The sequence below is a fragment of the Corynebacterium testudinoris genome (genome assembly GCF_001021045.1).
In the GTDB taxonomy this organism is placed as follows: Bacteria; Actinomycetota; Actinomycetes; order Mycobacteriales; family Mycobacteriaceae; genus Corynebacterium; species Corynebacterium testudinoris.
In genome coordinates this window covers 2396760-2511792 of record NZ_CP011545.1, presented here as the reverse complement: position 1 = coordinate 2511792, position 115033 = coordinate 2396760, and the positions used below count along the sequence as shown (strand labels likewise).

General features: G+C 63.7%; 104 protein-coding genes (2 of these 104 only partly in view). 59 read left to right on the top strand and 45 right to left on the bottom strand.

Annotated elements, in window-relative coordinates:
* The 4 genes from CTEST_RS12040 to CTEST_RS12025 form a co-directional block, all read right to left on the bottom strand.
* Positions 1-1519, bottom strand: partial view of an ABC transporter ATP-binding protein gene (locus CTEST_RS12040; protein ID WP_047253942.1) — the 5' portion only. Its footprint begins 215 nt before the window's first position; 1519 of the gene's 1734 nt are visible here — the first part of the coding sequence; the start codon lies at positions 1517-1519; the stop codon falls past the left edge of the window.
* 66 nt (positions 1520-1585) lie between these two features.
* Positions 1586-1996, bottom strand: coding sequence for a hypothetical protein (locus tag CTEST_RS13155; RefSeq protein ID WP_052844396.1), 411 nt, complete (start codon positions 1994-1996; stop codon positions 1586-1588).
* Positions 1997-2034: 38 nt separating this feature from the next.
* Complete coding sequence (locus tag CTEST_RS12030; protein WP_047253941.1) at positions 2035-2520, bottom strand: hypothetical protein; 486 nt, start codon at positions 2518-2520, stop codon at positions 2035-2037.
* 104 nt (positions 2521-2624) lie between these two features.
* A complete protein-coding gene (locus CTEST_RS12025) occupies positions 2625-4004 on the bottom strand; it encodes an FAD-dependent oxidoreductase (RefSeq protein WP_047253940.1) in 1380 nt (459 codons plus the stop codon).
* Between the two features lie 324 nt (positions 4005-4328).
* Here CTEST_RS12025 and CTEST_RS12020 point away from each other — a divergent pair, with 324 nt between their 5' ends.
* From CTEST_RS12020 to CTEST_RS11980, 10 genes are all read left to right on the top strand, one after another.
* Positions 4329-6035 (top strand): nitrite/sulfite reductase, encoded by a 1707-nt coding sequence (locus CTEST_RS12020; protein WP_047254449.1) that lies wholly within the window; start codon positions 4329-4331, stop codon positions 6033-6035.
* Positions 6032-6292, top strand: coding sequence for a hypothetical protein (locus CTEST_RS13875; protein WP_083985605.1), 261 nt, complete (start codon positions 6032-6034; stop codon positions 6290-6292). Before CTEST_RS12020 ends, CTEST_RS13875 begins: the two co-directional genes overlap by 4 nt.
* A complete protein-coding gene (locus CTEST_RS12015) occupies positions 6289-7053 on the top strand; it encodes a phosphoadenylyl-sulfate reductase (protein ID WP_047253939.1) in 765 nt (254 codons plus the stop codon). The genes CTEST_RS13875 and CTEST_RS12015 overlap by 4 nt, the downstream gene beginning before the upstream one ends.
* Entirely contained in the window at positions 7050-7967 is a 918-nt protein-coding gene (gene cysD, locus CTEST_RS12010; RefSeq protein WP_144413284.1) for a sulfate adenylyltransferase subunit CysD, read from the top strand. Before CTEST_RS12015 ends, cysD begins: the two co-directional genes overlap by 4 nt.
* Entirely contained in the window at positions 7967-9235 is a 1269-nt protein-coding gene (locus tag CTEST_RS12005) for a sulfate adenylyltransferase subunit 1 (RefSeq protein ID WP_047253937.1), read from the top strand. The genes cysD and CTEST_RS12005 overlap by 1 nt, the downstream gene beginning before the upstream one ends.
* Positions 9236-9245: 10 nt before the next feature.
* Positions 9246-9965, top strand: coding sequence for a sirohydrochlorin chelatase (locus tag CTEST_RS12000; protein ID WP_047253936.1), 720 nt, complete (start codon positions 9246-9248; stop codon positions 9963-9965).
* Between the two features lie 9 nt (positions 9966-9974).
* On the top strand, positions 9975-10901 hold the full coding sequence (locus CTEST_RS11995; protein WP_047253935.1) for a sulfite exporter TauE/SafE family protein: 927 nt from the start codon (positions 9975-9977) through the stop codon (positions 10899-10901).
* A 138-nt stretch (positions 10902-11039) separates the two neighbouring features.
* On the top strand, positions 11040-12653 hold the full coding sequence (locus CTEST_RS11990) for an AbgT family transporter (RefSeq protein WP_083985603.1): 1614 nt from the start codon (positions 11040-11042) through the stop codon (positions 12651-12653).
* A 25-nt stretch (positions 12654-12678) separates the two neighbouring features.
* On the top strand, positions 12679-14040 hold the full coding sequence (locus tag CTEST_RS11985) for a M20 family metallopeptidase (protein ID WP_047253934.1): 1362 nt from the start codon (positions 12679-12681) through the stop codon (positions 14038-14040).
* Between the two features lie 20 nt (positions 14041-14060).
* Positions 14061-14636, top strand: coding sequence for a nucleosidase (locus CTEST_RS11980; RefSeq protein WP_047253933.1), 576 nt, complete (start codon positions 14061-14063; stop codon positions 14634-14636).
* A gap of 3 nt (positions 14637-14639) precedes the next feature.
* Here CTEST_RS11980 and CTEST_RS11975 read toward each other — a convergent pair whose 3' ends face one another.
* Both CTEST_RS11975 and CTEST_RS11970 read right to left on the bottom strand, forming a co-directional pair.
* Entirely contained in the window at positions 14640-16016 is a 1377-nt protein-coding gene (locus CTEST_RS11975; protein WP_144413283.1) for an AI-2E family transporter, read from the bottom strand.
* 8 nt (positions 16017-16024) lie between these two features.
* A complete protein-coding gene (locus tag CTEST_RS11970; protein WP_047253931.1) occupies positions 16025-19441 on the bottom strand; it encodes a bifunctional proline dehydrogenase/L-glutamate gamma-semialdehyde dehydrogenase in 3417 nt (1138 codons plus the stop codon).
* A 462-nt stretch (positions 19442-19903) separates the two neighbouring features.
* Here CTEST_RS11970 and dnaK point away from each other — a divergent pair, with 462 nt between their 5' ends.
* From dnaK to exaC, 5 genes are all read left to right on the top strand, one after another.
* Positions 19904-21757, top strand: coding sequence for a molecular chaperone DnaK (gene dnaK, locus CTEST_RS11965; RefSeq protein ID WP_047253930.1), 1854 nt, complete (start codon positions 19904-19906; stop codon positions 21755-21757).
* Positions 21757-22422 carry a nucleotide exchange factor GrpE gene (gene grpE / locus CTEST_RS11960; protein ID WP_047253929.1) on the top strand — a complete coding sequence of 222 codons (666 nt, stop codon included), beginning with the start codon at positions 21757-21759 and terminating at the stop codon, positions 22420-22422. The genes dnaK and grpE overlap by 1 nt, the downstream gene beginning before the upstream one ends.
* Before the next feature lie 129 nt (positions 22423-22551).
* A complete protein-coding gene (dnaJ, locus tag CTEST_RS11955) occupies positions 22552-23736 on the top strand; it encodes a molecular chaperone DnaJ (protein WP_047253928.1) in 1185 nt (394 codons plus the stop codon).
* A 37-nt stretch (positions 23737-23773) separates the two neighbouring features.
* Positions 23774-24217, top strand: coding sequence for a heat shock protein transcriptional repressor HspR (locus CTEST_RS11950; protein WP_047253927.1), 444 nt, complete (start codon positions 23774-23776; stop codon positions 24215-24217).
* A gap of 258 nt (positions 24218-24475) precedes the next feature.
* On the top strand, positions 24476-25996 hold the full coding sequence (gene exaC / locus CTEST_RS11945; RefSeq protein ID WP_047253926.1) for an acetaldehyde dehydrogenase ExaC: 1521 nt from the start codon (positions 24476-24478) through the stop codon (positions 25994-25996).
* Here the strand turns inward: exaC and CTEST_RS11940 are convergent.
* Together CTEST_RS11940 and CTEST_RS11935 are read right to left on the bottom strand one after the other, a co-directional pair.
* Positions 25993-27168, bottom strand: a complete 1176-nt coding sequence (locus tag CTEST_RS11940) for an alpha/beta hydrolase (protein WP_047253925.1) — start codon at positions 27166-27168, stop codon at positions 25993-25995. The two genes, exaC and CTEST_RS11940, sit on opposite strands and share 4 nt — an antisense overlap.
* Positions 27168-27425, bottom strand: a complete 258-nt coding sequence (locus CTEST_RS11935) for a hypothetical protein (protein WP_047253924.1) — start codon at positions 27423-27425, stop codon at positions 27168-27170. The genes CTEST_RS11940 and CTEST_RS11935 overlap by 1 nt, the downstream gene beginning before the upstream one ends.
* Positions 27426-27516: 91 nt before the next feature.
* Between CTEST_RS11935 and CTEST_RS11930 the strand changes: the two genes are divergently transcribed.
* Complete coding sequence (locus tag CTEST_RS11930; RefSeq protein WP_047253923.1) at positions 27517-28320, top strand: carbon-nitrogen hydrolase family protein; 804 nt, start codon at positions 27517-27519, stop codon at positions 28318-28320.
* Here CTEST_RS11930 and CTEST_RS11925 read toward each other — a convergent pair.
* Positions 28303-29487 (bottom strand): FAD-binding oxidoreductase, encoded by a 1185-nt coding sequence (locus CTEST_RS11925; RefSeq protein ID WP_047253922.1) that lies wholly within the window; start codon positions 29485-29487, stop codon positions 28303-28305. The genes CTEST_RS11930 and CTEST_RS11925 overlap by 18 nt on opposite strands.
* A 95-nt stretch (positions 29488-29582) precedes the next feature.
* Here CTEST_RS11925 and CTEST_RS11920 point away from each other — a divergent pair, with 95 nt between their 5' ends.
* The 4 genes from CTEST_RS11920 to CTEST_RS11905 are packed head-to-tail and all read left to right on the top strand — an operon-like array spanning position 29583 to position 32579.
* The gene (locus CTEST_RS11920) at positions 29583-30389 is read left to right on the top strand and encodes an ATP-binding cassette domain-containing protein (protein WP_047253921.1); all 807 of its coding nucleotides are present in this window, start codon (positions 29583-29585) and stop codon (positions 30387-30389) included.
* On the top strand, positions 30386-31024 hold the full coding sequence (locus CTEST_RS11915) for an ABC transporter permease (protein ID WP_047253920.1): 639 nt from the start codon (positions 30386-30388) through the stop codon (positions 31022-31024). Before CTEST_RS11920 ends, CTEST_RS11915 begins: the two co-directional genes overlap by 4 nt.
* A complete protein-coding gene (locus tag CTEST_RS11910) occupies positions 31021-31668 on the top strand; it encodes an ABC transporter permease (protein WP_047253919.1) in 648 nt (215 codons plus the stop codon). Before CTEST_RS11915 ends, CTEST_RS11910 begins: the two co-directional genes overlap by 4 nt.
* Positions 31665-32579 (top strand): ABC transporter substrate-binding protein, encoded by a 915-nt coding sequence (locus tag CTEST_RS11905; protein ID WP_047253918.1) that lies wholly within the window; start codon positions 31665-31667, stop codon positions 32577-32579. The genes CTEST_RS11910 and CTEST_RS11905 overlap by 4 nt, the downstream gene beginning before the upstream one ends.
* Here the strand turns inward: CTEST_RS11905 and CTEST_RS11900 are convergent.
* The 3 genes from CTEST_RS11900 to CTEST_RS11890 are packed head-to-tail and all read right to left on the bottom strand — an operon-like array spanning position 32576 to position 35024.
* On the bottom strand, positions 32576-32971 hold the full coding sequence (locus CTEST_RS11900) for a VOC family protein (protein WP_047253917.1): 396 nt from the start codon (positions 32969-32971) through the stop codon (positions 32576-32578). The genes CTEST_RS11905 and CTEST_RS11900 overlap by 4 nt on opposite strands.
* Before the next feature lie 19 nt (positions 32972-32990).
* The gene (locus CTEST_RS11895) at positions 32991-33986 is read right to left on the bottom strand and encodes a helix-turn-helix domain-containing protein (RefSeq protein WP_047253916.1); all 996 of its coding nucleotides are present in this window, start codon (positions 33984-33986) and stop codon (positions 32991-32993) included.
* Between the two features lie 30 nt (positions 33987-34016).
* Positions 34017-35024 (bottom strand): alpha/beta hydrolase, encoded by a 1008-nt coding sequence (locus tag CTEST_RS11890; protein WP_047253915.1) that lies wholly within the window; start codon positions 35022-35024, stop codon positions 34017-34019.
* A 356-nt stretch (positions 35025-35380) separates the two neighbouring features.
* Here CTEST_RS11890 and CTEST_RS11885 point away from each other — a divergent pair, with 356 nt between their 5' ends.
* Complete coding sequence (locus CTEST_RS11885) at positions 35381-35845, top strand: ASCH domain-containing protein (RefSeq protein WP_047253914.1); 465 nt, start codon at positions 35381-35383, stop codon at positions 35843-35845.
* 71 nt (positions 35846-35916) lie between these two features.
* Here the strand turns inward: CTEST_RS11885 and CTEST_RS11880 are convergent, their stop codons facing one another.
* The 3 genes from CTEST_RS11880 to CTEST_RS11870 form a co-directional block, all read right to left on the bottom strand.
* Positions 35917-37212, bottom strand: coding sequence for an HNH endonuclease signature motif containing protein (locus CTEST_RS11880; protein WP_052844395.1), 1296 nt, complete (start codon positions 37210-37212; stop codon positions 35917-35919).
* 163 nt (positions 37213-37375) lie between these two features.
* Positions 37376-38440 (bottom strand): LLM class flavin-dependent oxidoreductase, encoded by a 1065-nt coding sequence (locus tag CTEST_RS11875; protein ID WP_047253913.1) that lies wholly within the window; start codon positions 38438-38440, stop codon positions 37376-37378.
* Between the two features lie 8 nt (positions 38441-38448).
* Entirely contained in the window at positions 38449-39615 is a 1167-nt protein-coding gene (locus CTEST_RS11870) for an NAD(P)-binding domain-containing protein (protein WP_047253912.1), read from the bottom strand.
* 174 nt (positions 39616-39789) lie between these two features.
* Between CTEST_RS11870 and CTEST_RS11865 the strand changes: the two genes are divergently transcribed.
* From CTEST_RS11865 to clpB, 3 genes are all read left to right on the top strand, one after another.
* Positions 39790-40818, top strand: a complete 1029-nt coding sequence (locus CTEST_RS11865) for a zinc-dependent alcohol dehydrogenase (RefSeq protein ID WP_047253911.1) — start codon at positions 39790-39792, stop codon at positions 40816-40818.
* 118 nt (positions 40819-40936) lie between these two features.
* Positions 40937-42295: a sodium/glutamate symporter gene (locus CTEST_RS11860; protein ID WP_047253910.1), complete on the top strand. Its 1359-nt coding sequence runs from the start codon at positions 40937-40939 to the stop codon at positions 42293-42295.
* A gap of 156 nt (positions 42296-42451) precedes the next feature.
* Positions 42452-45010 (top strand): ATP-dependent chaperone ClpB, encoded by a 2559-nt coding sequence (clpB, locus tag CTEST_RS11855; RefSeq protein WP_047253909.1) that lies wholly within the window; start codon positions 42452-42454, stop codon positions 45008-45010.
* A 561-nt stretch (positions 45011-45571) separates the two neighbouring features.
* Here the strand turns inward: clpB and CTEST_RS11850 are convergent.
* Positions 45572-46927 carry an MFS transporter gene (locus CTEST_RS11850; protein ID WP_047253908.1) on the bottom strand — a complete coding sequence of 452 codons (1356 nt, stop codon included), beginning with the start codon at positions 46925-46927 and terminating at the stop codon, positions 45572-45574.
* A 102-nt stretch (positions 46928-47029) separates the two neighbouring features.
* On the opposite strand from CTEST_RS11850, the gene CTEST_RS11845 reads away from it, so the two are divergent.
* The 5 genes from CTEST_RS11845 (at position 47030) to CTEST_RS11825 (ending at position 51362) form a co-directional block, all read left to right on the top strand.
* Positions 47030-47857, top strand: a complete 828-nt coding sequence (locus CTEST_RS11845; protein WP_047253907.1) for a sulfurtransferase — start codon at positions 47030-47032, stop codon at positions 47855-47857.
* Positions 47858-47927: 70 nt separating this feature from the next.
* A complete protein-coding gene (locus CTEST_RS11840) occupies positions 47928-48905 on the top strand; it encodes a type III secretion system chaperone family protein (protein ID WP_236686094.1) in 978 nt (325 codons plus the stop codon).
* 10 nt (positions 48906-48915) lie between these two features.
* Positions 48916-49470: an orotate phosphoribosyltransferase gene (gene pyrE / locus CTEST_RS11835; RefSeq protein ID WP_047253906.1), complete on the top strand. Its 555-nt coding sequence runs from the start codon at positions 48916-48918 to the stop codon at positions 49468-49470.
* Positions 49451-50104, top strand: coding sequence for a TrmH family RNA methyltransferase (locus CTEST_RS11830; RefSeq protein ID WP_047253905.1), 654 nt, complete (start codon positions 49451-49453; stop codon positions 50102-50104). Before pyrE ends, CTEST_RS11830 begins: the two co-directional genes overlap by 20 nt.
* A gap of 64 nt (positions 50105-50168) precedes the next feature.
* Positions 50169-51362 carry a glycoside hydrolase family 76 protein gene (locus CTEST_RS11825; protein ID WP_047253904.1) on the top strand — a complete coding sequence of 398 codons (1194 nt, stop codon included), beginning with the start codon at positions 50169-50171 and terminating at the stop codon, positions 51360-51362.
* Positions 51363-51374: 12 nt separating this feature from the next.
* Here the strand turns inward: CTEST_RS11825 and CTEST_RS11820 are convergent, their stop codons facing one another.
* Positions 51375-52328, bottom strand: coding sequence for an LCP family protein (locus CTEST_RS11820; protein WP_047253903.1), 954 nt, complete (start codon positions 52326-52328; stop codon positions 51375-51377).
* A gap of 334 nt (positions 52329-52662) precedes the next feature.
* Between CTEST_RS11820 and fbaA the strand changes: the two genes are divergently transcribed.
* The 3 genes from fbaA (at position 52663) to CTEST_RS11805 (ending at position 57321) form a co-directional block, all read left to right on the top strand.
* Positions 52663-53697 carry a class II fructose-bisphosphate aldolase gene (fbaA, locus tag CTEST_RS11815; RefSeq protein ID WP_047253902.1) on the top strand — a complete coding sequence of 345 codons (1035 nt, stop codon included), beginning with the start codon at positions 52663-52665 and terminating at the stop codon, positions 53695-53697.
* A gap of 153 nt (positions 53698-53850) precedes the next feature.
* The gene (locus CTEST_RS11810; RefSeq protein ID WP_047253901.1) at positions 53851-55032 is read left to right on the top strand and encodes an FUSC family protein; all 1182 of its coding nucleotides are present in this window, start codon (positions 53851-53853) and stop codon (positions 55030-55032) included.
* A gap of 435 nt (positions 55033-55467) precedes the next feature.
* Positions 55468-57321 carry a YPDG domain-containing protein gene (locus tag CTEST_RS11805; RefSeq protein WP_047253900.1) on the top strand — a complete coding sequence of 618 codons (1854 nt, stop codon included), beginning with the start codon at positions 55468-55470 and terminating at the stop codon, positions 57319-57321.
* Between the two features lie 63 nt (positions 57322-57384).
* Here the strand turns inward: CTEST_RS11805 and CTEST_RS11800 are convergent, their stop codons facing one another.
* Positions 57385-58206 carry a diacylglycerol kinase catalytic domain-containing protein gene (locus CTEST_RS11800; RefSeq protein WP_047253899.1) on the bottom strand — a complete coding sequence of 274 codons (822 nt, stop codon included), beginning with the start codon at positions 58204-58206 and terminating at the stop codon, positions 57385-57387.
* 117 nt (positions 58207-58323) lie between these two features.
* On the opposite strand from CTEST_RS11800, the gene CTEST_RS11795 reads away from it, so the two are divergent.
* Complete coding sequence (locus tag CTEST_RS11795; protein ID WP_047253898.1) at positions 58324-59613, top strand: adenylosuccinate synthase; 1290 nt, start codon at positions 58324-58326, stop codon at positions 59611-59613.
* Positions 59614-59618: 5 nt separating this feature from the next.
* The gene (purT, locus tag CTEST_RS11790) at positions 59619-60680 is read left to right on the top strand and encodes a formate-dependent phosphoribosylglycinamide formyltransferase (protein ID WP_236686093.1); all 1062 of its coding nucleotides are present in this window, start codon (positions 59619-59621) and stop codon (positions 60678-60680) included.
* Here purT and CTEST_RS11785 read toward each other — a convergent pair.
* Positions 60666-61139, bottom strand: coding sequence for a GNAT family N-acetyltransferase (locus tag CTEST_RS11785; RefSeq protein ID WP_047253897.1), 474 nt, complete (start codon positions 61137-61139; stop codon positions 60666-60668). The genes purT and CTEST_RS11785 overlap by 15 nt on opposite strands.
* 98 nt (positions 61140-61237) lie before the next feature.
* On the bottom strand, positions 61238-62605 hold the full coding sequence (locus tag CTEST_RS11780) for an FAD-dependent oxidoreductase (RefSeq protein ID WP_047253896.1): 1368 nt from the start codon (positions 62603-62605) through the stop codon (positions 61238-61240).
* 458 nt (positions 62606-63063) lie between these two features.
* Here CTEST_RS11780 and pta point away from each other — a divergent pair, with 458 nt between their 5' ends.
* Both pta and CTEST_RS11770 read left to right on the top strand, forming a co-directional pair.
* Positions 63064-64437 carry a phosphate acetyltransferase gene (gene pta, locus CTEST_RS11775; RefSeq protein WP_047253895.1) on the top strand — a complete coding sequence of 458 codons (1374 nt, stop codon included), beginning with the start codon at positions 63064-63066 and terminating at the stop codon, positions 64435-64437.
* A gap of 1 nt (position 64438) precedes the next feature.
* Positions 64439-65638, top strand: a complete 1200-nt coding sequence (locus CTEST_RS11770; RefSeq protein ID WP_047253894.1) for an acetate kinase — start codon at positions 64439-64441, stop codon at positions 65636-65638.
* A gap of 70 nt (positions 65639-65708) precedes the next feature.
* Here the strand turns inward: CTEST_RS11770 and CTEST_RS11765 are convergent, their stop codons facing one another.
* Genes CTEST_RS11765 through CTEST_RS13620 form a run of 3 tightly spaced genes read right to left on the bottom strand, consistent with a single transcriptional unit; the run spans position 65709 to position 70782 of the window.
* Positions 65709-68144, bottom strand: a complete 2436-nt coding sequence (locus tag CTEST_RS11765; protein ID WP_047253893.1) for a serine/threonine protein kinase — start codon at positions 68142-68144, stop codon at positions 65709-65711.
* Positions 68141-69211, bottom strand: coding sequence for a glutamate ABC transporter substrate-binding protein (locus tag CTEST_RS11760; RefSeq protein ID WP_047253892.1), 1071 nt, complete (start codon positions 69209-69211; stop codon positions 68141-68143). Before CTEST_RS11760 ends, CTEST_RS11765 begins: the two co-directional genes overlap by 4 nt.
* Positions 69211-70782 carry a hypothetical protein gene (locus tag CTEST_RS13620; protein ID WP_144413282.1) on the bottom strand — a complete coding sequence of 524 codons (1572 nt, stop codon included), beginning with the start codon at positions 70780-70782 and terminating at the stop codon, positions 69211-69213. The genes CTEST_RS11760 and CTEST_RS13620 overlap by 1 nt, the downstream gene beginning before the upstream one ends.
* Positions 70783-70847: 65 nt before the next feature.
* On the opposite strand from CTEST_RS13620, the gene CTEST_RS11750 reads away from it, so the two are divergent.
* The 3 genes from CTEST_RS11750 to CTEST_RS11740 are packed head-to-tail and all read left to right on the top strand — an operon-like array spanning position 70848 to position 73050.
* Complete coding sequence (locus CTEST_RS11750) at positions 70848-71333, top strand: NUDIX domain-containing protein (RefSeq protein WP_047253890.1); 486 nt, start codon at positions 70848-70850, stop codon at positions 71331-71333.
* A 22-nt stretch (positions 71334-71355) separates the two neighbouring features.
* Positions 71356-72285, top strand: a complete 930-nt coding sequence (locus tag CTEST_RS11745) for an ABC transporter ATP-binding protein (protein WP_047253889.1) — start codon at positions 71356-71358, stop codon at positions 72283-72285.
* Between the two features lie 3 nt (positions 72286-72288).
* Positions 72289-73050 carry an ABC transporter permease gene (locus CTEST_RS11740; RefSeq protein ID WP_047253888.1) on the top strand — a complete coding sequence of 254 codons (762 nt, stop codon included), beginning with the start codon at positions 72289-72291 and terminating at the stop codon, positions 73048-73050.
* Between the two features lie 111 nt (positions 73051-73161).
* On the opposite strand, the gene CTEST_RS11735 is transcribed toward CTEST_RS11740, so the two are convergent.
* On the bottom strand, positions 73162-74283 hold the full coding sequence (locus tag CTEST_RS11735) for a Na/Pi cotransporter family protein (protein WP_144413281.1): 1122 nt from the start codon (positions 74281-74283) through the stop codon (positions 73162-73164).
* 224 nt (positions 74284-74507) lie between these two features.
* Here CTEST_RS11735 and CTEST_RS11730 point away from each other — a divergent pair, with 224 nt between their 5' ends.
* Positions 74508-75749, top strand: coding sequence for a multidrug effflux MFS transporter (locus CTEST_RS11730; protein ID WP_052844393.1), 1242 nt, complete (start codon positions 74508-74510; stop codon positions 75747-75749).
* On the opposite strand, the gene cls is transcribed toward CTEST_RS11730, so the two are convergent.
* Genes cls through CTEST_RS11710 form a run of 4 tightly spaced genes read right to left on the bottom strand, consistent with a single transcriptional unit; the run spans position 75721 to position 79629 of the window.
* Complete coding sequence (cls, locus tag CTEST_RS11725) at positions 75721-77214, bottom strand: cardiolipin synthase (RefSeq protein WP_047253886.1); 1494 nt, start codon at positions 77212-77214, stop codon at positions 75721-75723. The two genes, CTEST_RS11730 and cls, sit on opposite strands and share 29 nt — an antisense overlap.
* Positions 77215-78036 (bottom strand): exodeoxyribonuclease III, encoded by an 822-nt coding sequence (locus CTEST_RS11720; protein WP_047253885.1) that lies wholly within the window; start codon positions 78034-78036, stop codon positions 77215-77217. It lies immediately after the preceding gene.
* A 10-nt stretch (positions 78037-78046) separates the two neighbouring features.
* Positions 78047-79048: an N-acetylglutamate synthase, CG3035 family gene (locus CTEST_RS11715; RefSeq protein ID WP_144413325.1), complete on the bottom strand. Its 1002-nt coding sequence runs from the start codon at positions 79046-79048 to the stop codon at positions 78047-78049.
* Positions 79045-79629, bottom strand: a complete 585-nt coding sequence (locus CTEST_RS11710; RefSeq protein WP_047253883.1) for a peptide deformylase — start codon at positions 79627-79629, stop codon at positions 79045-79047. Before CTEST_RS11710 ends, CTEST_RS11715 begins: the two co-directional genes overlap by 4 nt.
* Here CTEST_RS11710 and CTEST_RS11705 point away from each other — a divergent pair.
* The 4 genes from CTEST_RS11705 to CTEST_RS11690 are packed head-to-tail and all read left to right on the top strand — an operon-like array spanning position 79628 to position 82202.
* Entirely contained in the window at positions 79628-79897 is a 270-nt protein-coding gene (locus tag CTEST_RS11705; protein ID WP_047253882.1) for a DUF3263 domain-containing protein, read from the top strand. The genes CTEST_RS11710 and CTEST_RS11705 overlap by 2 nt on opposite strands.
* A 5-nt stretch (positions 79898-79902) precedes the next feature.
* Positions 79903-80487: a LytR C-terminal domain-containing protein gene (locus tag CTEST_RS11700; protein WP_052844392.1), complete on the top strand. Its 585-nt coding sequence runs from the start codon at positions 79903-79905 to the stop codon at positions 80485-80487.
* A 19-nt stretch (positions 80488-80506) separates the two neighbouring features.
* On the top strand, positions 80507-81649 hold the full coding sequence (locus tag CTEST_RS11695; RefSeq protein ID WP_047253881.1) for a glutamate--cysteine ligase: 1143 nt from the start codon (positions 80507-80509) through the stop codon (positions 81647-81649).
* The gene (locus CTEST_RS11690) at positions 81639-82202 is read left to right on the top strand and encodes an alpha/beta fold hydrolase (protein WP_047253880.1); all 564 of its coding nucleotides are present in this window, start codon (positions 81639-81641) and stop codon (positions 82200-82202) included. Before CTEST_RS11695 ends, CTEST_RS11690 begins: the two co-directional genes overlap by 11 nt.
* Here CTEST_RS11690 and CTEST_RS11685 read toward each other — a convergent pair whose 3' ends face one another.
* From CTEST_RS11685 to CTEST_RS11640, 10 genes are all read right to left on the bottom strand, one after another.
* Entirely contained in the window at positions 82203-82388 is a 186-nt protein-coding gene (locus CTEST_RS11685; RefSeq protein WP_047253879.1) for a PspC domain-containing protein, read from the bottom strand.
* A gap of 15 nt (positions 82389-82403) precedes the next feature.
* A complete protein-coding gene (gene mnhG / locus CTEST_RS11680) occupies positions 82404-82784 on the bottom strand; it encodes a monovalent cation/H(+) antiporter subunit G (RefSeq protein WP_047253878.1) in 381 nt (126 codons plus the stop codon).
* Positions 82785-82787: 3 nt separating this feature from the next.
* Entirely contained in the window at positions 82788-83063 is a 276-nt protein-coding gene (locus tag CTEST_RS11675; RefSeq protein WP_047253877.1) for a monovalent cation/H+ antiporter complex subunit F, read from the bottom strand.
* Between the two features lie 5 nt (positions 83064-83068).
* Positions 83069-83578 (bottom strand): Na+/H+ antiporter subunit E, encoded by a 510-nt coding sequence (locus CTEST_RS11670; RefSeq protein WP_047253876.1) that lies wholly within the window; start codon positions 83576-83578, stop codon positions 83069-83071.
* On the bottom strand, positions 83575-85332 hold the full coding sequence (locus CTEST_RS11665) for a Na+/H+ antiporter subunit D (protein WP_047253875.1): 1758 nt from the start codon (positions 85330-85332) through the stop codon (positions 83575-83577). Before CTEST_RS11665 ends, CTEST_RS11670 begins: the two co-directional genes overlap by 4 nt.
* A complete protein-coding gene (locus CTEST_RS11660; protein ID WP_047253874.1) occupies positions 85325-85816 on the bottom strand; it encodes a Na(+)/H(+) antiporter subunit C in 492 nt (163 codons plus the stop codon). Before CTEST_RS11660 ends, CTEST_RS11665 begins: the two co-directional genes overlap by 8 nt.
* Positions 85817-88777: a Na+/H+ antiporter subunit A gene (locus tag CTEST_RS11655; RefSeq protein ID WP_047253873.1), complete on the bottom strand. Its 2961-nt coding sequence runs from the start codon at positions 88775-88777 to the stop codon at positions 85817-85819.
* Between the two features lie 580 nt (positions 88778-89357).
* Positions 89358-90329: a hypothetical protein gene (locus CTEST_RS13150; RefSeq protein WP_052844391.1), complete on the bottom strand. Its 972-nt coding sequence runs from the start codon at positions 90327-90329 to the stop codon at positions 89358-89360.
* A gap of 39 nt (positions 90330-90368) precedes the next feature.
* Complete coding sequence (locus tag CTEST_RS11645; protein ID WP_236686092.1) at positions 90369-90857, bottom strand: acetyl-CoA acetyltransferase; 489 nt, start codon at positions 90855-90857, stop codon at positions 90369-90371.
* 203 nt (positions 90858-91060) lie between these two features.
* Entirely contained in the window at positions 91061-92416 is a 1356-nt protein-coding gene (locus CTEST_RS11640; RefSeq protein WP_047253871.1) for a dipeptidase, read from the bottom strand.
* A 202-nt stretch (positions 92417-92618) separates the two neighbouring features.
* On the opposite strand from CTEST_RS11640, the gene groL reads away from it, so the two are divergent.
* The 4 genes from groL (at position 92619) to ppk2 (ending at position 96319) form a co-directional block, all read left to right on the top strand.
* Positions 92619-94265 (top strand): chaperonin GroEL, encoded by a 1647-nt coding sequence (groL, locus tag CTEST_RS11635; RefSeq protein WP_047253870.1) that lies wholly within the window; start codon positions 92619-92621, stop codon positions 94263-94265.
* Between the two features lie 540 nt (positions 94266-94805).
* The gene (locus CTEST_RS11630; protein WP_047253869.1) at positions 94806-94988 is read left to right on the top strand and encodes a PorH family porin; all 183 of its coding nucleotides are present in this window, start codon (positions 94806-94808) and stop codon (positions 94986-94988) included.
* A 79-nt stretch (positions 94989-95067) separates the two neighbouring features.
* Positions 95068-95274, top strand: a complete 207-nt coding sequence (locus CTEST_RS11625; protein ID WP_047253868.1) for a PorA family porin — start codon at positions 95068-95070, stop codon at positions 95272-95274.
* A 145-nt stretch (positions 95275-95419) separates the two neighbouring features.
* The gene (ppk2, locus tag CTEST_RS11620; RefSeq protein WP_047253867.1) at positions 95420-96319 is read left to right on the top strand and encodes a polyphosphate kinase 2; all 900 of its coding nucleotides are present in this window, start codon (positions 95420-95422) and stop codon (positions 96317-96319) included.
* A gap of 16 nt (positions 96320-96335) precedes the next feature.
* Here the strand turns inward: ppk2 and CTEST_RS11615 are convergent, their stop codons facing one another.
* The 3 genes from CTEST_RS11615 to CTEST_RS11605 form a co-directional block, all read right to left on the bottom strand.
* Positions 96336-100223 (bottom strand): Pls/PosA family non-ribosomal peptide synthetase, encoded by a 3888-nt coding sequence (locus tag CTEST_RS11615; RefSeq protein WP_047253866.1) that lies wholly within the window; start codon positions 100221-100223, stop codon positions 96336-96338.
* A gap of 6 nt (positions 100224-100229) precedes the next feature.
* Positions 100230-100709, bottom strand: a complete 480-nt coding sequence (locus CTEST_RS11610) for a MarR family winged helix-turn-helix transcriptional regulator (RefSeq protein ID WP_047253865.1) — start codon at positions 100707-100709, stop codon at positions 100230-100232.
* A gap of 69 nt (positions 100710-100778) precedes the next feature.
* Entirely contained in the window at positions 100779-101069 is a 291-nt protein-coding gene (locus CTEST_RS11605; protein WP_047253864.1) for a rhodanese-like domain-containing protein, read from the bottom strand.
* 110 nt (positions 101070-101179) lie between these two features.
* Between CTEST_RS11605 and CTEST_RS11600 the strand changes: the two genes are divergently transcribed.
* Positions 101180-101572 carry a hypothetical protein gene (locus CTEST_RS11600; RefSeq protein ID WP_047253863.1) on the top strand — a complete coding sequence of 131 codons (393 nt, stop codon included), beginning with the start codon at positions 101180-101182 and terminating at the stop codon, positions 101570-101572.
* Here CTEST_RS11600 and CTEST_RS11595 read toward each other — a convergent pair.
* From CTEST_RS11595 to CTEST_RS11580, 4 genes are all read right to left on the bottom strand, one after another.
* Positions 101550-102404 (bottom strand): PRD domain-containing protein, encoded by an 855-nt coding sequence (locus CTEST_RS11595; protein WP_047253862.1) that lies wholly within the window; start codon positions 102402-102404, stop codon positions 101550-101552. The two genes, CTEST_RS11600 and CTEST_RS11595, sit on opposite strands and share 23 nt — an antisense overlap.
* Positions 102405-102442: 38 nt before the next feature.
* Positions 102443-103885 (bottom strand): 6-phospho-beta-glucosidase, encoded by a 1443-nt coding sequence (locus tag CTEST_RS11590; RefSeq protein WP_047253861.1) that lies wholly within the window; start codon positions 103883-103885, stop codon positions 102443-102445.
* 32 nt (positions 103886-103917) lie between these two features.
* Entirely contained in the window at positions 103918-105834 is a 1917-nt protein-coding gene (locus CTEST_RS11585) for a beta-glucoside-specific PTS transporter subunit IIABC (protein WP_047253860.1), read from the bottom strand.
* A gap of 262 nt (positions 105835-106096) precedes the next feature.
* Positions 106097-106570: an inorganic diphosphatase gene (locus CTEST_RS11580; protein WP_047253859.1), complete on the bottom strand. Its 474-nt coding sequence runs from the start codon at positions 106568-106570 to the stop codon at positions 106097-106099.
* A gap of 94 nt (positions 106571-106664) precedes the next feature.
* Between CTEST_RS11580 and dacB the strand changes: the two genes are divergently transcribed.
* From dacB to CTEST_RS13145, 10 genes are all read left to right on the top strand, one after another.
* On the top strand, positions 106665-107951 hold the full coding sequence (gene dacB, locus CTEST_RS11575) for a D-alanyl-D-alanine carboxypeptidase/D-alanyl-D-alanine endopeptidase (protein WP_047254441.1): 1287 nt from the start codon (positions 106665-106667) through the stop codon (positions 107949-107951).
* The gene (tilS, locus tag CTEST_RS11570) at positions 107944-108855 is read left to right on the top strand and encodes a tRNA lysidine(34) synthetase TilS (RefSeq protein ID WP_376701803.1); all 912 of its coding nucleotides are present in this window, start codon (positions 107944-107946) and stop codon (positions 108853-108855) included. Before dacB ends, tilS begins: the two co-directional genes overlap by 8 nt.
* Positions 108856-108871: 16 nt before the next feature.
* On the top strand, positions 108872-109459 hold the full coding sequence (hpt, locus tag CTEST_RS11565) for a hypoxanthine phosphoribosyltransferase (RefSeq protein ID WP_047254440.1): 588 nt from the start codon (positions 108872-108874) through the stop codon (positions 109457-109459).
* A gap of 104 nt (positions 109460-109563) precedes the next feature.
* Complete coding sequence (gene ftsH, locus CTEST_RS11560) at positions 109564-111990, top strand: ATP-dependent zinc metalloprotease FtsH (protein ID WP_047253857.1); 2427 nt, start codon at positions 109564-109566, stop codon at positions 111988-111990.
* On the top strand, positions 111987-112556 hold the full coding sequence (gene folE / locus CTEST_RS11555; RefSeq protein ID WP_047253856.1) for a GTP cyclohydrolase I FolE: 570 nt from the start codon (positions 111987-111989) through the stop codon (positions 112554-112556). Before ftsH ends, folE begins: the two co-directional genes overlap by 4 nt.
* A 10-nt stretch (positions 112557-112566) precedes the next feature.
* A complete protein-coding gene (folP, locus tag CTEST_RS11550; protein WP_047253855.1) occupies positions 112567-113430 on the top strand; it encodes a dihydropteroate synthase in 864 nt (287 codons plus the stop codon).
* Complete coding sequence (gene folB, locus CTEST_RS11545) at positions 113423-113812, top strand: dihydroneopterin aldolase (RefSeq protein ID WP_047253854.1); 390 nt, start codon at positions 113423-113425, stop codon at positions 113810-113812. The genes folP and folB overlap by 8 nt, the downstream gene beginning before the upstream one ends.
* Positions 113812-114303, top strand: a complete 492-nt coding sequence (folK, locus tag CTEST_RS11540; RefSeq protein ID WP_047253853.1) for a 2-amino-4-hydroxy-6-hydroxymethyldihydropteridine diphosphokinase — start codon at positions 113812-113814, stop codon at positions 114301-114303. The genes folB and folK overlap by 1 nt, the downstream gene beginning before the upstream one ends.
* Entirely contained in the window at positions 114300-114767 is a 468-nt protein-coding gene (locus CTEST_RS11535; protein ID WP_047253852.1) for a DUF3180 domain-containing protein, read from the top strand. Before folK ends, CTEST_RS11535 begins: the two co-directional genes overlap by 4 nt.
* 10 nt (positions 114768-114777) lie before the next feature.
* Positions 114778-115033, top strand: partial view of a DUF6779 domain-containing protein gene (locus tag CTEST_RS13145; protein WP_144413280.1) — the 5' portion only. It continues 728 nt past the right edge of the window; the window shows 256 of its 984 coding nt (coding positions 1-256); the start codon lies at positions 114778-114780; the stop codon falls past the right edge of the window.

The following is a 115033-nucleotide window of genomic DNA, read 5'->3' as shown; positions in this document are numbered from 1 at the left end:
CAGTAATGAGGTCGAGGGCGGAGAAAGAATCGTCGAAGAGGTAGACCTTCGGGTTGGCCACGAGGGTGCGGGCGATGCACAGTCGCTGGCGCTGCCCGCCGGAGACGTTGGTGCCGCCCTGGGAAATGGGCATGGCCAGGCCGAGCTCGTGCTCGCGGACGAAGGCGGCCTGGGCGGTGTCGAGCGCCTCCCACAGTTCATCGTCGGTGGCGTCGGGGGCGCCGAGCCGCAGGTTGCTGGCCACCGTCCCGGAGAAGAGGTAGGGCTTTTGGGGGACCATGGACACCCGCTCGACCAGGGAGGCGCGGGAGAGGTCGGTGACCTCGACGGCGTCGATAAGCACAGAACCCGAGGTGGCGCGGTGCAGCCGCGGAATGAGATTGAGCAGGGTCGTCTTGCCGGAGCCGGTGGCACCGATGATAGCGGTGACTTCGCCGGGGCGGGCGGTGAAGGAGATGCCGTCGAGGACGGGTTTGTCGGCGCCGGGGTAGGTGAAGGAGACGTCGCGGAGTTCGACATCGCCGCGCAGGTAGGCGGGCTCGACCGGGTCCACCGGCTCGTCGATCGATGATTCGTAGCTGAGCACTTCGTCGATGCGGCGGGCGCAGATAATGGCGCGGGGCAGCATCATCGCCATGAACGTGCCCATCATGACGGCGACGAGGATCTGCAGGAGGTACTGCAGGAAGGCGGTGAGCGAACCGACTTCGACCAGGCCCTCGTTGACGCGGTGACCGCCGAACCACAGGACCGCGCCGGTGGAGACGTTGAGGATGAGCGTGATGATCGGCCCCATGAGCACGAAGAGCCGACCGATGCGGACGGAGAGATCCGTGATGTCGCGATTGGCGTCGTCGAAACGCTTTGCCTCGAAGTCCTCGCGGGTGAAGGCGCGGATGACGCGGATGCCGTTGATCTGCTCGCGCATGATGGCAATGATCCGGTCGATGCGCTTTTGCATGCCGGTGAACAACGGCACGAGGCGGCCAATGAGCGCGACCACCACGACCGCGAGCACGAGCACCGAGACCCACACCAGCCACGACAGACCGGCATCCTCGCGCATGGCCATGATGATGCCGCCGATGCACATGATCGGCATCGCGACCATGAAGTTGAGGATCATGAGGTACGCCATCTGCACCTGCTGCACATCGTTGGTGTTACGAGTGATCAACGTTGCGCTGTCGAAGTGGCCCAGGTCTTCGGCGGAGTAGCCCGATACGCGGCGGAAAATGTCGCGGCGGACATCTCGGCCGAGGCCCATCGCGGTGCGGGCGCCAAACCACACGGCGATGACGGCGGCAATGACCTGCACGAACGCCACCACCAGCATGATCGCGCCGCGATCCCAAATATATGGAACGTTGCCCTGTGCCACGCCGCCGTCAATGATCTCAGCGTTGAGGGAGGGCAGATACAGGGTGGCCAGCGTCGACACCGTCTGCAGGATGACCAAGGCCACGACATACCCTGCATAGGGTTTCGAGTGAGAAAAAAGTAAACGGACTAGTTCCACAGGGGTTCTCTTTCATGCTGTGTGGAAAAGCTTAAGTCACCTCACTCTAGACCCGAGTACAGACATTTAATAGAAATAGACTGCGGCCCCCTCGCCGCCGGTGCAGCTGATGATCTCCTCGTCCACCGGCGCGCAATGCAAGTCATACTCGTGGCCGGTCACCGGGCTGGTCACCGCGATGCTCTCCCGAAGGTTGGCACGGACGGTGTCATTCGTGGCGTTGAGTCCGGTGATGAGCTCTTCGTGGACCGCGATAACGAACTCGCAGCTGGTATTCGCATTGCCGGCCCAGATGTTGGTACCCCAGCCGTCGCCGTGAATGCAGATGGTGGCGGGCTCGCCCAAAAGAGTGACTTTGGAGCCGACCGGTTCATAGGGAAGTGGCGCCGTCGCCGCTGGCGCAGTGGGTGCCGGGGGTTCTGCGCTGCAGCCGACCAGCACGCTGAGCGCTACGAGGGCAATTCCTATCGTGCGCATCGGTCTCATCCCTTCAGGTACCTAGAGGATACGTCAATCTAGATGCAGGTGGGGACCTTGCGCGCCCGTTCGGCGGTGCCCGCCCAATCCACGTCGGCGGCCACCCAGCCCTCCCAGGTGGTCACGGGGATGTGCAGGGACAAGAGCTTATCGACGACCGCGTCACGCCCGCCCTGCGTCCGTGGCGCCAGGTCGCCCGCCGCCGCGGCGGCCAGGAGTGCGTCGGTATCGCGGTCCTGCGGGGCGCCGGAGGCGAAAATGATGGCGTCATAGAACTCGCGCAGGTCCTCGGCGACGAGGTCGATGCCGATGCGGACGTTGCCGAGCAGCCGCAGGGGAGCGGTGGCATGGGTTGCGCTGTGGTCGGCGGAGCTGAGCAGCCCGAAGGGGGCGGGAGTCTGCGCAATGAGATCCACGGCGATGTGGAAGTGCTCATGGTTGAGCAGTTCTTGTGCGGCGCACATGCCCATTGCTCCGTCGCCGACGACAGCTACGCGCAGTGCGGGGGAGGAGTTCTGGGACATGAGCGTGAGCCCTTTCGTGGATGAGTAGACTGTACTGTCTGCTAAAACTAGCAGCGCACGAGGGTGATGTAAAGGTTTTATTCGTTTCCAGTGAACAAGTCGGTCTAGACGGTGACCTTGGTGGCGCGGGCATGGGAGACCATGTCCTCCCACTCGACGATCTTCTTACGCTCGCGCCCGGGCACCCCGGAGCTCTCGCCGAGGGCGCGCTCGGCGGCATCAAGCTGGTACCACCCCTCCCACGTCGTGTAGTCCACGCCGCGCGAATCCAGCAGCTCGATGATCGCGTTGTGTTCAGCGTGTGCCGGTGCAGTGAGCTGGCCGGCGGTGGCATCGGCGAGGAGCATGTCCGTGGTCTGCTTGGCATCCGACTTGGTATTGCCAATGAGGCCGATGGGACCGCGCTTGATCCAGCCCGTCGCGTACAGCCCCGGTACGGGGGAGCCGCCCGGGCTGTGGAGAATGTGCCCGCCATCATTGGGAATGACGGCCGCTTCCGGGTCGAAGGGAAGGCCGGGGAGCGGGTCGGACTCGTAGCCGACGGCTCGGTAGACGGCCTGGACAGGCCAGTCGGTGAAAGATCCAGTGCCCCGAACATTGCCGGTGCCGTCAAGTTCGGTCCGTTCGGTGCGAAGTCCCACCACTCGTCCGTCGTGCTGAAGGATCTCCACCGGCGACTCGAAGAGGTGGATCTGCAGGGTGTGCGGGGCGTCCTTGGGCTCGCGGATCGCATACTGCTCGAGGATGGTGCACACCAGGTCCTGCGACTTCGAGGCGCGGCGGGCTTCCTCGGAGGCGGCGTCATAGTCAATATCCTCGGGGTCCACGACGACGTTGATGGTGGGGGAGTGGTCGAGCTCCTTGAGCTCCTGCGGGGTGAACTTCGCTTGGGCCGGGCCGCGTCGGCCGAAGATGTGCACCTCCGTGGCGGCGTTGCGGGAGAGAGACTCGTAGACGTTGTCGGCGATCTCGGTGACCAACAGCTCGTCGGCAGTCTTGGCGAGGACGCGGGCTGCATCGAGCCCGACGTTGCCCACCCCGATGACCGCGACCTGCTCGGCCGAGAGGTCCCAGTCGCGGCTGAACCGTGGGTTGCCGTCATAGAAGCCAACGAGATCGGCGGCGCCGAAGGACCCGGCGGCGTCGATGCCCGGGATGGTGAGGGGGCGATCGCGGACGGCGCCGGTGGCAATGACAACGGCATCGTAATACTCGCGCAGCTCCTCGATGGTGATGTCCGTGCCGATGGTGACGTTGCCCAGCAAGCGGATCTCCGGCTTGTCCAGCACTTTGTGGAGCGAGGTGATGATGCCCTTGATGCGCGGATGGTCCGGTGCGACGCCGTAGCGGATGAGTCCGAACGGTGCGGGCATCTGCTCGAAGAGATCGACGTGGACCTCGTGCTCGCTGTTTCGCACGAGGAGGTCGGACGCGTAGATGCCGGCGGGTCCGGCTCCGATGACGGCAACGTTGAGATGGCTCATGGTGTCAGGGTTCTCCTTGAAGTTGACTGGCGCTCCATTGATAGACCGCATGGTCTGCCAAATTAGCGCGACGGCCACGTCAGGTAAAGGAAAACAGCAGTTAAATTCAGAACTTCTAGAATATTTAAAGACTGATCGGTCTACTTTGTCCATCGTCCCAACCGGAGCATAATCCCTGTTCAACGCCGCAATTACGCAGCCAATCCCGAACATTACCCACGAAGCCATGAAATTAATCCTTGAATCATCGCTCTGCACGCGCCTAGCTTCAGTGGAACCGGATAATTAATAGACCGAGTAGTTCAGGCAATGAGGAGTATGTCCATGGCACCCACCGCGACGGTGACCGAAGCACGAGGGAAGGCCGGCGCAGTAAAGCGGCCGGCGAGAGCTAAAAAGCCCGAGGGGCAATGGAAGATCGATGGCCGGTCGCCGCTCAACCACGCCGAGGAAGTCAAGCAGGAGGAAGACGCGCTCGCCGTGAAGCAGCGCGTGATTGATGTCTACTCCCAGCAGGGCTTTGATTCCATCCCGGCGGATGATCTCAACCCCCGATTCAAGTGGTTGGGGATTTACACTCAACGCCGCCAGGATTTGGGTGGTGAGCTGACGGGCCAGGTCCCCGATGATCAGCTGCAGGATAAGTACCTCATGATGCGGGTGCGCTTCGACGGTGGCCTGGCCTCCCCGGAGCGTCTCCGCGTGGTCGGCGAGATTAGCCGTGATTACGCCCGTTCCACGGCGGACTTCACTGATCGGCAGAACATCCAATTGCATTGGATCCGCATCGAGGATGTACCGGCGATCTGGGACCGGCTGGAGTCCGTCGGGCTGACGACCCTCCTGGGCTGCGGTGATGTCCCGCGCATTATTCTCGGCTCCCCCGTTGCCGGGGTGAGCGCGGAGGAAATCATCGACGCCACACCGGCCATCGAGCGAATCCAGCAGGAGCTTTTACCTAACCCGGAGTTCCACAACCTGCCGCGCAAGTTCAAGTCCGCCATTTCGGGCCATTCGCGCCAGGACGTTACCCACGAGATCCAGGACATTTGCTTCGTCGGCTCGGTCCACCCGGAGCACGGCCCCGGCTTTGAGTGCTTCGTCGGAGGTGGCCTGTCCACCAACCCGATGATCGCGCAGTCGTTGGGAGCGTGGATCCCTCTCGATGAGGTTCCGGACGTGTGGGCCGGGGTTGCTCGAATCTTCCGCGACTATGGTTTCCGTCGCCTGCGCAACCGGGCGCGCTTGAAGTTCTTGGTGGCCCAGTGGGGCATCGAGAAGTTCCGGGAGGTTCTGGAAACGGAGTACCTGGGTCGGCCGCTGATCGATGGCCCCCATCAGCCCATCAATCCGGGCTACCGCGACCACATCGGCGCGCACCCGCAAAAGGATGGCAAGTTCTACCTCGGGGTGAAGCCGACCGTGGGCCACACCACCGGTGAGCAGCTCATCGCTATCGCCGACGTGGCCGAGCGTTTCGGCATCGAGCGCATCCGCACCACCGCGGAGAAGGAACTGCTCTTCCTCGACGTCGAGCGCACTGACCTCACCGCGCTTTCTGACGCCCTGGATGAGACTGGGTTGTTCTCGAAGCCTTCGGAGTGGCGCCGCAACATCATTTCGTGCACGGGCCTCGAGTTTTGCAAGCTCGCCCACGCCACCACCAAAGCTCGGGCCGTGGAATTGGTCGATGAGCTCGAGGATCGGATCGGTGACATTGACGTCCCGGTGCGCATCGCGCTCAATGGCTGCCCCAACTCCTGCGCCCGCACCCAGGTGGCAGACATCGGCTTCAAGGGTCAAACCGTCACCGATGACCAGGGCAACCGCGTCGAGGGGTTCCAGGTGCACCTGGGCGGATCGATGAACATCAACGCCAACTTTGGCCGCAAGGTCAAAGGGCACAAGGTCATCGCCGACGAGGTCGGGAATTACGTCGTCCGCGTGGTCGAGCACTTCAAACAACAGCGCCACGAAGAAGAGACCTTCCAGGAATGGGTCCAGCGCGCCGACGAGGAGGACCTCAAGTGAGTTTTCGCCGCAAGCCCAACCCGAACCGGAATCACCCGCTGTTTTGCCCCTATTGCGCTGGCGAGGTGCTGTTCCCGGCGGTGGAGGATGACTTTGCCTGGTCCTGCTCCGATTGCACGCGGGTGTTTTCTATCCAGTACCACGGCCAAGACGAACCCCCGCAGCGCCCGGCTCCCGCCCGATCCACCAACCAAGCCATCCAAGAATCACTTCACCGACACGGAATCCAACTCACTCGAGTGGGAGGTGCCCAATGAACCTACTCTCCGCCACCAAGCGCGACCCCCAGGTCAGCCCGCCCGGCCCGAACACCACCGCACCACTCGACCCGCGCACGGCCCAGCGCAACGCCGAACTGGTGGATACCTTCGCCGAGCAGCTCTACGATGCCTCCGCCGAGACCATCCTCGCCTGGGCAGCAGAACACGTCCCCGGTGACGTCGCGGTGACCTTGTCCATGGAAAACACCGTGCTCGCGGAGCTCGCTGCGCGGCATCTGCCGCAGGCAGACTTCCTTTTCCTCGATACCGGCTACCACTTTGAGCAGACGCTGGCGGTAGCGGACGGCGTCGATAAGCGATATCCCCAGCGACTCGTGCGGGCCCTGCCAGTGCTCACCCGCGCTGAGCAGGATGCCACCTACGGGGTGGCCCTGTATGGGCGCGACCCGGCGGCGTGTTGCCGGATGCGCAAGGTCGAGCCGCTGGCCGTGAACTTAAGCCCGTATGCGGGATGGGTGACCGGGTTGCGGCGCGCCGACGGGCCGACCCGCGCGCAGGCACCGGCGCTGAGCCTCGATGCCACGGGGCGGCTGAAAATCTCCCCGATCATCACGTGGTCGCTGGAGGACACCGAAGCCTTCATCGCCGACAACGACCTCATCCGACACCCCCTGACCACGCAGGGCTACCCCTCCATCGGGTGCGCCACCTGCACCCTTCCCGTCGCCGACGGCGAGGACCCCCGGGCCGGCCGCTGGGCTGGCAACGCCAAAACAGAATGCGGACTACACACATGACCACAGCGATTGCTACTCAACGCCTCTCCCCTCATCTCAAGGACTTGGAAAACGAGTCCATCCACATCCTCCGCGAGGTAGCGGGGCAGTTCGATTCCATCGGCCTGCTGTTCTCCGGCGGCAAGGATTCCTGCGTGGTGCTGGAGCTCGCTCGCCGCGCGTTCGCCCCCGCCGCCCTGCCGCTGGAACTTCTGCACGTGGACACGGGCCACAACTTCCACGAGGTCATTTCCTTCCGGGATCGCCTCGTCGAGCAGACGGGGGCGCGGCTGCGGGTCGCGCACGTCCAGGACTGGATCGACCGCGGTGACCTGAGCGAACGCCCCGACGGCACCCGCAACCCGCTGCAGACCGTGCCGCTGGTGGAGACCATCGCTGAGCAGGGATATGACGCCGTCCTCGGTGGTGCCCGCCGCGACGAGGAGCGGGCCCGCGCCAAGGAGCGCGTGTTCTCCGTGCGGGATTCTTTCGGCGGCTGGGATCCACGCCGCCAACGCCCCGAGCTGTGGAGCTTGTACAACGGCTCGAAGCTGCCCGGCGAGAATATCCGCGTGTTCCCCATCTCGAATTGGACCGAGGCGGATGTGTGGGAGTACATCGGCGCCCGCGGCATCGACCTGCCATCGATCTATTTCGCCCACGAGCGCGAGGTGTTCAACCGGGACGGCATGTGGCTTACCCCGGGCCCCTGGGGTGGACCGCGGCGCGGGGAAGAACTAGAAACCCGCCGCGTCCGCTACCGCACCGTCGGCGACATGTCCTGCACCGGCGCGGTCGAATCCACCGCCACCACGATCGACGAGATCCTCGCCGAGATCGCCACCTCCACCCTCACTGAGCGCGGCGCCACTCGAGCCGATGACCGCCTCAGCGAATCCGCCATGGAAGACCGCAAGAAAGAGGGCTACTTCTGATGAACGCCTCCACCCTCATCGCCACCCGCGAGACCCTACGCCTGTGCACCGCCGGCTCCGTCGACGATGGAAAATCCACCTTCGTCGGCCGCTTGCTCCACGACACGAAGTCCGTCCTGGCGGATCAGCTCGCCTCCGTCGAGGCGACCTCTGCTGATCGTGGTTTCGATGGCATCGACCTGTCCTTGCTGGTGGATGGCCTCCGTGCCGAACGTGAGCAGGGCATCACCATTGATGTCGCCTACCGCTACTTCGCCACCGATCAGCGCACCTTCATCCTCGCCGACACTCCCGGCCACGTGCAGTACACCCGCAATACGGTCACCGGCATGTCGACGTCCCAGGTCGTGGTTTTGCTTGTCGACGCCCGCCATGGCGTCGTCGAGCAGACCGTTCGCCACCTGACGGTGGCAGCACTGCTGGGCGTGCGCACCGTCATCCTGGCCGTGAACAAGATCGACCTGGTCGACTACTCCGAGTCCGTGTTCCGGGACATCGAAGCATCCTTCGCGGCGGCGGCCGATCGCCTCGGCGTGACGGACACCCACGTTGTCCCCATCTCCGCGCTGCGGGGAGACAACGTCGTCGATCGATCGCTCGCGATGCCGTGGTACACCGGCCCCACCATCCTCTCCCTGCTCGAGGAGGTGGAAGTCACCCGCGGCCGCGCGCACGATCTGGACCTGCGTTTCCCCATCCAGTGGGTCATCCGTGAGCACGCCACCGATTATCGCGGCTACGCCGGCCGAGTCGAGGCCGGCTCGGTCCGGGTGGGGTCGACGGTGACCCTGCCTTATGGCCGGTCGACGGAAATCGTTGGCATTGACTCCACCGACGGTCCGGTCGAGGAGGCCGTGGCCGGTGACTCTGTCACCCTGCTGCTTGCCGACGACGTCGATCTCGCCCGTGGTGACCTCATTTCCGGCGTTCAGCGGCCTGTCGAGGTGCGTCACTTCTCCGCCACCGTGGTTGGGCTCACGGAGAAGGCCCTGCGCGCCGGGGCGCCAGTGAAAGTCCGCTATGGCACCTCACTCGTGCGCGGTCGCATCGCTTCCGTGGACCGACTGCTCGATATCGACGGCCTCGCCGACGTGGACCACCCGGAGGAATTCCAGCTCAACGACATCGCCCACATCAGCATCGATACCGCTGCTGAACTGCCCATTGATGGCTACGCCGCGCGCGGGGCCGTGGGCAGTTTCCTCCTCATTGACCCCGCCAACGGCTCCACCCTGGCCGCCGGCCTGGTGGGCACCCGACTCCGCTAAGGAGGCAGCCATGACCGCCCTAATCACGCTCTCCCACGGCTCGCGTCACCCCGGTTCGGGCGGCGGCATCCGCCGACTCACCCGGGCTGCGGGCCAGCTTATCGACGCCCCCGCTTTCGACGCCCACCTCGAATTCACCGAGCCCACCCTCCCGGATGTGGCTTTCCACCTGGCCGCCGCTGGGCACCGGGAAGCCATCGTCGTGCCCTTGCTGTTCACCGACGCTTTCCACGCCCGCCACGACGTGCCCGAGGTCGTGGCCCAGGCCGCGGAGCACAGTGGGCTCTCCCTCCACGTGGCACCCGGCCTGGGCACGGGCGACTGCGTCGCCGGGGTCCTCTCCCAGCGGGTGGCGCTGGACGCTCCCGCCGACTCCCACGTCGTGCTCTACCCCGTGGGCACCAGCGACGAGGCCGCGCAGGCGGCCCTGGGGGAGCTCGGCGCCCGGGTGGCGGAGCTATCGGGACACTCCGTCTCCGTGGTCCCCGCCACCGGCCCGGCCGGTAGCGGGGGAGCGGGTGTCATCGAAGCGGCCGCGGGACGGTCAGCAGTGCACCTACTGCCCTTGTTCGTCACCGATGGGTTGCTCCTTGATCGTCTCCGCGAGCAGCTTCCGCGCATTGCCGCCGCTACCGGCGCGCGCTTTACCTCCTCTCCACCACTGACCACTGACCTCGCGGCGGTGGTCGCCTCCCGCTACCACTCCGCGCTTTCCCTTCCGGCTGTCTAAGGAAACCCCATGAAAACGCTCATCCTTATCGCCCTGGCAGGCCTCGCTGCCCAGCTTGTCGACGGGGGCCTTGGCATGGGCTTCGGTGCGACATCCACCACCATCCTCATCCTCCTCGCTGGGCTCGGACCGGCCCAGGCCTCCGCGGCGGTCCACGTCGCCGAACTGGGCACGACGTTCGTCTCCGGGGTGAGCCACTGGCGCTTCGGCAACGTCGATTGGCGGGTAGTCTTCCGCCTCGCCATCCCCGGCGCCCTGGGCGCCTTCGCCGGTGCCACCGTCTTGTCCTCCCTGTCCACCGATGCCGCGCGTCCCCTCACCGCCGCCATCCTCGCCGCGATCGGGCTCAACCTCATCTGGCGGTTCTCCCGAGGACGGGTGCGCCGCTCCGTCAATTCCCAACCCCACAGCACCGGATTCCTGGGCGGCCTTGGCCTCTTCGGCGGCTTCATCGATGCCTCCGGCGGTGGCGGCTGGGGGCCGGTGACCACCTCGACGCTGCTCTCGCTCGGACGAACGGAGCCGCGCCGGGTCGTGGGCACGGTCAATACCGCAGAGTTCCTGGTTACCTTGGGCGCCACCTTAGGCTTCGTCATCGGCCTGTGGGAAGAGCTCGTGGCTAATTTGCCGGCCGTCCTCGCCCTGCTCATCGGCGGCACCATCGCCGCCCCGCTGGCGGCGTGGCTGGTTACCCGCCTCAACCCGGTGGCCCTGGGCGGAATCGTGGGCACGCTGTTGTTGCTGCTCAACCTGCCGGTGGTGCTCAAGTTCTTCGCGGTCACCCAGCCGGTTGTGCTCACCCTCCAGCTGGCGACCTTGGTCATTGGCCTGGCCCTGACGTGGGTGGGCTACCAGCGCGCTCGCCGCAATCAGCTCGACGCGGCAGTGGTAACGGGCGTGAAAGAACAACCGAGTAATGATCGCGTGAAGGTTTAATATTTATACCTAATACTTAGATTAAATTCACAAGAATTTAATAAACAATTTGTTTTTCTCACCTAATTCGAGTGTGATCTATGGAACAGTTAGGGAATCAAGTTCCCTGCGTCAAGTCCCTTCGAAGGATGTGAGCTCATGAGTACAACCGCTGAGAAAGACCGTGACCAGCAGAAAGGAAAGAAGGGTGGCTTAGGCGACCGGTTCCTCAATGGAATCGAGTACGTGGGCAACAAACTGCCTGAGCCGTTCACCCTCTTCCTCATCCTGTTCCTCCTCACCGGCATCGCCTCCACCATCATGGCGGTCCAAGACATCACCGTCGCCGTGCCCGGGTCGGACAAAGACCTCACCATCCGGGGCCTGTTCACCGGCGAGGGCATGACGTGGCTGACCACCACGATGGGATCCAACTACATCGGCTTCCCGCCCCTGGTCACCGTCCTCCCCATCCTCCTGGCCACGGGTGTGGCCGAGCGTTCGGGCATGCTCTCGGCGCTGATCCGCAAGCTCTTCGGCTCCGCTAAGCGCTGGATCCTTCCCTACGCCGTGGGCATCGTCGGTGTTACCGCCTCGATCATGGCCGACGCCGCCTTCGTCGTCGTCCCGCCGCTGGCCGCCATGGTGTTCAAGGCAGCGGGCCGTCACCCCGTCGCCGGTCTGCTCGGCGGTTTCGCCGCCGTGGGCGCGGGTTACTCCACCGCACTGTTCCCCACCAGCCTTGATGCGCTGTTCGCCGGAATCACCAACGCCGTGATGGAGACCCTGCCGGGCATCGCCACCACCGAGGTCAACCCGGTCTCCAACTACTACTTCAACATCGCCTCCGCCATCGTCCTCGGTCTGCTGGCCGGCCTCATCACCGACAAGGTCCTCGAACCGCGCATGGTGCGCCAAGGCGTGCCCACCGCGGAGACCCTCAGCGGCGAGGATGCTTCCCAGCGCGGTGACCGCGATGCCGATGGCAACGAGCTCTCCGCCACCTTGACCCGCGAGGAAAACCGCGGCCTCGTCGCCTCTCTGCTGGCGGCTGTGGCGCTGACGATTGTCTTCCTCTGGGCGTTCCTCATGCCCAGCTCCCCGTGGCGCAATGAGGCGGGCAACTTCCTGCCGCAGTCCCCGCTTCTGCAGTCGATCGTGTTCATCGTCTTCTCCTACTTCATGATCATGGGCATCGTCTACGGCCTGTACGTGGGGTCGGTGAAGTCGGTGTCCGACATCGTCAAGATGATGGGCCTGGCCCTCAAGGACATGATCGGCTTCCTCGTGCTGGCGTTCCTCCTCGGCCAGTTCGTCGCACTATTCGCCTGGACCGGCATCGGTACCTACACCGCCGTCAAGGGCGCTGCCTTCCTCGAATCGATCGGGCTCACCGGCTTCGGAGCGATCCTCGCGTTCATTGTCCTGGCGTCGCTGCTCAACCTGCTCATCATCTCCGGCTCGGCCATGTGGACGCTCATGGCGGCGGTCTTCGTCCCGATGTTCGCGCTCATTGGCTTCGAACCCGCCTTCACCCAGGCAGCGTTCCGCGTCGGTGACTCCGCCACCCAGGTCATCACCCCGCTCAACCCGTACATGATTGTCATCCTCGGATTGCTGCGCCGCTACGAACCCAACGCTGGCCTGGGTACCTTGATGTCGCGCCTCATCCCGTTCGTTATTCCCTTCTGGCTCTCCTGGGCGGGATTGCTCGCCATTTGGTACTTCGCGGATCTGCCGCTTGGTCCCGGTGCCCAGATCTTCCTCCAGTAGCAACAGAAGGTAGCGTAAAACAACAATGCATTCGTCAGATCGCACTAATCCGTCCACTGCTTTTCTCGACCACGCCAGCGCTGGCATCGAAGCCCGGATGAAGGAGGTGCAAGAGGCCGCCACCGGCGGTCCCGTGGTCCTGGATGCCTATCCGGGACAGGAGGCGGCGTGGACGACGGCGTCGGCAAGCGCGGAAGCGCTGGAACCGGAACTGACCGCCCTCCTGCAAAACCTCCATGCCCACCCTGAGGTGGCGTTCGAGGAGGTCCACGCGCAGCGGACCATCGCCGAGCTGCTGGAGGCGAAGGGCTTTGCCGTGGAACGCGGAGTGCACGGAGTGGAGACGTCGCTGCGGACGCTTTATGACGCCCCCGGCTACGACCCCGCCCGCCACCGCACCGTCGCCATCCTGGCGGAATACGATGCCCTACCGGGCATCGGGCACGCCTGCGGGCACAACATCATCGCCGCCGCCGGCGTCGGCGCCTTCCTGTCCGCGGTCGAGGCACTCCGCTCGTCGGGCATGGGCGGCCGCATCGTCTTCCTGGGCACGCCCGCGGAGGAGGGGCATTCCGGCAAGGAGTACATGATTCGTGGCGGCATGCTTGACGGCATTGACGTCGCCATCATGATCCACCCCTTCGGCTACGACATCTCCAGCCACTACTGGCTCGGCCGCCGCACCCTCCAAGCGACCTTCCACGGGGTTGCAGCGCACGCCAGCTCGCAGCCGTTCATGGGACGCAACGCCCTCGACGCCGCCACCCTCGCCTACCAGGCGATGGGGCTGCTGCGGCAGCAAATGGCGCCGAGCGATCGCCTGCATTCCGTCATCACCGACGGCGGGCACCGCCCCTCCGTCATCCCCGAGACCGCGTCCCTGGACATCTACGTCCGCTCGCTGCTCACCGAATCGCTCGTCGATCTCTCCGCCCGCGTGGACAACATCCTCGACGGTGCCGCGCTCATGACCGGCTGCACCGTCGAGCGGCAGTGGGATGTTCACCCCACGACCCTGCCGATCCGCAACAATGAGACGCTGCTCGGTCGCTGGACCCACACCCAGGCCCTCCGGGGCCGGACCGCCGCCCCCGCCGGCGTGGTGCCCGACTCGCTCGCCGCGTCGACCGACTTCGGCAACGTGTCCCAGCTCGTCCCTGGAATCCACCCCATGGTCAAGGTCTCCCCGCCCGATGTCGCCCTCCACACGGCGGCGTTCGCGGAATGGGCCGGATCCCCCGAGGCCACCCGGGCCGCGGTCGACTCCTCCGCCGGCCTCGCCCAGGTCGCGATGGATGTGCTGGGGGATGACGCCCTGGCGGCGGCAGCCCTCGCCGAGTTCAACGCCACCGGAGGGAAATTCAGCGTCGCTGATCAACTGGGGTGAGGTGGCTTATGCTCTGAGGCATGAATCAACCCCTCTTCGTTGCCGCAGTCCCCGGTGAAGTGACCCAGCTTCCCGAGGGCACCACCCTCCTCATCACCGGCATTGGCACGCTGGCCGCAGCCATCTCCTTAACCGAGTACCTGGCTAACGCCCGCGCTACCGGCCAGCTGCCCTCCCGGATCATCAACGTCGGCACCGCCGGGGCACTTCGCCCCGAGCTGGGCGACGGCGTCTACGAAATCAACTCCGTGTTCAAGCACGACTTCGATTCCGACGTGGTGCCCGGGGTGGCCGAGCGTTTCAGCCCGGACGTCATCGAACCCACGACGTCCGGGCTGTTCCCGGTGGCCTCCCTGGCCACCGGGGATACCTTTGTCAACGACTCCGCAAAGAAGGAGGCCCTGGCCTCCCGCGCCGGGCTCGTCGACATGGAAGGCTATGCCATCGCCGCCGTGGGCCTGCACTTCGGCGTGCCCGTGACGCTGCTCAAGCAGATCTCCGACCATGCAGACGAAGCCACGGCCTCGGGCTGGGCGGACTCGTTGGACGAGTGCTCCCGCAAGATTGCCGAGGCCGTGGCCAAGCTCAACTTCTAAGGTTTACTCCGGTTCGGTTTCCACAACCTTGCGGAAGCGCGGCAGGATACCGCCGGATTCGGATTTACCCTCAGCCGAATCCTCGTTCCTCCGGCGACCCATCGACCGGAGCTTGTCGCGCACTCCCTCGAACGCTTCCTTGGAGGTGACGTTCGTGCCCTCCTTGGTGGCGATTTCAATGTCATCGATGGAGATCTCACCCGCACGCAGGGCGACCATCTCCGAGTGGTAGCGGAACCACACGGCGATGGTGGCCGCGACGGGGACGGCGAGGAAGGCACCGACGATGCCAAACATCGTGGAACCGACCGTGACCGAGAGCAGCACAACCGCGGCGTGAAGGTTCATCGCCTTTGACTGCAGGATCGGCTGGAGGATATTGCCCTCGATCTGCTGGACCAGGATGATGAGCGCGAGCACGAGAAGAGCGTTGGTCAGTCCGTTGGTCACCAGCGCGATGATGACGGCCAGCGCGCCGGCGGTGAAAGCACCGACGATGGGGATGAACCCGGCGAAGAACGTGATCACGGCGAGCACCAGCGCCAGCGGGACGCCGAGGATGAGCAAACCGATGCCGATGAAGACAGCATCAACCAAGGACACCAGCGCCTGCGTGCGGATGAATCCGGCGAGGGTGTTCCACGTGCGGGTGAGGACCTCGGTGAGGTGCCAACCAACATTCGAGCCGGTGTACTTGCGTACCCAAGGCAGGAACTTGGAGCCGTCCTTGAGGAAGAAGAAGGTGAGCACAAGCATGACGACGAGCGTCACCACCACCGACGTCGCGGCGGAGAGTCCGCTGAAAACGCCGGAAGCGATGTTCGCGGATTGCTGGCGGACGTAGTTGACCACGTCATCGAGCGCGCCGCTGAACTGACCCAGGTCGATGTCGAAGGGCCCGTCCTGGATCCACTTGCTGATCCGGTCGATGCCGTTGGAGGCCTCCGTGACCAGCGATGCTCCCTGGTCACGCACCGTCGGGGCCATGGCGGCGAAAACGCCGATAATGGCGGCGAAAAAGCCGATGATCGTGGCAATCGCCGCAAGGGCCGCCGGGAAACGCAACGTGTTGCGGAAGAAGCTGGTCACCGGCCACAACACGGAGGTAACCAGGATGGCGAGCAAGATGGGCAGGAGGCCGACCCACACCTTCCCCAGCAGCTGGAGGGCCAAGTATCCGGCCACCACCATGATGATGAACCGCAACGCCCACCCGGCAGCCCACCGGCCATCACGGCCGATGATGACTCCGCGGTCGGTGACCTCCTCGGTATCAGAGGGGATCGGGCGATCATCGGCGATCTCTGCGATGGTATCGGAGAGGTCCCGGGTGTCCGTGCCGTGCATCCCGGGCTTCTGGGGATCAAGTGGTGTGCTCATAAGAAGTTCTATTCTGCCAGAGAAACCTTCTTTGTTCCTAGCACGCCAAAACGGTGCATGGTCTGGGAAATTGCTTGCTCCAGAAGGAAAGGTAGAAGTTCACGGCGGCCATCGGCAATCACCGGGGCATCGAGGATGACCGATCCGGATTCCGCGGCGGCTGAATAAAGGTCGTCGCTGACGTCACCAAGCGCCCGAACTCGGGCTCCGGTGAGGCCGGTCAGCTCGGCAGCGAAGGCATCGTTGCTGATAGCGCGGGCGTGGATGCCAGCCTGGGACAGCTCGCGGGCGACGGACTCGCGGGCGGAAATATCCACCGCGGTGCCGGTGCGCAGAGCTGCCAGTTGAAGACGCAAGACATCACGAAGCGCGGCGTTGTCACCGACGCGGATGCGCAGCGGATCGAGCAGCGGGCGGTAGCGGAAGATGTTGGCTTCCGAGCGCAGCGCCGTGAGGTCGTGGGTGGCGCCGAATTCCTCGCGCCAGGCCAGCTCATCGAGCTCGGCGGCGGTGGTGAGCCAGCGAAGATCCTCATCGCTGAGCAGCTCGGCGGCGCGGCGCAGGAAGTCAGCCGCGGTGCTGGGCAGCTGCACCTGCGCGATGTCGAGTGAACCATCGGACCACACGCCCTGCTGGGCAACGTAGTTCGGGCCGCCGGCCTTGGCCCCGGCACCGATGACCGAGTCTTTCCAGCCACCGAAGGACTGGCGCTGGACGATCGCGCCGGTGATACCGCGGTTGATGTAGGCGTTGCCCACCTCGACGCGATCGGTCCAGAGATCAACCTCCTCCGGATCGAGGGAGTGGATGCCGCCGGTAAGCCCGAACCCGGTGGAGTTCTGCCACTCGATGGCTTCCTCCAAGGTGGAGGCGTGCATGATGCCGAGGACGGGGCCGAAGCACTCGTGGGTATGGAACCAGGAGCCGGGGGCCACGTTGTCGCGGATACCCGGGGTCCAGAACCGGCCCTCCTCATCGAGCTGGCGGGGCTTGAGCAGCCAGGACTCGCCCTCATCCAGCTGGGTGAGGCCACGCTGTAGCTTCTCGCCGGGAGGAGAGATGAGGCCGTTCATCGTGGTGGTGATGTCGGTGCCGGGGCCGACGCGGAGGGTGGAGACGGCGTCGATAAGCTGCTCCCGCAGACGGCGGGACTGGCCCGCGGCGCCGACCAAGATGACCAGCGAGGATGCCGAGCACTTCTGGCCGGAGTGGCCGAAGGCGGAGCGGTAGATGTCGGCGACGGCGAGGTCCGGGTCGGCCGCTGGGGTGACGATGATGGCGTTCTTGCCCGAGGTCTCCGCCGAAATATCCATCTCGGGGCGCCAGGAGCGGAAAAGCTTCGCGGTCTCGGAGGCGCCGGTGAGGATGATGTGATCGACGTCCTCGTGGGAGATGAGGCGCTGGCCGGCATCAGCCTCGTCGGTGCGCAGTAACTGGACCAGGTCGCGGTCGATGCCGTGGGCGTCGAGGCCGCGATGAATGGCGTTGACCAGCACCTGAGCGCAGTCGACCACCTCCGGGGCGGGGGAAAGGATCACCGCGGAACCCGCCGCGAGGGCCGAGGTCACGCCGCCGCAGGGGATGGCGACGGGGAAGTTCCACGGCGGGACCACGACGGTGACAGCGTGCGGGGTGAACTCGGAACGAGCCTCATCGAGCAGGCGCGCAGACTGGCCGTAATAGGTGGCGAAGTCGATGGCCTCGGAGATCTCCGGGTCCGACTGATCGACGGTCTTACCGGCTTCGTGGGCCATGACGGTGATGAACTCGCCGCGGGCTTTCGCCAGCTCATTGGCGATGGTGTCCAACACGGTGGCGCGCTCGGCGCCCGATTTCTGCGCCCACCGCTCCGATAGCTGGCGGGCGGTGGCCACGGCGGCGTCGACAAGCGCGGGATCGGTGATTTCCTCCTGCTCGATGGTGACCGGCTCGGCGGCGAGGGCCGCCAGCGCCCATTCGCGGCTGGCGCGCAGAGCGGGATCGGTGTCCGGTTCGTTGATGAAGCGACCGGTGTCCGGGGCCTGCTTGGCGTCCTCCACGCGGCGATCCTGACTACGTCGGGGCCGGTCAGAGACCTCCCAGCGATCCTCGACGGCGCGCTTGAACGCTTCCTCCTGGCGGTCCATCGGCGTGGTGCCCGGCGCGAACAGCGAGTGGAGGAAGTTCTGCTCCTCAGCGTTTTCCTCCAGACGGCGGACGAGGTAGCTGACGGCGACGTCGAAGTCCTCGGCGTGCACGACCGGGGTGTAAAGGATCATCCGGCCGATGGCCTCGCGGACCAGGCGGGACTGCTCGGGGGACATACCCTGGAGCATCTCCGCGTCCACCTGCTTCTCGACGCCGCGGGCGACCGCCAGCTCCCACGCCGCCGCGACGGTAAAGAGGTTGTGGCTGGCGATGCCGATGCGCACGTTGGCGGCGTGCTCAGGGGTGAGGATCCAATCCACCAGGCGCAGGTAGTTGGCATCGACGTCATGCTTGGTGGCGTAGGGGGCCTGCGGCCAGCCGTGGACCTCGGACTCGACCTTCTCCATCGAGAGGTTCGCGCCCTTGACCAGGCGAATCTTGATGGGAGCGCCACCGTTGCTCACTCGCTCGGCGGCGAAGGCAGCCAACTCCTGCAGTGCCTCGAAGCTATCCGGCAGGTAGGCCTGCAGCACGATGCCGGCCTCCAGGTGGGTGAACTCCTCCTCGCTGAGCAGCTCGGTGAACAGGCGAATGGTCAGGCGCAGGTCCTTGTACTCCTCCATGTCCAGGTTGATGAACACGCCGTTGTACTTGGCGGCCTGGTACATCGGACGCAGCTGGTCCTTGAGCCGGAGCAGGGAACCTTCGAGGTCCCAGGGGTTGAGCTGGGCGCACAGGCTGGAGGCCTTGACGGAGACGTAGGTGACGCGCGGGTTGGAGATGAGGGCGAGGGTGCGTTCGGCGCGGCGCTCGGCCTCGTCGTGGCCCAACACTGCCTCACCGAGGAGGTTGAGGTTGAGCTGGGTGTCGTCCTTCGCAGACTTGTCCAGCAGCTTGTTGAGGGCCTTGCCATCCGCGTCGAGGACGAGGTGGCCGACCATCTGACGCAGGCGCATCCGGGCGACGGGCATGACGATCTGGGGGAACAGGGTGCCCAGCTTGCCGCCAAGCTGCAGCGCCGACTTGTTCAGCGGGCCGAGGAACTTCGGTCCCTCCGGCATCTGCGCAAGGGCGTTGGCGGCGGTGGCATTGTCCTCGGGGCGGGCGACCCGGTCGACGAACTGCATGGTGAAGGCCACGCCCTTAGGGTCGCGCACGAGCTCCGCTAGTTCGCGGGTGCCCTTCGCAGCGCTTTTCGACGTCCCCGCGGCACCGGGGGCACTGGCGTCCAGCCAGGCGCGGGCACGGTCGATGGCCGCAGGCATGACGGATTCAAGGGTTGGCTGAGGGTGGGACATGAGAATGGGGTCCTTATCGGTAGTGGGCTGAAACGGTGGTGATGGGGGAGTTTCAGTCGACTACCGGCGGACGGTCGCTGCTACGCCGAGTTCGGGTGTGCTCGCGGTTCATGGCAGTGTGCACCGCCTTTCAGTTCTCCCGGCACGCTAGCGCGCCCCAGGGTGTGGGCGGCATTTGTGACGGTGGTCTCTCACGTGTGAGTACCTGTATTAACTCACAAGGGTGCGATGCCGTCAAGATCGGGTCTAATAACGGGTTTGGGTGCACTAATTTAGGGGGCGTGAGCAGGCATTTTAAAAAAAGTTGAGTCAGGTGGGAACAACTTTGGAAGGTGTGCCGTTGTGTGAAGTGTCAGATTGAGTGACCCTCGCTCAAGGCGTGCTGGTACAGTGGGCCTGGATAAGTTGAGTCACTCGCAATCAACTTCACAAAAATCCCTAACAACATGGAGGAAATACAACATGGGACGCGCAGTAGGAATTGACCTCGGTACCACCAACTCGGTGGTGTCCGTTCTGGAGGGCGGCGAGCCCGTCGTCATCGCTAACGCCGAAGGTTCCCGGACCACCCCGTCCGTCGTCGCCTTTGCCAAGAACGGCGAGGTCCTCGTCGGCCAGTCCGCCAAGAACCAGGCAGTGACCAACGTCGACCGCACCATCCGCTCCGTCAAGCGCCACATCGGCACCGACTGGAGCACCGACATTGATGGCAAGAAGTACACCCCGCAGGAGATCTCCGCTCGTACCCTTATGAAGCTGAAGCGGGACGCTGAGGCCTACCTGGGCGAGGATGTCACCGATGCCGTGATTACCGTGCCCGCTTACTTCGAGGACGCACAGCGCCAGGCTACGAAGGAAGCCGGCCAGATCGCCGGACTCAACGTCCTGCGCATTGTCAACGAGCCCACCGCTGCTGCCCTGGCTTACGGCCTGGAGCGCGGCGACAAGGAGCAGACCATCCTGGTCTTCGACCTTGGTGGCGGCACCTTCGACGTCTCCCTCCTGGAGATCGGCGACGGCGTTGTGGAAGTTCGCGCCACCGCTGGTGACAACAAGCTCGGCGGCGATGACTGGGATCAGCGCATCGTTGACTGGCTGGTGGACAAGTTCAAGGCTTCCCACGGCATTGACCTGACCAAGGACAAGATGGCCCTGCAGCGTCTGCGCGAGGCCGCTGAGAAGGCCAAGATCGAACTGTCTTCCTCCCAGCAGGCCACGATCAACCTGCCGTACATCACGGTGGACGCTGACAAGAACCCGCTCTTCCTGGATGAGACCCTGACTCGCACCGAGTTCCAGAAGATCACCCAGGACCTGCTCGACCGCACCAAGGAGCCGTTCAACCAGGTCATCAAGGACTCTGGCATGTCTGTCTCCGACATCGATCACGTTGTGCTCGTCGGTGGCTCCACCCGTATGCCGGCCGTCACCGAAATGGTCAAGGAACTGACCGGTGGCCGCGAGCCGAACAAGGGCGTTAACCCGGACGAGGTCGTCGCTGTCGGTGCTGCCCTGCAGGCTGGCGTTCTCCGCGGCGAGGTCAAGGACGTGCTGCTGCTCGACGTCACCCCGCTCTCCCTCGGCATTGAGACCAAGGGTGGCGTGATGACCAAGCTCATCGAGCGCAACACCACCATCCCGACCAAGCGCTCCGAGACGTTCACCACCGCCGAAGACAGCCAGCCCTCCGTGCAGATCCAGGTCTTCCAGGGCGAGCGCGAGATGGCTTCCGCCAACAAGCTGCTCGGTTCCTTCGAGCTCGGCGGCATCGCTCCGGCACCGCGTGGCGTCCCGCAGATCGAGGTCACCTTCGACATCGACGCCAACGGCATCGTCCACGTCACCGCCAAGGACAAGGGCACCGGCAAGGAGAACACGATCAAGATCCAGGACGGCTCCGGCCTGTCCCAGGAAGAGATTGACCGCATGGTCAAGGACGCCGAGGCTCACGCCGAGGAGGACAAGAAGCGCCGCGAGGAGCAGGAGACCCGCAACAACGCTGAGTCCATGGTCTACCAGACCCGCAAGTTCATGGAAGAGAACTCGGACAAGCTCTCCGAGGACATCAAGGCCAAGGTCGAAGAGGCTGCCAAGGGAGTCGACGAGGCCCTCAAGGGCGAGGACCTCGACGCCATCAAGGCTTCCGTGGAGAAGCTGTCCACCGAGTCCCAGGAAATGGGCAAGGCCATCTACGAGGCAGAGGCTAACGCCGGTGCCACCCAGGCCGAAGCCCCGACCGACAACGCCGATGACAACGTCGTCGACGCCGAGGTCGTTGAGGACGACGCACCTGAGGCAGACGAGGAGAAGAAGTAGTGACCAACCCCAATCCGTCAATGCCCGATAACCCGGGCGACCCGGAGCACACCGATCCGGAGGCAACCTCGGCCGAGCGGGCCGAAGCTGCCGCCGAGGAGGCTGCCCAGGCCCACGGTGCGGGTGAGTTCGATCCGGCCCTCGAGGCGGAAATCGAGGATGCTTTCGCCAACGTCGATCCCGATCACGATGGCGACGGCCAGGTCTCTGACATCGAGGCTCAGCTCGCTGAGCGCACCGAAGATCTGCAGCGCATCAGCGCCGAGTACGCCAACTACCGTCGGCGGACCGAGCGCGACCGCCAGGGGATCATCGACACCGCTAAGGCAGCCGTTCTGACCCAGCTCGTACCGATCTTGGACGATCTGGATCTGGCTCGCCAGCACGGTGACTTGGAAACCGGAACCCCCCTGCGGGCTTTCGCCGACAAGCTCACCACGACGCTGGATGGCCAGAAGCTCGTCGCCTTCGGCGTGGAAGGTGACCCCTTCGACCCGGAGATCCATGAGGCAGTCCAAGACCTGTCGAATGGAGAAGAGAAGGTCATCGGTACCGTCCTGCGCCGTGGCTACCGCGTCGGTGACCGCCTGGTCCGCAACGCGATGGTCATCATCGCGGACCCGGCCGGTGAGGCTGGCGGGGTTGGCGGAGCTAACAACGCCTAAGCGCAACCGCTACTGTGAGACATCGCCGCCGTACCTGGGAATGGAGCCAAGCCCCGATCCCAGGGGCGGCGATGTGCACGTTTCACGCATGATGAAGATAGAAGACTTTTTGGAAGGAGGAGATGCCCAGTGACTGTTCAACGTGAATGGGCAGACAAGAACTACTATGCGGATCTGGGGGTCTCCTCGTCCGCGAGCAATGATGAGATCAAGAAGGCCTACCGCAAGCTGGCCCGGGACAACCACCCGGACAAGCACCCCGGCGATAAGGCCGCTGAAGAGCGCTTTAAAAAAGTAGCCGAGGCCTATGATGTCGTCGGCGACGAAGCCAAGCGCAAAGAGTATGACGAGCTGAAAGCCATGTTGCGTGGCGGTGGGTACGGAGGCGCCGGATTCCCCGGCGGGTTTCGGCAGACGCAGCAGGAAGACTTCGACGTCTCGGACCTCTTCGGGCAGGGAACCCGAGGATCCGGTGGAGGATTTTCTGCGGACGGCGGCCTGGGCGATATCTTCGGTGGCCTTTTCAACCGCGGCGGCGCTCCTCGCCACTCAGCTCGGCCGACGCGGGGACAAGATGTCGAAACTGAACTCACTTTGGACTTCCGGGAAGCGGCGAAAGGGACCACGATCCCCCTCCAAATAAGTGGAGAGGCCCCGTGTAACACGTGCCATGGTTCCGGTTCCAAGTCGGGCAACCCTTCGACGTGTCCGGTGTGTTCCGGTACGGGCTACACCTCGGAAAACCGGGGCGCGTTCGGGTTCTCCGCTCCGTGCACCAACTGTGATGGAACGGGGCAGGTCATCACCGACCCGTGTACCACCTGCCACGGTTCCGGCACGGTCCACCGCACCCGCTCGATCACCGTTCGCATCCCGGCGGGCGTTATTGATGGGCAGAAGGTGCGCCTGGCGGGGCAAGGCGAGGCAGGCCCGAACGGCAAGCCGGCCGGTGACCTCTTCGTCACCGTGCACGTCAAGCCCGACAAGGTGTTCACCCGCTCCGGCGACGACCTCGAAGTCACCATCCCGGTGTCCTTCGCGGAACTCGCCCTCGGTGACACCATCTCGGTCCCGACTCTCGACGCCCCCGTCAAGGTCAAGGTCCCCGCGGGGACCCCGAACGGCCGCACGCTGCGCGTGCGGGGCAGGGGCATTCCCAAGCGCGGTGATTCGGCCGGTGATCTCCTCGTCACCGTCGAAGTCGCGGTTCCGAAGAATCTCGACGCCGCCGCAAACAGCGCCCTGCGTACCTATGCGCAGGCGGAGAAGAGCTCCGGGTTTAGTCCCCGCGCGGACTGGCCCGGCAACAAATAAGTAGAAGATAAGCAGAAGGAGGAGGTGGACGAACGTTATGAGCAATAGGGATAAATCGGCAACGACTGACCTCGGTGAGGTGTTCGTCATCTCGGTGGCCGCCGAACTCACCGGCATGCACGCGCAGACCCTGCGTACGTACGATCGCATCGGTCTGGTCAGCCCGGCACGCACCAGTGGTGGCGGTCGCCGCTACTCACGCCGCGACATTTCGATGTTGCGCCGTATTCAGCAGCTCTCCCAAGAGGAGGGCGTGAACCTGGCGGGCATCAAGGCCATCATTGAGCTCAGTCGGGAAAACGAACACCTGCAGCAGAGCCTGGATCAGGCGCTGGAGGTGAATCGCGAACTGCGTTCCCGGATGGAGGCCCAAGCTCCCGTTCGGCGTGGGGAGCTTGTCCATGTGCCGCGATCAACGTCGCTGGTCATGTGGGAGCCGCGCCTGGGACGGCGGCCACATTCGGTGAGCGTGACCTCTTAGCGTCACCATGTCCGGACAACCCGGGTCGAGAAGCAGTCGTCGGACGTTTTCGACCCGGGTTTTGTCGTCTCGGAAAATGCTTGCGGGGAAGCGGGGGGAGAGTTGGGTTGAATTTATGCTGGTGACAGCTTAGCTAATCTTGCTAGGTTACCCCTTTGCAATGGTGTGGATACAGATCTTCGCATCTGTGGCAGGGAACACAGTACGGTGTGGGTAGCACCACAAAGTTGCTTCCTCACCGTGAAAGGACACATCACCATGACCGTTTACGCCAACCCAGGAACCGAAGGCTCGATCGTCAAATTCCGGGACCGCTACGACAACTTCATTGGCGGACAGTGGGTCCCGCCGGTCGACGGCGAGTACCTGGACAACATCACTCCGGTGACTGGCGAGGTCTTCTGTCAGGTGGCCCGCGGTAAAGCCGCCGACATCGAGCTAGCCCTCGATGCCGCCCACAAGGCTGCACCCGGATGGGGCAAGACCTCCCCGGCCGAGCGCGCACTGGTCCTGCACCGCATCGCCGACCGCATCGAGGAGCACCTCGAGGAGATCGCCGTCGCCGAGACCTGGGAGAACGGCAAGGCCGTCCGCGAGACCCTTGCGGCTGACATCCCCCTCGCCGTCGATCACTTCCGCTACTTCGCCGGAGCCACCCGCGCGCAGGAGGGTCGCCTCTCCCAGATCGACGAGAACACCGTGGCTTACCACTTCCACGAGCCCCTCGGCGTGGTCGGCCAGATCATTCCCTGGAACTTCCCGATCCTCATGGCCGCCTGGAAGATTGCTCCGGCCCTGGCCGCGGGCAACACCATCGTGCTCAAGCCCGCCGAGCAGACCCCGGCCTCCCTCCTCTACGTCGTGGACATCATCGCGGACCTGCTTCCCGATGGCGTGCTTAACATCGTCAACGGCCTCGGCGAGGAAGCCGGCGTCGCCCTGACCGGTTCGGATCGCATTTCCAAGATCGCCTTCACCGGTTCCACCGCCGTGGGCAAGATCATCAACAAGTCCGTGGCTGAGCGGATCATCCCCGTCACCCTCGAACTGGGCGGTAAGTCGCCGTCGATCTTCTTCCCCGACATCATGGAGAAGGATGACGCCTTCCTGGACAAGTGTGTCGAGGGCTTCGCGATGTTCGCCCTCAACCAGGGCGAGGTCTGCACCTGCCCGTCCCGCGCCCTGGTCCACGAGTCCATCGCTGATCAATTCCTCGAGCTCGGCGTCGAGCGCGTGAAGAAGATCAAGATCGGTAACCCGCTGGACACCGAGACCATGATGGGTGCCCAGGCGTCGCAGGAGCAGATGGACAAGATCACCGAGTACCTTGACATCGGCCCCGCCGAAGGTGCTCAGACCCTCACAGGTGGCCACGTGAACAAGCTCGACGGCCTGGAAAATGGCTACTACATCGAGCCGACCGTGTTCAAGGGCGATAACACCATGCGGATCTTCCGCGAGGAGATCTTCGGCCCCGTCCTCTCCGTGGCTACCTTCAAGGACTACGAAGACGCCATCCAGGTGGCCAACGACACCAACTACGGCCTCGGAGCCGGTGTCTGGTCGCGCCACGTCAACCTCGCCTACCGCGCGGGACGCGACATCCATGCCGGTCGCGTGTGGGTGAACCAGTACCACAACTACCCAGCTCACGCTGCCTTCGGCGGATACAAGGAGTCCGGTATCGGCCGTGAGAACCACCTCATGATGCTCGGTCACTACCAGCAGACCAAGAACCTCCTCGTCTCCTACTCGGAGGATGCTGTCGGCTTCTTCTAAGCCGGAGCAGTGAGTTCGCCCAGCCGGTCGAGGAAGCGGGGGTCCTCCCAGTAAGAGGAGTGGTCCCCGCCGGGGCTGCCCGGCCAGACATCTGCCCCGAAACCGGGGGAGGTGGGGTCCCGGCCGTGGACGCCCCCGTGCGGCCCGGCCGCCCAGCCAACGACGTCGCCCGGATTGGTCATGGCGTGCACTCGTGGGGCATCGCCGTGCAGGTTGAAGTGGGAGGCGTCGGATACTCCGGCACCTGGGCTGCCCACGAGAACGACATCATCGGCGTGCAGGCCTGCCTCGGATCCCGCGGCGTTGCCCACCACCACTGATCCGTAGCTGTAGCCGACGACGATGCGCTGCTGCGAGGGGTGTCGCCGGGCTAGCTCCTCTTGGAAGTCACGCAGGTGGGGTCCGGCTGCCCGTGCGGCGGCGGGGTTGAGTGCCCGGGTGGCGCTGCTGGGTGCGGGGTAACCCAACCACAGCACGGCCGCGCCTCCGGTGGCCCCTGCCACGGCGCGGGCGCGGGTGACCTGCGTTGCCCAGCCAGCCGGGTCGGAGGAGCTGACGCCAGCGACGACGGTGGTCACGGACTCGGCGGCGTCGATGTCGCCGATGGCGGCGACTAGTCGGCCGTCGGAGGTTTCTAGGAGGCGCAGATCGGGGTGGGCATCGGCGAGCTCGCGGACTGCAGGTGGGGCGGTGAGGAGGCGCAATTCGTGGACGGCATCGATGGGGAGGTCAGGCAGGTCGGCGAGGCGCTCCCCGGGGTCCATAGTCGCGGCCTCTTCGGCGCAGAGGACGCCAATCTGGCGGGCGCAGGCCCAATCGAGCGCCTGGCCAAGCATGCGCAGGGAGGTGAGGGTGCGCTGGATCTCGGGGTCGCGCTCGCTGACCAGCCCGATGGCGCCCAGTACGCGCTCCTGCATTCGATCCAGCTGTTCCTGCAGGCCAGCCGTGGTGTTGAGGACTTCGGCGACGCGAATCATCTGGCTGGGCGGGGTGTCCAGGCCTGCGCTGAGCCGTCCCAGGCGTGCAATGGCGGCCTCCGCGCCCTCGCCGTGGAAGCCAGCGTCGTGGAACTGCGACCACCCACGCGACACCCAGGCGGCCTGCTCCCTTAGCTGACCGGCGTCGGACGTGAGCAGGCGGGCGGAGTGGCGGAGGATGGGGGCGCTGAGCATCAGGACCCACCTAGGGCTCGGGCCAGCCGGAGGTCCCCGGCGACGGCGTGGTGGGCGAAGCGGCGGATGTCTAACAGGTGCGCCTGCACCGAGCTTTCCGTGCGTCGGTGGTCCGCTTGCCAGGCATGGATCGCTTGCGCGAGGGCCGCGCCCGTCCGCGTGGAGGTCTCGGCGGGAAGGTCGGAGGGTGCGAGCAGTTGGCGGCGCAGAAAGGTGGCTAGGAGGTCGAGGGCAGTGGCGTGGATCGTGAGGTTCATGGGCCCAGTTTCCCCAGCGTGTTCGCCTATGTTCAACCCCTGCTCCGGCTTGCCTGTGGATAACTTCCGCTTATCCACATATCGTGGGGCCATGAAAATTGGAGTGGTGCAATTCGAGTCGGGAGCGGATATCCTCGACAATTTGGCCCGTGCTCAAGCACAGATCCGTGAGGTGGCCGAACAAGGCGCTCAGCTCATCGTGTTGCCGGAGGCCACGAGCCAGGCCTTCGACACTGGGCGGCTGGACACCCAGGCGCAGCAGCTCGACGGCGAGTTTGCCACCGGCATCCAAAAAACCGCCCGTGAGCTGGGGGTAACGGTCATTGCGGGGATGTTCCGTCCCGCCGACACCGTCGAGCGAGACGGCAAGCAGATCAATCGTGTGACCAACACCGCGCTGATCACAGGGCCCGACATCCACACCGGCTATGACAAAATCCACACCTTCGATGCCTTCGATTATCGCGAGTCGGACACCGTGAAGCCGGGCACGGAGTTATCGCTTATCGACGTCGACGGAGTCACCGTCGGCATCGCCATCTGCTACGACATCCGCTTCCCCGCCCAGTTCCAAGAACTGGCCCGCCGTGGCGCGCAGGTCATCGTGGTGCCCAACAGCTGGATGGATGGTCCCGGCAAGCTAGAACAGTGGCGCATCCTCACCGCCGGACGGGCGCTCGACTCCACAGCGTGGATCGTGGCGGCCGGCCAGGCCCGCCCGGGAGGGGAGGCCGCGGCTGGCGAAGCCAGCGGGCCGACGGGCATTGGGCATTCGTGCGTGGTGGGGCCAACGGGGCGTCGAGAAGCGGAGGCCGGGTACGGGCCGGAGACGTTTGTTGTCGATCTCGACATGGATCAGGTCAGTCAAGCTCGGCGCTCACTGCCCATCCTGTAGGCGCGGCCACTGGTCCGCGAGCTCCCACGCCTCGGTCTGGATGTTCGCGGCCGGGGTCTCACCCGCGATAAGCGCAGCGACGGTGCGGTGGACCTTGGTGGCCTCGCCGACGACGAGAACCTGCCGATCCGCCCACGCGCCATAGGACGCGACGACCTCGCCGACCTGCCCGGACACCCGCAGGTGGAGGCCGCGCGGGACTTCGGGGGCGTCGCCAGCGATGCCCACCCACCACGGATCGGTGTCATGCTCCACGACGGGGACCACCGACAGCCACGACGTCACCATCGCAAGATTCCACAATCCCATGAGGTCATAGAGCTCGCCGGGGTACTCGGCGGCGACGAAGAGATGGACGCGGGGGCGACGGCGCTCGGGCGGCCAATCGAGCATGTCGAAAAGAATCGCCCGAAGAGGTGCGAGGCCGGTGCCATGGGCGATCATGAGCACGTCCTGCTCCCCGTTGATACTCAGGCCACCGCTCGGAGCACCGAAATTCCAATAATCGCCCACCTTCGGCGTGGCCAGCAGCTGGGACACGTGGCTGCCCTCGATGGTGCGGATGTGGAACTCCAGCTGGCCGAAATCATTGCTGGGCAGAGCGGGGGAGAGCATCCGCCACACCCCGGGCAAATAAGACGTGGTCACGGGTAGATGCTGGCCAGGGCGGTAATCCACCGGCAGTCCCGCCTCCAGGCGGACGACGCTGATGCGGCGGCTGCGACGCTGCACCCCCTGCACCTCGGCGGAAAACACCGGCGCAATCCCCTCCCGATCCGCCTCCTGCGCGGCCGCCGCCATGACCGAGCAGACCAACTCCACTGCCCGGCCAGCGGCCTCAACCTCGGGGACCTCCAGTGTGCGCAACCCATGCTGCAGGGCGACAGCGAAAGCGGGATAGATCTCGGCGGGGAATCCGTGCCGGCGATGATCGCGGCCCAGGTGGCGGAGGGTATCAAGCAGCTCAGGAGGCAAGGCACCCGTGCGTGGGGTACGCTCCATCACCCACGCCACGGCACCGGCCAATTCGCGGTGGGTATCGCGCAAAGAGATGGGAAACACCTGGCGGGCTTCCAGGACGTCCTGGTAAAAACGCTGATGGACGGCATCGCGAAACTCGTCGCTTCGGGCGCGCAGAATGTCACCGACGGATTCGAGGGTTTCCATGCGTTCCATTGTGCCTTGCGTGGGGGTTTCTCCAACTACCAAAGACTTATGCAACTAGACTTGTGCTTTCAGTTGCCCGGAAAGGACACTCAACGATGATTGAGTTCGACGATGTCACCCTCACCTATCCGGGGAATGATCGACCTGCGGTCCGCAATTTCAGCCACCGCATCGCGCCGGGCACCACCACGGTCTTTGTTGGGCCTTCCGGCTGCGGGAAGACGACCCTGCTGCGCATGGTCAACCGGATGGTGGCCCCGCAATCCGGTCGGGTCATGGTCCGCGGGGAGGACGTCGCCGGGGTGAACCCCGTTGCTTTACGACGTTCCATTGGCTACATCATGCAGCACTCCGGCCTGCTCCCACACCGCACCGTCGTGGACAACATCGCGGCGGTGGCCCGCCTCAACGGGTCTACTCGGCGCGAGGCCCGCGCCCGGGCGGAGGAGATGCTCGCCCTCGTCGGCCTTGATCCGGCATTGGGTTCGCGCTATCCCGCCGAATTGTCTGGTGGCCAGGCCCAACGCGTCGGCGTGGCTCGCGGCTTCGTCGCCGACCCCGACATCCTGCTCATGGATGAGCCCTTCGGCGCGGTCGACCCAGTGGTGCGGCGGGGTCTGCAAGAAGAGGTCCTGGACCTCAAAGAAGGCATGGGCAAAACGATCCTCATGGTCACCCACGACATCGACGAGGCTTTCTTGCTGGGCGATGAGATCGTCTTGCTCGGCGAAGAAGCGGAAATCCACCAAGTCGGCGTCGCCGAGGACTTCCTCCTGCGCCCGGCCTCCGACTACGTGAGGGACTTCACCGGCGCCGATTCCCGCGCCCTATCGGTGGAGTTGCGCGACGGCCGCGAGGTGGTCGTGGATCGACACGGCCATGTCAAGGGCATCCTCCGATGAGGTGGGATTGGGTGGCAAACAACTCGGCTAAAATCGGCGAGCTAACCCTGGACCACCTGGCCTTATCGTGGCCGGCGATCCTCGCGTCCTTCCTGCTCGCGCTGCCGATTGGTTGGTTGGCGCATCGGTTCCGCCCCGCCCGGGAAGTTGTCGTGGTGGCCGCTGGCTTGCTCTACGTCATCCCCTCGCTGGCGATGTTCGTGGTCATGCCGCTCGTGCTGGGCACCTCGATCCTCTCCCCGCTCAACGTCATCGTCGCCATGACCCTCTACGGCCTCGCGCTGCAAATTCGCTCCACGGCGGACGCCTTCGACACCGTCCCCGGCGATGTCCGCCAAGCCGCCATCGCGATGGGCTACCCCACGTGGCGCCGCATCCTCGGCGTCGAGTTGCCGCTCGCCGGCCCAGGCCTGTTGGCCGGGATCAGGGTGGTCGCGGCGTCGACAATCTCTTTGGTCTCCGTCGGAGCACTCATCGGCGTGTCCTCCCTGGGCACGCTGTTCACCGAAGGTTTCCAACGCTCGTTCCCCACGCAGATCATCGTCGGCCTGCTGGGCACGGTGCTGCTGGCAGTGCTTATCGACGCCGCCCTCATCCTCATCGGCCGCCTCACCATGCCGTGGAGGCGATCATGATCTCCTACCTCACCGACCCCGGAAACCTCCCGCTCATCGTCTCCCGCACCGTCGACCACCTCGGCTACACCGCCCTGGCCGTCGGCCTCGCTCTGCTCATCGCGTTGCCCATCGGCTTGTGGGTCGGGCACACGGGGCGCGGGGCACACGCGATCGTCGGAATCGCCGGCGCTTTGCGAGCCCTCCCCTCTCTCGGCCTGCTCACCTGGCTCGCCGTGCAACTCACCTTCGGCGTACGAGTGCCATTGATCCCCGCCACGATCGTGCTCGTCATCCTCGCGGTCCCGCCCCTCCTCGCCGGAATAGTCACCGGACTCCAAGCAATTCCCCGCCCCGTCATCGACTCCGCCCGAGCCTCCGGCTTCAGCGAAACTCAGATCCTCACTGGCGTCGAACTGCCCCTCGCCGCCGCCACCATGATGGGCGGCCTGCGCTCCTGTGTCGTCCAAGTGCTAGCCACGGCGACCATTGTTGCCTACATTGGATTATCGGGACTAGGCCGCTTCCTCATCGACGGGCTCGCACTCCGCGATTACCCGCAAATGCTCACCGGAGCACTCCTGGTGACGGTCCTCGCCCTCATCGTCGATGTGGTTCTCGCCTCGCTACAACGATCCCTTCAACCCCAAGGACGTGTGACATGAAGAACCGCATTGCCGCCCTCATCGCCACCCTCGCACTGGCACTGACCGCCTGCTCCTCCCCATCGGATCCGCTGGACTCCGGCTCCAACGACAATGTCATCACCATCGGCACCGCCAACTTCCCCGAATCCGAAATCATCGGCCAGGTGTGGGCGCAAGCCCTCGAAGACGCCGGATTCACCGTCGAGGTCACCTCCGCCATCGGCTCCCGCGAGGTCTACCTCCGCGCCCTCGAAGAGGGCAGCGTGGACCTCGTGCCCGAATACGCGGGCAACCTCGCCCAGTTCTACGGTGCTGACCTGCCTGCGGGCGCAAGCTCCGCGGACGTCGAAAAGCTCTTGACCGAAGCCCTACCCGACGGACTCATCGCCGGCAACTTCGCCGAAGGCGAATCCAAAGACTCCTACCGCGTCACCCGCTCGCTTGCCGACGATCGCGGCCTCACCACCCTCGCCGACCTCGCCAAACTCGACCAAGTCCGCGTCGCAGCCAACCCCGAACTCGCCGAACGGCCCTACGGCCCGCGCGGCCTCACCGAGGTCTACAACGTCGACGCCGCCACCATCACCATGGTCCCCATTTCCGACGGCGGCGGCCCCCTCACCATCGCCGCCCTCACCGACGGCACAGCAGACACCGCAGATATCTACACCACCTCACCATTGTTGGATGCCGCCGGCAACGAAATCGACCTGGTCACCCTCGACGACCCCGAAGGCCTCATCCTCCCCCAAAACGTCCTCCCGCTCATGCGTTCCGACGCCCTGCCCGAAGGAGCCATCGACGCCATCAACGGCGCCTCCGCCCTCCTCACCACCGACGCCCTCGTCGCCATGAACCTGCGCAACATCGGCAAAGAAAAAGCCGAAGCCCCGATCATCGCCCGGGACTTCCTCGCCAACAACTCCTAAGGCTCCCGAGCAGCGAAAAGATCGACCGAATTGCCATCCGGATCCAACAACGTCGCATAACGCTGCCCCCACACGGCATCCCACGGAGCGACGTGGCCCGTAAACCCCGCATCCACCATCGCCTGAAACGCCGCATCCACCTCCGCCGGGGAATCCTTCCTAAAAGCCAGCGCAATCCGGTGCCCACCCGTCGGCGGAGCATAATCCGGATCGAACGTGCGGATCGTATCCACGGTGTCCCACGCCAACGCCGTCCCATCCGCCAGCTGCGCATCAACATGCGGCGCACCGTCCTGATCAGCGTCGATCTCCACCCCCAACGCCCGATAGAAGGCCAAAGAAGCAGCCATATTCGAAGTCACAATTCCGATGAATCCCAGTCGAAGAGTCATGGCCTCGACTATAGGTCTGCTACCGGCGGTGAAGTCGACGCATGACGAGCGCCAGGTGCAGTCGCATCCTGCCTTCCGCTTCGCGAATGTTCCACCCAAGCAATCGTTCCGCCCGGAGGAGACGCTCCTGCAACGTCGAATGATGGACTCTTAAAACGTCCGCAGCAGCACGAACGCTCGGCGCGATGGAGAAGGTATCCAACGTCTCGAGCATCCACGGAGCCTCACGCCCGGCCAGTTCCAGAGCATTAACGTCCGGGTGTCGAGGAGATTCCGGACCAAGCGTCTGCGCAAGAACCAAGAAACCGCCCGCGCTCTCGGCGAAAACGACCCGCGGCCCCGGATCCAATTCCGTCCCATCGGCCGTGAGACGGAATGCTAATTGCGCCGCCAAGGCAGACTCGGGAAGTTCCTCGACCGGAACGGTGTACCCGATGGCCACCCGTTTTCTCCCTTGCCGCGCAAGGAAGGACTCCGTTGTGGACTCCTCGACGATCTTCACCCGGCCTCCCGCGAGAACAAGAGGACGCAGACGTCGGGGATCTAAGCCCAATTGTTTGACAGCGTGACGACGTTCCTCCAACGGAACCACGGCATCAACAGCCACTTCGCACCAGGCATCCGCATCTTTTCGGGCGTTGGTCGATACGCTCGCACGTGACAAAATGTGGTTGACCGCACCCGCAGCTCGCTCCAACACCAAAGGATCCAATGGCTGCGGCGGACCGTCTCGCTCAATCCAAATAGTGCCGACCACTACATCGAGAGAAGCACTGAGCCACGCTGGATCAAGAGTGGTCCGCGAGGCTGGAACTCCATCGGCAGTAACTCTGATCTGGGTCTGTCGATCGTCATAGGAAATCCCGACACCGCATCCCGTGAGCTTTGCCGCTGCCCGCGCAATGGCATGCACGCCTACCTCTTGAGCGAGAAGCTCCTCGAAGTAGGAAATGACCCGCAAGGCTGCGCCCGCCTCCGGGTCAAGGCTATCCAGCCAAATTGTCAGATCGCGCATGGGTACATACTGCCACGAGTCACAGGACCCCTAAGACTGATAGAGGCGGCGAAGCCAGTCCAAGCGCGCCGCCTTCGCGGTCTGGGAAAGCGCAGTATGTGGAGCTAAACCGTCAAAACCGTGGAAGCCACCAGGCCACACATGCAGCTCAGCAATACCGCCTGCCTGCCAGATGCCATTGGCGTAAGCGACATCCTCGTCGCGGAACGTCTCCGCCGAGCCGACGTCGATGAATGTGGGCGGGAGTCCAGATAGGTCTGTCGCTCGGGCTGGTGCAGCGTATGGCGACACATCATCGCTGCCACGTGCTTCACCCAGCAATGCTGTCCAGCCCGCCAGATTGGAACTACGATCCCAGAATCCGACTCCCTCCATCTGCAGAGCCGAATACGAGTTGTTCCGGTCGTCGAGCATAGGACATATCAGTAGCTGGCCGAGCAAGGTGGGGCCCTGACGATCGCGGGATAACAGAGCTACGGCGGCGGAAAGCCCTCCCCCGGCGCTAGCTCCAACGACAACGATCTGTGCAGGATCAATGCCCAGCTCTTCAGCGTTCTCAGCTGTCCACACCAGTCCGGCGTAGCAGTCCCCCACAGGGCCCGGGTGTGGCGTTTCTGGAGCCAGTCGGTATTCCACGGACACTACTGCGAGTCCTAGTTCTTTAGCCAACTCGAGCACATATGGAGTTCCGGTCCTGTTATCGCCAATGACCATCCCCCCGCCGTGGATGTGGTAAAGCGCGCCGACTGGGGAAGAATGTCCCTGTGGCAGGCAAATGAGCAGGGAGACATCTGGCGAGCCCTCAGGGCCGGGAACGAGCCGTTCCTCAACTGTGAAGTGGCCTTCCATTGAGAAGAGCTCAAAAATCTCCTCTTCGGTTGGTATTTCAACGCCAGGGAAGTCACCTCGAAATGTCTCGAGGGTGTCCAACTGAATGGCGTTTGGCGGCATCACCTCATTGATTTGCTTGAGAACGGAGGCAAGCTCAGGGTCGAAGGGTGGTGGCGGACCAATCTTTGGCGAAGATGAGGCAGTCACTTTTAGGCTCCTTAGGCGTTGGCTAGTGTGATCTACCTCATTGTTGGCTGGTGTCCCGGATCGCACAACCCTTCTAGCGGCGGGGATTCTCCGCCATGTGGCGGGTGGATCTATCAGCACTTCATTGCATGCCGTTGCAGCTCAAAGGGCACTCGCCCGGGCTCGCCGCGACTCCTAGGCTGGTGGCTGATCGATGTTCGTGACTCAGGTTCCTGCCCGGAGACTGCCTATCCCGAAAGCACGGCAGCGAATTCTCGCTTGATGGTGAAGGTGGGCAGCCCGAGAGCCCGATGGATTTCCTCCCGGTGATGTGGAGCGACGGGGTGAAGAAAACGCACTAGCCGTAGGCTGGCCGCATGAATAGCAGTTTTCAGGTCGAAGAGTTTTATCGCTCGTGCCGCGCGGCCAATGCAGGTCTACCTGACAACACTCCTGAGGCATGGGCTTTCGGTGCGACACCCCAGCTTGCCGACGAGCTGTTGGCGTTAGTTCAGTCCGGGGTGAAGACGGCCACTGCTTCATCATTGTGGGACTACGAGGCCGCCGAAGACCCCGTCCCGAAGGTGGGAGAACTGAGCATCATCCTCGATGGCCGCGGAATCCCTCGAGTGCTCATCGAAACGACCTCAGTGGAAGTCATGCCGTTTGAGGACGTCCCTGCTTCGCATGCCCATGCCGAAGGAGAGGGGGACCGAACCCTCAAGTATTGGCGGGAAGTCCATGAGCACTATTGGCGGACCTACTCTGAAAGTCCCAGGGGTTTCGAGCCTGGCATGCCCGTGGTGTGTGAGCAATTCCAGGTCTTGCATGGAGCTGACTAGAGCGGTCGGTGAACTCGACCTCTGATGGCGCCGCCGAGCCTGGGACGGCGCGATTGATGCTGGCCCCTGGTCTAGAACGGTGGTGGTTCCTCCGGCGGTGGTGGCGGAGGCGGCCCCTCCCGCTCGACTTCCTCCGCCCGCTGAGCCTGCGACTCCGACCTGATCCGCGCCCTACGTTTCTCAACCCGCTGCGACAACGTCTGCAACCAATGCCGCTCACTAGGAGCCAACGGCCCATCACCCTCCGACTCCGCCCACGACCCATCATCAAACAAGAAAAACTTCCGCCGCGTCGCCGGGTCAAGGACGTAGAAGACTCGACGATCAGTCTTTAACGCATGATGCTTTACACACAACGCGGCCAAATTCGCTGCTGTGGTTGGCCCGCCATCAGCATGATTAATCCGATGATCCATCTGCGCCCTGTGAGCCGGTGCGTCACACCCACCCACAGCACACGTCCCATCCCACCCGACCACCAGAGAACGAATATCAGGTGGGGTCGCATACGCTGACGAGACTTTCGCAGCGATCGCATCCAGATCAATTTCCACATCCACCCGATTGAGCAGATCCTCCGTCTGCTTCCTCGTGAGATAGCCCACCCCAGACACCCAGCCCGGAGCATCTGGGATATCTGATGCCCGATACAGGTTAAGAGTGACGTTTGTTGCCCCCTCACCTCTGATCAGCGCTACCAGTGCGTCCGAGTGGCTGACCCCATGAGCGATGGCGTATTTGCGTAACCGTTGATCAATGTCGTGGGCAACGACCCCGTCGACTTCCGCGTGGATTACCCCGCGGCCTTCAATAACGCTCACGCTGACACTGTCGGCAGGTGCTGGGGCAGGGTCTTGTGTCGAGATTGAATCATCGAGCATTGTGATGATCGCATTCAACCGCTGCTTGATCTTGCCAACAGTGGGTAAGACTTGGTGGGCGCGGGTGGGGGTGAGGAACTCCGCGAGTTCAGTATCAATGAGATCCATATGTTCAGATACCGTGGCGTCTGCTTTGCATAAGACACTGTCGATGACTTGTAGGCGCATGAGATCAAGATGGAAATGTTGTTCCTGAACTGCCTTGAGCTTTGGGAGCTCGCGAAGGCGGTGGTGGGCGCTGATCGCAGACATCAGGTAGCGATCCCCGCGCCCTAAAGATCGCCGCAACCGGCCAAGAGCAACATCAATGTCCTCATCATTACCGGGGAGGATTGATTGCCACAGTTCGTAGTCGTCTTGGCGTGTCTTTGTTGCCCGACGAGCAACGGGATCATCGGGTGCGTTTACGGCGTAGAAGTGCTCGGGTGGGGCGAGTGCTTTTTGGAGGTAGATCTCTACCGGTGAATAGTGAAGGTCAATGTTCACGTATGCCCACCCCCCTTTTGTCGCTTGCGTGTTCTAATGCCTATAGTAGAACAGACGAGCTAACCACGCAAGAGCCACAGCAAGATTTTTCTCGCCGGGTAGCGGCACGGGAAGCGCCTTAGGTAAGAAGCCGCAAGGGGCCCTTACCTAAGGCGGATCAGGGTTAGGAGATGTCGTAGCCGGTGGCTGGGCCTTGGTCGGCGGGGATCCATCCCAGGGCCGGGGCGACGTGCTCGGCGAAGTTGCTCAGGATGGAGAGGTTGAGGTCGACGCCCATCTGGTTGGGGATGGTGAGCATGAGGGTGTCGGCGGATTGGACGGCTTCGTCGGCAAGCAATTGTTCGATGAGCTTGTCGGGTTCGTCGGCGTAGGTGCGGCCGAAGGTGGAGCGCATGCCGTCGATGATGCCGACGGAGTCGGAGTCCTCGGTGCGGCCGAACATCTGGCGTTCGCGGTCGTTGGTGATGGGGAAGACGGAGCGCGAGACGGAGACGCGTGGGGTCCAGTCGTGACCGGCTTCCTTCCAGGCGTCGCGGTAGAGCTGGATTTGTTCGGCTTGGATCTCAGCGAGTGATTGGCCGGTGGCTTCGGTGACGAGGGTGGAGCTCATGAGGTTGACGCCGTCGCGGGCGGCTTGCTCGGCGGTGGGTCGGGAGCCGGCGCCCCACCAGATGTGTTCGCGCAGGCCAGGGGAGTGCGGGAAGACGGGTAGAGGTGTGCCGGCTTGGAACATGCGGGGGTATTGGTCCTCGGCGGAGGCGGCGCGGGCCATGCCTTGGCCGTCGATGGCGGCGAGGAATGTCTCAAATTTCTCGCGGGCGAGGTCTGCTCCCTTGGGGTCTTTTGCGCCGGTGTAGCCGAAGGATTCCCAGCCGCGGGCGGCGGGCTCGGGTGACCCACGGGATACGCCGATGGCGAGGCGGCCGTCGGAAAGCAAGTCCAGTGCGGCGGTCTCTTCGGCGAGGTAGAGGGGGTTTTCGTAGCGCATGTCGATGACGCCGGTGCCCACTTCGATGTGTTTGGTGGAGCCGGCGATCGCGCCGAGCAGCGGCATGGGGGAGGCGCCTTGCGGGGCGAAGTGGTGGACGCGGAAGTAGGCGCCATTGACGCCGATCTCGTCGGCGGCTTGGGATAGTTCCAGGGCCTGTTTCAGCATGTCAGCGGCGCCGGGTCCGGCTTGGTTGCCGATGGCGTAGTGGCCGAAACTGAGGAATCCGAATGATTTCATGGTTGTCCTTAAACTAGTTGGGTGAGATGGTGGGCGGCTCGGCGGCCGGCGAGTCTGCCGGCGCGGGTTGCGCCGACGGTCGAGGCGTTGGAGCCGTATCCGACGAGCAGCACTCGAGGGTCGCGCGCGGGGGTGACCTCGTCTTTTAGGAAGATTCCTCCGCTTCGTTCCCGCAGTTTCAGTGGGGCGAGATGCCGCAGTGCAGGGCGGAAACCGGTGTTCCAGAAGATGGTGTCCACCGCCAGCTCGGTGCCCGCGGGGAAGGGGTCCCACGATTCGGGTACCGCCAATTCCGTGCTTTGCGACGGCCCGAGCCCCTCAGCCTCGCCATTTTCCACCGGACCGAACATCACCCCTGTCGGGGTGATGCGGTCAAACATCCCGCGGGAGACCAACGTCCCGGCGGCGACGCCGTCGAGGTAGTCGGGGATCTGTGGGATGCCGGTGGTGCGGACCACTGAGGCGGGCGCATGCCCGGCGAAGGTGCGTTCGCGCACCGCATTTTCTACGGCGAGGCCCCAGCCTGCGTCGAACTCCCTGGTGGTGAAGTTCGGTGGGCGACGGGTCGCCCAGGTGGTTGTGGCGACGTCGGCAAGCTCGAGGAGAAACTGCACGGCGGAGAGACCTCCGCCGACGACGAGGACGCGCTGACCTGTGAAGTCTTCCTTCGCTCGGAAGTTGCGCGTGTGGAGCTGACGCCCTTCGAAGGAGGCGATTCCGGGGATGGCGGGGATGTAGGGGCTGTCCCAGGTGCCGGTGGCGTTGAGCAGGATGTCGGTAGTGAAGCTCCCTTCGGCGAGGTGGACTTCCAATGGGCTGTTGGTGGATTCGGCGGTGACTGAGTGGACGGGTGCGGGGCGCACGACGGCCAGCTCGAAGGCATCTTCGTAGGCGCCGTAGTAGTCGGCGACGAGGCGGGATGCGGGCTTCTGGGGATCGGGGCGTTCCATGGGCAGGCCGGGGAGGTCGGCGATTCCGTGTGCTTTGCCGAAGGTGAGGGAATCCCATCGGTGACGCCAGGCGCCGCCGGGGCCGTCGTTGCCGTCGAGCACGATGAAGTCGGACCCTGGTCGCAGGCCGCGGCGCTGCAGTTCGTGGGCAGCTGCCAGGCCTGCTTGTCCCGCGCCCACGACGGTGGCGGGGAAGTGGCGATGGAGCAGGTCCTTGGGGAACATAGGCCCCATATTACTCATCAATGGTGATGTGTCAACAACCTGAGACGAGGCGATGCGGGGTCGCATTTAGTGATGAAAAACATATCCAATAGGGAAAGTGATAGAACTCATACGAACCTTCTTGTACGGTTGGGGCTACCTAAAGGACTGCCAACGATCGAGGAGAATTCCCACATGACTGAACAGACCTTCCGCGCCGCCGTCGTCGATGACTTCGGCCCCGAACTCGCCTTCCACGACCTGGAAATGCCCAAGCCGGGACGCCACCAGGCGCTCGTGAAACTCCACGCCTCCGGCATCTGTCACACCGACCTCCACGCCGCCGAGGGCGACTGGCCCGTGAAGCCGGAGCCGCCCTTCGTGCCCGGGCATGAAGGCGTCGGCGAGGTCGTCGAACTCGGTGAGGGTGAGCACCCCGTCAAGGTCGGCGACATGGTCGGCAACGTCTGGCTCTGGTCCGCCTGCGGCCACTGTGAGTTCTGCCGCACCGGCTGGGAAACCCTCTGCAACGAGGCGGAATACGGCGGCTACACAGTCAACGGCTCCTTCGGTACCTACATGCTCGTGGACACCCGCTACTGCGCAATCATCCCCGAGGGCTCTGACCCGGTGGAGGTTGCTCCGATCCTCTGTGCTGGCGTCACCGTGTACAAGGGCCTGAAGATGACGGAGACCAAGCCCGGCCAGTTCGTCGTTATTTCCGGCGTGGGTGGTCTGGGACACATCGCCGTCCAGTACGCCGTGGCCATGGGTATGCGCGTCATTGCTGTCGATATCGCCGACGATAAGCTCGAACTGGCCAAGCGTCATGGCGCGGAGTTCACCGTCAACGTCAAGCACGCCGACCCGGCCGACGCCGTCCAGGAATACACCGACGGCGGCGCCCAGGGCGTCCTCGTCACTGCGGTTCACCCGCAGGCGTTCGGCCAGGCCATCGGAATGGCCCGCAAGGGTGGCACCATCGTCTTCAACGGTCTGCCCCCGGGGGATTTCCCCGCCCCCATCTTCGAGATCGTGTTCAAGGCCCTTACGATCCGTGGCTCCCTCGTTGGAACCCGCCAGGATCTGGCCGAAGCCCTGGACTTCTACGCCCGCGGCTACATCAAGCCCACCGTCCACGAGTGCAAGCTGGAAGACGTCAACAGCGTTTTCGAGGACCTGCGCCACGGCAAGGTCGACGGACGCATGTCCATTCGCTACTAGCCGTTTTCCCGTCTCCACCACCCGGACCCCGCCGAGATCCTGCGCACCACGCCAGGGTCGGCGGGGTTTCGCCCGCTAAGGTAAAGCCGAGGATTCATAAATTATCGGAAGGAAGACCGTGGAATATACCCCCTATAGCCTGCTAGTTGACGTGGGCTGGATCTCCCTACTGATGATTGTGGGCAACGTTTTACGCCGAAAGATTGGCCTGTTCCAACGCTTGCTCATGCCCGCCTCCATTACCGCCGGACTCCTCGGGCTGGTCCTCGGTCCGCAGGTGCTGGGCTGGATTGGCTTTTCCTCGCAGATCGGCACCTATACCTCCATCCTCATCGCGTTTGTCTTCGCGTCGATGGCCTATTCCATGGACCTGACCGGCTCCGTGCGCAGCGGCGCGAAGAACATGTGGTCCTTCTCCACGGGCATGTTCATGGGTCAGTGGGGTCTGTTTATTCTCCTGGGCGTTTACCTTTTCCAACCTGTCTTTGACACCGCGGACTGGTTCGGCATGATGCTGCCCGTCGGTTTCGTCGGCGGATTTGGTACGGCCGCGGCGGTCGGTTCCTCGCTGGAGGAGGCCGGGGCGGTGGCGGCTAGCTCGCTGGGCTTCATGTCGGCCACGGTGGGTACGCTCTCTGCGATTGTTGGCGGCCTCATCTTTGCTAACTGGGGTATCCGCACCGGGCGCGCGTCGACGATGCCGAAGAAGCTGCCCTGGGACCTGCGTTCTGGATATATCGATGATGTCAAGGCTCGGCCGTCGATTGGCAAGGCTACGACGAACCCGTCCGCCATCGAGCCGTTGGCCCTGCACTTGGGCTTTATCCTGCTGACCGTTCTCATTGCTTACTTGGTCAATGGTGGTATTACCAGCGTTTTCCCGAACGTCTCCATTCCGTTGTTCGCCATGTCTTTTGTCATCGGCCTCATGGGCCGCGCCTTCCTGGGTGCGGTGGGCAAGAAGGACTACTTGGATAAGGAAACGGTCAGCTCCATGTCGGGCGCGGCCACCGATTACCTCATCGCCTTCGGTGTCGCCTCCATTGTTCCCGCCGCGATCGCTGATTATTGGGTTCCGCTCCTCATTCTCTTCCTCCTGGGCATCGCCTACTGTGCCTTCCTCTTCTTCGTGCTGTCGCCGGAGTTCTTTGGGGAGCATTGGCTGGAGCGCGGCATTTTCTCTTGGGGATGGGCCACCGCGGCCGTCGCTACGGGTATTGCCTTGCTCAAGATCGTTGATCCGAAGCTGAAGTCCGGCACCCTCAACGAGTACGGTGTGGCCTACGTCGGGTTCGCTCCCTTTGAAATCGGCATGACCATTCTTGCGCCGATCGCGGTGTTGGCGGGCCTGACTGCCGGGTTTGGCTGGGCATCGTTGCTGGTTGCGCTCGTGGTGTTGCTCGTTCCGATCATCCGTAAGCAAACGCCGGGCAGGCAACGGAAGGCCGAGGCGAAGGCTGCTGCTGGGGCGGACTGACCCGGTCTCCTGCCGTGGGGCATGGCGGGATCGGGGCTGCGGACCTAAAATTGAGCGTGCTTGACTCAAAAAAAGTTGTACTTGAGTGGAACAGACTCAACTCTTGAAGCGTTACTCATAGTAGAAACTGACTAATAGAGAAAGGAAACGCAGCATATGAGCTCGTTTAACCCCACAACTAAGACGCAAGAGGCCCTGCAGACCGCTCTGCAAGAGGCCTCCGCTAACGGCAACCCGGATATCCGTCCGGCCCACCTGCTGTCCGCGATTCTGGACCAGCCGGATGGCATTGCCGCCCCCGTGCTCAAAGCCACGGGCGTAGACCCAGAGACGATTGCCCGGGAGGCACGTGCTCTGGTTGATTCGTATCCCAAGGCCCAGGGAAGCAACCTGGCCAACCCGAACTTCAACCGGGACGCTCTCAATGTCCTCACCGCCGCTCAGGAACTGGCCGGCGAACTCGGCGACGAGTACGTTTCCACTGAGGTGCTCCTCGCGGCCATTGCTCGCGGCGATTCTGATGCTGCCAAGCTGCTGACCAACCGCGGCGCTACTTATGAGGCCATCAAGGAGGCCATCGCCACCGTGCGTGGTGGTTCTAAGGTGACCAGCCAGGACCCGGAGGGACAGTTCCAGGCGCTGGAGAAGTACTCCACTGACCTCACTGCTCGTGCGCGCGAGGGGAAGATCGACCCGGTCATCGGCCGTGACTCGGAGATTCGCCGTGTGGTGCAGGTGTTGAGCCGTCGTACCAAGAACAACCCGGTCCTCATCGGTGAGCCCGGCGTGGGCAAGACCGCCATCGTGGAGGGACTTGCCCGCCGCATTGTCACCGGTGACGTGCCGGAGTCGCTCAAGGGCAAGACGCTCATCTCCCTTGACCTGGGGTCCCTGGTCGCTGGTGCGAAGTACCGCGGTGAGTTCGAGGAGCGCCTCAAAGCCGTCCTGGATGAGATTAAGAATTCCAACGGGCAGATCGTCACGTTCATCGATGAGTTGCACACCATCGTCGGTGCTGGTGCCAGCGGGGAATCCGCCATGGATGCCGGAAACATGATTAAGCCGATGTTGGCTCGCGGCGAGCTCCGCCTCGTTGGCGCCACGACTCTTGATGAGTACCGCAAGTACATCGAGAAGGATGCCGCCCTGGAGCGTCGTTTCCAGCAGGTCTTTGTTGGCGAGCCGTCGGTGGAGGACACCATTGGCATCCTCCGTGGTCTCAAGGAGCGCTACGAGGTTCACCACGGCGTCCGCATTCAGGATTCCGCCCTGGTTGCCGCAGCTTCCCTCTCGGATCGCTACATCACCAACCGCTTCCTGCCGGACAAGGCCATTGACCTGGTCGATGAGGCTGCCTCGCGCCTGCGCATGGAGATTGATTCCTCGCCGCAGGAAATCGACGAGCTTGAGCGCGTTGTTCGCCGCCTCGAGATCGAGGAAGTGGCCTTGGGCAAGGAGTCCGATGATGCGTCCAAGGATCGCCTGGAAAAGCTCCGTCAAGAGCTTGCCGACGAACGCGAGACTCTCGGCGAGCTCAAAGCTCGCTGGATGAATGAAAAAGGTTCCATCGACAAGGTTCGCGGTGCCAAGGAGGAACTGGAAAAGTTGCGCCAGGAGTCCGAGATCGCCGAGCGTGATGGTGACTACGGCACCGTCGCGGAGCTGCGCTACGGGCGTATCCCCGAGTTGGAGAAGGAAGTAGCTGAGGCCGAGGCCAACGTCGCCGACGGTTCCAACAACGCCATGCTCTCAGAGGAGGTCACGCCCGACACCATCGCCGAGGTTGTGTCCGCCTGGACGGGTATCCCCGCCGGCAAGATGCTCCAGGGTGAGACCGAGAAGCTCCTCGCTATGGAGATGGTCCTGGGCAACCGCGTTGTCGGTCAGCAGGAGGCAGTGGAGGCTGTTTCCGATGCGGTCCGTCGCGCCCGCGCCGGTGTCGCCGATCCGAATCGTCCGACCGGTTCCTTCCTCTTCCTCGGCCCGACGGGTGTGGGTAAGACGGAGCTGGCTAAGGCGCTCGCGGAGTTCCTTTTCGACGACGAGCGGGCCATGGTCCGCATCGACATGTCCGAGTACGGCGAGAAGCACGCCGTCGCCCGCCTCGTCGGTGCGCCTCCCGGATACGTCGGTTACGATGCCGGCGGACAGCTCACCGAGGCCGTCCGACGCCGCCCCTACACCGTCGTGCTTTTCGACGAAGTGGAGAAAGCGCACCCTGACGTCTTCGACATCTTGCTGCAGGTGCTCGACGAGGGCCGTCTCACCGACGGCCAAGGCCGCACGGTGGACTTCCGCAACACGATCCTCATCCTCACCTCCAACCTGGGCGCAGGTGGAACCCGTGAGCAGATGATGGAAGCCGTGAAGCGTGCCTTCAAGCCGGAGTTCATCAACCGCCTCGACGATGTTGTCATCTTCGAGTCCCTGTCCCAAGAGCAGCTGACCCACATCGTGGACATCCAGATCCGTCAGCTGGCCGCTCGTCTGGCCAGCCGCCGCCTGACCCTCGATGTGTCCGACGCTGCCAAGCACTGGCTCGGCGACCGCGGTTACGACCCGGCCTACGGTGCTCGTCCATTGCGCCGCCTCATCCAGCAGGCAATTGGTGACAAGCTGGCCAAGGAACTGCTGGCCGGAGACATCCGCGACGGCGACACCGTCCACGTGGATGTGGCCGACGGTGGACAACACCTCGACATCTCCAGCCGTTAGTTAAGCTCAAGCTCCCCGCCGCTGCCCTTCATCGGGCGGAGGTGGGGAGCATACTTTTTGCAGTGGTGATCGGCGATACCTTGATCATCCAGGTAATCGGCAAGTTCGAGGTAGCCTAAGAGAGTTTTACGACATAGCTGGCATGCGCGTCCTCGTAAGTGAGAGTGACATCAATGCGAATCACGTCAGGTGAGGGGGAGATTTCGACTTCGAGATCAATTGCTGGCTCGCCTTCCTCCACCAATTGGCTCCCGGCGAGATCTCGGCGTCGAGTTCGCCGACGGTGATCATGGATCGGTCGAGTTTTCGATCGATGACGTGGACCAGCGGCTATTGGCATTTCTGTTTGTCCAGGTGATGTGCTTTTGTGGCGGAGTGGATGCTGCCCATCGGTCAAACTCTGTATCCGGCACGTGATGGGCTAGATGCTCGGGGCTGGTGAAAACGACAGTCTGTTGATTCCATGATGATCTCACGCACATTCATCCCCGGTGGCGCCCCCTCAACGCAGTGTGGATACGAGACTACCCGGATTGGCGCAAGGGGCAACCGGTGCAGCGGTTACTCGCTGGTGGCTTCATTCTTGGCCAGATCCTGGCTGGTGGAGGCGTAGTAGTCACTGAGTTGTCGGTAGGGGCGGGAGGCGAAGGCCAGGAGCACGACGACGAGCATGATTGCGCCGGAGATGACGAACATGAGGGCCATTCCGCGGGTGCTGCCTTCGCCGAGGAGCCAGCCAAAGACGTTTGCGCCTGGGCCGGCCATCCAGGGGATGACGTAGGCCTGCGCGATGATGGCGACGACGATCGTCGATAAGGGGTTGGCGGCCATCTCGACGGCCATGGCCAGTCCGAAGACTCGGCCTTGTTGGCGGAAGGGGACGACGCGCTGGAGGATGGTTTGTTCGGCGGCTTCGGCGGCGGGGATGGTGAGCATGAAGATGAAGATGCCGCCGGCGTAGAGCCACCACCATTCGCGCAGGCCGAAGATCATTCCCAGGAGGGCGACGCCGACGTTGACCAGGAGGAGGGTACGGACTGGGTTCTTGCCTAGGCCGACTCGGGAGACGATGGCTCCGCCGATGATGAAGCCGAGGCTGGTGATGCCGAGGACGAGGCCCCACATTTGTGGGCTGAACATTTCCAGGCCGTAGGGGTCCATGAGTGCGGTGTAGACGCCGCCGACGAGGTTGTTGAAGCTGGAGAATAGGATCAGGGCGAGGAGTCCGGGGACGGCGAGGATGATGCGCCAGGATCCGCGGAGGTCAATACCGGCGCTGACCGTAGTCTCGCTCGGGGTCTCGGAGGTTGCCGAGGTTGAGGTGATGATGGCGTGCTCGGGGATTTTCACGGGGATGAGGTGGATGAGCGCGACCACGGTGAGGGCGAGGGCGATCCACATGGTGGTTTCCATGCCGAGGAATCCGATGGAGACGCCGGAGAGAATGGAGGTGGCGAAGAACGCGGCTCCCTGGACGGCGCCGACGAGGCCGTTGGCTTTGTCGCGTTCGTCTTCCGGGACCATGAGGGTGACGGTGGTGGAGAGGGCGATGTTGCGCATGTGCTCGACGACGGCCCCGAGGAGAACGAAGGCGGCGAAGAGGAGGAGGGCGGGATCGCGGGCGTCGACCTGGCCTGGGGTGACGCCGACTACCCACACCAACGCGGCTGCGGCGAAGCAGACGAGGGTGGATACGGCGGCGAACATCATGACGCTCTTTTTGCGATTGTGGTCAACGATGGAGCCGAAGAAGATGGAACCGATCGCGATGAGTCCCATGTAGAGCCCGTTGAGCACGCCCGCGAGGCCGACGTTGCCGGTCTCGAGGTACACCCAAAACGTCAGTGCGAACCAGAGGTAGCTGGTGGTGACGTTGGCGATCAGGGTGTTTACCAGGACATGATGGAAGTTACTCACTTCAGGGAGGATACGGGAAGATGTGCTAAAGCATCACCCGGGGAGATCCTGCCCGCGTTGACTACTCGGCGGTTGAGCTAGCTCACACATACACTGATCTTCATGAGCATCATCGTCTCCACGACCGAACTGAACGACAACATCTATCACGGCCGCAAGCAGACTGTGCTCGCCGTCCTCTGGGGGCCGGACGAGGGGGAGGGCTACCGCCTGTACCGGAAGGGGCATCTGCCCACCGCGTTGTACTGTGACCCGACTGCCGCGCTGGCTGGCCTGCCCGGATCGGGGCACGGGCGCAATCCGCTGCCGGACCCGCATCAGCTGCAGGCGTGGTTTAACAAGTGGGGGTTGCAGGAGAACTCGCAGGTCGTTGTGTATGACGATGGCCGTGGTCCGCTGGCCGGGCGGGCGTGGTGGACCTTGCGGTGGGCCGGGATGACAAACGTGCAGATCCTCGATGGTGGTCTGGCGGCCTGGAATGAGCAGAGCTTCGATCTGGTGGGTGGTCCGGGCAATTTCGCGGCGAATGCTAATGCCACGGTCGCACCCCATTCGATGCCGGTGTCCACGTTGGAGGACGTGGTCAATCGGACGGGCATCTTGGTGGACAATCGTGACGCCCTGCGCTTTGCCGGCAAGCGGGAAGTCCTCGATCTCAAGGCGGGGCACATTCCGGGCGCGGTCAACGTTCCCGTCCGCGATCTGCTCAATGAGGACCGCACGTTCCGTACCCCGGAGGAGATCCGTGAGCGCTTCGCGCGCGCCGGGGTGAGCAGCGGTGAGAACGTCATCGTGTATTCGGGTTCGGGTAATCACTCGGCGTTGGCGCTGGCGGCTATGGAGTACGCCGGCATTGGCGGGGCGTCGCACTATGTGGGCGGGTGGTCGCAGTGGTCGGCGAATCCTCGGAACCCGGTGGAGCGCGGCTAATAGCGTCAGGGTCCATCACCCCAGCATGTCGCACGAATCCAGCGGTGATTGACGGCTAAGGTCAATGTCGATGGCCACTTTTGCTTTCCTCTTCGCTGCAGTCGCGCTTCTGGCGGCTGCCGCGCTGTGGTATCTGGATTCGCTGCAGCGCCGCGGCACTGAGCCGACCGACGAGCTTGCTGCGCCCGAGCAACCGCGCTCCACTCTTAATCTTCCGGGGTCGTTGCGCCGCGAGCGCAAGGCGTGGGCGGAGGAGCACGGCTTCGACTTCGCGCGCAGTGATGAGTACCTCAATGACGAGTGGTCCCGGGGGGTCGCGTCGGCGGGGGCAGTGGCGAAAGACATTGTCAGTGGGCACGCCTACGGGCACGAGCTGCTGCTCATGGACTTGGGTGGGGTCAATGTCATGGCGATGCGCCGCGGGTCCGCGTCGGATGTGGTGGTGGATATTCGGCGGGGCGAGGTGGTCAGCGATTCGGAGGATCTTTTCCAGGCCACGCAGGTGGGCGAGTTTCGGATTTTTGCCACGGATTCCGGGGTGGCTCAGCGGCTGGTGGATCAGCGTGTCACCACGGCGTTGGAGGTCATGCCGGACACCGTGACTGCGGTGTGGATGGAAGCTGATTGGGTGTTGGCGCAAACGGAACGCGGCACGCATGCCGCGCAGTGGGATGAGATGCTCGCTCCGCTCGCCTTGCTTGCCGACGCCGCGCATGCCCTCCCCCCACGCGCCACCGCCACGCAGGTGCTCAACCTCGATGGCTTGGATCCCACTCGGCAGATGCCCGCGGCGGGCGCGCCGGGCTTTACCCTTGTGGAGCAGTCGCGGTTGGTCACTGAGGCGGAGCCGGTCGTGCAACGACCGGAAGAACCGCTGACCTTGCCGACGCGGATGCAGCCGGTGGCCCGGGGCGTCGTCAAGCATAGTGACGTGGGGACGGACACGGTGAACCCGATTGGGGACGGCACGGCCCCGACGCAGCGGGGGGCGGGGATGCCGCGCGACCTGAGCAAGGGTTCCTCCATCTTCGGTGATGGCGCGAACTAGTCTTAGACGCATGAGCCGACTCGAAGTTAATCCGATCGCCTTGGCTGAGCTCGCGGAGCTGGTCAAAGAACTCGCCATTGTGCACGGAAAGGTGACGTTGTCCTCGGGCAAGGAAGCCGATTATTACGTGGATTTGCGGCGCGCGACCTTGCATTATCGTGCCTCGGCGCTCATTGGCCTGCTGCTGCGGGAGCTTACGGAAGACTGGGATTACGTGGCCGTCGGTGGGCTGACGCTGGGCGCGGACCCCGTGGCTACTGCCGTGATGCATGCTCCCGGCCGCGACATCAACGCCTTCGTTGTCCGTAAGGAGGCGAAGAAGCACGGCATGCAGCGGCGCGTCGAGGGGCCCGATGTGGTGGGGAAGAAGGTGCTCGTCGTGGAGGATACGACCACGACGGGCAATTCGCCGTTGACGGCTGTGGCGGCGCTGCGGGAGATCGGCGCTGAGGTCGTGGGCGTGGCTACCGTCGTGGATCGCGCGACGGGCGCGGGCGATGTCATCAAGGCTGAGGGACTGGAATACCGCTACCTGCTGGGCTTGGATGATCTTGGACTCGCCTAAGGGCCCCACCGAGTGGGGCGAGGGCCGCCACGGCGTCGGCCCGTGGGAGGGCGAACTGCCGGACAATCCGCTTTACGACGCCGCACTTCTTGCGGAAGGCGATACCCGCAACGTCGTCGACGCCTACCGGTACTGGACGCGCGAGGCGATCGTCGCGGACATTGATACCCGGCGGCATCCGCTGCACGTGGCGATCGAGAACTTTGAAAACGACGCCAACATTGGCACCGTCGTGCGCACCGCCAACGCCTTCGCCGTGGACACCGTGCACATCGTCGGGCGGCGACGCTGGAACCGCCGCGGCGCGATGGTCACCGACCGCTACCAACACCTCATGCACCACCCGGATGTGGCCTCACTACTGGAGTGGGCTGACACTGAGGGAGTGACCGTCGTGGCGATCGACAACACCCCGGGATCGGTGCCGCTCGAAACAGCCGAACTACCCCGAGAATGTCTGCTCCTTTTCGGCCAAGAAGGCCCCGGCATCACCCCGGAAGCCGCCGACGGAGCCCTCATGACCTGCTCCATTGCCCAATTCGGGTCGACGCGCTCCATCAACGCCGGCGTGGCCGCCGGCATCGCCATGCACAGCTGGATTCGGCAACACGCCGACCTCAACACAGCCTGGTGACGCGGCGCGCCACAAGTGAATAGCATGGGGTAACGAGTCAAGCTCAGGCCACGACAGGAGAGATGTGCAGGAACAATGGGCGCACCGCGCCGACCTAGCGGAATCCGCGATCAGTGAGAGGCACGCATCCCGACTCTGGGGCCTGCCCCGCACAAACCTCGCGGTGGTGAGCTGGCCTCCCACGACCAAGGAACGCCTGTTCATCCGCTGGCACTACTGGTGGCAGGCCCACTACCTCGACTGCCTGGTTGACGCCGCTCTCCGCCGCCCCACCCGCGCCCGCCGCACCGTCATCCGCGACACCATCACCGGCGTGCGGATCCGCAACCTGTCCAAGCTGACCAAAAACAACTTCTACGACGACAAGGCCTGGTTGGCCCTGGCGATGGACCGCGCCGGGCACATCAAGGACGTCTCTGCCACCCGCGCCCTGCCGCCGCTGGAGCACAACATCATCGCCGGCATTGATTCCCTCACGGGAGTCCTGCCCTGGCGGACGGGGGAGACCTTCTACAACGTCCCCTCCAACGGGCCCGCCGCGATCATGATGGCCCGCACCGGCCGCCTCGACCAGGCGCGCGAGATCACCGACTGGATGTTTGACAACCTCATCAACGACGACGGCCTCATGATGGACGGCCTGCGGATGCGGATGCACGGGCCGGAGATCGTCTCCAATATCTACCCCTACTGCCAAGGTGTCGCCCTCGGAGCGTGCCTGGAAATCGCGCTCAAGCTGCGCGAACGTGCCGGGTTTGAACACCACGAGGAAATCGGTGGCGTCCAGGACGCCGAGCGGGCCGACGAGGCGATGATCTACCTCACCCGCATCCGTGGCCTCGTCCAAGCCGTCGCCGTCCACATGGCGACCCCGGCCGGAGTTATCGACTGGCCCACCGGCGACGGCGACGGAGGCCTGTTCAAGGGCATCCTCGTCCGCTACCTCGCCGACATCGCGGTCCGCCTGCCCTCCGACAGCCCCGCCAACCGGGCAGTGAAAAAGATCGCCGCACGCCTCGTGCTGGCCTCCGCCGAATCGGTGTGGAACCGCCGCCTGGAAGTTGATGGCCTCCCCGTCTTCGCCACCGACTGGACTGCCGACGCCCGCCTGCCCCACAACTACGGCCTCTCGCCCGCCTCCCTCCCCGAGGCACTGGGCGTTATCCGTATCGACGAACGCGATCTCTCCGTCCAGCTCTCCGGCTGGATGCTGCTCGAGGCCGCCGCCCGCATCACCGGGGAGACGGAACCGAAGTAATTCTCTCGAGGTTTAGCCGTGAGTGGGCAGCGGCGAGCCGTCATGCAACGCCGTGAGATAGGCGTCGGCGGAGGGGGATAGACGGAGGTTTATCCCATCATCGGCCGGAACAATGGGGATCGTTTGGGCAGAACCAAGGTCGGAAGCGGCGATGGTGCGCGCGATACGCGTCACCTCTCGGGCCTCTGCCAGCCTCAGGCTCGTCTCCGTCATGTGCTTGACGGTCCCCGCGAGACGCAGGAACAGCGGGAACTCCCGAAACGGGTCCACCTCGCTCGTTCTTTCAATAACGGCTTCGAGCATGACGTGCTGCCGATCAAGTCTGCTGAGATCCGAACCATCGTCGACGTACTTGCGAGTCTGCGCGTACCGCAAGGCCTGAGTGCCATTGACATGATGGCAACCAGGGTCGGTGATGTCCGGAATGATCCCATAATCAACCTCCGACTGCGCCAGGCACAGCTCAATTCCTCCCAATTGATCAACGAGGGTGACCACTGAGTCCATGTTCATCACCACGTAGTCATCGATCGGGAGATTCGTCATGTCCTGGATGGCGCCGGATAAGCACTCGGCGCCAGCATCAACGCCGGCCATCCTCGACGAATGGGCAAAAATGCCGTTGAGCTTTTCCTCTCCGGCCATGCCAGTGCATTCAGGCATCGGAACGAGTAAGTCGCGGGGGAAGGACAACAAGTCCACCCGACCGCTGATAAGCCGGACTAGCAGGACTGAATCGGTGCGTTGGCCTTCGAGGTTGTGACCATCCCCATCGACGCCAAGCATAAGTAATGTCTTTTCATAGATTATCTCTTCACCATTTTCGGAAAACTGCCCAGAGCCGGAGCGGTGTGGCGTAGTTCCAATGAGGATCCACGCGCCGAAGCTGGCGAGAATAATGGCTATCACCATGAGGAATCCGCCGATACTCAGCGCAACCGTGCGGAGGGTGAAGCGGGAAAACATGGAAGGGACCTTCCTAGTAAATGTATCTACAATCGCAAGGATAACACGGGGATGGCGCGAGGAAACGTGAGAAAGTCACCTTGACGGAGGGTGATGATGGCCGGATCGTTGAGCTCGGTCCCGTAAAAGCCCGAAGGAGGCACGGATTGTGGCTGTTCGAGCTCGGGCATCTAGTTCCGGATCGAGCACATGCCTGGAGTGCCACTTAGGCACCCAAAGGTGACCTACCGCTCAGGCACGAACGGACAAAAAGGGGCATACTGGTAGGCGGAACACCGATCTCCGGGGACTCCCGGAAACGGTGATGTATTCGACAACCTGGAGGATCACCTTTATGCCTATCGCAACCCCTGAGGTCTACAACGAGATGCTTGATCGGGCTAAGGCAGGCGGCTACGCCTTCCCGGCCATCAACTGCACCTCCTCCGAAACGATCAACGCCGCACTCAAGGGCTTCGCTGATGCTGAGTCCGACGGCATCATCCAGTTCTCCACCGGCGGTGCCGAATTCGGTTCCGGTCTCAACGTCAAGAACAAGGTCGCCGGCGCGGTTGCCCTCGCAGCGTTCGCCCACGAGGCAGCAAAACACTACGGCATCAACGTCGCTCTGCACACCGACCACTGCCAGAAGGAAGTTCTGGACGAGTACGTCCGCCCGCTGATCGCCATCTCGCAGGAGCGCGTCGACCGGGGCGAGCTCCCCCTCTTCCAGTCCCACATGTGGGATGGCTCCGCTATCCCGATCGATGAGAACCTCGAGATCGCTCAGGAGCTGCTGGCCAAGGCTAAGGCCGCCAACATCATCCTCGAAGTTGAAATCGGTGTCGTCGGTGGCGAAGAGGACGGCGTGGAAGCCAAGGCAGGCGCCAACCTCTACACCTCCGCCGAGGACTTTGAGAAGACCATCGACGCCATCGGTACCGGCGACAAGGGCCGTTACCTCCTGGCCGCAACCTTCGGCAATGTCCACGGCGTGTACAAGCCGGGCAATGTGAAGCTGCGCCCCGAGGTCCTCCTTGAAGGCCAGCAGGTTGCTCGCAAGAAGCTCGGCGTTGGCGATGACGCGCTGCCGTTCGACTTCGTCTTCCACGGTGGCTCCGGCTCCGAGAAGGAAAAGATCGAAGAGGCCCTCGGATACGGTGTCATCAAGATGAACGTTGACACCGATACCCAGTACGCATTCACCCGTCCGATCGTGGGCCACATGTTTGACAACTACGACGGCGTGCTCAAGATCGACGGCGAAGTGGGCAACAAGAAGGCCTACGACCCGCGCTCCTACATGAAGAAGGCTGAGCAGGGCATGGCCGACCGCATCATCGAGGCCTGCCAGGATCTGCACTCGGTGGGTAAGACCATTAGTAAGTAGGAACGGTCCTAGCTGCTAGGAGTTTCGTGTGCCCGGCCATGCCTCTCTTGAGGTGATGGCCGGGCAATTCTTTTTCGGCCCAAGACAAGCGCTCACGGCGTTGCCACCTGCCATCTAACAGGTCCACCAGAATCACTGGGTAAGTTGTGACTCATGGCCAAAGTAAGAATCAGCACGCTGGAACGCCTGCGAGTCCTAGAGACCTCGTTGGAGTCTCGAGTTCTGCGCGTCCGCAAGCGTTCATTGAGCATCGTGCAGGCGGCGTTGGCGTCGGGTTTGGCGTTTTGGGTGGCCAGGGAGGTTTTCGGGCACCAGAATCCGTTCTTTGCGCCGATCACTGTTGTCATCATCTTGGGGATGGCCGGCGGCGAGAGGATCAAGAAGGCTATCGAGCTGTCGATTGGCTGCACCATCGGGGTGGGGCTGGGTGATCTTCTCGTCCATTTCGTCGGGCCTGGGGTGTGGCAGATCTCGATTATTGTCGCGCTGTCGTTGCTGCTAGCGGCGTTTCTTAGCGAGTCGCAGCTGCTGTCCAACCAGGTGGCCATCGGTGCCATCCTCATTAGTACGATCATGCCGCCGGGTACGTCCGGCGGTGGGCCTGATCGCATGGTGGATGCGTTCATCGGATCGATCATTGGGCTTGCGGCCGTGGCATTTTTGCCATCGTCGCCGTTGAATTCGGGGCGTCGGGAGATTTCCAAACTGTTGGCAATCGTGTCGTCTGTGCTTGACGACGTCGCGCAGGCCTTGGACGAAGGCGACTCCGAGCGGTTGGATCAGGCTACTGAGGCGATCCAGGACACACAGGACAGCATCAACAGCATGTTGGAGGCCGCCAAAGGCGGCCGTGAGGTTTCTAATCTGTCGCCGTTGATGTGGGGTAAACGGCGCCGGGTGCGATCGCTCGAGAGGATTCTTCCAGCGGTTGAACAGACGATGCGCAACGCTGGGGTGCTGGCCCGGAGAGCGCGTGTGCTGTGCAGTGACGGAGATTCGGTCAGCATCCGCCTGATCAACATTGTCGATGAACTGGCGGACATCACGGCGTCACTGTCTGATGTTTTCGATGATCGGACTGAAGCGACGGAGGCGATTGAGGTTCCCGGGTTGGTGCGGCGCCTGCAAATCCTGGCGGCAGGTGAGGACATGGGCGCCATCACCGTGAAGGGTGTGCTTTCTGAGTACGTCATTTTGGCACAGGCTCGATCCATTACTGTCGATTTGTTGGTCGTCTGTGGTTGGGCCCGAGAGTCGGCCCTTGCGGCACTGGCTCCCACGTCGGAGACTCCGGCGTACCCGCATGAGCGTTGGCCTGGGATCTACGAGGACTAGTCCGCCGGGCACTTCGCCTGGCGAGGTGAATTTAAAGTGGACTTTTAGTATTAACAGGTGGTTATACCGCGACCTGAATGTTAGTTACGAAAGCAACCAATTTCTGTGGGGGAGTTTGTTATGTCCAGGATCTTAGAGATTTAACCGCTGCAATTTAATTGTCCTCGAAAGTAAACTGTACAAGGTCGTGACCTCGTGGTTTTCCGACGGTCGCACCTCTTCGGCAGTTACCCCCATTAGGGTGTCTTGAATGGCTCCGTAGGTGCAGGTTTTCTGTGAGTTGATGCGTGTTTTTGTGTATATGTTGTGAGCTTTCTAAAAAGACGGTTCAATATACGTGTCCACGTATCTATACAGAGCAGGGAGCCTGCGAGGCTTATGTTTACTCGATCGAGAAGATCCTTAACCGCTGTTGTTGCAGCACTGGCAATTGGAATGTCGTCCACCTTGGCGCCGATCGCGCAGGCTCAAGAGGTGCGCCCGAACCTCCCCGGCAGTGACGGGGACAAGACCGTCGGTTGCAAGATCGATTGGAACGCGGAAGCGGTCTATGACCCACACTTCGCCGACCCATGGAGCACTAAGGGATTCACGGAGAACGTGAACTCGAAGGAGGGCTTCAACCGCTTCTTCCAGGTGCAGCACTTCAATGTGCCGCAGGCTCCGCCAAATGGTCTAACGATGTCTCGCATTGCGTTCGCCACAGACAAGACGATCAACAATGCAAAGCTGGTCGTGAACCTACAGGAAGTAGAGGGCAAGGCGTGGGCCCTGTCGGGCGTGGAGTACCGGCTCTTCGGGCCTAGTGAGGCTCCCTACCCGAACAACCACGTAGCTGTTTCCGAAAGCATCGCTGGCAACGTTGCCACTTATGATCTTGGAAATGTGCCAGCTGGCTCGAAGTTCACGCCCTCGCAGAGGATTCAGCTCTCGTTGGCCGAACTGACCGAGCTGACCAAGCCTGCTGCTGATGGCACCTGGAGCAATGCCTTTATGGTGAATGCTCGACTGACCGGTGATCTTGCACCGGGTTCCACCGAGGACTGCGCCTTCACTTTTGGCTACAACGATGCCGAGACCGGTCCTGGCGTTCCGGTTGATCCGACTAAGGTTGGGGAGTTCGACTTCCCGGATCAGACGAAGTTCACGACGGACAACAGCACTCTTCCCGACGGTTGGGACGCGGTTGTCGATCCAGACACCGGCAAGCTGACGGTAACTCCTCCTGCAGATGCTGCTCCGGGTACTTCCACCAACGTGACGGTTACCGCTACCCTCCCAGATGGCCGCACCGAAACGACCACCGTCAAGGTTACGGTCGTCGGCGAGTCTGTTGAGCGTGTCTTTGGCTACAACGATGCCGAGACCGGTCCTGGCGTTCCGGTTGATCCGACTAAGGTTGGGGAGTTCAACTTCCCGGATCAGACGAAGTTCACGACGGACAACAGCACTCTTCCCGACGGTTGGGACGCGGTTGTCGATCCAGACACCGGCAAGCTGACGGTAACTCCTCCTGCAGATGCTGCTCCGGGTACTTCCACCAACGTGACGGTTACCGCTACCCTCCCAGATGGCCGCACCGAAACGACCACCGTCAAGGTTACGGTCGTCGGTGAAGATGCTGACGTTGTCTTTGGTTACACCGACGCAGACACCAAGCCTGGTGTCCCGGTTGATCCGTCGAAGGTGCCTGGTTTTGATCTGCCTGAGGGCACGATCTACGACGTTGATGAGGATGATCTTCCCGCTGGTTGGACCGCTGATGTTGATCCCGATGGCACCCTGACGGTTACCCCGCCCGCCACCGCCAAGGATGGTGACTCTGCAAAGATCAAGGTCACCGCTACTCTGCCGGATGGCACTGTGAAGGAAACGTCTGTCACGGTCACCGTCAGGGATGATGATGGTGCGGTCGTTCCGGGTGCGGGTACGTGTGTTGCTGCTGGTTTGACTGTTGGTTTGCCGCTTTTGCTCCTGGTCCCGGTGGGTATGGCAGGTCAGCTTAATATTCCGGGCTTGGATCAGCTTAATGCTGATCTGCAGGCTCAGTTGCGTAACGCTAACTCTCAGCTGCAGCAGCAGTTCGGTATCTTTGATCCGGCTCAGGCTCAGTACATCAACCAGATCAACTCTGAGATCGCTCGCTTTACGGCGGATAACCGCACGATCATTAATGGTGCTGCGATGGTTGCTCTTGGTTTGTTGGCTGCGGCTTACCTTTACAACAGCTGTGTTGGTGAGGATGGGACGTCGTCGATGTCGTCGCTGTCCTCGGGTTCCTCCGAATAACAGCTAAGTAGCCAGATGCCCGGTTCCCGCTAAGGGAACCGGGCATCATGCTTTTCACCCGCCCTAAAGCGGGCGGACAATCTGCAGGTCGCGCAAGTGGCGGTAGAAGGTGACCCGCTCGAGGGGGCGCTTGTGGCGGACGCCGTCGACGGTGACGGCGAGGGCCGGGCCGCCGGCCTGGACGGCGCGGCCGGTGGTGAGGGTGGGGGCGTCGAAAAGCTCGTGTGAAGTGCGGCGGAAGAGTCGGCGGGGGGCGGTGATGATGCGGACGGCGGCGATGCCGGGAGCGTTCGTCATGGGAACGAGGCGGGCGCCGATGTGGCCGTGGGTGCCGGATTCGTGGCGGACGAGGACGTGGTCATCGACAATGATTTCGCCGGTGATCTCCTTGTCATCCCAGTCGGTGATGGTGGCGGAGCCGGCGACGGCGATGCCGGCGTCGGTGCGGATGAGGGGGACGGGGTGGACGTCGCCACGCAATGCCCCCTCCAAAGCCGCATCCGGTGAGGTGGACAGACCCCAGTTCTGTGCCGCCGTGGACGGGCCGACCGGGACGAAGCCGACGTCGGCCCAGAGGTAGTCGGCGCGCATCATCCGGGTGAGGACGGCGGAGAGGGCGGCGTCGGTGCCTGCGACGATCACCCGAAGCCGCTCGGACACAAAGCCAGCTTGCGGGGCGACAGCTGGGGTGGACAGGTGCTCGACGTCGGGTTGTGCGGCGATGTCATCCAGCGAGGGAGTGGGGTCGACGGGGAGGACGGCGGCGGCGACCTCGTCGAGGAAGCGCAGGTCCTTGCGGGAGGGAATGGCGGGAAGGTCGTGGACGCTCACCTCGGGGGGTGCGCTCAAGGACACGTCGCCGCAGCGCAACAGAAGCACTCGCATGAGCCAAAATACTACGCCAGCATGGGTTGTCACTGGGGATAGGAGTAGAATTGGCTACCGTCTGTGGCCGTAGAGGGCCACCCATTCCCGAGAACTGAGCGGAAGTGACCCAAACTAATGGCTGCAATCGTGATTGTCGGCGCCCAGTGGGGCGATGAAGGCAAGGGCAAAGCCACCGATATTCTGGGCGGGCTCGTTGACTATGTGGTCAAGCCCAACGGCGGAAACAATGCGGGTCACACCGTTGTCGTCGGCGGCGAGAAGTATGAGCTGAAGCTCCTCCCGGCGGGCGTGTTGTCGGAGAACGCCATCCCGATTCTGGGTAACGGCGTGGTCATTAATTTGGAGGCGTTGTTCGAGGAGATCGATGGCCTGGAGGCTCGCGGGGCGGATGCGTCTCGTCTGCGGATTTCGGCGAATGCTCACCTGGTTGCTCCATATCACCAGGTGCTGGATCGGGTGCAGGAGCGTTTCCTGGGTAAGCGCGCGATTGGCACGACTGGCCGCGGTATCGGTCCGGCGTATGCCGACAAGGTTTCTCGGGTGGGCATCCGCGTGCAGGACATTTTCGATGAGTCGATTCTGCGCCAGAAGATCACCTCCGCACTGGAGGTGAAGAACCAAACGTTGGTGAAGATGTATAACCGCAAGGCCATCGACGTCGAGGAGACGGTGCAGTACTTCCTGGGCTACGCCGATCGCCTGCGTCCGATGATGATTGATGCGGAGTATGTGCTGAACCAGGCCCTGGATGAGGGCAAGAGCGTGCTCATGGAGGGCGGCCAGGCAACGATGCTGGACGTGGATCATGGCACCTACCCCTTTGTTACCTCCTCCAACCCGACGGCCGGTGGCGCGTGCGTGGGCTCCGGTGTGGGGCCGACGCGTATTACGGCGTCGCTGGGCATTATCAAGGCCTACACCACTCGCGTCGGCGCGGGCCCGTTCCCGACCGAGCTGTTTGATAAGTGGGGCGAGTACCTGCAGACCGTCGGCGGCGAGGTGGGTGTCAACACCGGTCGGAAGCGTCGCTGCGGTTGGTACGACTCGGTCATTGCCCGTTACGCCACCCGCGTCAATGGTTTCACCGATTACTTCCTGACCAAGCTTGATGTGCTCACCGGCATCGGCGAGATCCCGATTTGTGTGGCCTACGACGTCGATGGGGTGCGCCACGATGAGATGCCGTTGACGCAGTCGGAGTTCCACCACGCGGAGCCGATTTTTGAGACGATGCCTGCGTGGGATGAGGACATCACCGGTGTCACCACCTTTGATGAGCTGCCGCAGAAGGCCCAGGATTACGTCCTGCGCCTGGAGGAGCTCTCCGGTTGCCGCATGTCCTACATCGGCGTCGGCCCGGGCCGCGATCAGACGATCGTGCGCCACGATGTGATGGAAAGCTGAGTACCGTGACGTCCGCGGAGTTCCGCACCGCCTTGCTGCTCGGTTCCGGCGAGGCCTCCGCCGAGGTGTCGGCTGCTTTTCGACGTCTCGGGGTCGCCGTCATCACCGCCACCGACGAAGAGTTGTCGAGTGAGGGGGGAATCGCGGAGCTCGTGGCCACCTACGGCCCGGAGGTCATCGTTCCGATGACCGAGTCCGTCGACGTCGCCGCCCTCACAGAGGCCGAGGCCGCTGGGGTGATGGTGGTGCCGTCGGCACGGGGCTGCGAACTCACCGTTACGCGTGACACGCTGCGGCGCACGGCTAATGAAGAGCTTGGCTTGCCCACGACCGCGTACCGTTTCGTCTCCACGCATGAGGATTTCCTCGCGGCTTTCGCCGAGATGGGTTTGCCGTGTGTGGTGAAACCCGCGACGTTTACCGGCGGGCACGGCCACACCGTCGTCCGCACGCCGGAGCAGATCGAGGCGGCGTGGGAGGTGTCCAACCTGTCGGAGGGGCGCGTCATGATCGAGCGCTTTGTTAACTTCGACTACGAGGTCACGGTCCTGGCCGTGCGGTCCATCGACCCGGCGACGGGCAAGTTGGCCACATGGTTCTGCGAACCGATCGGGCACCGCCACCAGGATGGCCGCTTGGCCGAGTCCTGGCAGCCGATGCCCATGAGCCCGCAGGCCTTAGATAACGCCCGCTCGATGGCCGCCCGGATCAGCAACGCCCTCGGTGGTCGGGGAGTGTGTGCGGTGGAGATGTTCGTCGCCGGCGATGAGGTGTACTTCTCTGGCGTCACCCCGCGCCCCCACGAGGAGGGGGCGGTCACGCTGCGTTCGCAGCGGCTGTCCCAATATGATCTCCATGCGCGCGCCATCCTGGGCCTGCCCATCGATGTGACGATGATTTCCCCCGGCGCCGTGGCCATGGTCTATGAGCCGCTTATCGACGTCGCCCGGGTCCTCGCCGTCCCCGAGACCGACGTCCGGTTGCCTTCCGGGCGTCCCGGCATGGTCCTGGCTACCGCCGAGACCGTACAGGAGGCCCGGGATCGGGCGTTGCTAGCTGCGCGTTAGGCGCATCCGCTGGTGCGGGATGCCTTCGTCATCGAAGGTCTCGCCGACTGGCTCGAAGCCGAAGCCACGGTAGAAGTCGACGAGCGGAAGCTGGGCGTCGAGCACGACGGGCAGGCCGGGGGCCTGCTCGCGGGCCAGCCGCAGGGACTGCTCCATCAGTTCGGCCGACAGGCCGGTGCCCCGCACGGAAGGGTGCAGGCAGAAGCGGCCGAACTTCATGGTGTCGGCGCCGTCGATAAGCGCGGGGTAGAGGCGGGCCGTGCCGACGAGGGTGCGCGGGGTATCCCCGTTCTTCCAGACCTGCAGGTGGAAGGTGTCCGGGGCGGCGTCAATATCGTCGATTTCGGCGTACGGGCACTGCTGCTCGTGGACAAAGGTGTCGACGCGCAGCTTGTACATCTGGTGCACCTCAAGCGGAGCCATGTCCGCCAGGTGGCTTACTGCGAAGTAGATTGTCATGGCGCGCCAACTTACGCCTCTTCGGCCACCTTTGGCGAACCCAGATCCCTGATTTGAGAGCTAGATCACCCTGCCCGGTCGGGCGTGACCGGGCAGAATCAGATCTCGTATTCCGGGTGAGCGTTGGAGACCATCTCGTGCCATTCGACGATCTTCTTGCGCTCGCGGCCCTCCGCCTCACCGAGGGCACGCTCGGCCGCATCAAGGTTGTGCCAGCCATCCCACGTGGTCACGGCAATGCCGCGCTCCTTGAGCATGTCAACCACTGCCTCGGGCTCCGGCTTCGACGGCTCGGCCAGCTTGCCGGAGTTGTAATCCTCCAACAGGATGGTGGTGGTGTCCTTGGCGTCCGACTTTGTGTTGCCGATGAGTCCGACCGGACCGCGCTTGATCCAGCCCGTCGCGTACAGGCCGGGCACGGGCTCGGCGCTATCAAGGTCGAGCACGCGGCCGCCATCGTTGGGCATGACAGCGCGCTCGGCATCAAAAGGCACGCCAGTGACGGCCTCAGAGCGGTAACCGACGGCGCGATAAACGGCCTGGGCTTCCCAGTTGGTGTAAGTGCCCGTGCCGCGGACGTTGCCCGTGCCATCGAGCTCGGTGCGCTCCGTCTTCAGACCCACGACGCGGCCATCCTCGCCGAGGATCTCCACCGGGGACTCGAAGAAGTGGAGGAAGAGCTTGTGCTTGGCGCCCTTGGGCTCCCGGATGGCGTAGCCCTCGAGGGTCTGGCACACCAGGTCCACCGACTTAGAATCGCGGCGGGCCTGCTCGGAGGCCTCGTCGTAGTCAATGTCCTCGGGGTCAACCACCACCTCGACGTTGTCGGAGTGGTCAAGCTCCTTGAGCTCCAGCGGGGTGAACTTGGCTTGCGCGGGACCGCGGCGGCCGAAGACGTGGACTTCCTGCACGGCGCTGCGGTGGAGGTTGTCGTACACGTTGTCCGGGATCTCGGTGACGTGCAGCTCATCGGCGGTCTTGGCCAGAATGCGGGCTACATCGAGGGCGACGTTGCCCACGCCGATGACGGCCACCTTCTCGGCGGTGAGGTCCCAGGTGCGGGAGAAATCCGGGTTGCCGTCGTAGAAACCGACGAACTCGCCGGCGCCGTGGTAGCCCTTCAGCTCATGCCCCGGGATGGCGAGGTCGCGGTCCCCGGTGGCGCCGGTGGAGAAGATAATGGCGTCGTAGTAATCGCGCATTTCCTCGACGGTGATGTCCTTGCCCACCTCAATGTTGCCGAGCAGGCGGATCTCCGGCTTGTCCAAGACAGCGTGGAGGGACTTCACAATGCCCTTGATGCGCGGGTGGTCCGGGGCCACGCCGTAGCGGATGAGGCCGAAGGGGGCGGGCATGCGCTCGAAAAGATCGATGGCTACGTCCTGGCCGGACTTGACCAGCAGATCAGAGGCGTAGATGCCGGCCGGGCCGGCGCCGACGACGGCGACACGCAAGGGACGAGACATAGTCAGACGACATCCTTCACATTAAAGAGGTAAGGGGGCAATTCTCCGGTCCATAGTACTGACCATTGCTCCGTTAAGTTAGTGGCCCCTTTCCCGCTGGCCGGTGGGGGAGCGGGGGGATGAGCAGGGGGAAGCCCCGGTGCCCAATTTGCGGAGGTTTGCAGACTTCAACCGGGCCTCATCGCCCGTCTCATGCCCGGTGATAACGGCGGCAGTTCTGGGATGGGCGACTCCCATGTGGTCGCGTGGCGGACCGCAGAGATGGCCTGTGACGTGGGTTTTTTCTTTTCCCGCCGGGGGCGGCGGGCGGGCAGCCTGTGGGAGTGACGGCGGCGTCGGAAAGCAAAGTGTCTGGTTATGTCGTGTTAAGTCTGAAAATTGATTCCGGGAAGCAGTGTGGCAGGGGCGACATTGGTTATAGAATGGCGACCGATCCCACAGCGACAGAAAGGTTACGCATGTCTGACCCCCGATCGGCACTGCTCAGCGTCGTCAACCGTAATTTCGACGGTGTTGACATTGATGGCCTCGCCGCCTCCCTCGGCCTGGGCGTCAAGCGCCTCGACGAGGTAGAGGCCAAGATTGGCTCCGTCGTGGCAGCCGGCTTGCTCGATGATGGCCCGGCCTTGATCGTTGGCACCGGTGACCTCCACTTCGACAACGAAGTGGCTGCCGCCTACGGCGTCCCCGTCCTCCTGCTCACGGACGCCCCCGGCCGCGCCGTACAGCTGGCAGAACGCCACGCCCAGGAGCTGGATGCCGTCATCGCCGCCGCGGTCACCGAAGATGGGCTGCGCGATGTGGTCAAGCTGAAAAAGGCCCTCAACGTCGAGGTCAGCCCGGTGATGTCCGCTCCGGTCTTTGAAAACTGGCTGCTCGGCCGCGCCAAGGACGCCAAGGCACACATCGTGCTGCCGGAGGGCGAGGACGACCGCATTCTGCTCGCCGCTGGGCAACTGCTCAACCGCGACATCGTGGAAATCACCATCCTCGGTGACCCGGCGGACATTAAGAACCGCGCCGGTGAGCTGGGCGTGGACCTGACCAAGGCCCACATCATCAACCACCTCAGCTCGCCGCTGGCGGAGGAGTTTGCCAACGACTTCGTTGAGCTGCGCAAGTCCAAGGGCGTGACCCTGGAAGAAGCGCGCGAGACGATGCAAGACATCTCCTACTTTGGCACGATGATGGTGCACAAGGGCCTGGCCGATGGCATGGTCTCCGGCGCCGCCCACACCACGGCGCACACCATTAAGCCGTCCTTCCAGATCATCAAAACCACCCCGGACGCATCCGTGGTCTCCTCCATTTTCCTCATGGTCATGCGCGGGCGCCTGTGGGCGTTCGGCGACTGTGCGGTGAACCCGAACCCGACCGCCGAGCAGCTCGGCGAGATCGCGGTCGTCTCCGCGAAGACCGCCGCGGCCTTTGGCATTGATCCCCGCGTTGCCATCCTGTCCTACTCCACCGGCTCCTCCGGCTCCGGCCCGGACGTGGACCGCGCCATCGATGCCCTCGGGCACGCCAAGCGCATCGATCCTTCCCTCAAGGTGGATGGCCCGCTGCAGTTCGACGCCGCCGTCGACCCCGGAGTGGCCAAGAAGAAGATGCCCGACTCCGATGTCGCTGGCCACGCCAACGTCTTTGTGTTCCCCGACCTGGAGGCCGGCAACATCGGCTACAAGACCGCGCAGCGCACGGGCAGTGCCCTGGCTGTTGGTCCGATCTTGCAGGGTCTGAACAAGCCCGTCAACGATCTTTCTCGCGGCGCCACCGTCCCGGACATCGTCAACACCGTTGCCATTACCGCCATCCAGGCCGGAGGAAAGTAAATTGACTTACGCACTTGTTCTCAACTCTGGATCATCTTCCATCAAGTTCCAGATCCTTGACCCCTCCGCCGACGCCAGCGCCGAGCCGCTGGTCTCTGGCCTCGTCGAGCAGATCGGTGAGCCGCAGGGCACCATCGCCATCAAGATCCGCGGCGAGAAGGTCACCTCCGAGCTGCCGGTCCCCGATCACTCCGCCGGTCTGGAGATGGCCTTCGCCATCCTCGCCGAGCACGGTGTTGGCCCGCATGACGTGCACGTCTCCGCCGTCGGCCACCGCGTTGTCCACGGCGGCAAGGTCTTCTCCCACCCGGAAATCATCACCGACCAGGTGGTGGACATGATCCAGGACCTCATCCCGCTGGCGCCGTTGCACAATCCCGCCAACATCGACGGCATCAAGGTCGCCCGTGAGATGCTGCCGGACATCCCCCACGTCGCGGTTTTTGACACCGGTTTCTTCGCCGACATGCCCCCGGCCGCTGCCCTCTATGCCATCAACGCTGAGGTCGCGGGCGCCAACGGCGTGCGCCGCTACGGCTTCCACGGCACCTCACACGAGTTCGTGTCCCAGCAGGTCCCGGCGCTGTTGGGCAAGGACAGCAGCGAGGTCAACCAGATCACCCTGCACCTGGGCAATGGTGCGTCCTGCTCCGCGGTCAAGGGCGGCCACGCCATCGATACGTCGATGGGCATGACCCCGCTCGCGGGCCTGGTCATGGGCACCCGCTCCGGCGATATTGACCCGGGCATCATCTTCCACCTCTACCGCACCGCGGGCCTAAGCATCGACGAGATTGATACGATGCTCAACCGCCAGTCCGGCATCAGGGGCCTGTCGGGGGTCAACGATTTCCGCGCGCTGCGAGAGATGATTGACAACGGTGATACCGACGCCTGGTCCGCCTACAACATCTACATCCACCAGCTGCGCCGCTACATCGGCTCCTACATGATCGCCCTCGGCCGCGTCGACGCGATCACCTTCACCGCCGGTGTCGGCGAGAACGCCAAGTTCGTCCGCGAGGACGCGCTCGCTGGCCTGGAAATGTACGGCATCAAGATCGACCCGGAGCGCAACGATCTGCCCAACGACGGCGCGCGCCTGATCTCCACCGATGATTCCACCATCAAGGTCTTCGTCGTCCCCACCAACGAGGAACTGGCCATCGCGCAGAAGGCCACCTTGCTGGCGAAGGGCTAGAAACACTGCTTATCGACGTCCCCCTTCCTCCCGCATGCGGGAGGTCACGGGGACGTCGATAAGCATTTTTTTAAAACCAGGTGACCGGGCGGACCTGGTTGGCCATGTCCACCAAGTTGTAGCGGTGAATGGGGAAGGGCGCCTGGCGGGCCTGCAAGCGCAGCGTTTCGGCGAGGCCGCGCCGAAGGCCGCGCTGGGTGAAGTGGAACTCGAAGAGGTCATTGGGGGAGGCCGCGGTGTCCACCCCGGCATTGCGGAGGAAGTTGAGCCCCGCCGACATGACGGCGATCTTGATCTGCAGGAAGCGCGGCTCGTTGGTGGGGATCTCCTCCAGACGGCGGGCGGTGCGGCGAATGCGTGATTCGGTGAGCGTGCCGGAGATGAGCTGCAAAATGGTGGTCAGCTGGGCCATGCGGTGATGGCGCGAAGCCTGCGGCACCTTGTCCAGCGCGGCGACGGCCATCTCGATCTGATTCTCGGCCATGAGCTGGCGCGCGAGGCCAAACGCGGAGGACACCGTCGTGGAGTTGGTCGCCCACACCAGACCGTAGAGGCGCATGGCGGAAAAGCGCAGCATGGCGGGATCCTGGGTTTCATACGACCAGTTCTTGGTCAGCTGGGTCAGTTCCTCGCCGTCAATCGTGTCGAGCGTGCTGCCCAGATAGGACGCCGCCCGCGCAGTTTTCTCCGGGATGAGCTGGGAATTGTGGAAACCCAACTGCTGGATAATGAGCTCATCGACAGCCGCCAACGCCAACTTGGGGGCAGCCTCGCCCGGCAGAATCCGCAGCACCTCGGCGAAATGGCTCTGGGCGCTGGAATAATCATCGAGCAGCAACGCAGTGACGCCGGCGTACCACTGGTAACGCCAATCGTGGCCCAACCGCCCCTCCAACGACGTCAGCCACGTACGGGCCTGGCCGGTAAAGCCCAGGTCCAACATGGCGCGGACAACGCCGAGCGGGATCTCCGCCGACTGCTCATACTCCGGCGTTTTCATCGCCTGCCGCAACGTCTCCAGCGCCTCCTGCGGCTCGGTGTAGGAAGAACCGGAGAGCATGGCGGCGCCGACATCACTGCGATCGATGAGCGGGGCGGGCAACGCGGCGACGACCTCCGGGGAGGTGATCCGCACTGTCCGGTCAATGCCGTCGATGAGCTGATCGGTGCGAAACACCAGGTGCTTGGTGCCAAAGGTCGTCCTCTGCGGCGAGAACAGCGAATGCTGAGCGGGGAACTGCTCACCATCGCGCACCGCCAAGACCTCACGCAGCACGCCATAGAGCTGGGTGGACATCTCCTTCACTGAATCAAAACGGCGCTTCGGATCGGGGTGGCAAGCTCGCTCTAAGAACCGGTAGAAGCTCAAATACTTGCGGAAGGTCGGTACCTCGGTGGGGTCCGGCAGGCCCGGTACGTAGATGCCGTCTTCCTTCGGCAGATGCACCGTCAACGCCGCCAACGTCCGCCCCACGGTGTAGATGTCGCTGGCCACGCTCGGACCCTCCGCCGCCACCTCCGGAGCCTGGAAACCCTTCGTGCCATAGATGAAGCCATAAGCGCCGATGCCGGAAACCGCGCCCAGGTCAATGAGCTTGACCTGGTCTTCCGTGACAATGATGTTGTCCGGCTTGAGGTCGTTGTACACCACCCCCCGCGAATGCAGATAGTCCAGCGCGGGGAGCACTTCGAGGATGTAAGCAATGGCCAAATCGATGGGCAGGACATGATCTTCCTGCTCATTCCGGCGGCTACGCAACGACGGCCCACCAACGAACTCCATGACGATGAAACCGCTGGGGACCCGCGGATCATCAATAAAGTTAAAAATCTTCACGATGCCCGGGTGGGTAATATCCGCCAAAAACTCCCGCTCCGCGATGGCAGCCCCGTGCTCATCAGCCGACTTCGTCGACTGCAACCCCTTGAGCACCACGTGGCGGCCCGACACATGATGATCATTGGCCAGATAAATCCACCCCATGCCGCCAAAGGCAATGACGCCCAAGATCTCGTACTGCCCGGCCACCATGTCGCCCGGCTGCAGCTGCGGCTGAGGAATTCCCTTCTTCTCTACCGCCTCGGTCGGGTTAACCAGCGCCTCTTCCGGGTCGGAGGGGCGCACAAACGGCAGGTTGACCATGCCATCGGCAACCGTGCGACCAGTGCGCTCGGCCCTGCGCCGCTGCCGGAAGGTCGACAGCGCCAATTGCCTCGCCCGCGCGGACGTATCGTCGCGCTTGGACAGTGCCGTGGACGTGGGGACAGTGGCGGGGGAGTGATCGCGGAGATTATCCAGATCAGCCAGCAGCGCGGAAATATCCCCCATCGACTCGTCGTACTTACCCCAATCCTCCTCGTCCTCATCATCATCGGCGAAGGGGTCAAAGGCGACGGCCTGGGTGCCGGTGGGGGAATCCTCCGGCTCGAAAACCTCCTCGTGGACTACACCGGTCGTGGGGGTCTCATCCTGGGGGAAGGAGGTGGGTGGCGGCGGGGTGCTCATTGTTCCTCCTCGGCCTTTCCTGCATCGTCCGGATCTTCTGGGCGGTAGTTCAGTGGCGGTGGCCCGGCGGTGGCGTTGTATGCCGCGAACCAGCGGTTATACATCTGCCACCACGTGCCATCCCGGAACAGCCGCTCGATCGTCGAGTTGACCTGCCGGGTCAGCGGGACCGAATCGTAGAGAGCATCGGGCAGCGGCATGGCCACCGCATAGGATTCCGACGCCAACGTACTTCCCACGATCGCCGTGTACGGATCCTGCGCCGCGATACCCGACAGAATCGTGTCATCCGAGAGGATCGCGTCGGCCTGGTGCTGCTGCAACGCCACGAGGCAGTCCGCCCAGCTCCGCGTCTTGAGGATGCGCGATTGCGGCGCATTCAACCGCGCCTTCTCCAGAGCCGTCGACCCGTCGGTGACGCACACCGTGCGGCCCGGCAACTGAGCCACTCCCTTGATATCGGAGTTCTTAATCACCAGCAGGCGAGAATCCGTGGTGAGGTACGGCGTGGAAAACAGCACCTGCTCCTGGCGCAGGCGGGTCACCGTCATCGTGCGGATGACCATATCCACGTCGTGGTTTTCCAATGCCTCGGCCCGGGAGGCGGACTCAATGAAGCGGAAATCAACGCGGTCCGGGTCGCCGAAAATATCGCGGGAAATTTCCCTGGCCAGGTCCACCTCGAAGCCCCGGAGCTCGCCGGTGACGGAATCGCGATAGGACAACAAATTCTGGGATTGATCGACGCCGACGATGATGCGCCCGCGGTGAACAATCCGCGGGATGAGCTCGATGGGGGTGCGATCATCGGGGCGGAAGGATCCGATGATGTCGCTGGTGTTGATCTCCTGCGGTGGCTGATCGCCCGGGTTTTCCACCGTGGCACCGGCGGGAAGGGGCGGGCCGTAGGCGTGCGCGGCCGGACGATCCTCATCATCCGGGGTATCGGTCGGATGGAGGGATTCGAAATTGAGCGGGGTGCAGGCGGAGGCGGCGATGCTCACGGCCAGGAGGGCGGCGAAGAATCGGGTTTTAGCGTGGCGGGTTTTGCCGTTGCGGAGGCGCATCACAGGTACTCCTGCAGGCGGGGGCGGATGCCGATCCACACCGCGGCGATGGCCGCGAGCGACAATATGAGGACCGCAGTGGCGACGAGCTGCGTGGCAGCCAACCCGTCGTTGATGAAGGCGCGCATGGAGGAGCGGGCATCAGCGATGAGGCGGGAGAGGGCGGCGTCGAGCCGGTCATACGATCCTGCCGAGGTGGCCGGTTCCCCCGGCGTGGCCAGGTTCGTGGTCGCTTGCCGCATTGCCTCCTGGTAATCACCGTCGACCATCGCGCCGGTGAAGCGGACGTGGGCGGCCTCCCAGTCGGCGAGGGCGCTGCGGGCCTCGGTGATGAGGGTGAGGTTGCGGTCGCCCGTGCCGCGCGGATTGTGCCCCTCGGCTTGCTCGAAATCATCCAGGGCGTCGGTGACGGCGCCGGTGGCTGATTCGAATTGGGTGGTGGAATCGGCCACCGATTGCCGCCTGACCAGGGCTAGTGTCTCGGAGGTGCGGGCCTGCTGCGCCTGGATGCGGGAGGCCGTCAGCGAATCCCACGGCATGGAGGCTTCCGCGAAGCCGCGCGTGCCGGCTTGCCACGTGCTGAAGTTGGACACGCTCACCCACATGATGGCTACGATCATGAGGCCCGTCGCGGCGAGGAAGCCCTTGTTGAGCCGGCGTCGTGTCATCCGCCACAGCGCCCACTGGGAGAACACGAGGAACACCACGGCGGCCAGCAACCCGGAGAGCGGAACCCATTGTGGCTGGGTGAGGTTGTTTTGCTGTTCCCGGACCTCGCGGCTGGTCAGTGCGAAGAGTTCGGCGGCGGCGGGCAGGATGTCTTCGCGCATGAGGCCCGAGGCCTCGGCCATGTACGCCACGCCGACTGGGTTGCCCACGCGGTTGTTCGTCCGGGCCGTTTCGATGAGGCCCGTGTAGATGGGGATTTGGCGTTCAATGCTGGCGATGAGGTCGAGCGCGCGGCGATCGTTGAACCCAATGCCCGCGGAGGATTCCGCCGCTGACACCATCGCGCGATCGATCGCGGCGTTGTAGCGGTTGCGCGTCCCCGCTGGTTCTACTCCCGCCTGGACGAACCCGGTCGTCGCGATCGTATCGGCCAGTGACAGGGAGGTGTAGAGGTTGTGTGCCGAGTAGCTCATGGGCTCGGTGGTGGTGAGCAGGACGTCAAGAGATTGTTGCCGGTCCGCCGAGGACTGCGACATGGAATACCCGGCGGCGAAAATGGATAAGGACAGCAGCAGCGCAATGCTGAGCATCTTGCCGGGCGTGGTGACCAGGTAGGAAAAAACCCGCCGCAGCCATAACCACGGCACCGAGAACGTATCCATCAATCGGCTGGATACGGAGCGGCGGCGGAATTCCTCATCGGAGGTAACCTGGTCCAGCCAGTGATCCTGGGTGTCTTCGGGGACGTCCGCCCCATCGTCATCCACCAGGACGGCGCGCCGGGTGGAGAGGGCACCGGACATAGCCCGTAGCCTGGTGCGGCGGTATTTCAGCGCCCCGGCGCGGGAAGGTTTTTCCACGGCGGTATGTGCAGGCTCGCCAGAGTCCTTCGCGCCGGTCATTGACTCATGATAACCCCGAATTGTGTCCGATGTCATGTGCCTGAGGGGTGTCTATTGTCGTTTTTATGGAAGGTGATGGAAACGGGTGGGCTGCCGGGCCCGCGGGAGTGCGCGTGTGGGGCCGGTTCGGTGCTGCCGGGCTCATGCTGCTGGCCGGATCAGGCGAGGACAGGCGGGTGCTCATGCAGCACCGCGCGCAGTGGACCAATCAGGGTGGCACCTGGGCGTTGCCCGGCGGGGCGAGGGATTCGCACGAAACCGCCGTGGAGGCTGCCCTCCGGGAGGCGATGGAGGAAACCGCCGTCGATCCCAGCCTCGTCGAGGTGTTGTACACCGAGGTCACCGCGGGCCCTTACCCTGGGGATCAGTGGACCTACACCACCGTCATCGCGCAGACCGTGACGGGGGAGCCGCTCCCGGTGGATCCTAATGAGGAATCCCTCGAACTGCGGTGGGTGCCGTTGGGTGCCTTGGACACGTTGCCGCTCATGCCCGCGTTCGAAAGCGCACTCCCGGGGCTTCTACAGGCCATTCACAGGATTTCTTCCTGAATGCTGTGGCAAGGTGTACAGCATGATTCAGCTTGAAGGTCTGACCAAACACTATGGCCAGGTCCGCGCCGTCGAGGATCTCACATTCACCGTCGAGCCCGGCGTCGTTACCGGCTTCCTCGGCCCCAACGGCGCCGGTAAATCCACCACGATGCGCATGATTCTGGGGTTGGATAACCCGACCTCTGGCACCGCGCTTATCGACGGCCGCCCCTTCCGCGACTTCCGTCGCCCCCTCAAGCAGGTGGGCGCCTTGCTGGACGCCAAAGCCGTCCACCCCAATCGGTCTGCCGCCAACCACTTGAAGTGGATGGCCCAGACCAACGGCATTTCGCCGCGCCGGGTAGATGAAGTCTTGGGCCTCGTGGGGCTGAGCGACGTCGCGGGGAAGAAGGCCGGCGGATTCTCCCTCGGCATGGGCCAGCGCCTCGGCCTCGCCGGGGCTCTCCTGGGTGATCCCCGTGTGCTCATCCTCGACGAACCCGTCAACGGCCTCGACCCCGAGGGCATCCGCTGGGTCCGTGGCCTGCTCAAAGCCCTCGCCGCAGAGGGTCGCACCATCCTCATCAGCTCGCATCTGCTGTCGGAGATGGCGTTGACCGCCGACCGCCTCGTCGTCATCGGACGAGGTCGCCTCGTCGCCGACACGACCACGCATCAGTTCATCCGCGAGCACTCCGCTGCCGTCGTCCAGGTCCGCACCGAGCGCCAGGAGGACTTCGCGGCCCGCCTCGCCGAGCTGGGCTTCGCCTCCACCACCTCCACCGACCCGGACGGCCGCCCCGTCCTCGAAGTCCCCAACCGCAGCACCGATGAAATCGGCGCCCTCGCCTTCTCTGAGGGCTTCGCGGTCCGGGAGCTCGCGCTACGCCAAGCCAGCCTCGAGGACGCCTTCATGGACTCCACCACCGATTCCGTCCAGTACCAGGCCAGCGGCCAGGAGGCTCAGTAACCCATGTTCATCAACACCCTTGCTTCCGAATGGACCAAGCTGCGCACCACCCGCTCATTCTGGTGGACCACCGCCCTTTTTGTCCTCATGTCCGTCGGCTGGGCCGGCGTCATGGGCTATACCGCCATGGAGGCCGACGGCGGGTTCCCCACCATCTGGGCCTCCTCCATCGCCACCGCCGTGTACCTCCTGGGCTTCTGCGTGCTCATGATCCAGGCGATCATGATCATCACCACGGAGTATCGCTACCAGGTCCAATCGGTCACGTACCTGGCCACCCCCCGACGCTGGACCGTCGCGTTGGCGAAGCTGCTGCTCTACGCGGCTATCGCCGCTATTTTGACCTTCGTCGTCGTGGTCGCTGGCTTCCTGCTTGCCGACGCCCTCGCCCCCGCTTCCGCAGCCGCCCTCTTCGAGCCCTTTAAGGACGAGTCCGCCCTCCTCATCATGTGGACTTTCCCGACCGCAGCTGCGGCCCTGGTCGTCTTCTCCCAGGGTATGGCGCTCTTGCTGCGCCAAACGGCGGGCACCGTGGCCCTCATGCTCGTGTGGTTCATGGGCCTGGAAAGCATCGTGCGCCTCATCCCCAACTGGGGCAACGACATCGCGCGCTTCCTGCCCTTTGAAAACCTCAACGCCTTCGTCATGAACACCCCCGTGCAAGACGCCCCGTGGGGCGTCCACGGCTCAGGCGTCTACTTCTTCGCCTGGGCCGTCGTGCTGTGGGTCTTGGGGGTCGTCGCGCTGCAGCGGCGCGATGCCTGAGGCTGGCAGCGTGACATAGATTCTCTAGAATCCCGCGTACTACCTATCATTTCCCCAGGTCGCAGCCCAGCGCGATCTGCATTTTAGAGAATCCTTGCGCTCCCGACATCCTCATCGCGACGCGAGCAGCGTATGAGTAACGATGATCACCACCGGCAGGGCCAAGTAGCCGCCCGCAATGAGCCCAGCCGTGAGGGAATAGCTGCGCGAGGCGATACGCCCTGAGAACTCTGCCATGGCGAACAACATGGAGCGCAGGGGCTTGAGGAAGAAGACGAGCAGGCAGCTGCCCAGGTTGAAAGCCACGTGGACCAAGGCGGCCTGGACAGCAAAGGAACCCATGGAGCCGGGCACCGCCAAGGCGGTGAGCAGGGCTGTCAACGTGGTGCCTACGTTCGCGCCGAGGGTAATGGCCAGGATCTCGCGCTGTCGCAATGACTGCGTCACTGAGAATGGCAGCAATGAGGAGATCACCACCGACGAGGCTTGGGTCAGTGCGGTCGCCGCCGCTCCCGAGAACAATCCCAACGCCTCGGAGGATCCCGAGGAGCGTTCCATGAGGGTGCGGGTTTTCGCGGCTGTCAGGGTCGACAGCAGGGAACTCAACACCCGCATGCTCACCATGATGAGCACGGTGCCGATGAGGATGCTCATCACGGGCGCGACGCCCGAGGGGAAGACGTCACCGAGCCATCCGCGGAAGCCGATGGTGTTAATGATGGGCGATACGAGCTCCAGTACGACGTTGCCGGTGGGGGTGTGTTGGGAGCCTTCACCAAGGAGTGTTTCGGACACCCAGCCGGTGAATGACCGAAGGGGGTGGAAGGCCAGCTCCAAGACGAAGGCCACCATGACAAACACCAGGTTGAAGGAGCTGTGGAGGGAGGCGGCGGCGAAGGCGCGTCGGAAATTTCCCCGGTCGCCGACGAAGCTGAACGCCACCAGCAGGGGGGTGAGGGTGGTGCCAATGTTGGCGCCCAAGATGATGGGAATGGCCACAGGGACTGACACCCCTCCAGTTCCCACGGCGGCCACCGTCAAGGCGGTGACGGTGGTGGAGGATTGGAGTGATGCCGCGGCGACGATGCCGATCAGCACACCGATGATGGGGTTGGTGGCAAGGTCGAAGAGCCGGGCAACGGCACCGGAGCCGACGCCGGAAGCACCGTCGAGGATAAGGTACACCGCCACGAACATGACGGCGATGGTGGCTACAACTGCGCACCAGCGCACTGATGATCCGAGCCGCGATAGTGCAACGAAATCTCGATCGGCGGGGATGTGGCGAGGATTGACAAAATGGTGTGTGCCGGGAAGGGACGGTGGACGTGTGTGTTCGGCGGTCACGTCGACCACCCCGACGAACTTTTACCCTGATACTCAGACATTTCTCATCAAATCTATCATCCCGGCTGAGCGGCTCTGCGTGGACTAAAGCGTGGACTAAAGTGTGCGAAATGACGAAGCATGCCAACGATGCCCACCCAGCGCCAGGGCAGGACGACAAGCCGATCGGCGTTCCGCTGCTCTTAGGCCTGGCGCTGCTGTCGGCGTCGGCTCCTTTCTCTATTGATATGTACTTGCCGGCCATGCCTGGCATCGCCGCAGAGTTGAGCACGACACCGGCGATGGTGCAGTTGACTTTGTCGGGTTTCCTGGCGGGTTTGGCGATCGGCCAGTTGGTTATCGGCCCTATTTCGGATGCGATCGGCCGACACAAACTCATGTTGGGTGGTGCGGGCATCGCCCTGGTGGCTGCCGTTATTGCGGCGGTGGCCCCGAACATCGGCATCCTCATTGGTGCCAGGCTCATCCAGGGTCTGGGGGCGGGTGCATGTATCGTGCTGGCCCGAGCCGTCATTCCGGATCTGGCGAAGGGAGCCGTGGCGGCTCGAGCATTTTCACTGCTCATGTCCATTCAGGGCGTGGCTCCGATCCTCGCTCCGGTGGCGGGAGGTCTGCTCCTCGACCCGATCGGGTGGCGCGGGCTTTTCTGGGTCCTCGCCGGGATCGCGGCGGTGCAGATGCTCGTCGTCGTGTTTGTGATTGGGGAATCGAAGCCGCCGGAGGAGCGGAGCCCGGCCACCGTTCGTGGCATCGTGGGCAACTATGCCTACGTGCTTCGTAGTGCTGGCTATCGCGGGTACTTGGTCGCCTTTGCATTCACCTTCGCGGCGATGTTTTCGTACATTTCGGCCTCCTCGTTTCTTTTCCAAGAGGAGCTGGGCTTTAGCGCCCAGACCTACGCGCTGATCTTCGCCTTCAACGGCGTGGGCATCATTTTGGGAACGATTGTCAATGGTCGGCTCATCGGTCACATCAATACGCAGCGGTTGTTGCTCATCTCGCTGGGGATTTTCATTGCCGCCAGCGCGGCGCTCCTCCTGGTGGTGAGCATCACGCCCATCGTCCCGGTGATTGTCGGGTTGCTGTTTATTGCTATGGCGCAGACCGGCATCATCATGGGCAATGCCACGGCCCTGGGCACGGGGCTGGTGCGTGAGCGGGCTGGTTCGGCCTCGGCGCTGATGGGGTTCGCTCAGTTTGGCATTGCGGGCTCGATTAGCCCGGTGATGGGATTGGGGGCTAACCCGGGGTTGAACATGGCCGTTGGCATGCTGGCCTGCTCGTTGATTGCGCTAGCCGGTGCGGTGTACGCCGGGAAGCAGACTACTGCAGCGCCGACGTCAGCTTCATAACGTTGTCGGTGTAACGGCGGAAGAAGCCGCGTTGGTTCCAGTCTTCCAGCGTCAATAGGCGGGAGACGGCGAGGTAGGCGGTGGCTAGTTCGTTGAGCTGGTCGATGAGGTTGCCGTGGGTGATCATGAGCGTCGACTCGTAGTTGAGGCCGAAGCTGCGCATGTCCATGTTGGAGGAGCCGAGGGTGCCCAGGGATTCGCCGTCCTCGTCGGGGTCGGCGAGGATGAACTTGGAGTGGAGGACGTAAGGCTCGGGGAAGAGGTGGATGTGAACGCCGGCCTCGAGGAGGGCTTGGTAGTAGGAAGACTGGGCGTGGTGGACCATGAACTGGTCGGACTTTTCGGAGACCAGCAGGTCGACGTGGACGCCGCGGTAGCAGGCGGTGGTAACTGCTTCGAGTACTGATTCGTCGGGGATGAAGTAAGGGGAGCAGAGGACCAGGCGTTTTTGGGCGTGGTGGATGATCGAGGTGAACATGCGCAGCACGGGCTCGGTGGTGTAGCCGGGGCCGGAGGGGACGAGCTGGACTACGTTGTCGGAGGGTTCTTCGTCGATGCCGGGTTGGTCGTGTTCGCGCTCGGGAGGGATGATTTCGAGGAGGTCGCCGGTTTCGGAGTACCAGTCGACGGCGAAGACGAAGGCCATGGAGGAGACGACGGGGCCGGTGAGTTCGGCCATGAGGTCGATCCATTGGCGTTCGGGTTGTTGGCTTTCGCGGACGCGGTAGTAGCGCTCGATCATGTTGGTGGAGCCGATGAAGCCCAGACGGTCGTCGATAATGAGCAGTTTGCGGTGGTTACGCAGGTCGGGGCGGCGGAAGCGGCCGCGCCAGGGCTTGAGGGGGAGCATGAGTTGCCATTCGACGCCGATGGCGGTCAGGCGTTTGCCCAGGGAGAGGTAGCGGGGGTATTTCAGGGAGCCGACTTGGTCGAAGAGCAAGCGCACTTTGACGCCGCGTTGGACGGCGCGTTCGAGGGCGCGGAAGAAGACGTCGGTGGTCGAATCCCAGGCGGTGATGTAGATCTCGACGTGGACGTGGTCGGTGGCGGTGTCCACGGCTTCGGCCATTCGCCGCAGGGTTTGGTTGTAGTCGGTGTGGAGGCCTTCGTTGTGGCCGACGACGGCGGGGATGTTGGTGAGCTTGCGGTTGAGGCGGATGATGGATTGGACTTCCTCGGAGAGGTCGACGTACTGGGGGAAGTCGGGGGTGTCGGCCTGGATGTCTTCGATCATCGCGTTCGCTTCTTGCTGGATGCGGTGGCGGCGTCGGTTGATGTACGGCGAGCCCATGAGGAGGAACAGGGGCAGTCCGATGAAGGGGAGGAGCAAAATGGCCAGCAGCCAGGCGGTGGAGGAGCTGGGGCGGCGTCCTTCGGGGACGAAGCCGATGGCGAAGATCTTGATGGAGTAGTCAATGATCAGGCCGATCATTTGCCAGGTACTCAGGTCGAAGGCGATGTTCATCTAGCGGACCTCGTCGTAGTCTGCGGTGGGGACGTAGTCCACGACGACGGGTGCGTGGTCGGAGGCTCCTTTGCCGGCGCGTTCTTCAATGTCGACGAACGCGGCGCGCGCCTGCCCGGCTAGGGCTGGGGTGGCCAGCTGGAAATCGATGCGCATGCCTTCGCCCTTCTGGAAACGCAGGCTCTTGTAGTCCCAGTAGGTGAAACGCTCTGCGGTGAGGGGGCGGGTGACCTCGGTGAGCCCGACGTCGATAAGCCCGTCGAAGGCTTGCCGTTCCGGCTCGGTGACGTGCGTTTTCCCTTCGAAGAAGGCGGGGTCCCACACGTCGATGTCAAGGGGGGCGACGTTGAAGTCGCCGAGGTAGACCGCCCGATGCGAGGGGTCCTCGCGCAAGGTGTCCGCGATGTGGAATTTCAGGTTGTAGAGCCAGCGGAGTTTGTAGTCGTAGTGCGGGTCGGCGATTTCGCGCCCGTTGGGCACGTACAGGCTCCACACCTTCACGCCGTTGCACGTCGCGCCGATGGCGCGCGCCTCCACGTCCTGCGGTTGGGATGGGTCTTTGTCGAATCCGGGTTGTCCGGGGAAATGCTTATCGACGTCCGCGAGGCCCACCCTTGATGCAATCGCCACACCGTTCCACTGGCTCAGGCCCATGTGGGCTACCTCGTAGCCGGCTTCTTCGAAGGCGAGGTAGGGAAATTTATCGTCTGAGCATTTGGTTTCTTGCATCGCCAGGACATCGACATCGTGGCGGTGCAGGAATTCCACGACTCGCTCCGCGCGGGTTCGCACGGAGTTGACGTTCCAATTGACGATTCGCATGTAGTACAGACTACCTGTGAGTTAGCTCCGCGCTGCGATGTCGATGGTGCTCTCCGAAACCCAGTTTGCTATACAGTGCGCGCCCCGCCGCATTGGAGGCGATGACTTGGAGGTAGGCGCGATCAGCGCCGTTGGCGGCGCCCCAACGCAACATGTCGATGCCGAGGCGGGTGCCGAGACCGCGGCGTCGATAAGCAATGTCGACCTCGACGGCCGAATAACCGAGCCAGAGACTGCCATCGCCCGAGGATGTGAGGGTGCCGCGCGTGATAGCGACGGTCTCACCATGGGGGGTGAGCAGGCGGCCGAAGCCCATCTGGCCGTCGATCTGTTCGCGCAACAGCTCGAGCGCCCGGACGGGGAGGGACTGGCCGCGGAAGTGGTAGAGGGCGAGCCAATCATCGTCGGGCTGGTCGTCGACGTGGAAGCGCAGCTCCGGCGCGGCATCAGAGACCGGGACATCCGCCAACGACCTGGTCATGACGATAATTTCCGGGCCTAAGGTCCAGCCGGAGGCGGTGAGCTTTTCCGCCGGGGCGCCGATGCGCTCGGGAATGAGCAGGCGGACGGGCAGGTCGTGGCGGGCGTAAAAGGCGGTGATCTCATCCAGCGGAACGGCCTCAAACCCCGCCGAGGGGCCGAGCGGCACGGCAGAATTGGAGCGTTCCGTGATGCCATCACCGGCGCGCATGAGCCACTGACCGTTGGCGGTCCACGTGTGCTCGGTGCCCGGGAAAGCCTTGGCGGTGGCGACCTCGACGGCGCGGATGTCGGAGTTGCGGATCATGCGCGGGGAGAGTTTCTTCAGCACCTTCACCTGCTCTGGCGGGATCTCCAGCGACTCCGCCTCGCTGGGAAAACCGCCGACCTCCTGCGGGCGCACCACGAGCGGATCGACGGACACCACGTGGCCGATGACATCGCTGAGATGGCCCGGGGTGTCCGGCAGGATCCGGCGAACGACGATCCGGTCGCCCACCTGCGGCTCATCAGAACGGAAGATCCCCATCAGTGCCCAAAGGGATCGTCGTCGACGCCCGGCATCCACGTCATACCGGCTTGGTTCCACCCGTTGGCCTTGATCGCCTTTTTGGCTTGGCGCTTGTAGCGGCCGATGAGCACGTCGGTGTACACGAAGCCATCGAGGTGACCGACCTCGTGCTGCAGGCAGCGGGCGAAGAAACCGGTACCGTCCACGGTGATCTCGTTGCCGTCGGCGTCGAAGCCGGTGACGGTGGCCTCGTGCGCCCGCGGCGTCGGGAAGCCCTCGCCCGGCAGAGAGAGGCACCCCTCGTCGTCGGTGCCATCATCGGCGGGCATGGTCTCCGGGATGGCGGAGGTGGTGAGCACCGGATTAATCACGCACCCGGTGTGCATAACGCCCTCATTGTCGGGGCAGTTATAAACGAATACGCGCTTGCTCACCCCGACCTGATTGGCGGCCAGGCCAACGCCATTGGCCACGTCCATCGTCTCAAACATGTCCGTGATCAGCGTCTGCATCTCCTCGGAGGCGATGTCAGCGGGGTCGACGGGAGTAGTCGGATGATGGAGCACGGGGTCGCCGTGGATAACAATGGGGCGCACAGTCATGCTCTACAGTTTAGGCATGTCCGAGCTCTCCGAATCCGACGCCCGCCTCTTGGCGTTCGAGGAACGCGCGCCCCGCTCGGCCGGCACCAAGGAAGAGGCCATCCGGGCGCAGTTGGGCATCAGCCCCGTCCGTTATTATCAGCGCCTCAACCTGCTTATCGACGTCCCCGCGGCCATGTCCGCCCACCCCGTCCTACTGTCCCGCCTGCGGCGGGTCCGCGACAGGCGCGCCGGTGAGCGGGCGCTGCTCAACGAAAAGCTAGAGTGACTACTGTGACGAATGTGAATCAGGACAATCAGGACAACACTGCTTCTTCCGGCGCTTCCGGCTTGCCGTTGCGCGGCCTCGCGATGGTGCTCATCGCCGTCGCCGTCATCCTCGGCCTGTGGGGCGTGTACGCCATGACGCAAAACTCCACCTCCTCCGAGCAGGCCGCACCGGAGACGACCTCCGCTGCCGCGCCGCAAACCACCGTCGCGGCGCCAGCGCCCACGTCCGCCCCGACCGAAGCCCCAGAGGACACCACCTCTGCCCCCGCCCCCGCGCCGGGTGCAAACGAAGGCCCCGCCCGCCTTAATATTCTCAACAACTCCACCGTGCCGAACCTGGCCAAGGATGTCGCCGGCACCCTCGGCAGGCAGGGCTTCGACATCGGTGAAGTGGGAAATGTCTCCGACATCATCCACCCGGAGAACACCGTCTACTTCCAGCCCGGCAACGCCGATGCTGAACGCCGCGCCCGAGAGCTAGCCGACCGCGTCGGGGGAGTAGCAAAGGAATACAATCAGGCTCTACCGGATGGCACCAACGGCGCCAACGACATCACCCTCGTCCTGGTCAACCAGGTCGCGCTGTAACTGTTAAGGAGCCATCGTGATGGCGATCGACCCGATTCAATTCCATGGCTCACCCCAGCCCACCTTGGGCATTGAATGGGAGATCGCCCTCGTCGACCCCGTCACCCGGGACCTCGCGCCCAAAGCCGCCGAGGTCATCGCCGCCGTCAACGCCGCGCACCCCGAGGTCCACCTGGAAAAGGAGTTCCTCCAAAACACCGTCGAGCTGGTCACGGGCATCCACCCAACGACCCCGGCGGCCATCTCCGAGCTGGCCCATAGCTTGGCCTGCGTCAAAGGGGCCGCCGATTCCCTCGGCCTGCGCCTGTGGGCCTCCGGCTCACACCCGTTTTCCGATTTCCGGCAGAACCCCGTCTCGGAAAAGAATGCCTACACCGAGATCATCGAGCGCACCCGCTTCTGGGGTTCCCAAATGCTGATCTGGGGCATCCACGTCCACGTTGGCATCTCCTCCGCCGATCGAGTGTGGCCCATCATCAACGCGATGATGACCAAGTACCCCCACCTGCTCGCGCTCACCGCATCATCTCCCGGGTGGGACGGCATCGATACCGGCTACGCCTCCAACCGCACCATGCTCTACCAGCAACTACCCACCGCCGGCCTGCCCTATCAATTCCAGACCTGGGCCGAATGGGAATCCTACATGCACGACCAGGGCATCTCCGGCGTCATCAACCACACCGGCTCGATGCACTTCGACATCCGCCCGGCCGCCAAGTGGGGCACCATCGAGGTCCGCGTCGCCGATGCCACATCCAACCTGCGGGAACTCTCCGCCGTCGTTGCTCTTACTCACTGCCTCGTCGTTCACTACGACCGCATGATCGACCGCGGCGAACAGCTCCCCATCCTCCAGCCCTGGCACGTCGCCGAAAACAAATGGCGCGCCGCCCGCTATGGCATGGAAGCCCAAATCATCACCTCCCGCGACACCGATGAACGCTGGGTGACCCAAGAACTCGCCGAACTCGCCGACGAGCTTGCCCTGCTAGCCCGCGAGCTTGGCTGCTTCGACGAGCTGCAACTGGTGGTAGAGATCCTCGAACGAGGCGCCGGATACCAGCGCCAACGCCGAGCCTTCCATGAGACCGGCTCCTGGACCCCCGTCATCGACCTCACCTGCGACGAGATGGAAGAGTTGACTCCCCTTGAGCACTAACCTCGTTCTCCTGCACCCGATGGGCCGCATGCCCGATACCTACACCGGCGTCGTCCAAGAACTGCCCGCCGACGTGACACCCTGGCTGCCCAACCTCTCCGTCGGCAGCATCGACGACCAATGCCGCACCCTCGAGGACTACCTCGACCGACACGAACTCCGCAGCGTCATCCTCTTCGGCCACGGCACCGGCGCCCTCGTCGCCGCCCAATTCGCCCTCGCCCAACCCAACCGGGTCACCCGGCTACTGCTTTCCGACGCCCCCCTGCGCACCGACGAAAAAACCATCAACACCCAGATGAAGGCCCTGCGCCTCATCCCGCGTTTCCTCCTGCGCCGCCGCGGCATCGACAAGGATGAAGCCATGGAGTCGCTGGAATCCCTCCGCGATCACGACCTCACCGGCCAGCTCGGAATCCTCGGAATTCCCCTCACCATCTTCAGCGCCGCCGACACCCCAGACACCATCGAAGCGGCAAAGGTCATCCGCGTGCCCGAAGGCCTCTGGTACGAAAACAACCCGGCGCTGGTCGTCCGGGAATTGCTCGCCTAGCTACTCGTCGATGGGGTAGACGAGCCACTGAAAGAGATAGACGGCGAACAACGGAAGCCCGAAAAAATGCGCTAGAACATAGAGCAATCTCACGGTGTCTGGCTTCATGCCATAAACCTCGGCAACCCCGGAGCACACTCCCGCGATCTGCTTATTTCGCGTCGTGCGATAGAACTGCTTCGGCATGGGAGTGTGAGGTACCTAGCGCCTGCGCAGGGACTTCTCAGCGGGGGCGTCGTTACGCGACATCGTCTCGGGCTTGCCGTACAGGCCCTCGCGGCGGGAGACGCGGCCGAGGCGCTGCGCCGTAACCGGGGAGGTCATCGCCGCGAAGAGGACGAGCAGCACGAGGACGCCTAAGTCTCCGCGCTCGGCCATGCCGAACTCGGGGGAGCCGGTGACGCGCAGGAGCGCGCCGAGAATGACCAGCACCAGGCCCGTGGTCTGCGGTTTGGTGATCGCATGCACCCGGGACATGGTGTCCTTGAAGCGGACGACACCGACCGCGGCGGAGAACACGAACAAGGCGCCGGTGATGATGAGGATCAACGACGCGACGTCGGCAAACAGTGAATAGGTCATGGGTTAGGCACCATCCCTCTTGCGGAAGCGGGCGACGGACACGGAGGCGATAAAGCCCAGCAACGCGACGACGAGCATGGCGTTGGCGACCGTGGTGTCCAGGGTCCAACAGATGTAGGTGGCCAGGGCGCATTGGAGCATGGCGATGAAGCCATCGAGCCCGAGGACGCGATCGAGGGAGTTGGGACCCACGAGGATGCGCCAGGTCATCATGAGGAAAGAAATACTGATGATGACGGCAGCGACCAGCAGGAAGGCGTTGTAGATGGAGGGGTCCATGGTGCTTAGCTCCTCTCGAAGATGTGGATCATGCGGCGTTCCAGGCTGGCGATGCTATCGATCTCGCGCTGCAAGGCCGCGGGGCTGCCCGCGTCGAGGAGATGGACTGTCCACATGCGGTTGGCGATGTCGATGTCGCTGACCGATCCACCCGGCTGCAGGTTGTACAGGGCGGTGGCAAAGGTCATGACCAGTTCCGAGGACACACGCATGGGCACCTGCACGATGGCCGTCTTGGGGGGTGCGGCGGGTCGCAGCGCCAGCCACGCCACGCGGAAGGACGCGATGAACAAGTCCCAGATCCAGACGAGGAAGTAGCTGATTAGCGTCCCCCATTTGATGCTCAACCCGGCGATGGGCATGGCGGGCAATGGTAGCGCCAGCACCACCACGAGGCCCACGAGGAAACCACCGATGACGTTGGCCCAGCTAATTTCGCCCATGAGCAGGCACCACATCAGGGTGATCCAGACAACGAACCAGGGGCGCCAGCGGCGCTTGAGTCCGGCGATCATGGCTGGGCCTCCTCTGTAGTCGGTTCGGCCGGGGTCGATGAGATGACCGGTATCGGCTCGGGCAGGCCGTGTTCGCGGTTGCGCAGATCATCGGAGCCATCGTCGAGCCGCTGCTGGTCGAGGGTGCGCGAGGGGTTGGAGAAGTCAGTACCCAGCACGGCGGTGCGGTAGATGGAGACGTCCTGAGCGGATTCGGCGGCGCGGTCGGTGACGCCGGCGATCGGTCCGGCGAGGACGGAGACGGCGAGGGAGGCGGCGATGAGGGTGGTCGTGGAAGCGACCATGCCGACGGGCATGCGGCCGACGTCGTCACGCTCTCCGAATTCCACCTCGTCGGTGACATCGGCGAGGGGGGCCGGGCGGGCCGTCGCGACGTTGCCTTCCGGGGCGTCCTTGCGGTCGCGCCAGAAGCCCTTCGACCACACCATGACCATGACGTAGAGCGTGAGCAGGGAGGTGATCACGGCACCGGCAATGAGCACCCATGCCTGCCAGCTGCCTTCGTTGGCGCCGGCCTCGATGAGGATGATTTTGCCCAGGAACCCGGAGAACGGTGGGATGCCGCCCAGGTTGAGCGCCGGGATGAGGTAGAGGATGGCGATGACGGGGGCGGTGTAGGCGAGGGAACCGAGACGTCGCAAAGAAGACGTGCCGGCTTGGCGCTCGATGAGACCAACGACGAGGAACAGCGCGGTTTGGACGAGAATGTGGTGCACGGCGTAGAAGATCGCGCCTGACAGGCCCTGCGCCGAGCCGAGGGCAATGCCGAAGATCATGTAACCAATGTGGCTGACCAGGGTAAATGACAGCAATCGCTTGATGTCATTCTGCGCCATGGCGCCGAGGATGCCCACGATCATCGTCGCCAGAGCCACCCACATGAACAGCCCATCGAGGGAGCCATCGGTGAACACCACCGAGCGCATGCGGATGATGGAGTACACACCCACCTTCGTCAGCAGGCCCGCGAACACGGCGGTGACCAGGGACGGGGCGGTGGGGTAGGAGTCGGGGAGCCAGGCATCGAGCGGGAAGACGGCGGCTTTGATGCCGAAGGCGACGAGCAGGACACCGAAAATGGCGGCGCGCGTACCGGAGGGGATCTCATCCATGCGCATGCCGATCTGCGCGAGGTTGACCGTGCCCACGGCGGCGTAGACCATGGCGAGGCCGAAGAGGAAAATCATCGACGACACCATGGACACCATGACGTAGGACACGCCCGCGCGCACTCGCGACGCGGAGGCGCCGAGGGTGAGCAGCACGTAAGAGGCGACGAGGAAGACCTCAAAACCGACGTACAGGTTGAACAGGTCGCCGGCGAGGAAGGACATGTTCACGCCCATGCTCAGCAGCATGTACGTGGGCAGGAACACCGCGACGGGCTCGTCCTTGCCGCCGTCGCGCACACCCTGGCTGATCGCGTACCACATGACGCAGAACAGGACCATGGAGGAGACGGTGAGCATGACCGTGGACAGGCGGTCAGCGACGAGCGTGATGCCGATGGGTGCGTCCCAGCCGCCCAACTGGACAGTTTGGATGCCTTCAATATCGACGACCACGACCATCGACGCCGTCAGCACGATGAGCACCGTCAGCGTTCCCAGCGCAATGATCCGCTGGATGTGTGGGCGTCGGCCAGCCAGCAGCGCCAAGGCCGCCGCCACCGCCGGCAGGATGACCGGCAGCGGAATGAGGAAAGGCATCAAGGGCAGGAGCAGGTCAACGTAGGGCAGGAAAAACTCAGACATCTTCGCCCGCCTTCACTGGAGCCTCGAAGGACTTCGGGCCAAAACTATCGCCCTCACTGGTCAAACGGCCCGTCTCTGGGTCATCGGACGCATCATGGTCCGGCGCCGCACTCGCGGTTGCGGGCCGGGCGGCGATGGCAGCATCCTCCACGTCATCTTCAATAACGTCCGCAGTGCGGTAGCGGTACTGGCGATACGCCAACGTGAGAATGAAAGCAGTCATCGCCATGGAAATGACGATCGCGGTGAGGATCATGGCCTGCGCGAGCGGATCAGCGATCTTCTCGCCATACTCCGTGCTCTCGCGCCCCATGATCGGCGGCGAACCCGCCTGCCCACCCGCCTGCAACAGCAGGAGGTTCGCCCCGTTGCCAATGAGCATGAGGCCCAACATCATCTTCGTCATCGCACGGTCGAGCACCAGGTACACACCAGCGGAAATCAGCGTTCCAGCAGCTAACAGCAGAAACAGGTTGGCTACCATCTACTTCTCTCCCTTCGTACCAGTGCTTATCGACGCCTTCTCACTCGCTATTCGTTGTCGCCTCTCGGCCGCACGCGCCATCGAGCGCGCGCGGTCGCGCGCCCTCTGCTTGCGCATCTCCTCCTCCAAGTCGAGCTGACCACCAAGAGAATTGAGAATGTGCATGATCAACCCGACGACGATGAGATAAACGCCCGTATCGAAGATCAGCGCCGACGGCAGCGACATATTGCCAATGAGCGGCAAATCCACCGAGTCATACGCCGAGGTCAGCGGCGGGTAGCCCAAGAACATGGGCCAGATCGCCGCGATCGACGCGATGACCAACCCCGAGCCGAGGATACGACCAGCATCGATCGGCAACGCCTCCTCCAACTCGGCGCGCCCGCCCGCAAGGTAGCGCAGCGTGAACGCCAGGGCGGCAACGAGGCCGCCGGCGAAGCCACCACCCGGCGCATTGTGGCCGGCGAAGAAGAAGTACAACGACAACGCAATCATCGAGGGGAACAACACCCGCGTGGCCACATCGACCATGAGGGAGCGGTTTTGTTGTTTTTCGGTCTCGACACCTGCGGCCAGCCAGCGGCGGCCGGTGACGGAGAGCGTCGGACGTCGAGAAGCTCTGGTAAATGACCTCGTGCGGTAGATGAGCGAGGCCACGCCAGTGGCCGCGATGACCAACACCGAAATCTCGCCGAACGTATCCCACGCACGAATATCCACCAACAACACGTTGACCGCGTTCGCCCCATGGCCAATCTCCTGAGCCAGATCCGGCATGAACACCGAAATCGGCTCCTCGTTGCGAGCATTGATAGCGAACATCGTCACCAACGTCACCGACAGACCCACCGCCACCGACAGCCACGCCCGCAGGCGATTGGCCTGCGGAGACTGCTTCCACTCCGTCGTCGACGGCAGCTTACGCAGCACCAACATGAACACGACCATGACGATCGTCTCCACCAACGTCTGCGTCAGCGCCAAATCCGGCGCACCCTGCAACGCAAAGATGAAAGCAATGGAATAGCCCGTCACACCAACGAAAATCACGCCCGACAAGCGGTTATCCATCCGCGTAGCCGCAATCGCCGCGACGATAATAATCACCGACGCCAACGCCTGCCACGGCGAATCCCACAACTCCATGCGGACATCACTGCGCTCACCAATAATGAGCGCCGTCACCGGCAACACAATGAGCACACCGAAAATAATGGCCAAGTTGGCCACCAACGAACCCCGCTGCGTCGACGCCGTCAAACGCAACGACATGCGGCGGAACATATCTAGCACCGCATCATACGCAGAATCGGCACTGCCCAACGCCGGGACCTCCGGCTGCGCCTTAGCCACCACCGCCCGCTGCCAATGCATGACCGTACCGACCGCAACAATGAGCGCCGACAACAACAGCGGCAGAGTAAACCCATGCCACAGCGCCAAATAGGTAGCGCTCTCGCCCGGCATGAGCGGAGTGACATTATCCAAATGCATGGTGATGGCGCTGGACAACGGCGCGGGGAACAACCCAAAGAACACGGTCAGGGCAGTAAGCACGAGCGGAGCCAGCCACAACTGCGGACCGATGGCATGCATCTTCTCCACCGCCTCCGAACGGCCGCCACCACTAACGTGCGAGGACTTCTTCGTAGCGAAGGCCCCATGCAGGAAATGCAGCGCATACGCCACCGTCAGGGTCGAACCGACCACAATCGCGACGAGCATGAGATTGCGCGGCATACCCACCAGCAATTCCTCATGCATGACCGACTCCAGCACCGCCTCCTTAGCCACGAAGCCAAACAGCGGCGGAATACCCGCCATCGACGCCGCCGACACAATCGCCAACAGCGCAACGAGCGGCTGCCTGCGCCCCAACCCCGACAACTCACGAATATCGCGGGTACCCGTCGTATGGTCAATGGCGCCCACGATCATGAACAACGACGCCTTGAACAGCGAGTGCGCAAACGTCAACGCCAGCCCCGCCAACATCGCCTCCCGCGAACCCACCGCCACGACCGCCGTGATAAAGCCCAACTGGGACACCGTGCCATAAGCAAGGATGAGCTTCAGATCCTTCTGCCGCAACGCCATCCACCCAGCCATGAGCATGGTGAACAAGCCCAACGGGATGACCACCAAATGCCACGTATCAACCACATGGAAATTCGGGGCCAGGCGCGCGACAAGGTAGATACCCGCCTTGACCATGGCCGCAGAGTGCAAATACGCCGAAACCGGCGTCGGCGCAGCCATCGCACCCGGCAACCAGAAATGCATCGGCGCAATCGCCGACTTCGACAGCGCACCCGCCAAGATGAGGATGACCGCAATGGTGATATGCGGAGTCGTCGCCAATTCCGTGAACTGCGGAATCTCCGACAACCGCCAGATGCCCGTCAGACGACCCAGCAGAATGATGCCCACCAACATGGCCAAGCCACCCAACGTGGTCACCATCAACGCCTGGCCAGCCGACCTTCTCGAAGACGCCCGCTCACCGTAATAGCCCACCAACAGGAAAGACAGCACCGACGTGATCTCCCAGAAGATGTACATCAACAGGAAATTGTCCGAGGTGACCAGGCCAAACATCGCCATCGCGAAAGCGACCATCTGGCCGCCAAACACCGCGAGACGGCGCGGATTCGAATCGAAATAGCCCCAACAATAAAACAGCACCAGCGCGCCGACACCCAAGATAATGAGGCTGAACAAACCAGCCAGCGAATCAAGGCGCATCTCAATATTCAAGTGAGCGGTGGGCATCCACTCGATATTGGTGACGAGCGCCCCATCGTTGAGGAACGTGCCGTTAGTAAACAGCGACAGCACCCAAAAGAACCCAGCCGCGGGAACGAGGGCAAGCAGGGCGAATGCTGATCTGCCCATGAGTCGGATGAGAGCTGGCGCCACTATGGCAGCGACGGTAAGTGCTCCGAGAAGTAGCAGCACGATACTTGGTGTTCCCCTTCACAGCGTGGGCGTACAAGACGATCGGGGCAGCGCAGTTGTGGACACCCCCAGCGGCAGGTTGAAAATCTCGCTGTTGAAATCACTGAGACGCCCACGATAGAGGCGGCGTCCGTCTGTAGCGCGGCCAACTCTGGACAGTGTACCTGTTGACTGTTATATAGGTATCCGCTGCATTGCCCCTGGCGGATGGGCCGGTTCGCGGTAGGGGTCGTGGGGTGAGCTACATAGATTCTCTAGAATGCGCGGCGGGGAGTTGGCTGACCTGGGCTGATGATAAGTCATACGATTGATTCTAGAGAATCTATGTAGGGATGATCGTCCTCGCGACGCCCTGATCGCGACCTGAACGAAAATCCCCGCCGGGAGGCTGCGGCGGCCGTTAATGGATGGCACACCATGCATGGATGGGTGCTGGGGAGGGGTGCCTACATAGATTCTCTAAAATGTGCGGCGGGGAATTCGCCGACCTGCGCCGATGATAGGTCATACGATTGATTCTAGAGAATCCGTGTAGGGGCGATCGTCCTCGCGACGCCCTGATCGCGACACGAAAGAGAAATCACCGCCACGCCAGCCCGGCGCTCTCCCATCGGCCGTTAACGAATGGCAAATTGCGCATGGATAGCAGCTGGTGCAGTTCCCGGATCCCGTCGATGGCGCTGCCGTCGGGGAAGTTGAACTTGTTGGCCCGGAAAATTGTGATGCCCTGATTGCTCAAGGAGTGCTGGCGGTGCAGATCATTGAATACTGCTTCTTCTCGGTCGGTGCCATACTCGCCGAGGTATTTGCCTTGGCCGTCGTATTCCACGGCGAAGCTGATAGAGGGCCAGAAGAAGTCGAAGCGCCCGAGCATGGCTCCCGAGCGGTGGTAGATCGTTGCTTGTTGGTGCGGGGCGGGGAGGCCGGCGTCGAAGAGGTAAGACTTGAGCATGGATTCGCGGGGGCTTTCGGAGTAGGGCGTGGCTTGGCGGGCTACTTGCCGCATTGTCTCGACGCCGCTAAGAGGGCCAAGTTCGGCGACGACATCCGCAAGCTCGTCGGCGGAGAATAGCCCCTCACGCAGGCCTTGGTCTAACGCTTGGACCCCGAGGTGGCGGCGGTGCCAGCGGCCGAGGTCTAGTCCGGTGAGGAGGGGGTCGGTGACGCGGGCGGTTCCCAATGGGTGGCGCACCCACCTGGCGCGTTGCTGCAGGGCGGGTGGATGGTGGCGGGGGAGCAGGCCATTCATGGGGTGGGAGCTGTGGTAGGCGGGTAGGGATAGCTCGGTTGGTTCAGTGTGCGCCCACTGTGGCATGGGGAAGGTATGGAAGGCGGCGGCGGAGAATCCAGAAATGATGGATGTTGGCCGGGCTGCCGCCCAGGCCAGCGCCCGCGCGCAAATCATGTCGATGGTGGAGAGGCGGTAGAAGTCGGCTTTGCTGATATATATGGCAGGGGCAAGTTTGAGGTGCTCACGGGAGGTGGGCACTGTTCGGCGTTGGTTGTTTGGGCTTGTCCGCAGTGAGATGAGCGGCCCCCCGACCTCGTTCATGCTTCAGCACTTTAGGCGCTGAAGCTGTATCGCGCCGGGTTAGCCGTAGATGCGTTGGGCGCCGGAGGAGAGGGCGGCGGCGATGGAGGTGGCTGGGGTGGGGCCGAAGCCCATGGCCCAGGCGGTGCGCTGGTCGGCGGTTTGGTGGCCGACTTTGACGAAGGTGGCGGTGGCCTCGAAGAGTTCGACCTGGTGGAAGGCGTGGATTTCGACGTGGCGTCCGGCGTCGGCTAGCAGGTGGGTGCAGGCGGAGGCGGTGCCCATGGCGTCGATGGTGTGCTCGGCGGTCATCGGCGGCTCGGTCTTGGACAGGAACGTCAGCTCGGCGGAGAAGTGCTGGGTGCCGCCGCGCCCCGGGGTGCAGTCCAGGCGGGTGATGCGGATGTCGGCGTGCGGGGCGTAGGTGGCGCTGAATAGTGACCAGGTCATGCCGTCGGCTTCGGCGCGGAGTTCCCGGGGGAGGTGGCTGCCAAAACGGGCGTGGAAGGGGTCGTCGGTCTGGAGAACCTGGGTGGTGTGCTTCAACATGTCGATCCTTTTTCGGGCTCTTCGAGGGGAAGGGGAGGTGGACCGACTCTTCGTGGTGCGGGTGGAATAACGACTACTGCCCCATACGCGGGGAGTCAGTCCCTATGCCGCGTTGGGGTTGGTAGCCTTCGCTACTCGCTGAAGAGTAAGGATGTTGTAAGTCACACTGTGACAGTAACGCCTGTCACATTTGCGTGCAAGCCCTAGGCGCCGAATTCCATTAAAAAGGTGGCTTCGGCGAGGGCGATGTGCTCGATTTCGGTGGGGTCGACGGATTCGTCGGGGGAGTGGATGGTGGTGAGGGGCTCTTCGACGCCGTAGAGGGCGATTTCGGCGTCGGGGAAGGTTTCCTGCAGGGCGAGGGTGAGGGGGATGGAGCCGCCGGTGCCGATGGTGGCGGCTTTGTCGGTGTCGTAGGCGCGGGCGAGGCAGCTGCGGAGGAGTCCGAGGGCGGGGCCGGCGGTGTCGGTGCTGAAGGGTTGGTTGATGTCGTCGATGTCGACTGTGAGGTGTGCGCCCCAGGGCACGTGGGCGTGCAGGTGGGCGTCGAGCTTGGCCACGACGTCGTCGGCATCCATTCCCGGGGGGACGCGCAGGTTGAGCTTTGCTTGGGCGGTGGCGGGGACGGCGTTGACGGCCTCGGCGACGGGGGTGGAGGTGAAGCCGGTGATGGTGATGGCGGGGCGGGCCCACACCATGTCGGCGGGGGCGTCGTCACGCGTTCCCATGATGTCGACGCCGTCGAGGATGCCCGCATCGGTGCGGAAGGCGTCGGCCTCGTAGGGTTCGCCCTGCCACTTTGTGTGCGTATCGACGCCGTCGATCACCGTCCGTCCGGCATCGTCACGCAGGGTGTCCAGCAGGCGGACGAGCGCCGCGACGGCGTCGGGCGCCGCCCCGCCGAAGCCGCCGGAGTGCAGCGGCGCGCGGAGGGTGTCCACGGTGACGGTGACCTGCGCGCCACCGCGCAGGGAGGTGGTCAGCGTCGGCGTACCGACGGCCGCGTTGCCCGTGTCGGCGATCATGATCGCGTCGGCGCGGAACAGCTCCGGCTGGGTGCGCAGGAGGTGGTCGAGGCCTTCGCCGCCGCGCTCTTCCGAACCTTCGACGAGGACGATGAGGCCGAGGCGGGTGCCGCCGGCGGCGGTGACAGCGCGCAGGGCAGCGAGGTGCATGGCGAGGTTGCCCTTGCAGTCCGCAGCACCCCGGGCGTACCAGCGGCCGTCGCGCTCGGTGAGGGTGAAGGGATCGGAGGTCCACTTCGCGGGATCGCCGGCGGGGACGATGTCATAGTGGGAGTACAGCAGGACCGTCGGCATGCCTTCGCTGGGTTCTTGCCGTCCGATGACGGCGGTGGAACCGTCGGCGGTGAGGTGGGTGGTGACGGTGAGCCCGGCGTCGATAAGCGCTTGACGGGTCCACTCGGCGGCTGCGGCTGTGTCCTGCTCGTGGCCGGGCTCGTTGTGGACGGAATCGAAGGAACAGAGGGCGGAGAGGTCAGCGAAAATCTGCTCCCGCTGGCCGAGGATGTGGGTGCGAAGGTGCGTTACGTCAGTCATGGGAACCACCCTAACGCGAAATACTTTGCACTCGGGGCCGGAGAGTGCTAAAAACGGACCTAGCACTTGAATAGACTGAGTGCCAGAAAACGATGTCTTCAGGGGTTGAGGTTGGTTCACACTCGCCGACCGTGCCGTCGCGGGCGCCTTTTGAAGTGCAGACGTGAGTGTCGTCCTAAATAACATCAAGGAGCACAATCACATGGCAAAGATCATCGCCTTTGACGAAGAAGCACGCCGCGGCCTCGAGCGTGGCCTGAACACGCTTGCCGACGCCGTCCGCGTCACCCTCGGCCCCAAGGGCCGCAACGTCGTCCTGGAACGTGGCTGGGGCGCCCCGGTCATTACCAACGATGGTGTCTCCATCGCTCGGGAAATCGAGCTGGAAGATCCTTATGAGAAGATCGGCGCTGAGCTGGTCAAGGAAGTTGCCAAGAAGACCGACGACGTCGCTGGCGACGGCACCACCACCGCTACCGTCCTGGCCCAGGCACTCGTGCGCGAAGGTCTGCGCAACGTCGCCGCCGGCTCCAACCCGATGGGCATTAAACGCGGCATCGAGCAGGCTACCGCTAAGGTGACCGAGTCCCTCCTCGCCTCCGCCAAGGAGGTCGAGACCGAGGAAGAGATCGCCGCTACCGCTGGCATTTCCGCCGCTGACCCGGCCATCGGCGCCCAGATCGCCAAGGCGATGTACGCCGTGGGCAACGGCCACGTGAACAAGGACTCCGTCATCACCGTCGAGGAGTCCAACACCTTCGGCGTGGAGCTCGAAGTTACCGAGGGCATGCGCTTCGATAAGGGCTACATCTCCGGTTACATGGCTACCGACCTGGAGCGCGGCGAGGCCGTTCTCGAGGATCCGTACATCCTGCTCGTCTCCTCCAAGATCTCCAACATCAAGGACCTCCTGCCGCTGCTGGAGAAGGTCATGCAGTCCGGCAAGCCGCTGCTCATCATCGCCGAGGACGTCGAGGGCGAAGCCCTGTCCACCCTCGTGGTGAACAAGATCCGCGGCACCTTCAAGTCCGTCGCCGTCAAGGCACCGGGCTTCGGTGATCGCCGCAAGGCTCAGCTGCAGGACATTGCCATCCTCACCGGCGGCCAGGTCATCGCCGAAGAGGTCGGCCTGACCCTGGAAAACGCTGACCTGCCGCTGCTGGGCTCCGCCCGCAAGGTCGTCGTGACCAAGGATGACACCACCATCGTCCAGGGGGCCGGCTCCCAGGAGCAGATCGAAGGCCGCGTCAAGCAGATCCGCGCCGAGATCGACAACTCTGACTCCGACTACGACCGCGAGAAGCTGCAGGAGCGCCTGGCCAAGCTGGCCGGCGGCGTCGCAGTCCTCAAGGTCGGTGCCGCCACCGAGGTCGAGCTCAAGGAGCGCAAGCACCGCATCGAGGATGCCGTGCGCAACGCCAAGGCTGCTGTCGATGAGGGCATCGTCGCCGGCGGTGGCGTCGCCCTCCTGCAGGCATCGCATGTGCTTGACGACGACCTCGGCCTCACCGGCGACGAGGCCACCGGCGTCAAGATCGTCCGCGAGGCTCTCTCTTCCCCGCTGAAGCAGATCGCCATCAACGCTGGCCTCGAGGCTGGCGTCGTCGCTGACAAGGTGGCTGGCCTGCCCGCCGGCCAGGGCCTCAACGCCGCCACCGGCGAGTACGTTGACCTCATGGCCGCTGGCATCAACGACCCGGTCAAGGTCACCCGCTCTGCACTGCAGAACGCCGCTTCTATTGCCGCTCTGTTCCTCACCACCGAGGCAGTTGTGGCTAACAAGCCGGAGCCGGCTGGCTCGGGCATGCCGGAAGGCGCTGGCGACGCTATGGGCGGCATGGGCTTCTAACCCAGCCTCACCCGCTTGTGCCCGCGGGGGCGACATCCTAGCTCAGGAGGTCGCCCCCGCGGGCACATTGTTGTTTTTTAGGGGAAAGGTCCTATCTTCGGGGCTCGGTTGCCGGAGTGAGCTTTGATAGTTTCCTCATTATGTGCGGTGGTAGGTGCGCTGCCGGGATGGCGGAATTACGGTGGGGCGAGGGTGGCGATTGGCCCCCGGATGGGGGTATTTGGTGTGGCTGTTGCGGTGTGCGGTGAGGGAATCCTATCGGCACGCATACGGGATGCGTTACCAGGTGAGGGCGGGCTTGGTAATTTGTCGAACTGTTATGAAATGTTTCCGCAGGTCAACGCCATGGCCAGCGACAATGCTTGGGTAAGTTAAGCAATGAGATCGGAATGTGACGTCCGCGGACGCTGAAAAATAGTCCGGGATAGCGCTTGACGAACCCGCAGATTGTGAAAGAATGATCCCCGTGACGCCCTGAGGTGTCAGTAAGAGTCAATTCACACCGGCTTCTAGCTGGTTCCTCTCAAGGAGACATACATAATGGATCTCGATTTCATCCAGGAGAACCTGGGCAACTTCGCTACCTTCGGCAAGAACGTTGGCAAGGCCTTCCAGGAGATCCCGCTGCTGCTCAAGGGCTTCGTCGATTTCTTCGACAACTTCGGCAACCTGAGCTCCAACGCTGAGTTCACCTCCTCCAAGGAGTTCACGGGTAAGGAGTAATTCCTTCCCGGATTGGCAGCACCTGCTGATCCACTAAGTACGTTCCCCGCTTTTCTTTTCACTCCCAAGGAGAATCCTCATGGCAAACGCAGCCGCAGAAACCACCACCGCAGCACCGAAGCCCGTCACCGAGTCCGGCCTCTTCGATTCCTGGATCGGCCTGTCCTCCGGCTTCGAGTTCGAGGGCGAGAAGTACCCGACCATCGTTTCCTACGTCTTCAACTTCCTGAAGAACGCTGGCGACTGGGCCGGTGCCGTCAACTCCCTCATCGGCCTGGTTAACTAATTCCAGCCGCTGGGATCTGACCCAGAGTTTTTCTTAAGGCCTCGACCCCTTGCGGGTCGGGGCCTTAAGCTATGTGTCCTATCAGGGGTGTGGGATGCTCCGTTTCACTGCGCGTCAAGGGAAATCACGGTCTAGGATTAGAGCTATGGCTGACCAAAAGGACGACGATCTCCCCGTCATTGACCTCGCAAAAACCGAGGGTTACGTCGTGGACGATTCCGACGAAGATGATCCGGTACTCCTTCGCCCCGATGGAACCGCGATTGAAACCTGGCGCGAGAACTACCCGTACGATGAGCGGGTTTCGCGGGCAGAGTATGAAAAAACTAAGCGTTCCTTACAGATCGAGCTGTTGAAGTGGCAGAACTGGACCAAGGACACTGGTCAGCGGCACATTATTATCTTCGAGGGCAGGGACGCCGCCGGTAAGGGCGGCACGATCAAGCGCTTCAATGAGCACCTCAACCCCCGTGGTGCTCGGACGGTGGCTTTAGAGAAGCCCTCGCCGCGTGAGTCGACGTCGTGGTATTTCCAGCGCTACATCGCGCATTTCCCCGCCGCCGGTGAGATCGTGTTCTTCGACCGCTCCTGGTACAACCGCTCGGGCGTGGAGCGCGTTATGGGTTTCTGCACAGAATCACAGCACGCGGAGTTCCTGCGGGAGGTGCCGATGTTGGAGAACATGCTCCTCGGTTCGGGGATCTCGGTGACCAAGTTCTGGTTCTCGGTGACGCAGAAGGAGCAGCGCACCCGCTTCGCTATCCGCCAGGTGGACCCGGTGCGCCAGTGGAAGCTTTCGCCGATGGACTTGGCGTCGCTGGATAAGTGGGATGATTACACCCGCGCCAAGGAGGAGCAGTTCCGCTACACGGACACTGATGAGTCGCCGTGGGTGACCATCAAGTCCAATGACAAGAAGCGCGCCCGCATCAACGCGATGCGCTACATCTTGTCCAAGTTTGAGTACACCAATAAAGATCACGAGCTGGTGGGGGAGCCGGACCCGCTCATTGTTCTCCGCGGGCGGGATCAGATCGGCGACTAGCCCCGGCTAGCCCCGTTTAGCTCTGCTTCCACGGTTCGATCGGGTTGCCCTGCCATAGGGAGTTGGCGGGGACCCGATCGCCGCGCATGACGAGGGAGCCGGGGCCGACGGTCGCGGCGTCGCCAAGCGTGGCCGCCGGGAGGGCGACGGAGTGGGCGGCGAGGGTGGCGCCCGCGCCGAGGGACACGACGTCGAGGCTCATGACGCGGTCTTGGAAAAGGTGAGTTTGGACGACGGTGCCGGGGCCGACGGTGGCGCCACGGCCGACGTCGCAAAGGTCTGTTTCGGGGAACCAGTAGGACTCGATCCATGCGCCGCGGCCAATGGTGACGCCGAGCGCGCGGAGTGCGAGGTTGAGTTCTCCGGTGCCGAGGTTGGGGACGAGGAACCAGGGGCCGGCGACGGTTTCGACGAAGGTGTCTTGCAGTTCGTTGAGCCACACGAAGCTCGACCACAGGGGATGATCGCCGGGCCGATGGCGGCCGACGCAGCACCATTTGACTGCCACGGTGATGCCCATGGCGAGCAATCCTGCCGCCATGAGAACCAGGCCGCCGAGCAGCCAGGTGGCCCACAGGCCAACTTCGTTGAGCAGCGTGAGGAAGGTGCCCAGTACACCCGCGAGGAGCATCGCTGACGTCATGGGTGCCAACAGGCGCATCGTTTCGACGAGCCCGCGGAAGACCTTGACCTTGGTGCCGGGGTGGTAGGTGAGGGCGTCGCCACCATCGGCGGCGACGGTGACGCGGCGCATCCGCTCCGGCGGGGAGCCCCACCAGTTGGAGTTGGCTTTGGCTTTGCGGGGGGTGGAGGACAAGACGGCCACGAGGGAGTTTTTGGCCAGCTTGCGGCCGGGGCCGGTGATGCCGGAGTTGCCGACGAAGCTGCGTTTGCCCACGCGGGTGTCACCGGTGAGCATCCATCCGCCGCCCAGTTCGTAGCCGCCGACCATGGTGTCATCGGCGAGGAAGGCGCCGTCGCGGACCTCGGTGAGGGAGGGGATCATCACGGCGGTGGAGATCTCGACGTCTTTGCCGATCGTCGCGCCCAGCGAGCGCAGCCACAGCGGGGTGAGCTGGCTGGCGTAGAGGGGGAAGAGGTAGGTGCGGGCGTCATCCATGAGGCGTTCGATGGCCCACAGGCGCCAGCCTTGGAGGGAACGGACCGGAGTGACGCCGGGGGTGAGGCCGAGGGAGAGCACCCGGACGCCCAACCAGGTAGCGACGAGGTAGAAGGCGAAGACGACGAGGGCACCGAGCGGGGCGAACAGGACCGCGCCCACGAAAGGTTGACCGCCGGTGAGCTCCACGAGGGAGATCACGAGCGCGGAGCCGAGCGCGATGGCCACCATGGGCATGAGGCTGAGCAGGATGGAGGTAAACCCGTAGATGGGTACCCACCGGGAGCGCCGGGGCGGGTGCTCATCGGGGAAGCGGTGCTTCGAACGCCCCACCTTCACGGCCGGGGAGCCGGACCAGCGCGAACCCTTCTTGATGGTCTTGGTGCCGGTGACCGTGGAACCGGCTTCGACGTGGGCATCCTCGCCGATGATCGTGCCGGGTAGGAGCGTTGACCGGGTACCGATGCGGGCGTCCGCGTGCACCTCGATCGCGCCGACGCGCAGGATATCGCCGTCCACCCAGTAGCCGCTGAGATCGACCTCCGGCTCGATGGAAGCATGATCGCCGAGCGTGAGCAGGCCGGTCACGGGTGGGAGGGAGTGCAAATCGACGCCGCGACCCATTGTCACGCCGAGGCTGCGGGCGTAATAATTCACCCAGGTGGCACCGGCGATCGAGCGGGAACCGGAGGCGTCGGCCCAGCGTTCAGCCGCCCAGATGCGCAGGTGGGTCGACCCGCCGCGCGGGTACTCGCCGGGCTCAATACCGGAAGTGACCAGGCGCGCGCCGAATCCGCCGAGCGGGAGGCGGCCAAGGGGGGTTGCAAAGACGATGAGCAGGGTGATGACCAGCCACCACGGCGTGTGTCGCGCCCACTCGACGCCGGCTAGCGCCGCCACGTTGGCGCCCAGCAACAACCAGGCCATCCAGGTTGTCGCCTGGAGCGTCATCGTCACCACCTGCACGGCAACTTGTACAAGACGCGTATCGACGCCCACCGGGACGATCGTGCGAGGTTCGGTAGGGGAGGCGTCGGAAAGCGAGACTCCGGAGGAGTCAGCGATACCCTCCACGGTGAGCGCCAACGCGCCAAGGCGGGGGTGATCGTAGAGATCGCGGACCGCGACCGTGGGGACCTGCTCGCGGATGCGGCCAACGAGGGTGGCCGCGGCGAGGGAGGTGCCGCCGAGGGAGAAGAAATCGGCATCGGCATCCGTGACCGACGTGCCGAGCACATCGACCCACAGTTCCGCGAGCCACTCCTCCGTCGGGGTGAGATTGGTAGCCTCCACCCCGACGCCGGGCAGCGGCCACGGCAACGCAGCCTTATCCACCTTGCCGGACGTGCGGATCGGCAGCTCGTCGAGCACGCAGATGCGCGGGACGAGGGCAGCCGGCATCGTCTCGGCGAGGCGCTCGTGCGCGGCCTCATGATCGAAGCCGAGGTCAGCCTGCTCCAACGACACATACGCGACGAGGACCTTCTGATCAGCCCCCGTGGTCTGGACAGCGACCGCCGAATTATAAACGTTAGGCAGAGCAGAGACATTGGCCTCTAGCTCGCCGAGTTCAATGCGACGGCCACCGATCTTGACCTGGTCATCGACCCGACCGACGAAATACAGCCCATCCTCCTCAAGGCGGACCTGATCGCCCGAACGATAGGCGCGCGCCCACCCCACCGAGGGCATGGGCGCGTACTTCTCCCGATCCTTCTCCGGGTCGAGGTAGCGCGCCAAACCGACGCCGCCGATGACGAGCTCACCGACCTCGCCGACCTGAACCGGCTGCTCCTGAGCATCGACCACAATGAGGTTCCAGCCCGCCAACGGCAACCCGATGGACACCGGCTGACCCGGATGCAACTGGGTACCGCACGCAACGACGGTGGCCTCCGTGGGGCCGTAGGTATTCCACAGCTCCCGATCCGGCGTAGCCAGGCGATCGACCAGCTCCTGGGAACAGGCCTCGCCGCCGACAATGAGCAAGCGGATATTGTCCAAAGCCTCGGCGGGCCACAAGCCAGCGAGAGTGGGAACAGTGGACACCACCGTGATGTCGCGGCGGATAAGCCACGGCCCCAGGTCCATGCCCGAGCGCACCAGCGAACGAGGGGCAGGCACCAAGCAGGCGCCGTGCCCCCAAGCCAGCCACATTTCCTCACAGCTAGCATCGAAAGCCACTGACAAGCCCGCGAGGACGCGATCCTCCGGGCCCAAGGGGCCACCGGGGGAATCAACGAGGAACATCTGCGCCTCGGCGTCGACAAAAGCGGCCGCCGAACGGTGGGTCACGGCAACACCCTTGGGCTTGCCCGTCGAACCAGAGGTGAAAATGATCCACGCGACGTCATCGAGCATAGGCCGACGCTTATCACCACCCGCCCGGGGCTTGAGCATGCGGAAACCCTCATCGGTGAACACCCCATTGATGCCGGCCTCGCCGAAGACCATGTCCGCGCGCTCATCAGGATCATCGGCGTCAACCGGCACATAGGCGGCACCCGCAGCGATGGTGGCGAGGATCGCGATATAAAGGTCCCGATTGCCCGACGTCATCCGAATACCGATGCGATCGCCCCGACGAATCCCATTGCGATGCAGCTCAGTGGCCCACGCATCGACGGACTCCATGAGCTCGGAATAGGTGAGGATCTCACCATCATCCAGCGCGGCGGCCTCCGGATGGGCGGCAGCCGTGGCGGCGAGGATCTGATACAGCGTGCGCTTGGCAGGGGCGTCCCCCGCGCGAAGATACTGGCGCGGAACATTGTGAATGCTCACGGTGCGCTAAGCCCCCTTCGCTTCCGCAGCGGGGCTCAGCACGGCGACGGAGAGATTGCGCAAGTGCTTGAGCTGCTTCTTCGAGGACTCATCCAGCGCGATGTTCTCAGCGTCGGCGACGAGCCCGGCCAACATGGCCTGCGCCTTCGCCCCCTTCTTCGTGGAGGAGACGATCTGCCGCCGACGATCCTTCGGGTCGCGCTCGCGCTTGGCCCACCCCCGGGCCTCTAAAGAATCGATGAGCCGGACCATGTCCGAGGCATCAATCGCCAACGTCTCCGAGAGCGTGGACTGGGAGGCCGCCGCCCGATCGACCAAGCACGCCAACACCCAGTACTCCCGCAGAGACGTCGACTGCGTACTCAGCGCCGACTCCACCTCATCGCGGGTGCGCCGACGTAGCCGCTCCAGCTGAAAACTGGGTGACTCAAGGAGAGAGAGGGGAACCAACTCAGGACCCTGGGTGGAATCAACCTTATTCGCCATGGCCCCGATAGTAGGCGCGAATGATGGAAAAGTTAAACCGTGGGTAGATGCCCACTAAATAACCAGGCGCTATTCCATGGGGAGCCCAGCATCACGCCAGGCATCGGTACCACCGATCACATTGATCGGCTCCAGTCCCCTCGCCAGCTCCAAGTACTCGGCAGCTTGCACGGAGCGACCGCCGGACTTGCAGATGACGTAGATATCCCGGTCGACATCAATCTCCGACACCCGTGACGTGAACTCCGACAGTGGGATGTTCGTGGCACCAGCCGCGTGATCGACGCTGAACTCGTCTACCTCGCGGACATCAATGAGCTGAACTCCCGTGGGGACCTCGTGGACCGAGACGTTTTTCATGCTGCACCTTTCGCTGGGGGAATGTGGGGCCGAGTGTAGCGCCCCCTCTGTGTCTGCTGCTCGAAACGTCATCTTCGCCGAAGCAACCGGCGTGGCATAGCCTTAGTGGCATGGAGCAACCCCTGGATGATCAGCAGCTGCGGCGTTTGAGCGGCATCATCGCGTGGCGGCTTACCCTTGCCGCGGCGGTGCTGGGGGCAGTGGGCGGAGCTTTCCTCTACTTCCGGCTGGGCTTTGGCATGATCCCCATGACCTTGGCCCTGCTCATGCTCCCCCTCATCGTTGTGCTGGTGCTCGCCTGGGTCCTGCGCGTCCCGGCCAACCGGATTCCCCGGCCGATGACCTGGGTGGGTGGGCTCGGGGCGGTCGTCGGCGTCGCGTGGCTCATCATCAGCCCCGGGCACATCCCAGCCATCGTGATTTTTGCGCTGGGAGTGTGGCTGTTCGTCGTCGGGCTAATCGCGGCAGTGGCCGTGGGCACTATTCGCACGAAGGAGACGTAGCCAAGCGGGCGACGTGAAGGGCGAGGTAGGCGACCTCATTGTCAGTGATGGTCACGCCTTCGACCGCGAGCGTCGTTCGGACATGCTCGGCGACGCGATACCAGCGCGGCGCGGCCTGCTGAATGCTCGCGGAAATGCCGTCGGCTGGCCCGGAGACCTGGCGCCCTTCCGCGATGCGCACGAACAGATACCGCAGATGCGTAACAAAGCGGGCGACATCCATCGACTCTGGATCCACCTCAGTGTCCAACGCTGAGCTGACAACCTGGAGAACTCGGTTGATCTGCTCCGTCATCCGCGCGGTGGCGGAATAGTCGCCGCCAGAGAATTGGGCGTTGACGAAGTGCATGGCGATGGCGACAGCCTCATCGTCGGGGAGGCGAACCCCCGTCGCGGCCTCTACCTGTTCGAGCGCTTGGTGGCCCAACGCCAGCTCACGAGGGTAGAGCTGGGTGACCTCCCAGCGCAGGGGATAGGTCAACTCCATCCCGTCCCGGTGGCGTTCCAACGCGAAGGTGAGGTGATCGGCCAGGGCCAAGACATGGGACTGAACCGCGGCCTGGTCGCTCGATTGGAGCGGATCTGAAGCTCCCAGCTCCACGATCGTGGCAGCGACCGCCACGATATCGAGGGGCAAGTCGGCGATTTGGTTGGCCAGCTGATGCCCCTCGCCGGGCAGGGCAGGGCGGAAAGTCTGCTCAGCGATCGCTGGATCAATGTCTTCGCCAGGTTTCCGGCCGAAGCCGATTCCGCGGCCCATGATGACGCATTCCTGGCCGTCGTCGTCGACACACAACAAAGAACTGTTGTTGAGCGGCTTGACTATCTTCACGTTCTTTCCTCCCTTCTATCCTGCAGCCTAATCGCTAACTACAGCACATCGCCGTTGGTGGCGATGACCTTCTGGTACCACTCGAAGGAGGCTTTCGGCGTCCGGGCGAGGGAACCGTGACCCTCATTATCCCGGTCAACATGGATCATGCCGTACCGTTTCTTCATCTCTCCGGTGGTGAAAGAGACCAGGTCAATGATGCCCCACGGGGTGTAGCCGATGAGCTCCACGCCGTCGTAGATGACTGCCTCCTTCATCTGTTCAATATGCGAGGCGAGGTAGGCGATCCGGGCGTCGTCCTGGAAGTGGCCGTCGCTGTCTTTCTCATCCACCATGCCGAAGCCGTTTTCGACGATGAACAGGGGTATGTCGTAGCGGTTGTACAGCGTGTTTAAGGTGTAGCGCAGCCCCACCGGGTCGATGGGCCACCCCCAGTCGCTGGCTCCGATGTAGGGATTGTCCACGGAGTTGGATAGGCCGCCGTTGAGGTTGTCTGCCGTCTCGGAGTGGGCATCCGCCTTGACGGTGTTGGACATGTAGTAACTGAAGCCGAGGTAATCCACGGTGCCGTTGGCGAGGATCTCGGCGTCTCCGTCGAGGATTCCGATGTCGAATCCCCCGCGCTCGAATTCTTTGAGGGCGTACCTGGGGTAGTGGCCGCGGACCTGGACGTCGCCGAAGAAGAATCGGTCGCGGTTGGCAATCTCGGCGGCCATGATGTCATCCGGGTTGCAGGAATACGGGTAGACCGGAACGGCGGCGATCATGGCGCCGATGCGGAACTCGGGGTTGATTTCTCGGCCGATGGCGACGGCCCGGGCAGAGGCGAGGAGTTCGTGGTGGCCTGCCCGGAACATGACCTCGCGGCCGTTGTCGCCGTCGTCGAGGGTGACGCCGGAGTTGGTCCAGAGGAACAGGGGGTTGTCCACGTTCATCTGGTTGTTGATCTCGTTAAACGTCATCCACCACTTCACCTTGTCGCGGTAGCGGGTGAAGCAGGTACGAGCGAAGCGCTCGAAGAATTCCACGACTTGGCGGTTGCGGAAGCCGCCGTAGTGGCGGGCCAGGTGGAGGGGAAGCTCGAAGTGGCTGAGCGTGACCACGGGCTCGATGCCGTACTTGAGCAAGGTGTCAAAGACCCGGTCGTAGAAGGCAAGTCCCTCTTCGTTGGGGGTGTCTTCGTCGCCTTGGGGGAAGATGCGGCTCCAGGCGATGGAGGTGCGGAAGCAGGTGAGGCCGAGCTCGGCGAAGAGAGCGATGTCGGACTCAAATTGGTGGTAGAAGTCGATGGCCTCGTGGTTGGGGTAGTACTCATCGGGCTCGATGGTGGCGGTGATGCGGCGTGGCTTTCCATGTGCACCTGCGGTGAGGACGTCGACGACGCTGGGGCCTTTGCCGCCGGCATTCCATCCTCCTTCAAACTGGTGGGCGGCGACGGCGCCGCCCCAGAGGAAATCAGCGGGGAGTGTTGACTGAGACATCAGGGTGCGTATTCCTTATCTCTAGTGGATCTCTAGTGGTTGACCGAGGCAGGGGCGGGTTCGAGCACAACCATCAGCTCATCCCCGTGGCGGAGACTCTTCTGCGGGACCGGGACGATGGACCCGAACTTCTTGGAGTTGGTGATGATGACTGGGGTGGTGGTGACCAATCCGGCCGCCAGGATGGCATCCCGATCGAAGGACAGGAGCAAGTCGCCGGCCTGCACCCGATCACCTTGTCCTACTGCCACGGTGAAGGGCTTTCCTTGGAGGGAGACGGTGTCGAGGCCGACGTGAATGAGCAGGTCAATACCGTCGTCCGAGCGCAGGCCGATGGCGTGTTGTGAGGGTAAAACGGCAACCACGGTTCCGTCGAAGGGGGCGTGGACCTCCCCGCTGGTGGGCTCGATGGCCACGCCATCTCCCATGGATCCGGAGGCGAATACTGGATCGTCCACGGAGTTCAGCGGCACGATGACTCCCGTCAGTGGGCTGGCGATGCGGCTGGCTACGTCGCTGGACGACACTGCTTCCTCGAAGGCGGCGAGGTCTTCTTCTGAGGCCTCGGACGGGGCATCATTGAGCATGTCTTTGAAGCCGATGAGATAGACGGCGATGGCCGCGCCGAAGAAGGCCAATCCGGCGCCGAGAATAATGCCAAGGAGCGAGTTGGTGCCCGGGTGGTGGGCGTTGATGAGGGTGAGCGGGCCGGGGAGTCCGGCGTAGACGTAGTGGCGCGTGCCGAAGAAGGACATAATGATGGCGCCCACGGCACCGGCGATGAGGCCGATGATGAAGGGCCGCTTGAGGCGCAGCGTGACGCCGTAGATGGCGGGCTCCGTGATGCCGAAGATGCCGGTGACGGAGGCGGAGGCGGCGACGGTCTTCAGCTCCCGGTTGCGGGTGCGGAGGAAGACACCGAAGGCGGCGCCAACCTGCCCCAGGACGGCGGCAGTCTGGAAGGCCTGGAAAGAGTCGCTGCCGTTCTCGGCGAAGTTGGCCAGGATGACGGGGGTAATGCCCCAGTGGAAGCCGAAGATGACCAGCACCTGCCACAGGCCACCGACGACGGCGGCAGCGACGGGCGGTGCGATGTCGACGAGCCAGTTGTAGCCTTCCGCCACGGCGATCGCGCCGTTATTGGAGATCGGCCCGAGGATGAGGAGGGTGACGGGAACCATGAGCAGCAGGCAGAAGAAGGGCGTGAACAGCGGGCGGACTACCTCGGGCAGGATGCGGTTGAGGAATCGCTCGAGGTAGGACAGCAGCCAGACCATGATCAGCGGTGGGAGCACGGTGGAGGTGTACGTGGTGGGGCTCAGAGCAATGCCGAGGAAGTTGACGTGCTCTCCCTCGCTCACGCGGGCAGCGATCTCACTGAGGCTGGGGTTGACCAGGGCGGCAGTGCACAGGACGGCCGTGTAGACGTTGACCTTGAAGTGGTGCGCGGCGGTGATGCCGATGAAGATCGGTAGGAAGGTAAATGGCGTCCACGACATGAATGACAGGACTTCGTAGGTTCCCGTCTCGGTGAAGGCTGGCCAGATGAGGCCGATGAGGATGAGGCTGCCTTGCAAAATGCCGGCGGCCGCGAGGATGTAAATGAACGGCGCGAAGACGCCGGACATGGTCTTGATGAGGCGGTTGATGATGGATTCTTTGGGCGCTTCTACCTCGCCGGTGGAATCGATGGGGAATTGATCCATGAGCGCGTCGTAGACCTGCTTGACGTGCGTGCCGATGACCACTTGGAGTTGGCCGCCGGATTCCCGGACGCCGACGACACCGGGTTGGGCGGAGATCTTTTCTTTGGCGCCTTCGGGGAGGGCCTTGAGGATGAACCGGAGACGTGTGGCGCAGTGCGTGGCGGAGACGATGTTTTCCGGGCCACCCACCAAAGCGACGATATCTCCTGCGAGCTTGGGGTAGTCACGAACCTTTTCGGCCATGATGTGCTCCTGTCAGGGATGTCCGGCAGGGCGCGAATCAAAAAAATCCAGAAGGGAACAGAAGCGCGTCCATGACGGAAGTGTCGAATGGGACGAGCCTCAGGTTCATGCCTCCGGATATGAGTAACAGGCCTGATAGCTACAGTTGGAAACCCTAATGGGTGTGACTGCTCCACGTCAATGGCTGATTGTTAGAGCTGAATCACAATGGGCCCCGACCCGCTCAGCAGGGTCGAGGCCAGTTCGCTATTTGAGGGTGGGCCTACTTGTAGCGGGCAACGGCCTCGGCGAGGATCTTCTCGGCCTCTTCGCGGGAGCCCCAGCCGGAACCGGTGACCTCCTTGTTCGGCTCGAGGTCCTTGTAGTGGACGAAGAAGTGCTCGATCTCATCGAGGGTGAAGGAGGAGACGTCCTCGAGTTCCTGGAAGTTGTCGAAGCGGGGGTCGTCGACGACGCAGAGGAGCTTGTCATCGCCGCCGGCTTCGTCGGTCATCTTGAACACGCCGACGATGCGAGCCTTGACCACGACGCCGGGGAAGACGGGCTCGGGCAGGATGACGAGGGCGTCCAACGGGTCCCCGTCTTCGCCGAGGGTGTGCTCGATGAAGCCGTAGTCGGCCGGGTAGGCCATGGGGGTGAACAGGTAGCGGTCGAGGTAGACGCGGCCGGTCTCGTGGTCGACTTCGTACTTGTTGCGTGAACCCTTGGGGATCTCGATGATGACTTCAACGCCCATGTGGTGGCTCCTTGAATTAGCTGGGGTGGCGGATGTTGCCCACATTCTACCGCCCGCCGTGGTCATGTCGGTGGGAGGCATTAGTCTGTTGGGAATGAGCGGAAAAAAGGTGTGGTGGTCCTTGACCGCTGGTGTGGTGGCGGTGGCCGTGGCGGGTGTCGCGGGCGTTGGGGTGCTCACGCAGCGTTATTACGGTGATCTCACGCACGCGCCTGCGCTGGCTGCCCCGGCGCCGTCGCAGATTCTCACCCCCGCCCATGCGGAGGGGGAGGTAGATAACGCCGCGTTGGCTGCGCGGATCAGCTCCTTGTTGGCATCTGAGGTGGGCGCTGACCTGGGCACGTTGCACGGGCAGATCACTGACACCGTGAGCGGGGAGGTGGTGTGGCAGCAGGATGCGGATACGGCGTTGCAGCCGGCCAGCGCGACGAAGATTTTGACGGCCGCGGCGGCGATCTGGGAGCTTGGCCCGGATGATGTCATCACGACGGAGGTCATCCAGAGTGCGGATAAGAAGGCCGTGACCATCCGTGCTGCGGGCGATGTATGGCTGACGGCCAAGCAGATCGATGAGCTGGCGGCGCAGATCGGCCCGGTGGAGCAGGTGTTCGTGGATACCTCCGCCTGGTCGGGTGAGGCGCTCATGCCGGGCTGGGATCCGGCGGACATCGATGCCGGATATATCGCCCCGCTGGAGCCCGCGATGCTCTACGGCGCCCGGATTGGGCAGACGGAGGGCGATGTCCCGCGCTCCCACACCCCGGCGTTGGATGTGGCGAAGGCCGTGGCTGATCGGGTAGGGGCGAGCACCGTTGGGCTGGGTCCCGTGCCGGAGGACGGAGAGGTGGTCGCCCAGACGAGTTCGCCGCCGCTCATTGAGCGGTTGACGGAGATGATGTTGCATTCGGACAACGTCATGGCGGAGGCAGTGGGCCACGAAGTTGCTGTGCACCAGGGGCAGGCGGGGACGGCGCAGGGGGCGACGCAGGCGACGCTTGATGTGCTGCGCGCACGCAACATCGACCTCACGGGGGTGTCGCTGGCGGATAATTCCGGGTTGTCCACGCTCAATCTCATCCCGCCGCGCGTCCTGGATGAGGTGCTTGTCCACGCGGCGACCAACCCCGACCTGCGGCCCCTGCTGGCCACCCTGCCGGTAGCCGGTGGGGAGGGCACCTTGTCGGATCGGTACGCGGATCAGTCGGGCCGCGGGTGGGTGCGCGCCAAGACGGGAACGTTGACTAATACGTCGGCGCTCGCGGGCATCGTCACCGCGGATTCGGGCCGCGTGTACTCCTTCGCGCTGTTGTCCAACGGCTCGGAAATCCTCGCCGCGCGCCGGGCGCTGGACACCGTGGCCTCGACGATTCGGGATTCCTAACGTGGAGTACCCGCGGCACAGCCCCCACTTCCTTGCTTGTCGACGCGCCGTGCGTCCCCACCTCACCGCTGGTCCCGTCACGGTGGGTTTGTCGGGAGGTGCAGACTCCCTCGCCCTGGTGGCCGCGGCGGTGGCCGAGGGGCAGGAGGTGTTGGCGGTCGTGGTGGATCACCAGGTGCAGGAGGGCTCGGGTGCGGTGGCGCGCCGGGCGTTCGCGCAGGCGGAAGCGCTGGGGGCGAGTGCGCAGCTGCGCGCGGTGAGGGTGCCGCCGGGCAACCTCGAAGCCCAGGCCCGTCAGGTCCGCTACCAGGCGTTGAGTGAGCCGGGCCACGAGGTGTGGGTCGCCCATACCCTCGATGACCAGGCCGAGACCTTTCTTTTGGGGGCGCTGCGCGGCAACCCGACGGGGATGAGCCCGCGTGCGGGTCACATCGTTCGTCCCTTCCTCGGTATTCGACGCGCCGATACCGTGGGGGCCTGCGCGGAGCTGGGCGTGGAACCGTGGCACGACCCCCACAACGCGGACCCGGCTTTTCGGCGCGTGGCGCTGCGCCAGGAGATCCTGCCCGCGCTGCATCGGCTCATCGGGGGTGATGCCTCGGAACCGCTGGCCGCCGCGGCGGAGCGCAGCGCCGCCGACAATGAGCTGCTCGCCGAGCTGGCGGGGACCCCGACCGATGACTGCGCCGAACTGGCCGCCCAGCCGGGACCACTGCGACGCCGCCGCCTGGCGGCGTGGCTGAGGGAGTGCGGAGTGGGAGTGACGGGGGCGTCGATAAGCATGGTGGAAGCGCTGTGCATTGACTGGCATGGTCAGGGCGGGGTGGCCGTGGGCCAGCGCAACGGAAGAAGGTTGGAAGTGCGGCGGTCTAATGGCAGACTGTCACTATCCGAGCAGGCCTAGGAAAGGTGCCATGAGCATGCACGAAAAGAAGGACTTCCACGTCCCCGCCAACCGCTACGGTGATGACGTCGAGGCGGTGTTGATCAGCGAAGAAGACCTCAAGGTCAGGATCGCTGAACTAGCAGCGAGGGTGTCGGAGACCCACCGCGACACGGAGGAGGACCTCATCCTCGTGTGCGTGCTCAAGGGGGCAGTGTTCTTCCTCACCGACTTCGCCCGCGCGCTCGACATCCCCGCGCAGGTCGAATTCATGGCCGTGTCCTCCTACGGAAACTCCACCACCTCCTCCGGCGTGGTGCGCATCCTCAAGGATTTGGATCGTGAGATTCAGGGCCGCAACGTCCTCATCGTGGAGGACATTATTGATTCGGGGCTCACCCTGTCCTGGCTTATGCGCAACCTCCGCGCCCGCCAGCCGAAGACGCTCGAAGTGATCACCTTGCTGCGCAAGCCGGAGGTAGTGAAGGCGGACATTGAGCTTTTCGACGTCGGCTTCGACATCCCCAACGAGTTCGTCATCGGTTACGGCCTCGACTACGCCGAGCGCTACCGCGACCTTCCCTACGTGGGCACCCTGCACCCGGACGTCTACTCCGGTAACTAGCGCGGGAACAAAAGGCGCGCCCGGCCCGTTGTGGAGTCAGTTAAGCTACCGCACCCGAAAGGCATTGATCGCGAGAGTTACCCAAGCTCTGCGCGGCTGCATACATGAAAAATAAGAGAATCCTTCAGATCGGCCTCGTCGCCGCTGTCGTCCTCATTTCCCTGTACGTGTTCACCCTATTCACGGATGACACCCGCAACTACCAGCAGGTAGATACCTCCGTGGCCATGGCGCAGCTCAACGACGGCAACGCCAAGGAAGTGCGGATCGATGACCGCGAACAGCGCGTGCGCATCGAACTGCGCGAGCCGATCACGTATGAGGAACGCGAAGGCGTCGACGAGATCATGGCGCAGTACCCGGCCCGCACCGCGCCGGAAGTGTTCACCGCGGTCAAGGACTCCGGGGCTGACAAGTACACGACCAAGGTCACGCAGGACAGCTTCCTGGGCAGCATGCTCGGATTCCTGTTGCCCATGCTCATTCTCTTCGGCCTGCTGTTCTTCTTCTTCACCCGCATGCAGTCCGGCGGCATGTTCGGCTTCGGCGGCTCCAAAGCCAAGGAACTGACCAAGGACATGCCCACCAACACCTTCGCCGACGTCGCAGGTGCGGACGAAGCGGTGGATGAATTGGTGGAGATCAAGGACTTCCTCCAGGACCCGGCCCGCTACCACGCATTGGGGGCGAAAATTCCCCGCGGCGTGCTGTTGTACGGCCCGCCCGGTACCGGCAAGACCCTCCTGGCTCGCGCCGTCGCCGGTGAAGCCGGAGTGCCGTTCTACTCCATCTCCGGTTCGGACTTCGTGGAGATGTTCGTCGGCGTCGGTGCCTCCCGCGTGCGCGACCTATTCAAGCAGGCAAAGGAAAACAGCCCCTGCATCATCTTCGTCGACGAGATCGACGCCGTTGGCCGCCAGCGCGGCTCCGGCATGGGCGGCGGCCACGACGAGCGCGAGCAAACGCTCAACCAGCTCCTCGTGGAGATGGACGGCTTCGGCGACCGCGAGGGTGTCATCCTCATGGCCGCAACGAATCGCCCCGACATTCTGGACCCCGCCCTGCTGCGCCCGGGTCGCTTCGACCGGCAGATCCCCGTCACCGCGCCCGACCTCGCTGGCCGCGAGATGATCCTCAACGTCCACGCCAAGGGCAAGCCGCTTGGCCCGGACGCGGACCTCAACGCCCTGGCCAAGCGCACCGCCGGCATGTCCGGCGCTGACCTGGCCAACGTCCTCAACGAGGCTGCCCTGCTCACTGCCCGCATCGGCGGCAACGTCATCACCGCCGATGCCCTGGAAGAAGCCACCGACCGCGTCATCGGCGGCCCCCGCCGCGAAGGCAAGGTCATCTCCGAAAAGGAAAAGAAGGTCACCGCCTACCACGAAGGCGGGCACACCCTCGCCGCGTGGGCGCTCAAGGACATCGAGCGCGTGTACAAGGTCACCATCCTCGCCCGCGGTCGCACCGGTGGCCACGCCATGACCGCCGCCGAGGATGACAAGGGCATGTACAACCGCGATGAGCTCTTCGCCCGCCTCGTCTTTGCCATGGGCGGCCGCGCCGCGGAGGAGCTCGTCTTCGGCGAGCCCACCACCGGTGCCTCCGCCGACATCGAGCAGGCGACCAAGATCGCCCGCGCCATGCTCACCGAGTACGGCATGTCGCCCACGCTCGGTGTGGTCAAGTACGGCCAGGAGCAGGGCGATCCCTTCTCCGGTCGCGGGGGCGGCGGGACGCTGGAGGTGTCCCCGGCCATTGCCGCGAAGATCGACGAGGAGACCCATCGCCTCCTCGACGCCGCCCACGAGCAGGCGTACAACATCCTCCGCGACAACCGCGACTACCTCGACCGCCTCGCGGAAAAGCTACTGGAAAAGGAAACGTTGCGACGCCCCGATCTCGAGGTCCTCTTCGAGGGCATCGAGCCCCGCGCGGCCCACGACATCTTCCCCGGCGAGAACGATCGCTTCGCCCGCCAGGCCGACCGCGAGCCGGTGAAAACCCCCGTCGAAATGGCCATCGAGCGCGGCGAGGAACCACCGAAGCGCTTCTCCCTGCTGGAGATGTCGAAGGAGGCCCGCGCCAAGCGCCAGGCCGAATTGGCTAAGGAAGCGGAGCTGCCCGCCGTGGGCCGCCACCACCACAACGGCGATTCGGATACTCCGGATGCTCCGGAAACGACGGCTCGCTACGGAGGCACGCCGCCGCCCGCTGACTGGTCCGCGCCGGGCTGGCCGCCGAAGTCCAACTCCTACTCCGCCACCAATGGGGAGCACCCGGGTATGAAGAACTACGGTTCGGTCGCGGCCGGGACTGCTGCCAACCAGGCGGATAGCGCCGAAAAGGCCGACAGGCAGGACCCGCCGACCGAGGTCATCGGTTTCCGCCTGCCGGACCACGAGCAGCCGGAAAGCCGACCCGACAGCGACGATACCGCCGTGATTGAGAAGCCCGCGGCGGACGCCGCAGACACCGCGTCACCCGAGATGAAGTCCCCCGAGATCAGCACCCCGAAGGAAGACGAATGACTGAGTTCGATCAGGCACGCGCCGAAGCCGCGGTGAGGGAACTGCTCATCGCGGTCGGTGAGGACCCGGACCGCGAGGGCCTGCAGGAAACGCCGGCCCGCGTGGCGCGTTCCTACCGGGAGATCTTCGCCGGGCTGCATTCCGACCCGACCGAGGTGCTGACGAAGACCTTCGCGGAGGATCACCAGGAGCTCGTCCTCGTCCGGGATATCCCTATCTATTCCACGTGTGAGCATCACCTGGTGCCCTTTTATGGCAAGGCGCACATCGGGTACATCCCGGGCAAGGCCGGTCACGTGACGGGGCTGTCCAAGCTGGCTCGCCTGGCGGATATGTACGCCAAGCGGCCCCAGGTGCAGGAGCGGCTGACCTCGCAGATTGCTGATGCCCTCGTGGACAAGCTCGGCGCGCAGGCCGCGATCGTGGTCATCGAATGTGAGCACTTGTGCATGGCGATGCGGGGCATCCGCAAGCCGGGGGCCACGACCACGACGTCGGCGGTGCGCGGCGGATTCAAGACCAACGCTGCCTCCCGCGCCGAGGTTCTTAGCCTCATCCGCAGTTAAGGTGGGGGACATGCGCGTTGCAGACCTCACCGTTCCGGGGCGTTGCTTGGTCATGGGCATTGTCAACGTCACGGAAGATTCGTTTTCTGATGGCGGCCAGTGGCTCGACATCGACCGCGCTATCGCGCACGGGCGGGAGTTGGTGGAGCAGGGCGCGGACATGATTGATGTCGGCGGCGAGTCGACCCGCCCGGGTGCTACGCGCGTGGACCCCCAGCTGGAGGCGGAGCGCGTCGCCCCCGTCATCGCCGCACTCTCCCAAGAGGGCATTGTGACCTCGGTGGATACGATGCGCGCCTCGGTGGCTGTGGTGGCCGCGGAGGCGGGGGCCTCGTTGATTAATGATGTCTCCGGTGGCCTCGCCGATCCGGACATGTACCGCGTCATGGCCGATACTGCCCTTCCCGTGTGCCTGATGCATTGGCGCACCGTCCGCTTCGGTGATGCCTCCGGTGCCGCCGATCACGGTGGGGATGTGGTCCGCGATGTGCGTGAGCGGCTTGAGCAATTGGTCAGCAACGCCCTGGAGGCGGGTGTGTCCTCTGACCGAATCGTCCTCGATCCGGGCCTCGGCTTTGCCAAGTCCCGCGAGGACAACTGGGATCTGCTCCACGCCCTTCCGAGTTTTATCGATGGCGAGTTCCCCGTCCTCGTCGGCGCTTCCCGCAAGCGTTTCCTCGCGGCGGTCCGCGATGATCGCGGGGTGCCGGGCGCGCCCGTTGACGCCGATCCTGCCACCGCTGCCGTCACCGCCATCTCCGCGCAGATGGGGGCCTGGGGCGTGCGCGTGCACAACGTCCCCGTCTCCCGCGATGCCGTCGATGTCGCCGCCCTGTGGCGTTCCGGCGGTTCAGGGGGTGGGGTTCGTGGCTGATCGCATCGAACTACGCGGCCTGGAGTGCTTCGGCTACCACGGCGTGTTCCCCGAGGAAAAGCGTGATGGCCAGCTGTTTATCGTCGACATCACTTGCTGGTTGGATACCGCCCCTGCCGCCGCGAGCGATGATTTGCGCCTGACGGTCAGCTACGCCGAGTTGGCGGATATGGCCATCGCGGTGGTGTCGGGGCGGTCCCGCGATCTCATTGAGACGGTGGCGGCACTTATCGCCGACGAGGCCTTAGCGCGCTTTGACCTGCTCCACGCGGTGGAGGTCACGATCCACAAACCCTCCGCTCCGATCCCGCACACGTTTGCCGATGTCGCCGTCGTCGCCCGCCGCTCGCGTCGCACCCGCGCGGAATTCAGGAACGCCTGATGCGCGCCGTCCTCTCCATCGGGTCGAATTTGGAGGACCGCCGCGCACTGCTGGGCACCGTAGTCGACGATTTTCGCGCCGACATCGTCGCCGCCTCCCCGGTTTTCTCCACTCCGCCGTGGGGCGTCGAGGATCAGGGTGAGTTCCTCAATGCGGTTGTGCTTATCGACGTCCCCGGTACCCCACGTCAGCTGCTTCGTCGCGGCCAAGCCCTGGAGGATGCCGCCGTGCGGCGGCGGGTCCGGCACTGGGGTCCCCGCACCCTCGACGTCGACATTGTGCAGGTCATGGAGGAGGGAAAGGAAGTGCTTTCCGACGACCCGGTGCTCACCCTCCCACACCCCTTCGCCCACGAACGGGCCTTCGTCCTCGTGCCCTGGCTCGCCGCGGACCCTTCCGCGACTCTGCGCGGGCGCCCGGTTGCCGAATGGGTCGCCGAGCTCGATCCGGTTGAGGTCTCCGCGATCAAAGAAGTGGGGTCGCTGCTATGAAACGCACCCCCATCATCGGACTGGTCGCCGCCGGAGGGTTCACCGCCGCCGTTGCCGCGATCCTCACCTGGGGATTCTATGGCTCCATGACTGCCATCCCCGTCACGGTCTCCATCACCTTGTGGGCACTGGCGGCGCTCTGCCTCTTCCTGGGGTGGAAGGTCCGCTCCCGCCTCGACGAGGGCCGCATCGGTCAGGACCGCAGCCAACTTAATCCCGTCACGGCTGCCCAGTTTTTGGTGCTAGCAAAGGCCTCCGCCTGGACCGGCGCGATCCTCGGCGGCGGCTACCTCGGCATGGCGTCCTATATTCTGCCGCGCGTGGATCAACTCGTGGCCGCTTCCGAGGACCTGCCCGGGGTCTTGGCCTCCGCTCTGGGCGGCCTAGCATTGTCGGCCGCGGGCCTCTATCTCGAACGACACTGCGAGACACCGCCACCCTCCGATGGAGAGATGGTTGGTTAGAGTGGAGCCCATGGACGACCGGAACGTATGGAAAGGCACCGACCGCGGTCAGCTGTTGCTGATCGCGCTCATTGTTGTCGCCTTCATCGCCAGCCTGGTCATGCTGCTAACGGATAGTGCTGTTGCCCTCAAGTTGGCCCTGCTCGCCGCGCTGTGGGCAGCCCTCCTCGGCTCCTTCTTGGTGTTTCGCTCGCGGAAGGCGGCCGAAGCCAAGGACGTAGAACTGGAACACCAACGGGAACTCGCGCACTCCCGAGTCCTCGCCG

Excerpts from the sequence above, each read along its gene's own strand:
- CTEST_RS13155 (WP_052844396.1), bottom strand. The coding sequence starts at position 1,996 with ATGCGCACGATAGGAATTGCCCTCGTAGCGCTCAGCGTGCTGGTCGGC.
- CTEST_RS12030 (WP_047253941.1), bottom strand. The coding sequence starts at position 2,520 with ATGTCCCAGAACTCCTCCCCCGCACTGCGCGTAGCTGTCGTCGGCGAC.
- CTEST_RS12025 (WP_047253940.1), bottom strand. The coding sequence starts at position 4,004 with ATGAGCCATCTCAACGTTGCCGTCATCGGAGCCGGACCCGCCGGCATC.
- CTEST_RS12020 (WP_047254449.1), top strand. The coding sequence starts at position 4,329 with ATGGCACCCACCGCGACGGTGACCGAAGCACGAGGGAAGGCCGGCGCA.
- CTEST_RS12015 (WP_047253939.1), top strand. The coding sequence starts at position 6,289 with ATGAACCTACTCTCCGCCACCAAGCGCGACCCCCAGGTCAGCCCGCCC.
- cysD (WP_144413284.1), top strand. The coding sequence starts at position 7,050 with ATGACCACAGCGATTGCTACTCAACGCCTCTCCCCTCATCTCAAGGAC.
- CTEST_RS12005 (WP_047253937.1), top strand. The coding sequence starts at position 7,967 with ATGAACGCCTCCACCCTCATCGCCACCCGCGAGACCCTACGCCTGTGC.
- CTEST_RS12000 (WP_047253936.1), top strand. The coding sequence starts at position 9,246 with ATGACCGCCCTAATCACGCTCTCCCACGGCTCGCGTCACCCCGGTTCG.
- CTEST_RS11995 (WP_047253935.1), top strand. The coding sequence starts at position 9,975 with ATGAAAACGCTCATCCTTATCGCCCTGGCAGGCCTCGCTGCCCAGCTT.
- CTEST_RS11990 (WP_083985603.1), top strand. The coding sequence starts at position 11,040 with ATGAGTACAACCGCTGAGAAAGACCGTGACCAGCAGAAAGGAAAGAAG.
- CTEST_RS11985 (WP_047253934.1), top strand. The coding sequence starts at position 12,679 with ATGCATTCGTCAGATCGCACTAATCCGTCCACTGCTTTTCTCGACCAC.
- CTEST_RS11980 (WP_047253933.1), top strand. The coding sequence starts at position 14,061 with ATGAATCAACCCCTCTTCGTTGCCGCAGTCCCCGGTGAAGTGACCCAG.
- CTEST_RS11975 (WP_144413283.1), bottom strand. The coding sequence starts at position 16,016 with ATGAGCACACCACTTGATCCCCAGAAGCCCGGGATGCACGGCACGGAC.
- CTEST_RS11970 (WP_047253931.1), bottom strand. The coding sequence starts at position 19,441 with ATGTCCCACCCTCAGCCAACCCTTGAATCCGTCATGCCTGCGGCCATC.
- dnaK (WP_047253930.1), top strand. The coding sequence starts at position 19,904 with ATGGGACGCGCAGTAGGAATTGACCTCGGTACCACCAACTCGGTGGTG.
- CTEST_RS11950 (WP_047253927.1), top strand. The coding sequence starts at position 23,774 with ATGAGCAATAGGGATAAATCGGCAACGACTGACCTCGGTGAGGTGTTC.
- exaC (WP_047253926.1), top strand. The coding sequence starts at position 24,476 with ATGACCGTTTACGCCAACCCAGGAACCGAAGGCTCGATCGTCAAATTC.
- CTEST_RS11940 (WP_047253925.1), bottom strand. The coding sequence starts at position 27,168 with ATGCTCAGCGCCCCCATCCTCCGCCACTCCGCCCGCCTGCTCACGTCC.
- CTEST_RS11935 (WP_047253924.1), bottom strand. The coding sequence starts at position 27,425 with ATGAACCTCACGATCCACGCCACTGCCCTCGACCTCCTAGCCACCTTT.
- CTEST_RS11930 (WP_047253923.1), top strand. The coding sequence starts at position 27,517 with ATGAAAATTGGAGTGGTGCAATTCGAGTCGGGAGCGGATATCCTCGAC.
- CTEST_RS11925 (WP_047253922.1), bottom strand. The coding sequence starts at position 29,487 with ATGGAAACCCTCGAATCCGTCGGTGACATTCTGCGCGCCCGAAGCGAC.
- CTEST_RS11920 (WP_047253921.1), top strand. The coding sequence starts at position 29,583 with ATGATTGAGTTCGACGATGTCACCCTCACCTATCCGGGGAATGATCGA.
- CTEST_RS11915 (WP_047253920.1), top strand. The coding sequence starts at position 30,386 with ATGAGGTGGGATTGGGTGGCAAACAACTCGGCTAAAATCGGCGAGCTA.
- CTEST_RS11910 (WP_047253919.1), top strand. The coding sequence starts at position 31,021 with ATGATCTCCTACCTCACCGACCCCGGAAACCTCCCGCTCATCGTCTCC.
- CTEST_RS11905 (WP_047253918.1), top strand. The coding sequence starts at position 31,665 with ATGAAGAACCGCATTGCCGCCCTCATCGCCACCCTCGCACTGGCACTG.
- CTEST_RS11900 (WP_047253917.1), bottom strand. The coding sequence starts at position 32,971 with ATGACTCTTCGACTGGGATTCATCGGAATTGTGACTTCGAATATGGCT.
- CTEST_RS11895 (WP_047253916.1), bottom strand. The coding sequence starts at position 33,986 with ATGCGCGATCTGACAATTTGGCTGGATAGCCTTGACCCGGAGGCGGGC.
- CTEST_RS11885 (WP_047253914.1), top strand. The coding sequence starts at position 35,381 with ATGAATAGCAGTTTTCAGGTCGAAGAGTTTTATCGCTCGTGCCGCGCG.
- CTEST_RS11875 (WP_047253913.1), bottom strand. The coding sequence starts at position 38,440 with ATGAAATCATTCGGATTCCTCAGTTTCGGCCACTACGCCATCGGCAAC.
- CTEST_RS11870 (WP_047253912.1), bottom strand. The coding sequence starts at position 39,615 with ATGTTCCCCAAGGACCTGCTCCATCGCCACTTCCCCGCCACCGTCGTG.
- CTEST_RS11865 (WP_047253911.1), top strand. The coding sequence starts at position 39,790 with ATGACTGAACAGACCTTCCGCGCCGCCGTCGTCGATGACTTCGGCCCC.
- clpB (WP_047253909.1), top strand. The coding sequence starts at position 42,452 with ATGAGCTCGTTTAACCCCACAACTAAGACGCAAGAGGCCCTGCAGACC.
- CTEST_RS11845 (WP_047253907.1), top strand. The coding sequence starts at position 47,030 with ATGAGCATCATCGTCTCCACGACCGAACTGAACGACAACATCTATCAC.
- CTEST_RS11840 (WP_236686094.1), top strand. The coding sequence starts at position 47,928 with ATGGCCACTTTTGCTTTCCTCTTCGCTGCAGTCGCGCTTCTGGCGGCT.
- pyrE (WP_047253906.1), top strand. The coding sequence starts at position 48,916 with ATGAGCCGACTCGAAGTTAATCCGATCGCCTTGGCTGAGCTCGCGGAG.
- CTEST_RS11830 (WP_047253905.1), top strand. The coding sequence starts at position 49,451 with ATGATCTTGGACTCGCCTAAGGGCCCCACCGAGTGGGGCGAGGGCCGC.
- CTEST_RS11820 (WP_047253903.1), bottom strand. The coding sequence starts at position 52,328 with ATGTTTTCCCGCTTCACCCTCCGCACGGTTGCGCTGAGTATCGGCGGA.
- fbaA (WP_047253902.1), top strand. The coding sequence starts at position 52,663 with ATGCCTATCGCAACCCCTGAGGTCTACAACGAGATGCTTGATCGGGCT.
- CTEST_RS11810 (WP_047253901.1), top strand. The coding sequence starts at position 53,851 with ATGGCCAAAGTAAGAATCAGCACGCTGGAACGCCTGCGAGTCCTAGAG.
- CTEST_RS11805 (WP_047253900.1), top strand. The coding sequence starts at position 55,468 with ATGTCGTCCACCTTGGCGCCGATCGCGCAGGCTCAAGAGGTGCGCCCG.
- CTEST_RS11800 (WP_047253899.1), bottom strand. The coding sequence starts at position 58,206 with ATGCGAGTGCTTCTGTTGCGCTGCGGCGACGTGTCCTTGAGCGCACCC.
- CTEST_RS11795 (WP_047253898.1), top strand. The coding sequence starts at position 58,324 with ATGGCTGCAATCGTGATTGTCGGCGCCCAGTGGGGCGATGAAGGCAAG.
- CTEST_RS11785 (WP_047253897.1), bottom strand. The coding sequence starts at position 61,139 with ATGACAATCTACTTCGCAGTAAGCCACCTGGCGGACATGGCTCCGCTT.
- CTEST_RS11780 (WP_047253896.1), bottom strand. The coding sequence starts at position 62,605 with ATGTCTCGTCCCTTGCGTGTCGCCGTCGTCGGCGCCGGCCCGGCCGGC.
- pta (WP_047253895.1), top strand. The coding sequence starts at position 63,064 with ATGTCTGACCCCCGATCGGCACTGCTCAGCGTCGTCAACCGTAATTTC.
- CTEST_RS11765 (WP_047253893.1), bottom strand. The coding sequence starts at position 68,144 with ATGAGCACCCCGCCGCCACCCACCTCCTTCCCCCAGGATGAGACCCCC.
- CTEST_RS11760 (WP_047253892.1), bottom strand. The coding sequence starts at position 69,211 with ATGCGCCTCCGCAACGGCAAAACCCGCCACGCTAAAACCCGATTCTTC.
- CTEST_RS13620 (WP_144413282.1), bottom strand. The coding sequence starts at position 70,782 with ATGACCGGCGCGAAGGACTCTGGCGAGCCTGCACATACCGCCGTGGAA.
- CTEST_RS11750 (WP_047253890.1), top strand. The coding sequence starts at position 70,848 with ATGGAAGGTGATGGAAACGGGTGGGCTGCCGGGCCCGCGGGAGTGCGC.
- CTEST_RS11745 (WP_047253889.1), top strand. The coding sequence starts at position 71,356 with ATGATTCAGCTTGAAGGTCTGACCAAACACTATGGCCAGGTCCGCGCC.
- CTEST_RS11740 (WP_047253888.1), top strand. The coding sequence starts at position 72,289 with ATGTTCATCAACACCCTTGCTTCCGAATGGACCAAGCTGCGCACCACC.
- CTEST_RS11730 (WP_052844393.1), top strand. The coding sequence starts at position 74,508 with ATGACGAAGCATGCCAACGATGCCCACCCAGCGCCAGGGCAGGACGAC.
- cls (WP_047253886.1), bottom strand. The coding sequence starts at position 77,214 with ATGAACATCGCCTTCGACCTGAGTACCTGGCAAATGATCGGCCTGATC.
- CTEST_RS11720 (WP_047253885.1), bottom strand. The coding sequence starts at position 78,036 with ATGCGAATCGTCAATTGGAACGTCAACTCCGTGCGAACCCGCGCGGAG.
- CTEST_RS11705 (WP_047253882.1), top strand. The coding sequence starts at position 79,628 with ATGCTCTACAGTTTAGGCATGTCCGAGCTCTCCGAATCCGACGCCCGC.
- CTEST_RS11710 (WP_047253883.1), bottom strand. The coding sequence starts at position 79,629 with ATGACTGTGCGCCCCATTGTTATCCACGGCGACCCCGTGCTCCATCAT.
- CTEST_RS11695 (WP_047253881.1), top strand. The coding sequence starts at position 80,507 with ATGGCGATCGACCCGATTCAATTCCATGGCTCACCCCAGCCCACCTTG.
- CTEST_RS11685 (WP_047253879.1), bottom strand. The coding sequence starts at position 82,388 with ATGCCGAAGCAGTTCTATCGCACGACGCGAAATAAGCAGATCGCGGGA.
- mnhG (WP_047253878.1), bottom strand. The coding sequence starts at position 82,784 with ATGACCTATTCACTGTTTGCCGACGTCGCGTCGTTGATCCTCATCATC.
- CTEST_RS11675 (WP_047253877.1), bottom strand. The coding sequence starts at position 83,063 with ATGGACCCCTCCATCTACAACGCCTTCCTGCTGGTCGCTGCCGTCATC.
- CTEST_RS11670 (WP_047253876.1), bottom strand. The coding sequence starts at position 83,578 with ATGATCGCCGGACTCAAGCGCCGCTGGCGCCCCTGGTTCGTTGTCTGG.
- CTEST_RS11665 (WP_047253875.1), bottom strand. The coding sequence starts at position 85,332 with ATGTCTGAGTTTTTCCTGCCCTACGTTGACCTGCTCCTGCCCTTGATG.
- CTEST_RS11660 (WP_047253874.1), bottom strand. The coding sequence starts at position 85,816 with ATGGTAGCCAACCTGTTTCTGCTGTTAGCTGCTGGAACGCTGATTTCC.
- CTEST_RS13150 (WP_052844391.1), bottom strand. The coding sequence starts at position 90,329 with ATGAACGAGGTCGGGGGGCCGCTCATCTCACTGCGGACAAGCCCAAAC.
- CTEST_RS11645 (WP_236686092.1), bottom strand. The coding sequence starts at position 90,857 with ATGTTGAAGCACACCACCCAGGTTCTCCAGACCGACGACCCCTTCCAC.
- CTEST_RS11640 (WP_047253871.1), bottom strand. The coding sequence starts at position 92,416 with ATGACTGACGTAACGCACCTTCGCACCCACATCCTCGGCCAGCGGGAG.
- groL (WP_047253870.1), top strand. The coding sequence starts at position 92,619 with ATGGCAAAGATCATCGCCTTTGACGAAGAAGCACGCCGCGGCCTCGAG.
- CTEST_RS11630 (WP_047253869.1), top strand. The coding sequence starts at position 94,806 with ATGGATCTCGATTTCATCCAGGAGAACCTGGGCAACTTCGCTACCTTC.
- CTEST_RS11625 (WP_047253868.1), top strand. The coding sequence starts at position 95,068 with ATGGCAAACGCAGCCGCAGAAACCACCACCGCAGCACCGAAGCCCGTC.
- ppk2 (WP_047253867.1), top strand. The coding sequence starts at position 95,420 with ATGGCTGACCAAAAGGACGACGATCTCCCCGTCATTGACCTCGCAAAA.
- CTEST_RS11610 (WP_047253865.1), bottom strand. The coding sequence starts at position 100,709 with ATGGCGAATAAGGTTGATTCCACCCAGGGTCCTGAGTTGGTTCCCCTC.
- CTEST_RS11605 (WP_047253864.1), bottom strand. The coding sequence starts at position 101,069 with ATGAAAAACGTCTCGGTCCACGAGGTCCCCACGGGAGTTCAGCTCATT.
- CTEST_RS11600 (WP_047253863.1), top strand. The coding sequence starts at position 101,180 with ATGGAGCAACCCCTGGATGATCAGCAGCTGCGGCGTTTGAGCGGCATC.
- CTEST_RS11590 (WP_047253861.1), bottom strand. The coding sequence starts at position 103,885 with ATGTCTCAGTCAACACTCCCCGCTGATTTCCTCTGGGGCGGCGCCGTC.
- CTEST_RS11585 (WP_047253860.1), bottom strand. The coding sequence starts at position 105,834 with ATGGCCGAAAAGGTTCGTGACTACCCCAAGCTCGCAGGAGATATCGTC.
- CTEST_RS11580 (WP_047253859.1), bottom strand. The coding sequence starts at position 106,570 with ATGGGCGTTGAAGTCATCATCGAGATCCCCAAGGGTTCACGCAACAAG.
- dacB (WP_047254441.1), top strand. The coding sequence starts at position 106,665 with ATGAGCGGAAAAAAGGTGTGGTGGTCCTTGACCGCTGGTGTGGTGGCG.
- hpt (WP_047254440.1), top strand. The coding sequence starts at position 108,872 with ATGCACGAAAAGAAGGACTTCCACGTCCCCGCCAACCGCTACGGTGAT.
- ftsH (WP_047253857.1), top strand. The coding sequence starts at position 109,564 with ATGAAAAATAAGAGAATCCTTCAGATCGGCCTCGTCGCCGCTGTCGTC.
- folE (WP_047253856.1), top strand. The coding sequence starts at position 111,987 with ATGACTGAGTTCGATCAGGCACGCGCCGAAGCCGCGGTGAGGGAACTG.
- folP (WP_047253855.1), top strand. The coding sequence starts at position 112,567 with ATGCGCGTTGCAGACCTCACCGTTCCGGGGCGTTGCTTGGTCATGGGC.
- folK (WP_047253853.1), top strand. The coding sequence starts at position 113,812 with ATGCGCGCCGTCCTCTCCATCGGGTCGAATTTGGAGGACCGCCGCGCA.
- CTEST_RS11535 (WP_047253852.1), top strand. The coding sequence starts at position 114,300 with ATGAAACGCACCCCCATCATCGGACTGGTCGCCGCCGGAGGGTTCACC.